Here is a 115,343-nt window from a genome sequence, read left to right as displayed (position 1 = left end):
CAGACTGGACACATGTTATCGAATACTCAATCACCAGTACGGGTCCTGATGGACAATACGAAGACCTTTATGAAGGCTACCTCAGCACCGATATCTTTGAAGACAAAGGCGCTATTTCACTAACTTGGTATAAGAATGACTGGCGTGTACGCTTTAGCACAAAATATAAAGGTGCAGTGGAAGCCAGCCGTTCGAGATATGAAGACTGGCAAGCTGCTATCGAGAAGAATAATGAACGCTGTGCAACAGGTGAAACAACCTGTATAGCCAATCCAGAGCCCCTATGGCAAGGTGCACTGCCATCAGTAACGACTCATAGCTTAACGGTAAACTACAGCATGGAGCTAGGCGATAACCGCACTCTCTCTGTTTATGGTGGTGTGAATAACCTGTTCGACGAAAAAGGTCCGTTCATCGTCGGCGGTACAGGTAATTTTGATAGCGCCTATGGCTCAGGTGTTGGCCGTTTTGCGTTTATTGGAGCAAAATACCAGTTTTAGACTTCTGCATTGATCCGAGGGGCTACCACTGAGTAGCCCCTTATCTTTACAAACCAAAAAGTGTATCGCGTAACTTATCTGAGATTTTGTCAATCTCTGCATTGCATTGGTTGTAGCCTTGGCAATTAATAATTGCACTCATAACCATGTTTTTTGACGGCAGATACCAATTTAACGTCGCATACCCAATCTCAGCACCGTTATGATGATAAACAGGTTCATTTCCGACGTGCTCACTAAAGATACCCATGCTGTATTGCTGTCCGGTGACATCAGTATCCACCCATACGGATTCTCCTAGCAATTGCTCACGCACATTAGCGGGAATATCTGGGCTAGTTATCATGATTTTAAATAAGTCACCAAGATCCTTAGCCGTCGATACAATCGGCGCATCAGCCACACCAATATTGGCATAGTAAGGCTGCGTATTAATTTCATTACCCTCACCATCAACAAAGTACCCTGATGCAATTTCACCAAATGCCTTTTCGATCCCTCCATAACTCATACTACTTAAGCCAAATGGTTCAAAGATATACTCACGCATCGCCTTTGAGTGATGCCCCCCTAAAACTTTATCCATAATTAGGCCCGCCAATAAATACCCAGTATTAGAATATTTCCACGCAGCTCCGGGTTTGAAATTGGCGTCTTGATTGAGGGCAAACTGCAGCGCAAAGCTGTCCGTTTTTATTAAGTCTGGCTGTTGTAATACTGCAGCAAAAAATTCACCGTTAGCATCATTGAGATAATCATATAATCCAGCCGTATGATTGAGTAATTGCCGAACATACATTTCGTCACCGTTTTCTATCTGTTGTAAAAGTTCGTCAGACAAATAATCACTTATCGGTGCATCTAGATCTAATAACTGTTGTTCATGCAACATCGCCATTAAGAGCGCTGTTACTTTTTTCCCCGCACTGCCATTTGGGATCCTAGCGTCCGTGGTCATGGGTATCGTATTTTCTTTATCTGCTAACCCGGCAGCACCATAAAATTGAAGCGTAGGCGAGTCAATATAAAGCACAATACCAGGGATACCCGCTTCAACACTTTGTTCGAGCATCGCTTGAAAATCAACCTCGGCTACGGGAGGAGAGACAGGGCTCGGTTTAGGGTTAGACGTCGACTGACTATCATTACAGCCAAATAATGACAGTCCACCACACAATAATGTGACCAGTTTTAGTGTTCTCATGAGAAATACCTCGTTTCGTTTAAGTGATAAAACAATAACTAAGGTATGTACGCCATGCTGTCTCTGACTTTTTCAAAATGTATCAAACAGTAACGACTTCCTTTATTTTCATGCATAATGTCAGACCATTATGGAAGGCCAGAACAAGCTTGATACAATTCGATACAACTTGCAGAAAGTCGATACAGCTATACTCGCTTACACTCACTACAGTAACTAGCAAATTAATAACTAATAGAAATTGCTATGAAAACACATTTATTGATTGCAGCCTCACTTATGGCCGCAAGTGCAGCGCAGGCCAAAAGCACTGACGCAAAAAAAGAAGGTCACGGCTATTTGGCCATTGGTTACGGGATCAATTACAACAGCGATATTTACAATAATGCCGAGACCTCGCTTTCGCCCACTGTACATGGCGCCTACTATTTTAGTAATGGTCTATTTGTCGAGTTTCCAGGCCGCGCTGAGAAGTATGACCCAGCACTTGCACTCGGTTATCAGTTTTATGAAACAGAAAATTGGGAATTTGATGCCCTACTCTCAACCGCTCATGGGCGAATAAATTACCGTTTTGGCGGGACTCGCTATGAGCTAAACACTTCGTCTTATCTTGGGGTAAGAGCTACAGGGAATGTATTTGGCTTACAAATTAGAGCTATTGTTGCACCAAAAGTGATTAACTCAGATTATTCAGATGGTCGCTACGCTTCATTGTGGATCTCTAAGCCTTGGCAATACAAAAACTGGCACTTTTATAGCGCAGTCGGTGCACAATACCGAAACTCGGCCATGTTAGATTATTACTACGGTGGCGCACCATTTAAAGATTACGATGCCAAAGGTGGGGCTAATCTTGGGGTAAAGCTCGGATTTTCACGCGCTTTAACAGAAAATTGGATAGTCGATGGCCACGTCAGCTACACCAAATATGCATCAGGTATTATGGATAGCCCTATCACTAAAGCAATTGTCAGTTTTAACGATAGAATTGAGCACGGTGAAAGCATTGGCCTGTCACTTAGCTACGTATTTTAAGGAGCTAAATATGAAAAAACGACTATTTGGCTTAGCCCTACTCGCTATGCAAACTCAAGCGAAAGAAGAAATTAAGGTCCCCGTATGGACCGTAAAACCAGGGCAATGTGTTGCGCTCGAACAAGGTCAGCAATGTTTTATCGACCTCTCAGTGACCTGGCAAACCTCTGTGACCGGTAACTTTTGTCTCCATGCCGATGAAAAAGAGCTGGTTTGTTGGCAGCAGCAAAAAACCGCGAGTTGGCAAGGCGAGATTTTAGTTGAGAAAGATTTGCTCATTACCTTAGAAGATAACAAGGATATTCTCGCAAGCTATGCTCTGCAATATGCTTGGGTGTTTAAACAACAAAAAAGTAACGCCGTGCGTTGGCGACTTTTCTAGGAGTAGTTGTGGTAGCCGAGTTAGTCCTAATAGAAGACGATAAAGAGTTGGCCCAGTGGCTGAGTGATTACCTCTCTACCAAAGGATTTTCAGTGCGGCTATATCATGATGGTCAAGACGGGCTGGAGCACGTTTTAGCCTCTCCCCCCGACTTGGTGATTTTAGATGGTATGCTGCCAAGTTTAGATGGCTTTGAAGTCTGCAAGCAACTGCGTCTGTCGCTCAGCATCCCAATTTTGATGCTCACCGCACGGGATGAGGAAATTGACGAAATTATCGGCTTAGAAATGGGGGCTGACGACTACCTCAAAAAACCTGTAAGAGGCCGGTTATTAGAAACTCGTATCAAAGCGCTATTAAGGCGTCATCAACCTCAACACCAAGCGCCCAAAGCAACACTTGAGTTTGGCACACTCTACATTAATAAAGAAGATAGGAACGTTACCCTTGCAAAGCAGCCAGTTAACTTATCCAGCAATGAGTTTGATGCGCTTTGGGTACTTGCCAGTAAAGCCGGACAAATTGTTACCCGAGATGAGCTTACTAAAGCACTCAGAGGATTTGATTATGATGGGTTTGACCGCTCTATAGATTTGCGTATTTCGCGCTTGAGAAAGAAGCTAGGTGACGATGGCCAAGACCCATTTAAAATAAAAACGGTATGGGGTAAAGGATATCAGTTGGCGAAGGACGTGTGGTAATGTGGCGCTTTGTGTTTGCTTTACTGACCATCTTAACGCTTACAAGCGTTATCACAGGTCAGGTGTTTGATAAGCTTATCGCCGCATCCTCCGAGAGTAATGAAGCGCATTACGATCCACTTAGCACAACCGCACCAATTATTGCCGCAATGGCTAAAGACAACATACCTGAGTCACAAATTACTGCGCTTCCACTGCACCAAACAATAACCGCTCAACTTATACCAAGGGCCGACTATCCACTCCCTGCGAGCTTAAGCAGCACACTCTCACAACAGCGACTTATTTACCTCGAAAGCGAATCATCAGTAAGCGCTTGCATACTTACAAGCCAAGATAATATCTATATCTTGACAATGCCGAAGCAATTCCAGACTAAATATGGCCTGCTCATGACCTTGTTGTTTTACACTATCGTTCTGATTGTTGTCGTCGCCTTTTTAACCCCATTTATTGCTAGGCTGTTAAAGCTCAAAAATGCCGCACATCAGCTGGGTAAAGGCGAACTCAACGCCCGCGTGCAAGTCGGTACGGTATGGTACTTAAAGGATATTGAGCAAGCGTTTAATCAAATGGTACGACAAATAGCCGGGTTAATGACTGACATGAAGCTATTAAGCAGCGGACTTTCTCATGAACTACGTACGCCACTTGCAAGGGTAAGAATGGGGCTAGACACACTGGTTGAAACTCATGATGATGAGCTGCGGGCACAGTACGAAGATAGGATCAACCAAAACCTTGATGAAATGGAGCAAGTGATTGATGCTATTTTAGATTACGCAAGATTGCAGCACCGCCTTGACGACTTGGAACTTCAGCCTGTTGACTTGAATGCGATGGCTCACCAGTTAGCCAATAACGCCCACCATCATGACTTAATACTAAAACTTTCGTCAAAACCTTGCTGGATAATCGGTGAAGGCCAGTACTTACGCATGCTAATCAATAACTTATTATCTAACGCGATAAAATATGCCAACGCTAAAATATCACTAGAAACCCGAGTCGATAATGGCAAGGTTAAGTTTATTATTGAAGACGACGGGATAGGTATAAGTAACGAGGTTCGAGACAAAGTGTTACTACCATTTTATCGCGACGATTCTCAATCACAATCAGGGTATGGAATTGGCTTGGCCTTTGTGCAACGTATAGTCACTCGTTTTGGTGGTACCATCGTAATTCAAAAAAGCCCCGCGCTGGGCGGGGCCAAAATCACTGTTTCGCTGATACAGACTCAGCAAAAGTAACGTTAACTCTGAAGCTGTGGTAAGCAGTGCTACAGTTCACCGCTTGGCAACGAAACAGTGTACAACAACCTAATATTCAAAGGGAGTTAGGATTAATGTGGTCCACTGTTGTCAGCAGGCGTTTGCCAATTACTCTGCCACACGTAGTTGCCATGGATATAAAGCAGTTTATCAGCCTGAATAAGCCCTCTATCTGCTTCGGTATACCCGAGTGCTTTGTCACTCGCTATGGGCGTTGCTACCTCGGCACGGCTACTCCCGCGATAACTGAGTGTTGAGTCCACACCGTGGATAATTTCAAATGCGGCGAGATCGTTTTGGCTATACCAGTTATAACTACTTTCATTCACTTGCTCTGTATTCCAGTAAACAATCGGCAAAGTGAACCGAGTTACTGAGGCATTGTCTTTTAGCATGGCCAAAGCGCGATAATCATATTCCAGCGGTGTAAACCCCCCTGCAAATGTATGATCTTTTAATAGCTTGGGTTCAGCAGGATTTGCAACATCAAACAAACTCACTTTGGTGCCGGGCTTCACGTTTCCATCAGGGTCTCCAAGGTGCTGACCTACCCCAAGAAGCAAACCGTCACCAACAGGGTGCAAATAAGAAGAGAAACCGGGGATCTCTAAACTTCCCGCGATTTTAGGCTGTGATGCGTCAGATAAGTCCAGAACGTAGAGAGGATCTATTTGTCTAAAGGTCACGATATAAGCTGTATCGTTAAAATATCTAACCGCATAAATATCTTCATCCACAAGCCCCGTATCCGGATTAACCTTGCCAATAGGGGTTGGATTTTGGCTATTTGGTAGCGTCGCCACAGTGTTGAGTTCATTCCCTTCTGGTTTGAGCATATACAACTTATGGCTATTACCGATATCTGTATCATACTGACTCGTTACTACGCGCAGAACGCCATCTTTTTCATCAAATCGAGTCGCAGCCATCGTCTCGCTGACACGAGCAAGTTGACCTTCCACCTCACCTGTTGCTTGGTACGTCACCCCTTCGTCCGTTAACAATAACTTATGTAATACTATGCCTGATGGATCCCAGATTGATGTGTTGACATCACCATCACTGCCATTAAACGAGTAATTGTAAAGATACACTGCTGTTGCAGACATATAAAAACCAAAGGTGCGCGTGCTGACGCAAGTTGTTTTCACCTCATCAGGATTGCGAATGTCAATCTCAGTCACTGTTGTTAAGCCATTATATCCATCTTGCGCGGTAGCATCTGCTGGCAAATAACAGCCATCTGCGGCAACCAGTGGCGCTACACTTCCTTGCTTTAAATTTCTAAATTGGGGTAATAAATCGTTAATGTTAGTATCCATTAAGCGATTGTAGCTTGCTACTTTGTCAGCGCTATTAAAACCACTGTAGCGTATAGTGTGGTCGGCGATAACATAGAGTTTGTCACCGATTAATCTGCTGCCAACTAATGAACCATCAATTTGAAAGCGTTTTTCGACCTCAGCCTGTGCGGGTAGGGATACGTTACTAAAAGCAAGCTCAATCACGCCTTGATAATTTACTTCAGGTTGAACATCCAGTTCAGACATACCATCAGCAAAGTCATACTCATAGTCCATTAATACGCTGATGAGTTGATTGTTTTTAAGGTAAAGATTTTGGCTTGCAAACTCTGAATCTGATACCGCTAATTCATTAACTTGTGTAGGGACATCCGTAGCCTCAGTATCCAAGATCCTAACGAAGGTTTTGCTGTCTGTATCCGTGTATGCAACGCTGGTCGAGCCGCCGATAAATAAGTAACGACCATCGAATTTAATCCGGTCGCTTTCTGATACCCCTTCAACCAGTTGATTGGTGCCTGAGTAAGGTGCACTATCTGTGATTACAGATGGATTTTCTAAATCATCGCCATTATTCAACCCACCGCTGGCAACGAAAATGCCGTTTTTGATAAACTGACTAAACTGAGCTGATGAAGCTGACTTCAACGGCGCAGAGCTATTATTAAGCGCGTTGAGTTCTGGTAATTTATCTTCATCATTGTCGCTACTACCACCACATGCGCAAAGGCTAGCGGCAAGCGGAAGACTGAGCCAAATTTTGCATCTCATGATATGTTTCCTTGTAAGTTAAGTGCCAACGTAAGCCTAAACTTTCACACTAAAATTTCTGTTATCTTCGCTACTTGTTTTGTTATTTAATGTTACCCTTTCTGGTAATTTGTACAGCGACTGGTAAATTACACTGGTAGTAATAATGCGCTTTGATTGACACCTCTAAAAAGCCAGTGCAAAGCCCAAATTCAGAACTGGAGTTCCAAGTTGAATAAGTTATTAATGGCCTTAACCTTGCTGGTTACCACTCAGGTAAATGCCACGGTGGTGCCATGTGACGCCAATGACAGCGAGTGTACGCCAGTCGATGAATGGCGATTTGGCATTGCGCTTGGCGGCGGCGTGATCTCCAACCCACTCCATGACGGTGAAAATATTCCCTTGATTGTTGTGCCCTATATTAGTTATTACGGTGAACACCTCTTTCTTGATAATGGGACTTTGGGCTATACCTTTCACTACACTGATAAATTTGATCTTAGCTTGATCGGCACGTTTAATACCGAGCAGGCCTATTTCGAAAAATTTCACCCGAGTAATATATTCGTGCAAAAAATGGGGTTTGATGCCAGCAATGAGCTACCTGGCGGTGAATTTGCCGCAGAGCAAACCGCTATCTCCTTAGACGATATCGAATCGAGAAAATGGGCCATAGATGGCGGCGTTTTAGCCCACTGGATAATAAGTGATAGCGTAAAAATCAGCGCATCATGGCTCACCGATATCACCAACACTTATCAAGGTTACAATGCCGATGTTGGGGTTAGCTATCGTTTTAGGTTCAATAATTCACCTAACACTTATGTGTTTATTAAAGCGGGGCTAAAATGGAAAAGTCGACAACTGGTGGACTATTACTACGGCATAGACAAAGCGGATACACCGAATAGTGAGCTATGGTATAAAGGCAGTTCAAGCTTCCAGCCTTATGTTAGCTTTGCCTACTCTTATCCCGTAAGTGAGTCTTGGACCTTCAAATTTAACGCTAAATATCAGCAACTTGATAGCACAATGACAGATAGCCCGATAGTCGAGGATAGCTATACCGCGACGGTTTTTGTCGGGGGAAAATATGAATTTTAGGCTGTACTTAATCACAATTATAATTTTCAGCGCACCAAGTAAAGCTTTAACCAAACCCAACAATGGCATTAAATTAGAAATAAAACCTATTACATGTATGGTGAAACAAGCAGGGCAACGCTGCGAAATGACGGCAAAAATTGCTTGGCAATCGCCCGCTAAAATGGACCTCTGTTTATTTCAGGAAAAACAAAAATTACAATGCTGGGAGCAGGCCAAGGAGGCAAAATCAACACAAATTATCCACCTCTCAAAGTCCATGCTCTTTACCCTAAAAGATGCTAAAAATAACGTTGTTGCAAAACAAAATATTGAAGTACACACAAGCGTCAACCAACAATATAGACGCAAACTCAGAAGCGATTGGAGTGTGTTTTAATGGCCAAGGTATTACTTGTCGAAGATGATGTAAAACTAGCGGAGTTAACCGCAAAGTTCTTAATCCATAATGGCTTTGAAGTCGTTCAATTACACAATGGTATTAACGCCATTAAAGCGATAGAAGCCGAAAAACCTGACATTCTCATTTTAGATATTATGCTTCCAGGCCTTGATGGTTTTTCTATTTGCAAAGCTGCACGCGGTGATTTTAAAGGGCCGGTTTTATTTCTTACCGCCAAAGATAGCGACTTCGACCATGTAAAAGGACTTGAAATCGGTGCTGATGATTACATTATCAAGCCCGTTGAGCCATATGTGCTACTTGCCCGCTTGAATGCGCTATTAAGACGCACACAAAATGATGAAGTTCAGTCTGACTCCATTACCTTAGGGGAATTACAAATAGATAAATCGGACCGTAAGGTCTACTTGGCAGGTGACGAAGTTGAACTAACCAGTTATGAATTTGATTTACTAAAGACATTGGCAGGTCATGCGGGCGAAACGCTGAGTCGAGACTATATCTATAAACATGTTGTTGGCCGCGAATATGACGGATTAGATAGAAGCGTTGATGTACGTATTAGCCGTTTACGTAAAAAACTTGGCGACAATCTAGAGCAACCTGCAAGGCTTATTACCGTGTGGGGCAAGGGCTACCTCTGCTCTAAGTCTGCTTGGGGCTAGTGTATTTGTGCTAAAACTATTGCTCAGCCTCTATTTGGCTGTGTTTACCAGCATTGTCGTTATTAACCAAGTGAGCGAAGCTATTTGGTCTCATTGGGTGCACTCCGCGCCCGATGAGTTACGACACGCAAAAGCAGTTGCTAATACGCTCAAAGCGAGTATTTCCTCACACAACTTACCCCAAGAGTCGGAAACCGTGAAAATACTCAACATGGACGATGTCGCTTGGCTTCCAGAGCAAGCCGGCACTTTAGTTCAAGGTGGTATTTTAACGAGCTTTGACGATGAAGGTAGCGCATGGCTGACTTTCAAAGTACCTGATTCAACATTACTGATGCAGCTAGGGCCATTAGCACCAGCCGCTTCAGCTGCCAATAAACAATGGGTCATCAAATTGCTTTCTTATGCCGTGCTCGCATTTTTACTTATGCTGTGGATACGGCCCTTGTGGCTTGATTTATTGCAACTGAGGTATATCACCGAAAATCTCACTCAAGGTCAACTGCCCAAAGCGACCCGACATTCCCGGTTTTCTGCTATTTCAAATTTAACCGAGCAGATCCGCGATTTGGCATCTCAAGTCGCAAGGCTAATTGAAAATCAAAAACTACTCGTTAATGCGGTTTCTCACGACCTGCGAACCCCACTTGCCAGACTCAAATTTGCTTTAGCCATGTTACCAGAGCAAAGCCGTGAGCAAGCAAACGATATGGCGGATGATGTGGTCGAAATGGAAGCCATGATTGATGAAATGCTAGCCTACGCACGGCTTGAATTTGAAGTAGATAAACTTGAGGTAACACCACTGGATCTTTGCGCGCTTGTCGACGACCAGATAAACAAACTCCGTAAGCTCACCGATAAACAAATAACTCTTAATAAAAAGAGCATGCAGGTTATCGTCTCAGGTAACGCTCACTACCTCTCTCGAGCCATTCAAAATATTGTGCAAAACGCCGATAAATACGGTCGCTCAAACATCGAAATTAGTCTTGAATGTGACAAAAGCAACGCTTATCTTCATATTGAGGATGATGGCGATGGGATCCCTAAATCTCAGTGGGAATCGGTTTTTATTCCCTTCTCTCGCTTAGATGAAAGTCGCAGTAAAGACAACGGTGGTTATGGCCTCGGGTTGGCTATCGTGCGTAAAATCGCCACTTGGCATCGCGGCAGTTGCCATGTTGGGTTTTCCGAACTTGGCGGCGCGAAGTTCACGCTGACTTTGCCCCGCGCTTCATCTTGAAACTCTGATCACACGCACACCTGCTGACCTATGTGCGTGTATTCAAGGCATATAGAAGTTGACGGACGCTACCCTAAGAGATAACAACGGCTAAAGAGCAAGTAACTATCCCGAATTTTGGGTGATTAAGCGCGAGTGCGAGCTGGGATCAGAGCGACTAATAATAGCATTCCTGCTATTAGCCCATACGGCAACCCAATCTCTATTTCATAAATAACAGTTCCAACAATCGGGCCAATTACAATACCCAGTCCTTGCGCCGCCGAAATCGTTCCGGCCGCCGCACCTTGCTCATCAGACTCCACCGAGTTGGCAGCCAAAGCAGAGACAGACGGATATATCCATCCCATACCAAAGCCAGCGACACCATAGCAAACCCAGAGCAAGATAGGCGCTGATGCAAAAATCGCAGACACAAATCCAGCGGCAGCGATGACTCCGCCGAATTGGATTAGCCGCGCAGGCTGCCATTCAAGCTTCTGGAGTGCTACTTGCGCGATAATCAGTGCCACACCAACAGTCGCAAGTGCAATCCCTGCAGCACGTGCAGTGTCAGCAGGGTCAAGCTGAAGCCTATCAAGGATAAAAAAGCCAACTGTGATCTGCGCAACAGCCACACTAAAAGCTGCTATAAAAGCCACGGTAACAGGTCGACGTAGCCTTACATCCGTTAAACGAACGCGATTGTTGCTGGGTTTTGCATGTCGTTCGTACCTTGGCAGTACCCGCCAAAGAACAATCAGGGCAATAAGGGGCAACATTGCGGAAATATACAAAGGCATACTTAAGCTAAAAGGCCCAAGTAGTCCAACAAACCCAGGACCAATCACCATACCAGCCGCACTTGACGCACCAATCCCCGCCATCGCTGCCGCGCGTTGTTTAGGCACAACATGATCCGCGACTAAAGCGGCGCAGGTCGCTGGTACCGCAGCATAAAACATCCCAGCGAATCCACGTCCAACCACTATGCCTGAAAATGCAAGCACGGGCACTAATGCGGTCTGCATCGCAAAGTCGATAAAGACTGCTAAAAATGCATAGCTAATGACAAAACCTGTAAGCCCAAAGAGTATCACCGGGCGCCGACCTTTTCGGTCACTAAGGCTTCCCCAGAACCGTGCCATAATAACCCAAGCAACTCCAGCAACTGTCATCGCCGCGCCAATTTGCCATGCTTTGAGCCCAATCACATGGGCAATAGGACCTGCTAACGCAGTAAACCCCATCACAGCCATAGTGCAAACAAATGTCTCAAACATCAGCGGCTTCAGGCTAAATGCATCACCCGCCTCTGGCATCCCCTCATTGCTGGCTAAATTAGTCATTTTGTTTCCTTTTGATGATGGCAATACAAACTCCTTTTACACAAATTGCATAGCCTGCGTATTCCAAAGATATGTATAGTGCCCCCTCTGCGCTAACAGGCGATGGTGACAACCCGACTCCACTACTTTACCTTGCTCAAGTACAATAATGTGATCAGCACCCTCTATACTAGAAAGCCGATGTGCAATGGTCACCACGGTACGATTTTGCAACAGGTTATTCATGGCGATGATTACCTCTGATTGAGTAATAGGATCAAGTGAGGCTGTGGCTTCATCAAGTAGTACAATAGGTGCATCTTTTAATAGTGCTCGGGCAATTGCAATACGCTGTCTTTGACCGCCAGATAGCAATAAACCACCATCGCCTACTCGGGTGTTTATGCCATTTGGTAACGTATCAACAAACTCTAAGCAGTTAGCCGTTTTGCACGCATCTTTTACTTCTTCATCACTGGCATCTAGCCGACCAATACGAATGTTTTCAACAATACTGGCATCGATTAACTGAATATCTTGAAACACCATACTAACTAACTGATGCACGCCCTTGGAGCCAATATCTTTAAGATCTAGGCCACCGATTTTCACACAACCTGAATTAGGGTCAAAAAAGCGGGCACACAAATTTAATAATGTAGACTTGCCACTACCAGATGCACCGACAATGGCCATTGTCGTGCCTTGTGGCACACAAAAACTCACATCATCTATGACCTTTTTAGCCCCGTGTTGAAACGATACTCGCTCAAACTCTATATCAAAATTGCTTGGTAATTGGGGGCTATCTGGCTCTACCAACACAGGCTCATTTAGAATAACCTCAAGCTTGCGCTCAGACTGCATAGCCAGACGTAAAACCGTTAGATATTCGCCAACTTCTTGAAGGGGTTCAAGTAGTTTGATTAGCAGCAGGGCAAATAGAATAGTGGTAAAATCTACGCCTGAAAAACGCTGCTCGGGTAAGGCTATGGCTAGCATTATCACAAACATACTGAGCACCATATTTAGCACTATGCGATAGGTTAATACGGGGCCGGCTCCCCACATTTCCACTTGTAGGCTATGCTGCTTTGTTTTCTCTAGCTGCTTGGCAAGATGGGACAACCATGTTTGTGCTTGGTCATATAACTTGAGGGTTTTTAACGCTTCAATATAATCGGTAATAGTGCTGGCACTTTGCCGATATGATTGCTGCTTAGCGCTAGCGACTTGCACAAACTTTCGTTTCGACACCTCCATTACCCAAAATGCTAAAGGCAATAGTATCAATGCACTAAGGGCATAAATAGGATTGATAAATAACATCACCACTAGACCAATCACAGGTGTCACCAAAGCAGAAATCAGATCGGGAGCGATATGGGAAAAAATACCTTCAATTTTCTTTATATCCTCAGTGAGCATTTCTAAAAACTCACTGCTATGGGTGCGTCGCACACGACCAAGAGGCAGATGTCGTACATGATTAATCAATTTAATACGATACGCATGAACAACCTGATAACTGCCGACAAAGCTCTGATACTGGCCTATATATGCACATATCAGTTGCATCACAAAGCAACAACCTAGCGCCATCAAATAATCCACAGGTGTTGAAAGCCAAGGCATCATTTTTGGCGTGGTTAAAAACTGCTGTTGTAGCCAGTGGAAACATAACAGCAGCGGTGCAATTGCCACACTACGTTCCAACACTCGAAAAACAACGCCAGTATAAAAGCGCCACTTGCCAGAGCTTGCATGCTCTATCACACGACCAATACTCAATAATGCTTGTCTGTCCATTTAAATCTCATAATGTATAGGTTGGAAATTTGACGAGTCTTTCATCGGACTTTGTTGCTCTCCTTCGCTTTGTTGTAGCAACCAGCTGTGACGATAATAATCACAATTCGACAACAATTCGCCATGAGTTCCCTGTGAGACAATTTTCCCCTCTTTCAAGACAAGGATCTGACCGATATTTTCAAGACCTAAATACTTGTGGGTGATCACCAAGAAAGTGGTGTTTGGATAGTACGTTTGAATAGCCTGATAGAATTTAGATTGTGTCACATTATCCATTGCGGCCGCAGCTTCATCTAAAATCACCAAAGGGGGCTCGGCCACCAAAGCACGTGCAATAGCAATACGTTGTTTTTCTCCCCCAGACAAATTTTGTCCGCGTACTTGTACCTGGGTTTCGAGGCCATCAGGCAATTGACTTATCCAAAGCTTTAGTTGAGCGACCATAATGGCGCGCTCTATCGCATCGGAGCTAATATGGTTACGGCCAAACAAAATATTGTCTCGTAGGGTACCCTCAAATAAATAACACTCTTGCGTCACCACACTCATAAAGTGTGATCGGACACTGTCACTCATTAAACACACATCCTGCCCGAATAGTTGCACTTTACCTGATGAAGGAGACAATAAACCACATGCCAACATCGCAAGCGTGGATTTACCATTACCAGATGCACCGACTATAACATTCAATGAACTGGGTACTAGCTTAAAGTGCACGCCCGCCAAAACCTGATGAGATTGGTAAGCAAAATCCACGTGATGAAACTGCATCAGCGGCAACCTTTTATCAACTTTAACAGGTGTGCTAGCTGAATTAGAAAAGCGCGCCATGTAGATAGGCGTGATCCGTTTAACGCCAGCTAGTAACTCGTTTGCTTCCATAAAAAAACGACTCACTTTGATGATTGGGTTAAGCATGCCAACAGCCAGTAATATACTTAAAATAACCTGCTCAGTAGTGACACTTTGCGCACTATGTAAACTAATCGCTGCGGGTAGCAAGCAAACAAAAGATCCACTCAGCAATGCGGTGTATAACGTCCAGCCAGGTACCGTTTGGCCGGTGAGTTCGAGTACCAACTTTTGGTATTGATCCAACTTTCGATTTAAAACGGCAAATCGTTTACTGTCTAAATTATATAGCTTCATCAACGGCATATTTTTAACGTAGTCACTTAGTGTCGTGGTCAAATCCTCTGACACAAGGCTAAACCGCTCGTACTGACCTGCTGTTTTATGCATAAATAAACCACTAACAAAAAATGCTAGCGGCACAACAACAACCGCACTGAGTGCAAGCCGCCAATCTATAAATGCGATCACCGTAAAGACGACACAAGGTGTAAGGATTGCGTTAAACAACTCAACACTTTGATGGGCTATAAAGTTTTCAATATGCTCAACATCTTGCAATATATTTTGTTTTAAAACGGCGGGGTTTTGAGCACTGAGCCATAGCAACGACATATTTGCCAATTGGGTTGCGAGTGTCATTCTAACTTTAGTGAGCGCCTTAAAAGAGACTTGGTGGCTGAAGTAATAGGCGCCCATAGCACACCCTGATTTCAATAAAATCGCGCCACAAATCCCTGCAGCAATCCATAACAATTGTTCAATCGAAGCCGATAAAGGATTAAGTAAGGCTTGAATAGAAAGAAATAACAAATACACAGGCACGATTTCAAGCAAAGTGACAAGCACCATTAGGCTAAAAGCTATCAACATTTTGCCTTTATAAGGTGCACAGATAGCAAAAATAATTGACCAGGGACTGCAATGTCCCTCGGTTTCATGCGATTCAACACGCATATACCTACTCCTTTAAATGCGGTTAAAAATCTGTCGTATAAACTAACCCTAAGCGGTATTAAAATCGTGCAACAACGCAAATATGCTCTTGCCGATCCCATAGCTTTTAGAGATATCAGGTTTATATCAACCAAACGTGCAACTTGAACAGCAGAGTCAATCATTAAAGACTAGAACAAATACCTAGTTTGTATCTCTGGTTTATGCTGCCACTTTTACCACACCGTGATTTATCTAAGCACAATAAAAAATAGCGCTAAGCCTATTGCAGCAACCCTGACAACGCTCCCCTTATCCGTTCAATATCCCCCAGATCGGAAATAAGTATAAGTTCTCTGATATCCACGCAAATTTTCCCGAAAAAATTACCGATAGGGGCATACAACAACTTTTTGGGGTGGGAACAAATTGTCCAAAAACATATTTTTTGGGCAAGAAAAAAAACTTCATGACAAATAACACTCGCAGTTGCCTCGACTCAAAAAATAAACCGCGACCGTGCTTCATAACCGGAGAACAATAGTGAAAACAACAACTGATACGCCAGTCCGACTGAAAGCTGAGCAAGACCTCTATATTGAAAAAAATATTTGGCAGCAACAAAGTCTTGGTTCCCTTGTCGCCGATTGGCGGTCTCAATTTTCAGATAACGTCGCCCTGATTGAAGGTGAAACTGAGCTCACTTACGCTCAATTTGAGCAACGCGTGATAGCGCGCCGTGCTGGATTTTGCAATATCGGCTTAAAAGCCGGCGACCACGTGATGATGCAATTGCCTAATTCTCTCGATTTTGTAATTAGTTGCTTCGCAATGTTCCAATTAGGTGTCATCCCAATTTTGGCCATGCCCGCGCAGCGTGAGTCCGATATTGTAGCGTTGTGTGAACTCAGTAACCCTGTAGCATACGTAGTGCCAAGCAGTTATTTGGGTCACGATTATATTGCCATGGCCCAACGTATTGTGTCCAAATGTTCAAGTATTGAGCATGTCTTGGTCACGAGTGATACACCAAGCGATACCCCGTATACATCCCTTTCTCAGTTAGACAGCACCGAGCCCATGCAGGTTTCTAATATTGATCCAACATCCACGGCACTCATGTTGCTTTCTGGTGGTACTACAGGTACCCCTAAACTTATTCCACGCAGTCACAATGACTATTACTTCAATGCCAAAGCTTCTGCCAAGCTATGTCAATTTGATGAGCAAACCACTTATTTAGCGGTTTTACCAATCGCCCATAATTTCCCTTTGGCATGTCCCGGGATCATTGGCACGCTTTGTCAGGGTGGAACAGTGGTGCTGTGTCCAACACCTGGGCCAGACGAAGCGTTTCCACTTATAGAACAACACAAAGTTACTCACACCGCTTTGGTACCCGCTTTAACGAAACTATGGCTTGAGGCTAAACAATGGGATGACACCGATATAAGTAGCCTGCAACTGCTGCAAGTGGGTGGTGCTAAATTCACTGCCGAGCAAGCGACACAAGTGCCTGATGTACTTGGTTGTCAACTGCAACAAGTGTTTGGTATGGCCGAGGGATTACTGTGCTTCACCCGCCTGGATGATCCGTTAAATGAAGTGATGCATACCCAAGGCCGCCCACTTTGCGACCTCGATCAAATACGCATTGTTGACGAACAAGGCAACCCCGTCGCTCGAGGTAGCGTTGGTGAGCTGCAAACCAAAGGTCCTTATACCATCGCGGGTTACTACAAAGCACAAGCACATAACCAAACAACCTTTACCGCCGATGGCTTTTACCGTACGGGTGATTTAGTACGTATGAACCAAGCTGGTAACCTAATTGTTGAAGGGCGGATCAAAGAACAGATTAACCGAGCAGGAGAAAAAATCGCTGTCGCAGAAATAGAACAACGCCTGCTCTCCCACCCCTATATTGATGAAGCCATACTAGTGCCCGTACCAGACGCATATCTTGGCGAACGTAGCTGTGCTTGCATTATTTCTAGTCAACCTGTTTCCCTCAGTGAGGTTTATCAACTACTGCAAGAACAGCAGGTAGCACGCTTTAAATATCCAGATCAAATCATTTCGCTCAGCTTTTGGCCACTCACTGCTATAGGAAAGATCAATAAAAAAGCACTAATAAAACGTGCTGAAGATGAGTATGTAGAGACCACCATGAATCAGTTAAAACCAATACCCTATGTTGAAAAAACCATCTCTGTCCAGTCAACTTTAGCGCAGTTAGCCCCGAGTATTTCTGAGCTCAGTAATCATCCATTTAAAGCCGTATACGAGTGTAAATCTGCTTGGTCTGTTGGCCTTGGCAAAGTAGCTGAACTGCACTCTAACGGCAACGAAATAACCTTACAACAAGGTGAAAAGACAAAACACTTTAATGGCAAGCCTTTTCCCGAGCTGATGGCGCAGGCCCTGCAAAGTATTCAATTCGAAAACTGGCGCTTATATGGCGTAGCTAAGTTTGAACTAGCCAGCGTATTTCACGGTATTCAAACATGTACTGAGCATGAAAAGTCTTTGCAATTATTTGTGCCAAAACTAGAGGTACGCCTTGAAGCAAATAAAGCGACATTGCGCGCGTTGACTGAGGCTGACCTCAAAGCGCTTGAAACATTAGTGTTAAAAGCAGATACATCATGCGTACAAACGGAAAGTACGGCTGCCTTTAAGCCTCTAAAAACACCACAGATCAACACGCAATATAAAGATGAATATAAAACATCGGTTGCTAAAGCCATTGAAGAAATTTGCAACAGGCAATATCAAAAAGTGATCTTGTCTCGCCGTATTCATGTACCGGACAGCATTTGCTTGAATAAGAGCTTCCGCTACGGCCGTTTACATAATTCCCCTGCACGCTCATTCCTCTACCAGCTAAACGACTTTTCAATTGCAGGTTTCAGCCCAGAAACCCTACTTGAAGCCAGCAACAAGGGATATATCAGCACACAGCCTCTAGCTGGTACTCGCTCACTTGGTAACTCGCCACAAGAAGAGCAGCAGCTGCGAGAAGAACTTCTTAACGACACCAAAGAAATAGCCGAGCACGCTGTATCAGTAAAATTAGCCCAAGAAGAATTGGAGCAAATATGTGAACCCAGTTCAATTTCGGTAAGTGAATTTATGGCTGTGCGCCGTCGCGGCAGTGTACAACACCTAGCCTCTCGCGTCTGCGGCCAACTAAGTAATGGTAAAAACCCATGGCATGCATTTCAAGCGCTCTTCCCTGCGGTTACGGCGTCAGGGATCCCAAAACGTGAGGCCATAGAAGCCATATTGCGCCTTGAACCAAATAGCAGAGATTGGTACAGCGGCTGTGTAATGATTGTAGATAATGACGGGTTTATGGACTCAGCTTTAGTGCTGCGTTCAATTTATCGCGCCAATAACAGTACATGGCTACAAGCTGGCGCTGGTGTCATTGATCAATCTAAGCCTGAGCGTGAATTGACAGAAACCATCGAAAAACTCAGTTGCATCGCCAACTACCTAATTGATGAAAAAACGTTAGAAGAGGCGCAGGGCTAACACATGGCACAGGTAAAGACCCCCCTAAATAAGAAACAGCTGTTAAAACATGTACAAGCGTTTGTGCAAACACCGCTTGAAGACAAGCTAGATGCCAACCTTATTGAACTTGGCTTAGACTCAATGCATATGATGCGTTTGGTCAATCAGTGGCGAAAACAAGGCGCAAAAGTGACCTTTTCAAAACTGATTGAACAACCAGTTCTTAGCGACTGGATAACACTTTTATGCACGCAAATTGATACTGATGTCGAAGTTACTGAAGCCCCTAAACTACCCGATATAGATCCCTACGCAGAGTTTGAGCTCACTGACGTGCAATATGCCTATTGGATTGGTCGCCAAGATGAGCAAGAGCTAGGTGGCGTCGGTTGTCACGCCTATCTGGAAATAGACAATCAAGACATCGATCCAATTAGGCTCGAACAAGCTTGGCATGCACTTTATTACTATCATCCCATGCTACGTGCGCAGTTTACTGATTCTGGTACCCAGCAAGTGCATTCACAGCTTCCCACTCCGGGGCTTGCAATTAACGACTTTAGGTCACTAACTCTTGATGAGGCAACTAAAGCGGTAGAACAAATTCGCAGCCGTCTATCACACCGAAAATTAGGTATTGAGTATGGTCAAACCCTAGGGCTGGAATTGAGTTTACTTCCCGACGGAAAATGTCGGATCCACTTTGATGTAGACCTACTGATCGCTGACGTACAGAGCTTAAATATCTTATTGAAAGATCTTGCAGTGCTTTATCATGGCGGTACACTCAACACGGATCCACACTGGAGCTTCGCAAAGTACCTAGCGTTTGAAAATGCACAAAATAAAGATAAGTTTGAAGCAGACAAAGCTTATTGGCAAACGCGTTTAGCAACCCTACCTTCGGGCCCACAGCTTCCCCTTCGTTGCGACCCTCGAGCGATCACTCGACCAACATTTTCTCGCCGTTTGCACACCTTGAGCCAGTACCAGTGGAAGACGCTTAAAAATACCGCACAACAGCATCAAGTGACGCCCGCTATGTTGCTCGTCACTAGTTATGCGTACGTACTTGCCAAATTTAGTGCCGAGCAGAAATTCACGCTGAACTTACCTCTTTTTGATCGCAAAACTCAGCATCCAGGCATTGAAAACATGGTTGCCGACTTCACCAATCTATTGCTTTTAGATTGTGATTTTAGTGAAGCAAAAGGTTTTATTGATCATACGAAAGCAATACAAAGCCAGTTTCACCAAAACGTTGCACACAGTGATTATTCCGCAGTTCAAATCCAACGCGATTTAGTAAAACACGGTTATGCACAGGGTGTGAGCGCACCTATCGTATTTGCCTGTAACTTAGGCACCCCACTTCTGTCGCAACAAGACACGGTATTAGGTCAATTTAACTATATGATCTCGCAAACGCCGCAAGTGTGGTTAGACCATCAAGTGTATGAAGTTGATGAAGGTTTGATGCTGGCATGGGATGCTGTGGATGAGATTTTCCCAGAGTCGCTAATTGATTCCATGTTTGCAAGCTATGTTGCATTACTTGAAAACCTAGCGGCAAATAGCAGTGCATGGCACGCATTACATCTTATTGACCTGCCAGAGTATCAGCAAATCCAACGCAAAGCAGCCAATAACACCGTCGCACCTTATACCCCACATACATTGCATGAAGCATTTTTTAGAGGTGCTCAGGTACACCCAGATAAGACTGCATTAATATTCAACAGCGAACGGTTAAGCTATCGCACCGTCGCTGAAAAAGCGCTACGCATAGCCGCTTATTTGAAGCGCCAAGGGCTGAATGGTGCAGAACCTGTAGCCGTAACATTACCCAGAAGCGCTGAGCAGATCATAGCGATACTTGGAATACTGGCAGCCGGTGGCTGTTATGTGCCTATAGGACCTCACCAGCCTCAATCACGGCGAGAAAAGATCCATCGAACCGCAGAGGTCAAGCTAGCAATTGCTATTGGTGACGATCCAGAACATGACCCAGCAGTAAAATGTATTGATATTCAACAAGCGCTTTTAGCTGAGCCACTAGAATCAGCTGTTATCACAGACCCTGCAAATCCCGCCTATATCATATTCACCTCGGGCTCTACAGGTGAACCCAAAGGGGTTGAAATGAGTCATCAGGCCACTGCCAATACCATTTATCAGCTCAATAAAGACTATCAAATTGGCCAAGATAGCTGTGCGCTCGGGGTTTCAGCGCTTGATTTTGACCTTTCTGTATATGATATTTTTGGTTTGTTAAGTGTTGGCGGACAGCTAGTCGTTATTGATGAGCAGCAGCGCCGTGATGCACAAGCATGGCTTGAGCTGGTACATCAACACAAGGTAACTATTTGGAACTCTGTTCCGATATTGCTAGATATGCTTTTGACCACGGCGGAACAAGATAGCCGCCAACTGCACTTTGAGCAGGTGATGTTGTCTGGTGATTGGATAGGCTTAGACCTTCCTCCTCGGCTACAACATATCAGCGCCACCAATCCACCTATTATTGCAATGGGTGGCGCAACAGAAGCAGCGATTTGGTCAAACCGGTGTGAAGTTCGCTCACCACTGCCACTGCATTGGCACTCAATCCCATACGGTAAACCTCTGCCAAACCAAAAATATCGCGTTGTTGATAAGCACGGTCAAGATTGCCCAGACTGGGTTCCTGGTGAGCTATGGATCGGCGGTATTAGTCTAGCAACTTGTTATCGTGGTGATAGCACGCAAACGGCGGCACGCTTCGTTGAGCAACATGGCGAGCGTTGGTATCGCACTGGCGACCAAGGTCGTTACTGGCCTGATGGCAACCTCGAGTTTTTAGGACGCATCGATCATCAAGTTAAAATACGCGGGCATCGTATTGAGTTGGGTGAAATTGATACAGCCCTTGCCAATATTAATGGTGTTCAGCGCGCTGTTACCTTGACCATTGGCGAGCCTAAGAGCCTAGCGAGTGTTGTGGTTTTAGCTGCTCAAAGCACGTTAGACAGCGCCGCCATACAACGCCAATTACACAAGCTACTGCCAGATTATATGGTGCCAAGCCATATCGAATTTGCACCGCAGCTGCCACTCAGTAGCAATGGTAAAATAGACCGAAAAGCACTTGTCAACCAGCTGGCTGCCACGCAGCAGCAGTGTGCGTTGAGTTTAACCGCGCCGCAAACAGACAACGAAAAATGCCTTGCCAATATATGGCGGTCTTTACTGGGGGTTGAGCAAATCGGTCAGCAAAGCCATTTCTTCGAGTTAGGTGGAGATAGCTTAATTGCGACTCAGCTTATTGCAAAGCTCAAACAACAAGGTTTGGCATCTCCAAAACCACTGCCCGACTTATTCTCATCTCCTCAATTAAGCGCCTACGCAGCGCGTTTAGAAAGCATCGCGCCGATAACAAAACTCGAAATAGTGGCAGATCTAGATAATCGTTATGCACCATTCCCTCTCACCGAGGTACAACGTGCTTATTGGATGGGCCAAACACCGGGATTGCCGCTTAACTGCAGCACTTTGTATTTGCTAGAGTTGGAGGGAGAAAATGTCGATATTCAACGTATGGCAAAAGCTTGGGACCAACTGGTTGAGCACCATGAGATGCTGCGAGCAGTGATCACACCAGACGGTCAGCAACAACTGCTGTCTCATTTACCTGCGGTGTCTATTGCACAAGTGAGCTTGAAATCAGAAACCAATAATCACGCCAATGCTGCTCGGGATCATCTCCACCAGTTTTGGTGTAGAGTTTGTGAACAGGCGCTACAAAGCCACCACCAAAATGAGTCAGTGACGTTACCTAATCACCGTATTTGCGCCGTAAATTATGGTACTAATAAGACCCGTTTAGGGATCATTTTTGATTACTTAACGCTCGATGGGTTTAGCATTAAATTGCTGCTAGATCAGCTTGCAAGCCTTTATAACGATCCCGCTTATCACTTGCCTGAGATTAATGTTTCGTTTAGAGACTACGTGATCCAAGTGCAACACAATGATGCAGAGCGTATAGCTGCACAAGCATACTGGCGAGAACAGATTAATACCTTACCACCTGCGCCACAATTACCACTGGCACAAGACCCACAAAATATTACTCAGCCTGAATTTGTGCGCCGCGAAGCACAACTAGATGCGACTACTTGGCAAGCACTTAAAAATAAAGCGAGATCCTATGGCATTACCCCTTCAGTACTACTATTAACGGCCTACAGCAATGTGCTGAGACGCTGGAGCGAAGGTGATCACACGCTCAATTTAACCCTGTTTGACCGCCAAGACGTGCACGAGGATATCAATAAAGTGTTTGGTGACTTCACCACATTAGCCCCCATCGCATTTCGTAAAAATATTGGTAACTCATTATTGGTACAAGCGCAGGAAGCGCAGCTGCAAATTGCACAGGCTATTGAACACAAAGCAATTTCATCAATTTGGATCCAGCGCGAGCAAGCTCGCCATAGCACACTCACATCAGCAGCGCTGCCTGTGGTATTTACCAGCACCTTGGGTCTTGGTGGCGGCTTGTTTGAAAACTCAAACGGCGATTTCCCCAAGATTGTACCTGGAGGTTTATCACAAACACCGCAAGTTTGGCTCGACCATCAATTATACGAATTTGATGGTTCGCTTATTCTATCTTGGGATGCGGTGGATGCACTTTTCCCAGCCGGTATGATTGATGACATGTTCAACAGCTATGTTGGTGCGCTTGAAAAGCTGTGTCATAGCAGTTGGGAAGAGGAGCTGTCCTTACCATTACCTGATGCACAAGCGCATACACGTCTCGCGGTAAATCACACCGAACGCCCACAAACACCACGCACTTTGCACCATGCTATTTTTGCGCACGCACAGCAAAACCCCGGCGACACGGCACTGGTATTTGAAAACTCGCATGTCAGTTATGCACAGCTATGTGAGCAAGCGCTCTGTATTGCAGCGCTATTGCAGCAACATCAGCTCGAACCAGCAGAACCTGTTGCAGTCACTTTGCCACGTGGCATAAATCAAATTGCGGCTATTTTGGGAGTTATGGCTGCGGGCGGCTGTTACGTGCCAATCGGGATCCATCAGCCTGCGAGTCGTCAGGCAAAAATACATCGTATAGCAGGGATCCGATTAGTTCTTACTGACAGTGATCACTTAGAAGTCGAATCCATCGAGTCAGTGATAAGGTTGGACGTGGCTACAGCAAGTACACCACAAGCAATGCCTATAGAAGTATCACCAGAGCAGCCTGCATACATTATTTTTACCTCGGGCTCGACCGGTGAACCAAAAGGGGTGGAAATGTGCCATCAGGCAACTGCAAACACCATAGATCAGCTCAATCAACTCTATAAAATTGATAAACATAGCTGTGTATTAGCAGTGTCTGCAGTGGATTTCGACTTGTCGGTATACGATATCTTTGGCTTACTCGGTGTGGGGGGCCAAGTTGTGTTGCTCAGTGATGAAAACCGCCGCGATGCCAGCGAATGGTTACAGCTCGTGCACCAACATAATATCACTGTCTGGAACTCTGTACCCGTCCTGCTGGATATGTTGCTCATCGTTGCAGAGCAAGATGACAGGCAACTGCCTTTCAAACAAGTGATGTTGTCAGGTGATTGGATTGGCCTAGATATTCCACCGCGTTTACAAGCCAAAAATAAAGCCGAAGTTCCACTTATCGCTATGGGTGGCGCAACAGAAGCAGCTATTTGGTCGAATTTCTGTGAGGTAAAGGGCGACATTCCAGCTCACTGGAACTCCATTCCTTACGGTAAACCACTACCGAACCAAACCTACCGTGTCGTCGATGCCTACGGACGCGACTGCCCAGATTGGGTTGCAGGTGAGCTATGGATAGGTGGTGCAGGCCTTGCTAGTGCGTATCGGGGAGATCAAAAGCTCACAGCTGAGCGCTTTGTCAACCACGAAGGTACTCGTTGGTATCGTACCGGCGATAGAGGTAGATACTGGCCAGATGGCAACCTTGAGTTCTTAGGGCGTATAGATCACCAAGTGAAAGTACGCGGTCATCGTATTGAACTGGGTGAAATTGATACGGCTCTCGCACGTATTAAAGGCATTTCTCGTGGAGTGGCATTAACCATTAGCGAGCCTAAAATGTTGGTTGCTGCACTGGTAATGGATGAAAGCACGAAACTGGATCTCGATGCAGTAAAAACAGAACTTGCTCTTTCTTTGCCAGATTATATGGTACCGAGTCACTTCTTAGCCGTAGATGCACTGCCACTAAGCGCTAATGGGAAAGTAGATAGAAAACAACTTGCTACCCAGTTTGACGACCAACTTAGCGTTGAAGTGGCTGTAACAGCGCCACAAACAGATAACGAACTTCAAGTTGCACAGCTTTGGAAAGACTTACTTGGGGTTGCCAATGTTGGCCTAGAAAGCAGCTTTTTTGCACTCGGTGGCGATTCGCTGGTCGCGACCCAATTCCTAACTCAGCTCGCCCAACAAGGGTTGTCGACCAAGCAACCTTTACGCACTTTGTTTGCCAGCCCAACGCTTGGTGCATTTGCAGCAACACTTGAGATGCATGAAGCCACACAGTGCAAGCAAATTGTAGCTAGACCCGAACATCAGTTTGAACCATTTGCACTGACTGAAGTACAAAGTGCTTATTGGTTAGGCCAAACCCCGGGCTTCCCGCTTAATTGCGGCACTCACTACTTACTCGAACTCGATAGTTTAACGCTTGATACCGAGCGAATGATGCTCGCATGGAAAAAGCTGTATGCACGCCATGATATGTTGCGCGCCCAAGTGAGCGATAATAACCAACAGGTTGTGTTGCAGCACAGCGGCATACCAAAATTGGATATCGATCCAATGACTTACACCTGTTTAGACCAAGCACGAACGCAAATTCACGCATGGTGGCAAACTAAAAATAGCCAACATTTACATGATGCGATAACGATTAAAGTTGCAAGATATCAAGCGGGTGAAACTGAGCGTACGCGTCTTGCTTTGATGTTTAACTACATGACATTAGACGGCTATAGCATCATGCTGTTATTGCGCGAATTCGCTGCTTTATACCAAGCGCCAGATACTGAGCTAACGCCACTTTCCTCAACCTTTAGAGACTATGTCACCCAAGTTCAACATAGCCAGCAAGCCATAGATGAAGCCCAAGCATACTGGCAAGAACGTTTATCTACCTTGCCGGATGCTGCGGCACTACCACTGGCACAAGATCCACTGCAAATTGAACACAGCGAATTCTCTCGCCGCAGTGCAAGATTGCCAAAAGCCAAGTGGCAAGCCATTAAACAAGCGGCTCGCTCGCAAAATGTAACACCAAGTATTTTAGTGCTGAGTGCCTATGCGGAAGTACTCAGTCAGTACAGTGGTGGCCATCCACATACCTTAAATGTAACTCTATTTGATCGTCAAAATGTACACCCAGAAGTTGGCAGTATTGTTGGTGATTTTACGTCTCTGGCCCCCCTTGCTTACCACCCTGATGAGCACATCACAATTGCTCAACATGCAAAGCAACTACAAGAGCAACTTGCTGATGTACTTGATCACCGAGCAGTCTCATCTGTGTGGGTGCAAAGAGAGCGCAGCCGAACTATGGGGCGCACCGCAGCTGCATTGCCCATTGTCTTTACCAGTACATTAGGAATGGCTGACGACTTACTGGCAGACTCTTTCAATGAAGATTTACCACAATTTACCGATGGCGGATTGTCAGCAACTCCACAGGTTTGGCTAGATCATCAAATGTATGAGTTCAAAGGTGAGCTAATTCTATCTTGGGATGCCGTAGAAGCACTGTTTCCAGCAGAGTTGCTAGACAATATGTTTAGCCGTTTCTTAACATTACTGGACGAAGTATCCATTTCAACGGATACAGCATTTAGCCACGCATTACCCAAATCTCAACAGTTGGTGCGAGACCGAGTAAACAGCACCTACGCTGAACAAACGCCTCGTACTTTACACCAGGCTATGTTTGACTATGCCCGTCAGCACCCCGATACCGTTGCGCTGATAGCTGATGAGCAAATAGTAACCTATGGCCAATTGGCAGATAAAGCACTGCGTATCGCCCACTTACTTACTCAACGAGGATTATCGCTAAGTGAAGCGGTGGCAGTGAGCTTGCCAAGAGGGGTAGATCAGGTTGCTGCCGTATTTGGCATTATGGCCGCTGGAGGCTGCTATGTGCCAATTGGTATTCATCAACCCACCAGCCGTCAAGCGAAAATTCATCGCACTGCGGGGATCCGTTGGATACTTACGAACGAAGCACACATCAACCAAGACGTTGAGCAGGGTGTCACTCGCTTCAATGTAACGGATGCAGAGGACTTTACGCCACTGGCAACCCCCTTGACAGTAGCAACAGATGCACCCGCATATGTGATCTTTACCTCAGGTTCTACCGGTGAACCCAAAGGGGTCGAAATGTGTCATCAAGCGACTGCAAATACCATTGACCAGCTAAATCGACACTATGCTATCAACAGCAATAGCCGAGTACTTGCTGTTTCTGCATTGGATTTTGATCTCTCGGTATACGATCTATTTGGCTTGTTAAGCGTTGGCGGCAGTGTTGTATTACTCAATGAGGAAAGCCGTAGAGACGCAGCTACGTGGCTTGAACTAGTGCATCAACATCATGTCACTACTTGGAATTCAGTGCCGATATTGCTCGATATGCTACTGGTCGTTGCTGAAAACGATGCACGCCCACTGCCATTTTCGCAAGTGATGCTATCGGGTGACTGGATTGGCCTAGATTTACCGCCAAGATTACAAGCCAAGACTCACTCACAGATCCCATTAATTGCCATGGGTGGTGCCACTGAAGCAGCCATTTGGTCAAACAGCTGTGAGGTAAAAGGTGAGTTGCCTGAACATTGGTCATCTATTCCATACGGTAAACCGCTCCCGAACCAAACATATCGTGTGGTAAACCCATGTGGCCGTGATTGTCCAGATTGGGTTGCAGGTGAACTGTGGATCGGCGGTATGGGCCTTGCCACTGCCTATCGAGGAGACAAAAAACTTACAGCTCAGCGCTTTGTGATGGCTGATGGTAAGCGTTGGTACCGCACGGGTGACCGCGGTCGTTACTGGCCGGATGGCAACCTCGAGTTCTTAGGCCGAATTGATCACCAAGTTAAGGTTCGCGGACATCGCATTGAGCTTGGTGAAATCGACGCCGCCTTGGCTCAGGTTAAAGGCTTAAGTCACGGTGTTGCACTAACGATTGGTGAGCCGAAAAAGCTCGTTGCCGCCTTTGTTAAGGAAGCCCAAGCCACGCTAGATACACAGGTAATTACTGCACAACTGGAACAGCAACTTCCAGAATACATGGTGCCCAGCCATTTATTAGAACTTGAGACATTACCGCTAAGCGCCAACGGTAAAATTGACCGAAAGCAATTGCTCAATGAATTTATGGCATTGGAGCTAAAGCAAGCTGAGTTCGAGGCGCCTGAAGGTGAGCTTGAAGAACAGCTTGCAAAAATCTGGCAATCACTTTTAAAACGCCCTCAGCTCTCTCGCCACGACGACTTTTTTGCCATAGGTGGTGATAGCTTGAGCGCAACACAGCTTATCCAAACACTGCAACAACAACACATTATTCCAACATCTGTGTCACTTACAGCACTATTTAGCGCCCCAAGTATTGCCAGCTTCGCTAATGCCATAACACAAGCTTGGCGTGACCTAAGCGGCACAACCTCTGACACAGATGAACTATTTGAAGAGGGTACATTATGACAATCGCCAGTATTATCGCTGACTTCGAAAGCCGCGGCGTTTACCTGTGGGCCGATCAAGGCAACTTAAAATTTAAGGCCCCTGCTGGAGTAATGACACCAGCACTAAAAACACAATTACAAGACAACAAAGCAGCGCTTATCGACTATTTAAGCGACCCTGTAATGGCAGCTATAGAGCCTAATTATGCAGACCGCTATCAGCCGTTTCCACTAACCGATTTACAGGTCGCTTACTTAGTTGGCCGTAACAATGCCGTTGAGTATGGTGGTGTTGGCTGTCATAGTTACATTGAGTTGGACCTACCGAATATTGATGCAAAACGCCTGCAAACGGCTTGGCACAAGTTAGTTGAGCGCCACGATATGCTACGCGCTATTATCAACCTTGATGGTACTCAACAAATTATCGCACAGGTTACGCCAAAAGCGATCCGCGTGCATGAATTTACAGCGCTTGACCAGCAAACTCGTCAGCAAAAATTATTAGGCCTGCGTGAACAGTTGGCTCACCGCCACTATCAACCGGATAAATGGCCACAATATGACTTACACCTTAGCCAAACCGGTGAAGGGTCAATTCTGCATTTTTCTATCGACTTGCTTATCGCCGATTTTGCTAGCATTCAAATTATGCTCGCCGAACTCGGTGAATTATATAACCATCCAGCGCGTGCTCTTGCGCCTCTGGGGGTTTCGTACCGAGATATTGTTATCGCACGCAAAGCCTTGTTAGAACATCCTAAAACAGCACAGCGCTATGAACAGCACAAAGCCTATTGGCTAGAACGCATTAAAACGCTGCCAGCCCCTCCCGAGCTACCAAGAGCAAAAAGTACAGGCAACGAGGAAAGCGTCGCGTTTTCTCGCTTACATTTTAAGTTAGACCCCACCCTTTGGCAGCGCCTTGGCGAGCGAGCAGCAAGGCACAAACTAACACCTTCTAGCCTTGTATTAGCCGCATTTACAGAGGTAATTGGACGCTGGTCTCGCCATCCTAATTTTTGTTTAAACCTCACCATGCTGAATCGCGCCAATGTGCACCCAGATGTCCGTGGCGTAGTTGGCGACTTTATCGCAGTAAACGTGTTAGGGGTATCGCCAGATCCGCAAGCGGGTTTCGCGAAGCGGGCAAGTCAGTTACAGCAACAACTTTGGCGTGATTTGGAACACAGTGACTTTACTGGCGTTGAAGTATTACGAGCTATGAACCAAATACAGCAAAGCAATACCATAGTACCAATTGTCTACACTAGCACCCTTGGTTTGTCAGGTGATGAGTTAGACAGCAACCAATTTATGCATGATGCACAGTTGCGTTACGGAATTACTCAAACGCCACAAGTCTGGCTTGATTGTCAAGCAACGGAGCGCAGTGGAGAGCTGATCGTAGATTGGGATATCCGCCAAGGGATTTTCCAAGCTGGAGTGATTGAGCAAGCACATCAAGCATTTTGTGAACTATTACACGGGCTGGCTAATAATGAAGCACTATGGCAGTCCACCAGCCCGGTGAGTTTGCCAAAGCAAACGCAACTACACATCACCGCGCTAAACGACACCAAAACAGAACAAGCTAAAGGATATTTGCACTCTGGATTTGCACGACATGTTCTAGATACCCCAGATCAAATTGCGGTGATCGACCAAAACGGCGAAATGACTTACCAACAACTTGCACAGTTGGCACTTCAAATCAGGCTCACCTTTGTCGACTCGGTAAAACCGAACGACCATATTGCAATCGTATCAGACAAAAGCACACAACAAATTGCAGCAGTGTTTGCTGTATTGTTTGCCGATTGTGTGTATGTACCTATTGAGGCAAAACACCCGCTTGCTCGTCAGCAATCAATCATCGCTAACTCAGGTGCCAAAATCGTACTCACAGAGTTGCAATATGCTAACCTAGACTTTGGCTCTGATGTCACTGTTATTGCATTTGATCAATTACTACCGGCTATTCCGCAGCAGGACCTTCAAGGTTTATTGGAAATATTCACGCAACGTCGACAGCAGCAAATTTTTGTCGAAGCGCCAGCTTATGTAATATACACCTCCGGTACGACAGGTCAGCCAAAAGGGGTGCAGCTATCGCACGGCGCAGCACTGAATACCGTGTTGGAAATTAATCGCCTGTATGATGTCAACTCGAAAGATAAAACCTTAGGACTGGTGAGCTACGGCTTTGATCTCTCAGTTTGGGATATCTTTGGTACACTCTCAGCAGGGGCGACTTTGGTATTACCAGCTCAAGAGCTGCGAGGAGATCCAAACCACTGGCATCAAGTGATCGCCAAGCATCAGGTCAGTCTGTGGAATTCGGTGCCTGCGCAAATGCAAATGCTGATGACCAGTTTGCCATGGGCGGAAGATCAGACGCTCAGTACACTTAGGCTGGCCATGCTTTCTGGCGATTGGATCCCTGTCCAACTTGCAAAGCAAGTAATCCAACAACTGCCTCATATTGACCTGAACAGCCAAGGTGGCCCTACAGAAACTGCGATTTGGTGTGTCCAGCACACTGTCAAAGACATCGCGGATGATGCTGCTTCAGTACCATATGGTAAGCCACTAGCAAACCACCAAATTCACATTTTAAATGACCGACTAGAGCCTTGCCCAACTTGGGTCACCGGCGAAATGTATATTGCAGGTGATGGTTTGGCATTAGGGTATTTAAACGATAAACAAAAAACTGCTGAGCTATTTATTAAACATCCACAAACAGGTGAAAGGCTTTATCGCTCTGGCGATTTGGGCTGCATTATGGATGACGGCATCATTGCCATTCAAGGGCGCGAAGATGGCCAAGTCAAAATCAATGGTCATCGTATTGAGTTGGGTGAAATAGAGTCAACTATTGCCGCACATCCAGCTGTAAAAGACGTCGCGGTGGTCAATCTATCTACTGATGGTAACTTAGCTGCGGCACTGGTTGTCAAAGAAGTAACCGATAGCGAAATCATGTTCAGTGAGTTGGGCACCTTACTTAATGACAAGTTGCCTAAATACATGTTACCGACGCATTTCTTTACCTTAGACACACTTCCTCTTAGTCAAAACAGTAAAGTTGATAGAAAACAGCTTAAAGTACAACTGACGCAATTACAGCAGCAACTGGCAACACAATATGAAGCACCATTTGACAATCATGTTGAGCAAACCGTGGCGCAAATCTGGCGTGATTTACTCAACGTGACGGAGGTATCGCGCCACGATGACTTTTTCCAACTTGGTGGTACCAGCTTAAATGCCATCAACCTGCTAAGCGCATTTCTAGCAGCCGGCTTTGATGCAGATATTGACCTGATTTTCAATCATGCCGTATTCAGCGAAATGTCCGAAGCACTGGCAAAAGCAAATGAAGCAAAACAAGCATGGCTTGAGAGTATTGATTTAAACAGCATGGCTACTGAAGCACTCGAAGACCTTGCTGATGCCCTACCGTATGATTCGAATTCCGAACCAAAAACCCTATTATTGACTGGCAGCACGGGGTATTTGGGTAGCTATGTTTTGCGCGAAATATTGGATACTACGGATTATCGTATTCTATGCTTGATGCGCTGTGATGATATTCAGCATGGATTCTCACGCTTGGAGCAGGCCGCTGCAGAAAAAGGCCTGCCTACAGCTATACCTCACGAGCGTATTCAGATAATCAGCGGTACGATGTCCGAGCCTTACTTTGGTTTAAGCAATACAGACTATCAAGCTCTAAGTGCACAAGTGGATGTGATAGTTCACAATGCATCGATCATTAACCTCATGGATCCGCTTTCTGCTCTTTACCCAACCAACGTCGAAGGCGCCCGTGAAATTATCCGCTTAGCAAGCTCGCATCAAGTGAAGCCAGTGCATTATATTTCTACTATCGGAGTACACCACGCGTTACCAAGTGATGTACCTCAGCCTGTGGTAGAACATACCCAAGTGGTGCCATGGCGTGAAGTGGAGTTAACGTATGAGCAGTCAAAAATTATGGCTGAAACCTTATTTACTGAAGCGAGAAGACACGGCGTACCAGTCAATATTTTACGTCCCGGAACCATCACTTGGGCAACCACAGAAACACCCTTTATTAATGATGATGCATTCTTAAAATTTTATCGTGCTTGCTTGAATATTCACGCCTATCCTGCGTCCGAGCTGGCGGTAAACATTGTTCCCGTAGACTATGTGGCAACCTGCATCACGGCCATAGTGAAAGGTGCGACGGGCCAAAACAGTAACTTCCACTTAGTGTCAGACCAAAGTACCGATGTTGCACAGATCTATAATTGGTTTAACGAACTCGGTTGCGATATTCAACCACTTGATTTTATAACATGGAAAGACAAACTCAATGACAACTTTGTGCGCAGCTTTGTTGAGCTTTACTTCAAGCAAGGTATGGACTCAGGTGGTCACCACCAATACGCCACAGATAACCTAAAATCCATATTGGCCCAATTCAGTCTCCCAAACTTTGCGGTCAGCCGCGATTACCTCAAGCCACTTACACAGAAGTACAACAATGCTTAATACCACATACACCAACAACAGTGCCTGTTACCGCATTTTTAAAGCACGCCCCAATGCCTCTAAACGGTTAATCATTTTGCCTCATGCAGGGGGCAGTGCAAGCTACTTTCGTCACTGGGCTAATATCGCCGACTCAGATTTAGAAGTCGTGGTTGTACAATATCCAGGTCGTGAAAACCGCATGGCTGAGCCTTTGATTTCGGACATGGATCGTTTGGTCGGCAACTTGGCCACTGGTCTTAAAGCAATACTCAACAAGCCTTATATCTTGTTTGGACATAGTATGGGCGGCGGTATCGCTTACGAACTTGCCATGCGCATTCAGGCCTATCGCTATCCGCCTCCAACTCAACTGGTGGTGTCTGCTGTTGAAGGACCTAGTTGCCACCATGCGACCGAAGTACACAAGGCCCCTGATGAAGTCATGCTTAATGAGCTTAAACGTCTCAATGGTACGGAGGTTGATCTCAATGCCCTTCCAGAGCTACTAGAGATGATGTTGCCGTTGCTGCGCAATGATTACCAGTTAATTGAGACTTATCAACCAAACCTCAATGCACCAAAATTGCAGCTTCCAATCACCGTGATGCTCGGGTCAACTGATACCGAGCTCACCTACGAAGAAGCCCAAGCCTGGCAACAAGTGAGTAGTCAGCCCATCAACATTGAGGTCTATGAAGGTGGCCATTTCTACTTAGCCAATCATGTTGAGGCTATTTTGACCCATTTGGGGACGCTGTTCCCAGTGCAAAAAACATGGTTGTGTGCACCTTAGTAACCAATCCCCCTTGAGAGTAAAGTTTGTTCAAACTAGGAGCTGCCCCACAGCTCCTTCTTCCAGCGCTGTTAAAATTATCTCTTTTGGGGATTACAAATCCGATGTGGGTAGTGCTGGGTTTTTAAGCATTGCAAAATGTACCTATTAAACCAACTCAATTATTCGCAAGGAAACGCTAATGCGTCGCTTCATATTGCTATTTTGTGCATGTTTATCAACATTATCGTCTCTCAGCGTTAATGCTCAGTTTCCTGTCGTAGTGAAAGATGACCGCGACAAACTTGTTACTATTAACACTTCACCCAAAAAGGTCGCCGCTGTCTCCGTATTTGGTGCTGATTTACTCAGTGCTCTAGGTATGCAAGCTGTAGCGATCTCAACACTCAATCATCAGATGTCACCCTACCTCGGTGAGCAAACTAAACATATGCTAGATCTTGGTGAAATTCATGAGACGAACTTGGAAGTGTTGACTGCGCTACAACCCGATCTCACCATCGGACTGCGTACCTACACCGAGCCATTTGAAGCCAAATTTGAGGAAATCAGTCCCTTTTTAGCTTATGACTTGGTCACCAAATCCGACTCAGATCGGGCTATAATCTCTGCGGCTAAAGCGCTGGGCAAGGAAGCAGAAGGTGCTGAATTAAATCGAGTATTTGCAGAGCAGCTCAAGCATTTTGCAACTGCACCTCTAAAAGCACAATCTGTGGTGTTTTTGTGGCATTGGTCAGATGTACCTTATGCATTTTACGACCATCATTTTACCGTTGAAATGATGGCGACCCTCAAAGGTAAAAATAGCGTCGGCACCTCTCCACAGCCGGACTTAAAAAAGCTTGATTCCGCCCCGATTTCGATGGAGTCGTTGTTAAAGCTTAACCCTGATGTAATTATTTCCTTCAAAGGCGAACCTGGGCCCTTTAAATCACATCCAGTTTGGAAGCAGCTCAAAGCCGTTACCAATGGCCGCGCCTACCGAGTCGCAGACCATTACGTGATGCCTCACGGCCCAATTGCTAGAAGGCTCGTCTTACAAGAATTAGCGCATCTATTGCACCCTGACCAATTTGCCCCACCAAGCGACCTAGCTAATAAAGCACGGGCCACACCAATGCAATTTGGTCATTTATAGCAGGTAATGTAAGCACGCTATGATTAACTCAGAGAGACCTCGCTTCGCTACAACGCCCACTGGCTTATATCTAATCGGCGTATGTATGTTACTACTCAGCCTACTGCTGTCTTTAACAATCGGCGACTATCAGCTCACATTAAAAGAAGTTTGGTCAGTACTTATTAACCCGTCAAAGTCACAAGCTAGTTTTGTCGTTTGGGAGCTGAGACTACCTCGTCTAACATTGGCTATCATTGCAGGTACAACACTTGGCATAGCAGGAGCCATTATTCAGGCAGTAACACAAAATGAGCTCGCATCCCCAAGCCTCGTCGGCGTCTCTTCTGGAGCCGCATTGGCTATTGTACTGGTCCTCACTTTTACCGGTTTAAGTACCTACTTCCAATTTATAGCGGGTATATTTGGCGATGTCAGTCACACTATGGCTTTCTTGGAAGCAAAAACTAGAGCCTGTGAATCTTATTCTATCTGGTTTATGCGTTTCTCTGTTTTGCGCCGCCGCAACAACTTTGCTACTAATCTCGGTAAGCACTGACACTAGAGGGTTGTTTTATTGGTTGCTTGGCAGCGTTGCAAATCGCACTTGGCAACATGTGTCGTTATTAGCTCCTATCGCATTACTCGGTCTTATTTTATGTGCACTGTTAGCCCGTCCGCTCACCGTTTTACAACTCGATAGCGATGTCGTAAACAGTATTGGGGGAAGTGTAAAACGCTGGCGTATTCAAACGCTCACCGTTGCCGTTGTGCTAACATCTGCCACCGTGGCTGTTACGGGCCCCATCGCTTTTGTGGGGCTGGTTGCTCCTCACTTGTGCCGCACTTTACTGCCCAAGCACTTGGCTTATGAGTACCGCTATGTCTTATTTGGCAGCGCGCTAAGCGGTGCTGTGCTTGTCAGTATGTCCGACTTACTGGCAAATTATCAGGAGATCCCTGTGGGTATACTATGCGTGCTGTTTGGCGGACCAAGCTTAGTTTGGCTCATCCAATCTCGCTATCAGCAGGCGTCTATATGAATCGAACCATGACTATATCCGCTTGCCGAGAAATTAAGCCTTGGCCTTTCTATGGTTTATTAATCTCACTCATCGCGCTACTTATTTGCTTATTTTTTACGGCGCTAAGTATGGGGTCTGTACCACTGTCGATGCAATCTGTTTGGCAGATACTGATTTCCTCAATACCACAAAATAGTGATTCGAATATTCTTTGGCAGCTGCGTTTACCTCGCTCATTGTTAGCCATGTTGGTTGGGATCCATTTTGCGCTGGCAGGACTAATTTTACAGGCCGTGATCCGCAATCCTCTTGCCGACCCTAGTATATTGGGAGTCAATGGTGGCGCGAGTTTAGCTATCGTACTTTGTTTACTTGTAGTGGATTATATTCAACTTCATGTATTCGGCTTCAGTGATTTCAATTTTAACTTTGCTTGGCTTCCCGCTGTAGCATTGCTCGGTGGGGTACTAGCCACGGCTTTGGTGTTGAAACTTAGTTGGCGACAGCAGCTACAGCCTAATCAATTGGCACTTAACGGAGTGGCGATAGGCGCAATATTGAATGCTTTAGTTATGTGGGCCATTTTGGCATGGGGAGGGAATCGTACAGAAACCAGTTTGATTTGGTTAGCAGGTAGCCTGTATGGCAGGGACTTTAGTCAATTGTTTTTGCTTCTTCCTTGGACATTTGTTGGCGTGCTTAGTTGCTTCGCATTATTAAAGTATTTGTCGATACTGCAATTAGATAGCGATGCCGCACGAACTTTAGGGCTAAACGTCACTAGGTGGCGTTTAATTAGCTTATTGATTGCGGTAGCACTGGCGGCCAGTGCCACCGCAATCACGGGTCCACTCGGATTCGTTGGTTTAATTGTGCCACACTTTGCCAAAGTGCTACTTAACCGACTCGGCTTAGGTACCAGCCTCCCCCACCTGATGGTGGTCTGTATGTTAGCTGGGGCTTCATTAACGCTGGCGGCAGACATTGCAAGCCGAACGCTCATCTCTCCTTTGGAGATCCCCACAGGCACGCTAACCACCTTGATGGGCATTCCCATCTTGCTGTTATTGATCCGCCGCCAAAATTAGGATTTATCATGTTAAATGCAGATCAAATAACCTTACATTATCAACATAGGCCGGTGCTAAAAGACTTGTCGGTCTCTATTGCACGTCATCAGATCACCGCAATTGTTGGTCCAAATGGCAGTGGTAAGTCCACCTTACTTAAACTACTTGGCGGACTCATTCAACCGCAGCAAGGGACTATCTCTTTGGAGCAACAGCCGCTTCACCAATGGTCCCCTAAAACGCTAGCAAAGAAACTCGCATTACTTGGCCAAAGTCCACAAGCTCCAAGTGGTATGCTCGTTAAACAGCTTGTTGGTCATGGTCGGTTTCCCTATTTAGGAATGTTCAAGACATTATCGCAACATGATCAGGATGCCATTACTTGGGCGCTCAAAAAGACCAAACTTGAAGCGTTGCAACATAAGCCGTTACAGCATTTATCTGGTGGTGAGCGCCAAAGAGCATGGTTAGCAATGGCCTTGGCACAGCAATCTGAAATTTTACTCCTAGACGAACCCACGACTTATCTAGACTTAGGTCATCAATTTCAGCTTTTAGAATTACTTAAGCAGTTACAAATTCATGAACACAAAACCATTGTGATGGTGCTACACGATATCAATCAAGCCAGTCAATTCAGTGACCGAATTATCGCTCTTAACAATGGCTCGATAATAGCTGATGGCACACCGCAACAAGTCGTCACAGAGCAAATCATTAAACGGCTGTTCAACATTGATGTTGCAATTGTGTCTCAGTGCTATGGCCAGATAACTAAGCCGCTGTGCTTACCACTTGGAACAGAGGATCAATTTACCTCTAATTCAGCGGCACCACTGCGCAGTGGCGCAATCTAAAATCAACAACAGAAGCTAATGAAATGGAATTAGAAATTCGTGACGTATCAAAAACGTATGCAAACGGTGTTCATGCACTAAAAGAGATTAATTTAACCATAAGCAAGGGCATGTTCGGCCTGCTTGGTCCCAACGGAGCTGGTAAAAGCAGTATTATGCGCACCATTGCCACCCTACAAACGCCCGACAGTGGCAAAATATATTTTGATGGACAAGATATCTTCGCAAACCCTACTGAGTTCCGTCGCCAACTGGGCTACTTGCCTCAGGATTTTGGTGTTTATGCTAATGCATCCGCCACCGATATGCTGGACTATTTCGCTCGTTTAAAGGGTATTCACAATGCCAAAGAACGAAAAAGTCGAATTAATGAATTGTTGGAGCTGGTTAACCTCACAGAGCATTGTCATAAGGCGGTAGATACATACTCAGGTGGCATGCGCCAGCGGTTTGGTATAGCGCAAGTTTTATTGACCAACCCTAAGGTCATCATTGTTGATGAACCAACCGCGGGACTAGACCCAGCAGAGCGCAACCGCTTTTATAGTATTTTGCACCAACTCACTGACGGTGCCATCGTGATCCTCTCCACACATATTGTAGGAGACGTCACTAACCTTTGTGATGATATGGGGATCCTCAACCGAGGAACTCTACTGGCACGCGGCAAGCCCGATGAGCTCGTCGCCTCAATAGAGCACCAGATTTGGCACAAATCAGTATCAAGAAATGAGTTGAAAACACTACGAGACAATTACAAAGTGATTTCGACACGTATTGTTAAAGGCAACATCCAAGCCACTATCCAAAGCGACACCGCACCCACCGCAAACTTTATTCAAAACACTGCGGACCTAGAAGACTTTTACTTCAGCTACGTCCCTGAACTTGCGGTTTAAGGAGCATGTATGTTCACCAGTTTTTTGTTTGAGTTAAAATATCGACTACGCTCCGTAGCCACTTGGGGTTGTTTAATAGCCATGATAGCCATGGGCTACCGAGAAATGTTAGGCGGTGAATGGGATACACTCATGCAAAGTGGCAGGGTTGCACGCAACTCGCCATATGCAATCTATTACTTGTTTATGTACTACACATTTTGGGCTGCCACGGTGGGTAGCGCACTGGTAGTCCCAACATTACTCAGGGATCTTAATTCTAAAACTGCAGACTATTTATATAGTTTTGATATCAATAGCAAACACTATTTTATCGGTAAATATTTAGCGAGTTTAGCTATTGTGCTGTTAGTCATGAGCTCAGTTGTCATCGCCATGGTGACTTTACCTCTGATCTCAAGCCTCTTTGGACTCTACCCAGATAGTGATTTTATAGTAACTTCCTGGCCCCATATTTTACACGCTATACTGCTTTGGGTACTCCCAGCTTGCATTGTTTATACCGCTATTCCGTTTGCGCTCACGGCACTCACTGGACGCGCTACACCAGCTTATGCAGCGATGATGATAGCCGTTGGCTCGTTTGTCATTATCACCGCTTTGTTTGGTGACGGCGCACCACAAGCCCCTTGGCTGCAAGTTGTTGATCCATTGGGTAAGGTCACAGTTGAAGGACAAATCTTTTACTGGACGGCACAGCAAAGAATGACCCAGTTTTTGAACTTAGAGAGCGCATTACTTTACAATCGTTTGCTTTATTTAGCACTAGCATTAGCTTTGCTGGTATTTGCATGGTGGCGCTTCGATTTAACGAAATTTAGAACCAGTAACAACAAAAAAGCCTCAGCAAAACCCGTTGCAAAAGCGCAACAACACACGCACAGTTCAAGCAAACTAAATATGAACCCATTAACCTTGATAACCAATAAAGCCACAGTCTACTGGCTTAAATTCAGCGCCTACTCCGGTTATCTTCAAGCTCGCCAAATCATTACTAATAAGGCGTTTTACCTATCAATGTTGACGCTTTCGTTGATGCTGATCATCGCCGGGTTAAGCTACCGTTTGCCGGGCATGGAGGGCAGCGCAGCTATTTTGCCAAGAACGCACACGCTGCTTCCCGTGTTAATTTATCCCAGTTTGATTTTTACCATGCTTGCCGCCGCTTTTTTTATAGTTGATCAGTGCCACAAAGACCACCAGCTAAATACCGCACAGCTGGTCGCTGTGTGCCCAACGCCCGATTGGCAAGCTCCTTTAAGCCATATAATCTGCGCTGTTCTTATTGCGTTCGTATTAATGCTAGTGCCTATTTCAGGCTTATTGGGTACACAATTTATACAAGGTTATCTTGACCCCGATTGGCAAAGTTTATTGCATTTGAGTATGCTTGTTTTGCTGCCATTAATGCTCGCTTACGTGTTTATAGCCATCATTAGTTACGGGCTATTGCAGTCTAAAGTTGCCGCACAGGTATGTGCCGTGGTGCTCTGCATTTCTCCTGCGATATTCAATGAAACTCACGCGATAGAGAACTTTATGTATTTATGGGCATGGCCATCTATTGCTCAACTTTCCGAAATTGCATCTACAGAGCAATTTATCATCAGAGATCTCAATCTTATGCTCTACTGGCTCAGTTTTTATTGTGTATTGCTAGTATTAAGTAGCTGGCTGTGGACACGAGGTGTGCTTGCACCTTTTAAAGAAAGATTAATAGCTTTACCACAAAAGGTTACACCGCGATCACTGGCTATTATGCTGTTGTCAGGCACTGTTTTTGGCTATCAAGCCTATTCAATTCATCAAGAGATGATCATTAACGGTCAATTTGAAACACAAGCCGATGGTTATGCTGTGCAAGCCGACTACGAAAACCAATACCGGCAATTCGATACACAACCGCAGCCTAAAATTCGCCACGCTGAAATTGCCATATCGCTACACCCAAATCAGCGCGCTATACAATACACGGCCAACTTAACGCTGGTTAATTCACACCAGAATGCAATCGAGCAGTTGCTACTCAACACCAACAACTATACCGCTTTTGATGAAATCTTACTTTCTGGTCAAGCGCTTTCACTGCTCGCTTTAGACAAAGCGCATCATGCCTCGGTTTGGGGCTTGAGTACGCCTCTCATTCATGAGCAACAAAGTCAGCTCAGTTTTACGGCTTCAGTCAAATATCAAGGCTATAGTAATCACGCAACTGATTACATTGGCAAAGTGACAAAAAATGCCAGCTATATTGATGCAAGTTTTTGGCCCTCCATTGGGTTCGAGAAAAACAACATCATCAAAGACAACGTGTTACGAGAGAAGTTTAACCTCGACCCGCTGGCACCAGACTTTTTCAGCCAATCACAAACACTAGACTTGTACCAACACGACGACGCCGATCTGCTCACCTATAAACTAAAAATTGACGTCCCCAACAATCAAGTAGTTGTGGCGCCGGGGGATCTGCAGAAACACCAAACACAAGGACAGCGCCACAGCTATGAATTTCAAACAATGACCGCGAGTCATTGGGATCCTGTCATTGTGAGCGCCGGATACAAAATTCACCAGTCTACATGGACAAGCGCAAAAACCGGCAAAGATATTCCCATAGAACTGTTTTACCTTAACGCCGATGAAGCCATTCTACATTCCATGACACAACGAGCAAAACATGCACTTGGACAAGGCGAAGCAATATTTGGAACCTACCCATACAACAGCTTAAAAATAGCAGCGTTACCTCAGGGTATGGGAGAACAAACGGTTAGCGCAAATTTAGTGCTTATCCCCGAAATGTCCGCTTGGCAACACAATTATCATGATCCATCCAGTTCCGACTGGTTAGAATACACCGTACACGATGCAGTTGCTCAGGTTTGGTGGCAGAATATCGCAATCGCAAACACCGCAGGTTACCCCATACTGTCTGAGGGAGTGCCAACTTGGTTTGCGCTGACCAAATCAAGATTGAGTAGCAAAGCAACACAACAACTATTGGCTAGCATTAAAAATGACTACTTATTAGCACGTACTAAAGAGTCCGGTGTGGAGAAAAACGCCTTAGCATTGACGCACCAACCATACGCCAAAAGTAAATCGCAGCTTGTTGTTTATGAAGTGTCACAGCTCATTGATAATGAGCAATTTAGCAATGTGATCAATGATACCCTAGCACATTATCGAGTGCAGAGTGCTTCACAGCCCATATCGGCACAACAGTTGTACCTGAAGCTGTTGCAAGCCGTAAATCAGCCTAAACATGAAAAACAACTAGATATATTATTTCACCAAATGACGCTACATGACGCAAAAGTGCAAAATCTATCTCTGTAAACCCCCATTACAAACGATTAGGGCTGCCACATAAGCGCCCTAATTACTATCAGCCTTGTTAACTACCTTTAAAAAAAACCGCACAGAGGGGTAATGGCCGTTTTCGGGTAGTGGCTTTCCTTGCTTATTCAGACAATAACGGGCAATAAAAACAGGGCCGACCAAATGGTCAACGCTGACGAGAAGTAAGCCTAAAAACCCATTTCTAGCGCAGCATAACTCAATGCCCAACTACTCTACTATTCGTTGTTACTAGGAGCTAATTTACTATGTTTCGTTATAAGCTGACGTCTGTGGCCAAACCTCTCTTCTCCACTTCTAAACTCAACTATCACATTTCGCGTACCTTGTTAGCAATGAGTTTAGGCGTTTTCTCTTCAGCAGTATTTGCTGATGATCAAGCCAAACATATCGACTTGGAACGAATTGAGGTTACTTCTGAAAAGCGTACCGTGAATATTATGGAAGTTGCTTCTAGCGTAACGGCTATTTTTGGACAAGAACTAGTCGACTCTGAAGCCTATTCAATCACAGATCTTGGACAAGCGATCCCGAGTGTTCACGTTTATAGCTGGGGTGGCCGAAGAGACAGTAATGTATTTATTCGTGGCATAGGCCCGGGTTTATTCACCGAACCCACCATAGGTTTTTACGTCGATGGCGTGAATTATAGTAGCAATAGTATTTTTGATTTGGACCTTGTGGATATAGAGCGTATTGAGGTCCTAAGGGGCCCTCAAGGCACACTATATGGGGGCAATTCTCTGGCTGGTGTTATTAATATCATCACCAAACAACCAGACGAAATGCCGGAGTTCAAAGGCGCCTTTTCTGCAGATAACTTTGGCTCAAAGCGGGTTAGATTAGGTGTGAATACCCCCTTGACTGCGGATAATCTATTTCTCGGCTTATCAGCTTCGGCATACAACACCGATGGACATCTTGAAAATACCTACTTAGATAAAGACTTTGGTGCACGCGACGATCTGAGTGCGAGAGCTAAACTTAGATGGATCGCGTCAGACAATCTTGAAGCCAATTTTGTGGTGGATTATGAACGTTTTCGTGGCGATTCGTATGCGATGGGACAACTTGAGCGTATCAAAGCCAACCCAGATCACATAGAACATGATTTTGAAGGAGTTGACGATCGCGATGCACTTGGGGCTTCGGTTACACTGGATTATAGCGGTGACAATGTAAACTTCATCTCGATCACAAGCTGGCGTGACTGGGATAACCTGAACACCGCGGATCAAGATACAGGCAATGACGCAGGATATCAGTTCCATAGTCACTCTGAGGACGACTTTGATCAGCTCTCCCATGAAATGCGTTGGAGCTCTAAAAATACTGAAGACTACCATTGGCTAGTCGGGTTCTATGCCTATCAATCAGATACCCAGAGTACGACAAGAAATGATCTAAACTTCTCCTCTATGTACCCAGGTAGTGGACCCATGGTTGATCGTTCGATTATCGGGAAAGATGACCAAGCTTGGGCGGTATTTGGCCAGGTTGACTACGCAATCACTCAGGATATTACCGTCATTGCAGGGTTACGCTACCATAAAGAACAGCGAGAAGCCGATATTAACATCGACTCTCAGTCCACTGGAGTAACCTCGCAACACGGTGGCAAGGAAGAATTCAGCGAAGTTCTACCCAAATTAGCCCTCTCTTATCAAACTGCCAATAATGACCTTGTTTACGCGTCTTGGAGTAAAGGTTACCGAGCAGGAGGATTTGACACTTTATATCCCAACTTAAGCAAGCCTAGCTTTGAGCCTGAATACAGTAATAACTATGAAATCGCCTATAAAGCACTAGCGCTAGAAAACCAACTGAGCTTTTCAATCACTGCATTTTACGTTTCTTTAGACGACCAACAAGTGCAACAGATGTTAGAAAACACAACCATTATCACTGATAACGCTGGCGAAAGTACCAGCCGGGGTGTTGAATTTGAGTCGCGCTACCAGCCTCACCCGGATTGGACCATTGGCTTCTCAAGTAGTTATGTTGAAGCCAGTTATAGCGAGTATGAAAGTGTGAACTTTGCAACTGGTGCAATAGAAGATTATTCCGATAATCGTTTACCAAACACGCCTAAGATCAGTGCCAACCTGTCCATTAGCAATCGTACAGAACTCAACAGCGACTTCACCTTATTCACACAGTTAGAAAACATTTATATGGGCGATCACTACTTTGATGCAGGTAACCAAATGAAGCAATCTGCATATCACCTTTTAAATGCCAAAGTAGGACTTGAAAGCGAAAGCTGGTACGCGCACTTATGGGTGAAGAATGCGCTTGATGAATATTACTCAAAAGTTGAATTTAACTTTGGTTTCGGTGTTACGGCAGAAGCAGGAAACCCGAGAACCATAGGCCTCACTGTAGGTACTAATTTCTAAACCAATGACGAGTGGAAAGTGGCGCACGCACTAAGTGCCACCGTGACGTTGTATAAATAATATCAATGCGTTGATACGCTTATTAAGGGAGTTACCATGCAAGCTCAATCCGTGTTATTGCTCGGTGGTACAGGTCAAGTAGGCTTAAAAGCAGCTGAGTATTTACTTGAGCATACACAAGCCGCACTTACGTTTGCTTCACGTAGAAAAGCCTCATTACCCAGTGCAATTTCGCAACATCAAGACCGAATAAATACAGTACAACTTGATGTCCAAAACACCGACGATTTAAAAACTCAGTTAAAGAATACAGATCTGGTCGTCGCCTGTGTTGGCCCCTCAGGCATTATTGGCGATCAAATAGTATTGGCCTGTAAAGAGTTAGGCGTACCAATTATTGATGCTGGTGGCTACGATCCAGTGTACGCGTCTCTCCACGAGCATGAAAAGAAGCACAGTAGTGAAGTACCGCTCATCATCAACGTCGGTTTGCTACCGGGCTTATCAGGCGTATTCCCCGCCTATCTTATTCAACAATGTAGCCGTGGAGCGGACATCAAATCCTTAGAAGTGCAATACGTTGGCCGAGACGCTTGGAGCTACAATTCGGCATGGGACATTATAAATGGGTTAGGAGACTTTGGTCACGAACGTGGCTTTTGCTACTTGGAAAACCAGCAAGTTAAACGTGAAAAGTTCTCAAAAGCTGGTACTAAAGCACACTTTCCTGCTCCCATAGGCACCGCATCTACTATGTTGATTTATGCAGAAGAAATTGTGCAACTCGCCAACGAACATGACATACAAACAGCTAAAGTCTACGGTGCTAATCTAGGACCACGCGCTATGTTTGTTTGCATGATTGCGAAGATATTCAAGATGTACAAAAACCATAAAACTATCGCTCGTGCAGCACGATGGTTATGTAAGGCCTCAGCTAAAGATATGCGTAAGCTCGACCCAATTTACGCCGTCGATGTCCAAATTAAATGTGCTAACAAACGCGTACACCATGGCCAAATCATTCTAGAAGATACCTATCAGGCTACAGGCTTTATCATCGGCATAACGGCTAAGCAATTATTAAACAATCAAATCACCAAAACAGGTCCAATGATGCTACATGAAGCTGTTGATGCCAATCATTTTATAAAAGATCTCGAACAAGCAGGTGTCGTTGCAGGGCTTATTCTTTCTAAATCAGACAACAACACCAAGCAGGAGGCTGCATGAGTAAAAATATCATCGTCTTGGGAGGTACAGGTGAGTCGGGCAGGCGCATTATCAACTTACTCAGTGAACGCCTCTCAGATTTAAAAATAAGCTGTGCGGCACGGCGAACACCAAAAGCGGGCATATTGCCAGAGCATATTAACTTTGTTCCTTTTGATATAAATGACAAAGCCAAAAGCATTGAAACACTCAAAAAGTTCGACTTAGCTGTGATTGCTTTAGGTCCAATGGATAAATTTGCCCTACAGGCGCATCAACTGTGCTTGAACGCGAATATAGATGCCCTCGACATTAATGACAGCCTACAGGCTGCAGATCAAATACACGCACTGAATACTGAGGCCCAATCAAAACAACGCTTGCTACTCACAGGTATGGGCTTCTCCCCTGGTATTTCAACATTACTGTTAACTGAGCTTGCGCATAAAAAAGCATCTGCAACGGGCTATTATCAATGTCGTTTGTATATGGGCGCAGCCTATGGTGGCGGCGAGACCAGTCCACAAGCGATTTTAGCAAGCTTTACCAATCACTTAACCTGCTGGCGAGAAGGGACTCGCAAGCAGGTTGAGACGCCTTGGCAGGACGCACAACATCAATTTACTTTTCCAGCATTGAAAAAACCAGCCGACCTTATTCCATTTGCAACGCCTGAAGTCGCCGGCCTTGGTTGTGAGTATGTTGCTGAAGACCTAGACATAAAGCACCTAGATAGTCGTTATCATATCCAACACCTTACGCTTGGATTTGCAAAGTTTATGAGTAAATATCGCTTAGGCGAACGTAAAAATACATTTTTCTCCAAGATGTTTTTTAACAATGGGCAAAAGCTCAAAACCAAAAAAGAGTCAGATCCCGATACCTGTTTATGGGTTTACCCAGACAATAATCCGCAATCAGGACTAATGTTACATGGGGTTATTTCTTCTTATGAACTAACCGCCAAGATGGCATGTGTTGTGGTTGAGTGTTGGCTAAACAATGTGTTCTTTGACAGCTATGGCGTCAAAGCCGTAGAGCATTTGTCTTATAAAACGCGCCAAAAGCTACTGCAAACATTGGCTTTATATGGTGTCACGGCAAAACCTGCAAACACCCAGAACACACATCGAGCAGATCAAGAGTTTGGCTGGGTAGACAGCGTATCATCAGACATCAATAGTCTCAGAAATTTGGGGTTAAATTGGTATACAGTAACAAAGCAACATCCAAAAATGGCAAAAAGGCAACAAGAATATCTCTATAAATCAGAGATATGGCGAGCACTTAAAGAGGCCACCAGTAGGTATAGCTTTGCAAAGTTTGTAATTTCTACGCTGTTAGCATGGCGTCGAGATAATAAAGGCTTACAGCACTGGCGCGATAGACACCAAGGAGAATATACCGAAATCTGGAAGTCCATCACTAAAGATATGAGTATGTTTAGCTCAGGTTATGGCAACGCGAGGAAACTACTAGGACAGGATAAAGCCTACCGATTATATCGTGACATGTTTCTAGAGACAGGCAAAATGGAAATGCGCTGGCTATGGCCTAATCCTGAATCCTTTAATATATTCGAAAACAAAGAGAATGTGATTTTAGAGTACTGGCTCACTTGGCTTAGAAACTACGCCAAACTTGGCCTATTTACACTAAGCAAATCAAAGGCTGACTCCACAACGATTTGCATTTCTATCACCGACTGTGCGTATGCTGCTATGTTTAAAGAGCTCGGTTGCCCTGAGCTTGCAGACATGGTGAGAGAAATGGAGCAAGAAGCACTAGTCTTTTTAGCCAGTCAGAGTAATTTGAACATAACTTGGAACTTTAAAGGTGAAGGTGTTGTTGACATCACTTTGAGTAAAACGCTAACGCTTCAGGCCGTTGGTTAACAGAAAAAGACGACGGAGAATGGATTTATGTGTTGCGGGCAAAGCCCGCAGGGCACACACTCAAAAATGATTAACCACAAACAATACTGGGAGCGAGGTTCAGTCTCGCTTCTTTAGGCAACACCCCAAATTGTTTTCTAAAAGCCACGCTAAAATGACTTACATTGCTATAACCCAGCGAGACGGCTGTTTCGGTTACATTATTGTCTTTTAATAGGTTCATTGCTTTGTGCATTCTTTCTTCTTGGAAACAACCATAAACCGTATTGTTAAATAGCACCTTGAAGCCTTTTTTTAGCTTACACTGGTTTAATCCAACCACCTTAGCCACATCTGAAATGGTAGGTGGGCAACTAAGATCGGATAATAGAAAATCTCTTGCTGCAATAAGCTGCTTTTTCTCTCGAAGCGGGAGTTGGTTGCTCGTGTCAACTGATTTCAGTGCAGTGAGATGCCAATATAGATAGTCTAACGTAGCGGAATGCAGCAGCAGAGGGTTGGCTTCTTGATCTTTTATCAACTTATGAATACGGTTCGCACATGTGCTGACTTTTCTACTGGGGCCACTTTGCTTCACAAAGAATGACATACTTTTCCCTAGATCTACCCCACTGAGCTCTTCACCAGCAAGCTCATTAAGCACTTCGGGTTTTATCATGATCTCTAAGTTACTAAAATCATTACTATGGTAAGCACAGAAATTCTCCCCACCCGAAAAACCAATATTGAAGTCTCCGCACTCACATTGTAACAGCGTATTACCGACCGTCGCTTCAAACTTCCCCGCAAGAACATTGTTAATGTGAATATATTGGTCATCGCCAGGAAATATATGTTTAGTATCTGCCGCCCCCAAATCCTGCGCTGAAGATAGGCTCACAGAAAGCCCTGGCATCAACTGCACAAAATTCTGCCCAACCACATTATCAATATGCTGCTGTTTATTCGCTGTACTTATTTCAATGTCACTACACATAGTCATTTTTAACCCCCCTTCCAATCCCCGTATCACTCAGGCATCTGTAGCTAATACTTCCTTTAGAGAAACATGTAAGTTACCGAGAACAGCCGGATGTTTCACCATATCAACAAGTCAGATAAGAATGAATTTCACTTTTAGTTATTCAGTCGTATATAGCTATCTATTACATCACCCATTATTAACCGCATCAGAACAACAAAATATTAACAAATGAAAAACGATAAAAACAAATTCTGAGTTATGTTCCCTAAGAAGTTAACACTAATAAAAATCATTCTCAATAAGAAATTCCAAAAAATACAATTTTCAACCAGAGATTTGCATAAGGAAAGAGTTAGAGCATTCCTTATTTTACTAGAGAGTTTTAGGGATAGTTTCGCTCTCGTGTCCTGCCAAAGTCTAGGTACCAAATCGGAGGTGTTATACCAATTTCAGCTGTTGGCGCCGAAACAGGCTGCTATAAATGAGTTAGTTATCTATAGTCACGACTATCCAAACTAAAAGACTGTATGCACCTGTATAATAAGCGGTAATTTGACTGCCAGCCTTGATAAATAACCTGAACTCGGGATAACAATATGTTTTCTAGCAGCTGTTATCCCTTTCTACTGCGTTAAATTTGTTGCAATAGGCCAGAGGTTAAATAAGTCGTGTATCTAAGCCAAGGTGGGATGCTGTGCATTGTTTTAGTAATAGCCTACTGGCATTTGAGCGACACTATCGCCTTGAGTGTTGACTACAACCATTAGTTTGTTTCAAAAGTAGTATTAGTAACATCGCGGTATTTGTCAGTTATCATTTTTAATCTTATCCAATTTATATAAATAAACTAAAAGCCCGACGCATCTAAAGTTATGCGGGTTTTTAATATTTCCTTATGAAATTTTGGCCCTTTACCATGACGCTTCTATAAGGTGTAGATTGACCATAGAGTGTTTTTAACAACAATAGGCAAGGAAAATAACGACCTTAGAACCATATGCCAATGTGAGATGATGACTTTTTCAGATACTTTTGTGATCATAGATTTCGCTGCCTGTGTCGAAGTGCCAAATCAAACCTCACTTGACCATTGACAATAATAAAAAGGGATTAAGCATCCAGAAAAATTTGCGTCATTCATCTTGATACCGTCCCATTTCCTATCGCGAACAAGCCATTAAAAGCAACGGGGAATCCCGAGGTTTTATTGACGAGACGATAGTAAACAACACTCAGGTATTCGGATACTCAATTTATGTTCGACATGGGTTTGAGTTAAATAGGCCAAAGCTTGCGTACGAACTGGTTTATGCCCTGCAAGTCGAGTGTCGTGACCAAAACACACTCAGAAGAATAAAAATCAAGCAGCAAAGGTCAAAACGCCCTAGTGAAAGACGTCACGTAAAAAGTTGAACTCGCCTTTTATTATATTCACCACTCTTATCACTTACTTTATAAAGTATTACAAGGTACAATTTTTTCTCAATCTCCATTGCGACTTACAAGGAAAAGTTATGCCATTATTAGAACAGAGGTCTCTGCATCATATTGATCCACGCCTAGCTGGCGTTGAGATGCAGTTAAAAGAGGCCTATTACAATTTAGATAAAACCACATCCAGCTTTGATAGCGATCTTGACAATAAATTGAAGTCGTTTAAGCGCTATAAATGGTGGGCGGTTGGTATTGCAATCCCCCTACTATTTTTTGCGCCTTTTCTCTTAATCTCAATAATTCCTATTTACTTTTTGTTAAAACATTCTCTTAAGTCTTTCACTAAGGGTGTGTTAACTAGAGCTTATATGATGGCGCCAATTGCTTCAGCACTTAACTTAGAATATTCAGTCGGCGGTAATTTACTTATCTGCGAGGAAGCTATCAGTGCAGGTATATTAGCCAAAGGAGGCCGAGCTGTGGCTGAAGATGGATTTAACGGCGAAGTAAATGGCATTCCCTTTTACTTTACTGAAGTGCATATACGCACGCATCACCAGAACAATGACAGCAAACGTTTGTTTAATGGTGCAGTTATAAAACTGAGTATGCCTGAACCTGTAGATACTCCAATCGTAGTGTTACAAGATGCGGGGCTTTGGAACATGCTGATAAATCGACGTCAATCTTTAAAAGGATTACAGCGAGTTAAATTTGAACAAAAAGACTTTGAAAAAGAGTATCAAGTCTATGCTAAAGATGAAGAAACCTGCCGCGAAGTACTCACGCCAGAATATATGGCGCAATTGTCGCAAGTCAAAACGTTCTTCTCATCCAGTCACCTACCAAAAGGGTTAAAAATCCCCGAAGTAAAAGCCCAAATGTTTATAGAAGGTAGCGATATACTGATCTCTCTTGACTATGGAGCCAACCTATTTAGCCCTAAAAAGCTACAAAAAGAATACGATCCCAGCTGGGCCGAAGACATAGCCAAACAATTCTTACTGATTGAAAACCTAGCAAAAAGTCTGGTGCACTAGCGCTGGACTTAGGTAGCTTGTGGTTGAAAGTGCAATAATCTAACGACAAACACAATGGCTGTTATAACCATTACAAAAAAGGCCCTGAGGTCCTTAAACCAACTTAGCTTTTTTTAGACACGGAGTTAGTTCAAAGATGATACAGTGTTCGCTGTTCAAAATAATAATGTAAAGCGCTAACCCCCTGCGACTGTGAGCAGGTTTATCAAGTGCCTAAGGAGAACAGGATGAATTTTATAAAGCCCGCCACCTCTTTGCTTTTTGCAGTCATCATGCTCACCAATGATGTCCATGCTAATGAAGCCTTTCCTAGGCTAAAAGGACCTTGGCTCGGTCAGACACCACCAGGGTCAACCGCACAGCTCTTTGCTCCTAATATCATCTCCATTAATGGTCGTTATGAATTCGGCGTGTCGTTCTCTCCAGACCTTACAGAAGTGTATTTTACTGCCTTTAAAGAGCAAGAAACTGTAGACTCAAGCCCACAAATCATGTATTCAAAGGTAGAAAATGGACAGTGGACTCAACCTCAAACCGCAGATTTCACCCGTGGAAGAATGAGTTATGAACTGGTTCCCCACGTTAGCTTAAACGACAACCGGATTTACTTTACTGCGCGTTCAGATGACCCCAAGGAGTCTGGAATTTGGTACGTTACCCGTAGCAAAAATGGCTGGAGTGAAGCCAAAAGATTCGATTCGGCAATAAATACGGGTAAGTTTTCAGACTTCAACCAAAGCGCAAATGGCGAACCTGTTTTCTCCAATATGTCAGAACGCAAAATGTATACCGCTGAAAATAAAAACGGCGCGTTTACGACTCCCAAAGCCATTGACATTGACTTTGGATTTCATGGCTTTATTTCGCCCGCTAACGATTACCTATTGGTTAATAGTCGTCACAGAGGCGATGATAGTAGAAAAGACAACGACCTATATGTCTATATTAAGGAGCATGATGGCACTTGGTCTAGTCCTATTAATTTAGGTGAAGGGGTTAATACCCGTTACTCAGAAACCGTTCCAAGAATTACACCCGATGGTAAATACCTGTTTTTTGGCAGATATAATGAACCCGGTGATGTATCAAACATTTATTGGGTAAGCACCGAAGTCATTACCAAGCTAAAAGATACTTATTTTTCAGGAAAGTCGACTAAATAACCTGAACTCGGGATAACTTATGGCTAGAGTGATATTACGCTTTTAAACTTTGGTATTTTGGTAGCTTAACTAATTTCTTTCCCGAATTCAGGTTAAGTAGCTTTAAAGCAGCGCAATTGTATGATTCCTTTTGACTTTAAGATAAAACTCGGCATGACACAATGCGGAAAATATAAGATAAAATTGCGACACAGCAAAAATATCATCATGTACCCTCCACAAGATTTTGGAGGGCACCTGGACTATACCTTCTTAAAACACTACAGATATCACTCAAGGGGAAACACATTACTAATGATCACGTTTCCCTTAGTATCTCTTATTTCGAATATAAGCTCGGACTCTTTAACTTCAACATAAGCGACACCATTGCTCGCATAAAAGTCGTATTCTGTTGTCGATAATGGTTCTGATATCGAGTATCTACTGGCTCCATATATGGCTTTGCTAAACCTAACATCATCTTTAAACCAACGAATAGAGTTAATTATAAAGCTAGTTGGCCAGAATAATGAGCCAGAAACTAATTGATGGATTGAAGTGGGCTTTCCTTCATAGTTAAGCCGACAAGCGAAGTGAGAGTGAACATCTCCAGATAAAAAGAACACATTTGTAATATTTTTCTTCGTCATGTGATCTAAAATTCTTTTCCGTTGCTCTGCAGCTTTTTTCCAATTATCCGCCGCGTCTGCATTGGAATAATTATCAGCCAAAAAAGTGACAGAAGTCCCTATTAGCTTAACTTTATAATGAGAGTTAAGAAAATCCAATAGGGCATTTTCTTGAGCTCTTGATATAAGCCCTTGAGAGCTTCGCTCTTTGCGAGAGTCCATTAAAAATAGACCAATGCTGCCAAAATCTACCGCTGCATAATGGCGAACAGGTACTTGATTGTGCTCCTGCCCTTTAACGTAAGAGACCCCCGGCACATCACTTGGTATAACATCAAAAATTGGCCCATGTGACGCCTGATAAGAATAGAAAGCATTAATGCTGTTAATGAGCCTATCTTTATCTTTAGTCAACCAGTTGACTTTAGTATCTTGGTAGTCAATAGCTCCGTGTTTAAAACTATCTTCTACTTCGTGATCATCCATAACCATGTAATTAGGCATGGCACATAAGATATCTTTAACATATTGATTATCAAAAAACTTACGATAAAGTCGCTTAAAGTCCTTGGTACTTGAGTTATTTATTGTTAAACCTAGATACATGTCGTTATATACTTGATCCCCTAACCAAAGCATCATATCCAACGGCTTTTCTTCATTAAAGGCTTTCACTACTCTAAGCGCTTTTCCAAAACGTTCATCACCGTTATTTCTAAGACACGAACCAAAGCAAAACCGGAATCCCTCTCTACCTAGAGTTGAGAAAGAATATTCAGGTAAATCAGCCCAATTAGACTCACTTTCAATGCGCTGTTCAGAAAAGGTTGGATTATAACCGACTTGATAACAATAAGTAGTATTTGGCCTTAAACCGGTAAGCTCTATCACTCCCGTATAAAAAAAGTTTTGATTAAACCTGAACTGCTTTGGCTGCTCCCAATCTCCATCTGCCGGTTTTATCCTAATCCACCCGCAATTAGGTTTAGCGTCCTTTCCCGCAGACTGAATACCACACATAACTCGAACCGTTTGCTCTGTAGTAACACCAATAACAGGACCTACTTTAGGGTTTAGCAATGACACAATGTAACTCCTTGTAACTTTAATGATGTAATTAAAGTATCAAAAAGCTCATATTTCAAATTTATGATTTGATATTTATACTTCTCGAAGTATAAATATCAATTAAACACCATTAGGTAATTCTACCATCTCGATAGCGCCGCGTTTTTGCATGGTAATAAATAAGCGTTTACCTTCCTCGCCGCCAAAAGCCACATTGGTCGGGTACTTGCCTTTCAGTTTAATTTCTTTAATTAGCTTGCCCTGAGGTGAAACCACAGCGATCACACCAGCGCCATAACGGGCGATATAAAGATTGCCTTGGTTGTCCGTGCGCATACCATCTAAGCCAAAATCGGTAAACGAGATAAATAATTGTTTGTTACTAATATTGCCTTGTTCGTCTAACTCATAGCGCCATACTTTACGCTGCACGCTTTCATTCACATAAAGTGTTTTATTGTCAGGGCTAACTTCAATGCCATTGGTGGTGCCCATATCCGCTTCTAATAGGGTTACTGCTCCGTTTGTATTTATACGCCAAAGTTTACCGCTACTGGCTTGCCAATTAGGATCGCTGGCGAAAAGAATTCCGTTGTCCATGATCGCAAGGTCATTAGGTTGATCCATGCGATTATCGTGAGCAAATACCGACACGGATTGTGACAAATCACCACCTTGTGCAAGAGCTGCTTTGGTGACTTTGAGCACGTTATGATTGACGTAATCGGCTATATACATATTTCCTTGCTTATCAAAGCGAATACCGTTACCAATAGAGCCATTTTTTAACGTCAGCAGGGTTTCCGCTCTGCCTTGCGCAGTCACTTTACCAATAGTGCCTTGCTGTTGATGGTTAACCGCATATAACACGCCAGCAGCATCCACCGCAGGTCCCTCAATACCTTGCGTGAAAACCCCATCCGTTATCCAATCTTGTGTATCTACAACCGTGTTGGCAGCTACATAACCACTGCTCTGTAGCAAAAATAAACTGAATATGACTTTTCTCATGACTTTCCTATTTACAATGAAGGTAAAGCGCTCGAACTGGATATATTCCAGTTATGACCACTTCATCCGTTAAATTTTGCAGCGCTAGCAGATGGCTATCTAGGTGCGGAGCCTGTAAAGCCCCTTTACAAACCTTAAGCACTTGCTGACTCAATTCAATAAACTGCGTCACCTTTAACGCCGTTGAGTGTGCTTCTGTAAGTTTGGGACTTTGCTGTAACAGTGTTAACGCCTCAAGCCCCGCTTGCCAACGTTGCAATATCGCGCCAATGTGCGCTAACGCAGTGTTATCACCAGCGATATAGCTTGCGACTCGCTCCTCAAGTAGCCTCACCTGACGGCTTTCAACCGCAACATAGTCGACAAATTTATCAAGCGCTGCAAACTGGTGATACTCGTCGTTTAAGAACTTAATATGGTGACGCGTGTAATAGTGACTTGGCTCTACAAGCTCTGCAATATGAGTGAGTAATTCAAGCGTAGCCTTGCGCTTTGGCTCATCCAAGGTTGTGCTGATAAGCCTACTAAAACCCGCTTGTTGCTGCGTTTTATGACCTAAGCCAATGACGTTATGTGCAACATTGCTTATATGATCCAATCGCGCGTACATCTGCTTGCTATCCGTAAGCGTTTTAGCAGACCATAAACGCTCAGCAATCACAAAAAGTCGCGGCCATATTCTGATATCAAGATTATGTTCGGTGACCATTTCGCTCCAAATGGTCGCCTCGCCACCTAAAATACGTACACCATTTTCTTGGCTTAACGGTGTAGAAACCTCGACAGGCTGTGGTTTTTCAAGCGCCTCAAGTGTGAGCGGATAACGGCTATTACCGATCATTACCGCGCCTTGTTGCTGCGCTGTATTAAACTCAAACTGTAACGGTCCCATCCAACTATCCATGGCTGCGGTAAATTGCTGAGTCTTGCTAGTAATTGGCTTGTCTGTTTGTGCTAGCTGATGGCGGTTGTTATTAAGCTTTATAAGCACTTGTTCGCCCAACACCACAAGCTCGCCTTTGACTGCGCTGCCTTTTAGGCGTGGGACCGTAAAGGCTAAGCTTAATACTTGAGGTTGAGTGAGATCCACTGTCGGTAAAACCGGATGTGGGTCGTTACGGTAATGAAATGATGAATACTGAGGCTGATCAATATAAAACCCGGTTGATAAAATGCCTTGATAACCTGCTTCTGCAATTGCATTTAACGAATCATGACCACGCCAAGACTGCACGACAGTATCTTTAGGCAACGCCGGATGAAAAATCTCATCCCACCCCATCATCACACGTTGGTGCTTAGCAATAAGCTTTTGTACGCGAATATTAAAGTAGTTTTGCAGGTCGTGACCGTCTTCCAATGCATGTTTTGCCATTAATTCCTGTATTTCAGGGCTTTCCAACCAATGCTCAGGCTCTACCTCGTCACCCCCGATATGTAGGTAGCCGTCTGGAAATAAACTCGTCATCTCAGCCAGTAAATCGTCGATAAAGGCATACACATCAGGACTTGCGATATTGAGCAGTGGCTTAAATACTCCCCAATGGCGCTCCATCTCATAAGGTTGCGCTTTAGTCATCAGCTCTGGGTAAGCGACGGCAATTGCGCTTGCATGCCCCGGCATACCAAATTCAGGCACCACGCGGATCCCTAAAAGGCTTGCATACTCAATCACTTCTTTCACTTCTGATTGACGATAATACAATCCGTCTGAGGCCAGTTGAGTCAGCTTAGGAAACACCTTACTTTCCATTCGCCAGCCTTGGTCATCAGTTAAGTGCCAATGCAAAACGTTTAGCTTTGCCGCAGCCATACCATCGAGTTGGCGCTTTATTGTCGCAATTGGCATAAAGTGGCGAACACTATCAATAAGTAGCCCACGCCAAGGGAAGCGGGGATTATCGCTGATCGTTGTATAGGGGAGTATGAATTGACTCGATGTATTACTCTGGGCCAATTGTAATAGGCTAGCAAGACCGTGCTGCGCGCCGAAAACGGAGGTTGCGCTAAGCACTATTCCACCCTTTTCAATATGAAGCTGGTAGTCTTCTGGCATATTCAGCTGAGGAAACTGTAACTCGGTTTCGATATTTTCTACGCGAATGGTTAAGTCCGCTTTGCCACGCTTTACTACCCGTATCGGAATAGGTTTTCCAGTAATGCGCTCAATGTATTGCTGCATTCTGGCGAGCAGAAATGCCTGCCTCTGCGCACTAAAGCCGTGTATCGCAACCTTGATTTCGTTATCAAATACTAGCGAGCCTTCGGTCATACTCACTTGTTGCGGCATGGGCATAAGCGACAGTGGCGTTGCTTTTGCAGTTAAAATCGGCAACAACACGGTGAATAAAAAAACACTAAAGTACGTTCTCATAATGACACTATTCCTGAGTAACAAGCTTTGGCAGAAAGTCGGCGGATATCAGCGCGCCGTGATGCTGAATAGCCTCGGCGGCAATTTGGTGTGCAAAGCACGCAGCCGTTTGCAAATCGCAACCTTTCAGCCAGTGTGCTAAAAACCCCGCTGCAAACGCATCGCCCGCACCACAGGTATCTAAGATAAGCTGCGGCGCTATGTTTTGCGCCGCGATATAAATGGGTGAAGAATCATCAGCTGGCGCGATCACGCATGGCTGAGCACCTTGGCGAATAACTAAGAGTTGTGAGCTTTGTTTTTTATGCTCTGCGATTATTTCGTCCACATTTGCGGTGCCATACACTGCGTATTCGTCCTCGTCGGTTAAAAATGCGATGTCCGCCAGCGCCATTACAGCTTGATAACTTAATTTTGGGTTATCGCTACGCCAAAGGGTTTGGCGATAGTTGTTATCAAAAAAGATGAGCCCACCTCTGTTTTTAAACGCGGCTAACGCCTCAAACAAGTGCTTTCTCTGCGACTCACATATAATGGCAAGGCTTATTCCAGAGAGATAAATCGCATCAATAAGCTTGTTGTGAAGTGCCTGAGTTAACGTCTCATCACGCTTAAAATAATGCCTTGCAGGGCTGTGCTCACGGGCAAAGGTAAAGCGTCGCTCTCCTTTCTCATCGAGCGTAATCCAGTACTCGCCAAGCGCGCTATGTGGTTCAAGCGAAATATAGTCTTGTCTGATGTTGGTGTTTGATAACATATCAAGCAAGTTTGTGCTGGCCTTATCCGTACCGATGGCGCTGGCAAAACTGACTGCGATGTGGTTATCGTTGCTTTGCTTGAGTAACTGAGTCAAGTACCAAGCCGTGTTAAAAGTATCACCGCCAAACGAGCTAGTCCCGTCTGCTCTATGCTCCACCATGCATTCACCAAAACACAGCAACTGTTTTATTGCGCCTTTCATGATGCCACTTCCGTTTTTTCGGGCGATGCGGTAACACTGGGTTTTGTCACCACACTCGTCAATACACCAAACACCAAAGCACTGATCAGCGCAGGAATAATCGGGTTACCAAAATAAGCCAGCCAATCGTCGTTCATACCAACGAGCAGAGCAGCCACTGAACCTGCCATCAAGGTGACTAAACTGCCTTGCCAAGTATAACCTTGCCAAAAGCGCCCCAATAACCCCATCACACAAAGCCCCGCTAATACAACGGAAATCATTTTGGTGATATAGCTAATAATGTCGCTCGACAACACCGCCATAAATAATGCCAGCGATACGGTAGTCAGCATGGCAATACGAGAGACCAAAAGCGGATTGTGTGGCGCAATATTTCCCTTACACCAAGTCAGATAAATATCAGCAACCAACACACTGACTCCAGCAATGGCATCGGAGCTGGCACTAGAAAGCGTTGCGGAAATACCCGCCAATAAAATAAAGCCGCCAATCAACACCGGCATCGCCGTTAACGCCAAATAGGGAAAAGCAAATGAAGGGTTGTCTAAACTCGAGTTAACTGCATAAGCACCAATACCAATCACAGCAGGAATACATGAAAACCCTAAATAAAGTAATCCCGAGATAATAAACGACATACGAATACTGCTTATGCTTTTGGCGGAGTAGATCCGCTGCCTAAACGATGGTGTTGCCAATACGCCCACCAGCACTGCCAGCGCCATTGAAATAGCAGGCAACAAACCAATATTTTGATATGAAAAGAGCCCAGCTCCCGCTGCAACCGAAGCACTGGTTAGTGTTTGCCAACCACCGACCACCTCGACTACAAAGTAGGTCAACAACAAAAAGCCCGAAAACAAAATAACTGCCTGAATAGCATCCGTCCAGACTACCGCCGAATATCCGCCTAAGGTCACATATACCGCAAGTCCCAGTCCAATAATCAGTTTAGCGCTGGTCTCATCTAGTCCAGTGAGCCAAGCTAAATACATGCCCCCGCCAATCAAATGTGCGCCAAGCCAGCCGACACTTGCCGCGTAAATCAATATCGCTAAGAGTTTTTTAACGACTTGATGATTGCCTACATAGCTTGCTAACTCTTCGCTCATTGTCGCAAAGCGCTCAGCCCTAACCGGTGCAAACAACCAAGCTAGCAATAAAATACCTAGCGCGCCGCCAATGCCATAAAGCGTGCCCGCCCAACCGTGTTGATAGGCAAAGCCTACCGCTCCCATCGACGAGCCAGTGCCAACCATAGTGGCAACGGTGGTGCCTAGTGTCAGCATCAACGGTACTTTTCGCCCAGCTAATAAATAGTCACAATTTGACCGTTGCCACCGAGATGCCAGCCAACTCACCGTTATCACGGCAGACAAATACAACAGAAAAATAAGCAAATACACTTGCTGACTATCCATCATGCTTCTCCTCCTGTGAACATTGTTGTTCGTATAACGTCTATTCGCCTTTGTAACAGGTGACATCAACCTCAATTTTACAGTCCACGACTAAGTCGGCCACCATGCAAATTCGCGCAGGAGGATGCGCTGAAAAATACTCTGCAAAAACCTTATTAAAGGACTGAAAATATCTTGCGTCAGTTAATACCACAGAAACATGCGTAACATGCTCAAGGCCATAACCTGCCTCGGTCATAATCGCGATACAGTTTTCGATGGCCAGACGCGACTGCTCAACAATGCCACCCTCAACCACTTCACCATCTCGCATTGGCGTTTGCCCCGAGACCTTTAACCAACCGCCAGCTTCAACCGCTCGTGCAAAGGGTAAGTGTTGTCCACCAGTGCCCGTGCCGCCCTCAGCACCTATTCTTCTTATTGTCATGTTAACCTCTTGATGATTTTTGATTTTTATTAGTTTTGACGCGTTAAAAATCGTCCTGCTCGGCCGAAATCGACAATGGTGTCTGCATTCGCGCCTTCAACATAGCTGAGCTTGCCATTCACCCAAACCTTCACAATGCCTGAGGCAAGTTGTTTTGGATTGCTGTAACTTGCTTGGTCTAACACCCGGTTGGGGTCGAATAACACCAGATCGGCGAAATAACCAATTTGAATATTGCCACGTTGCCGCAGCTTAAAGCGCGCCGCTGGCAGCGCTGTCATTTTGTGGATAGCCAATGCCAACGGCAGCGATTGTTGTTCTCTACAGTAATGTCCAAGCACCCGCGGAAATGTCCCCCACAGTCTCGGATGCGGATGCGGATCGCACGGCAAACCATCAGACCCCACCATGCTGTGTTCATAACTTACAAACCGCTGCACATCATCTTCCAGCATACAGTGATACACAGCGCCCGCTGGCTGCAAGCGCTTTGCAGCATCACGCTGAGACACTTGCCATTGCGTGGCAATGTTTGCCAAGCTTTGCTGTGCAAGTTCTGGATGAGACTCCGACCAAGTGATAAAAATATCCGTCTCCTCCGTCACTTGATTAAGATCTAAGGTGCTTGAGCTCGCGGCGTAAGGGTAGCAATCGCAGCTCACTGGATGCGTTTTTCTATGCAGTTCAAAATGCGCTAATACCTCAGGCGCTCTGCCCCAATTCTCTCTACCAGCGCATTTTATATGTGAAATAACCAGCGGCAGTTTGGCATGCTCTGCCGTAGCAAAGGCTTCATCCATAGCTCGGATGACTCCTTGAAATTCTGTGCGTAAATGCGTGGTATAGATACCATCAAATGGTGTAACAACCTCGGCCAACGCATTCACTTCAGCTTGACTTGCCCCCTTCGCATTGTAATAAGCAAGGCCAGTACTAAAGCCTATCGCCCCCTGCGCCATCGCTTGATGCAGCAAGGTTTTCATCTGTTCAAGTTCTTGCGCATTGGCGGCTTGAGATAAATCCGTCATGACCTGCGCTCTGAGCGTTGTATGACCAACTAACATGGCTAAATTGACACTCGGAGCAGCCTTACTAAAGGCGTGTTGATAATCCTGTAGTTCACGATAGGCGAATTCTGACTGTTCCCCGAGTAAGTTAATGGGGTCAAGCGGCGCTTGATCTGCACAATAAGGCACTGCGCTAATGCCACAATTACCGGCAATGACGGTGGTGACACCTTGGCTCACTTTGCTCAGCATATGTGGGCCTCGCAGAACTTCAAGATCATCATGGGTATGTACGTCAATAAAACCAGGCGCGAGCACTAAGCCCGTGGCATCGATGCATTGCAGTGCTTGCAAATGGCTGCAGTTGCCAAGCGCAACAATTTTGTCTTTGCTAATCGCGACATCCACCACTTGTGCTTTAGAGCCTGGTTCAAAATACACCTTTGCGCCTTGAATGAGGGTATCAACATAAGGAGATGAGCTCAGCATTAATCCCCCAGCGGAAAGCGTTTATCGGCAGGTGGCATATTGCTGTTTTTATCTCGATGCTGATCTAACTGGGTTTTAAGCCGTCGAAGCTTTTCTCTTGAGCGCTTTTGATTGCGGATAGCAACTTCGCTCGACAAGATATCCACTGCCGCCATCATGGCATAGCGTGCAGCGCTGGGCTTAAAGATGTAATCACTTTCTTGAGTTTTGATGGCTAAGTGGTGATCGGCAATGTCCGCCAAGTCGCTCACTGGGCAAATAGCAATAACCTCAGCACCATACTCTTTGGCGATAAGCGCCGCCGCTTTCACATCAGGAGAAACACCACTAAGCGAGAGACAAATCACCACATCCCCTTTATTCACGGTTGCGGCAACCATGCGCATCATCATAGGATCGGAGTGAGCATTACTAAGTACGTCCAAGCGAAATAAGCGATTTTGACATTCTTGTGCCATCAGGCTGCTACCACCACCAACCCCAAAAATTAAGCAATGACGTGTGGCGCAAATCACTTCACTCGCCTGCTCCACAACCGCTTCATCGATGAGTCCCGCATTGAGCGTAAGGATCTCCTGAATAGAGGTATAAACATGAGAAATCTTTTCTTTTTCAATTGGCTCAGGATTTGTAAAACGCTCACCAATTGCGGCTGATTGTGTCAGCTGAAACTTAAGGTCACGTACATTGATGCAGCCTAAGCTACGCGCTAACCGTGTGATGCTGGCATGACTGACCTGTGCTTTTTCAGCTAACTCACTAATGGATGCGCTTGCGGCAAAGTTAAGCTCAGCCAAAATAAGCCGAGCGACTTTTTCTTCCGCTGGGCTAAAATGCCCCAAACCTTCCTTAATTTTGCTAATAATGTCCACAGCTTCGCCTCAATTAAAAATAGGTAGAAATGGTTTGGGTGATCACCCAATCCCGCTCGACAACACCAATTTGTCGCCACTTATCAAAGGTCAAGCAAGGATGAGAAGTCGAAAAGCAGATCATATCGCCAACCTGCACCTCGCATCCAAATGCAATACTTACCATAGCGTGTTGATCCATGATTTTTTCGACCTTTACCGCGCCGCCTAATGAGCACAGCTGCTTTGACGGCGGAGAGTAAATCAGCTCTGGTGTGGGCATGCCAGCATCAAATGCGACATCCCTTTTACCCATGCCAATTATCGCGACACCCGGCTCTGGAGTCGAAAGCACGTAAGCCCATATACTTAAGCTCGACACCAAACTTTCTCCCAAATCGCAAGCGAGATTGCTCCGTGATAACACCGCTTGCTGCGCATCCTGATAGATCCCAGTATCGTGAATAAGGTAGCAGCCGGGACGGATCACAAAACGAAATTGCTGAGCCTGTTCACTTTTGTTTAGTGTCTTTGTCACAACATCGTACCAAGCAGACCCCGCCCCCGTGATAATAGGTAACGCCTTTGAAAACACGTTTTTTTGTCGTAAATCTGCCGCCGTTTTTATTACTGAACTAACGAATGTGGCAATCCTTTGCTCGGCATTATCACCGTGGATCACGCCTTCATAAAATCCAATACCTGCTACCTCTAAGCTAGCATACTGTTGGCATACATTGACCAGCTGCACTATCGTTGCAAGATTGCGCCAACCAGCGCGACCACCTTCAACTCCCACCTCGAGTAAAATGGAAATGCGCAGCGAATGCTGAGTAAAAAATGTGCCTAAGGCATGGGCATTTGCAATAGAGTCAACAAAACAATAGAGCTCAACGTCAGTATCAGTAAGCATGTTTGCAACTTGCTTCATATGATATTCGCCAACAAGTTGATTCGCTAAGATCACTCGTTTTGCGCCCGCGACTATGGCTACGGAAACTTGTGGCACGGTCGCTACCGTGATAGCCCATGCGCCATGTTCAAGCTGTAGTGTAAATAGCGCTGGAGACATCGTCGTCTTGCCGTGGGGTGCCAATAATACTTGGCTTTCCTTTGCAAAATTCGCCATCCAATTCGCGTTGTGGTTGATGGCGTCTTGCTTTATCACTGCAACTGGCAAACTGACCTGCTCTGCGAGAATATCCCAGCCGCTATCTTCTAGTTGCAGTGGGTCGCCAGTGCCTTTCGCTAATATTGTCATCGTTTATTCAAATCCTTGAGTTTAAACATTAATTCTCCACGTCAAAATAGCGTATTGACTTACTGCGATTGGTATCAGGCCAAGCTGCACTTGGCCTTTGCTGACGTTAGAAAGTCGCACGGACGCTCAATGCAAAACGTCTATCCGTAGTAAAGTTGAGTGCCTGCGTTTTTGTCCCAGCTTGGTCCATCTGATACTTGGTTTTGGTTTCCGTATCCAATAAATTGCTGGCTTCAAAACCCACTTTCCAATGGTCGTTGATGGTGTAATACAAGCTTGCATCCATCATACCTGACGCCTCTGCATAGGCAGGGACGTACTCTTCAGATTCCCTAAGTGTGAGCAAATACTCAGAGCGCCAAGTGTATGCAAGGCGAAAAGAAATATCCTCGTACTCATACATACCAATGATATTAAAGTTTTGGTCAGAGTAACCTTGTAGCGGCAAACCTCCAAACACTCGGAAGGTATTCCGATTATCGGTTAGCGGGTTTCCATTTTCATCGAAACCAAGCGTGCCTTTAGAGACTTCATTTGGATCTTCAAGTCCATCTTGATCGATATAGGTAAAGTTAAGTTGCAAACCTAAACCGCTCCATGCACCCGGTAACATGTCGTAGAATTGTGAGTAGGAAAACTCCATCCCACGAATGGTGCCAGAGCCCGTGTTAGCGGGGCCATAAGCAGAGACATCATAATCTTCGCCACCATAAGACACATCAAGATCAAAGGCGCGGCTACGGATTATATTATCTAGCTTTTTGTGAAATAGTCCTACCGTCACATAACCTGCGGACGCGAAATACCATTCGGTAGTTAAATCAGTATTTATTGCTTCTTCAGGCTCTAAATATGGATTCCCAGAAAGCGCCGTTAGACTGATATCGTCTAGCCCAACAACGGGGTTAGTTGCCTCGTCGTAATCAGCGCCGGGAGTTTGTAGCACGCGAGTGTAATCCAAGTTAAGAATACTGATATTTCTGGCATCAACTAAACTTGGGTAATACAACGCTTTTGATGCACCAAATCGCACCACTACGTCTTCTGATACACCAAAACTCAAATTTAAGCTCGGAAGCAAAGTGCTATAATCTGTGCCATCAACGGTACTGAGTTCGGACTCTCCCCCTGCAATGTCGTAATATCGCTTATATTCTGCCTGCTGCATCACATTATTAAGTGATGTCCCCTCTTCACCACGTTTGATGAGGGCGGGTTGCACCAAAGCGCCCGTAGACTCTAATTGATAGTTTACATAGCGCAGGCCAACGTTACCCACCACTGGAATGTCTTGAAACTCGAAGTCAAAATCACCGCGAATGTAAAATTCAGTACGCTTCTCGTTGGTCGAACTTATATTGTGTGCGGCGAATGGGCCTTCAACGCGATTGGGTTTGTCTGCATAAGGTACATAAGTGCCAGAGCATGTACCGTTGTTTGCCGCACTGTTGGTGGCATTGTGCCAACCATCACGACAACCTTGGCGCAAAGAGTCGGCGTAGTTTTTCACCAGATCCATACTTGGGAACAAGAAGTTATTGACTGGCCCCTGTAATACCTGACCATTGTAATAATCTGAAAAATCAACGCGCTCAAATAATTCTGGACGATTTACCGCCGCGGCGGCATTTCGGTCATCTTGGATCCAAGGGGTGCCAATTGCAGACCAGCCCTCGTAAGCGGTATCTCGCACCGTTAGGTCTTTATCTGACATATAAAAACCGGAACTGACACTCGTGAAATGACCGTCTAGCTCATACTTAAAATCCAGTTTAACGCTGTCTGATTCTGCCGTATTGCGCTCAACCTGCTCCATACCGCTGCCCAAAAACAGGTTAGGCACAGGTCCATTCCAATCTTCATTGGGTGACCAACCTGCCGTTAGAATATTGTCACTGAGAAACTCTACTGTCGGCCTTGAGCCACGCATATCGAGGAAATAAGGCGAGACAACGTGGACATGGTTCCCCCGTGTTTGACCCGACATACTGTAGTTTTGCACTTCTTTGTCGGAGTCGATCCGCTGGTAATCAAAATCGACCGTCAATCTATCTATTGGTTTTAACGTTAGTTTAAATGAAGTGTCCTTCACGGTATTTTCGTTGTAATTCCAACGACTACGATAGAAGAATGGCGTTTCGGGGCTCACGCCAAGTGCAATACCGGAAGTCACAAAACCATCATCTGTAGTTAGTGGGTGGCCACTTTCCGTATTTTCAGTCCAATTTTGTGAAGACCCCATAAAACCTTTAAACCCTTGAGCTGCTTGTCCTATTTGCCGCTCGTTCCACTCAAGAGACGCTTCTGAGCGAATGTGCTCTAATGTCGCAACTATGGTCTCATCAGCATTTGCCCACTGCAGTGAAGAGGTTAAGCCGGTACGTTCACGGTCATTAGTTGCCGTGCTCATATGGATAGCGACAGGCACATGCCATACACTGCCAGCTGGTTGCCCTGGTAAAGCGGGGCCATCCACAGGCGATGATGGATCAACACCGGTTATGCCACCCCATTGATCCAAGGTAGGAATAAAGGAATCGCCTCGAGAGTGGAAATTGCCAAGGCCAACACCATCTCCTCGAGTCTGATATTCTGATGAGGAAGCCGCAATTAAGAATCCGAACTTACCTGCACTGGTTTCCCAACTGTCGGAAAACAACGCTGAAAACGAAGGCGTCACTTCTTCTCTAAAGTCGCCATAGTTGGCCTTTGCATTGAACGAGATAAGCCGGTCGTCAGAGTCAAATGGTTTGCGGGTGATAAGGTTCACCGTGCCAGATATACCGCCTGAAATAAGATCCGAAGTTTGGTTTTTAACCACTTCTACCGCACCTAGCAATTCAGCAGGAAAGTCTTCATAGCTCAGACCGCCTGACGGATTTGCACTAAAAGCGTCTCTGCCATTCACCTCAGAGCGAACCCTGTCTAGGCCACGAACCAACACGCCTGTACCTTCATCAGCATAATGTTTAGGGTCATCGGACGATGCAAATCGCTCAATCGTAACACCCGGTACACGTTGCAGCGCTTCAGTCACCGATTTGTCTGGTAATGCCCCGATATCTGACGCCGTGATCACGTCTTTGACCGTATCAGCGAAGCGCTTGATGTTTTGGGCACTATTGATACTGCCTCGGATCCCACGAACTTCAATGACTTCAACCGCTTCGTTCTCAGTCGCAGATTTGACATCGCTGTCATTTTGACCCACAGTTTCGGCGGCAACCCAAAGTGGAGAAAACCCAAGAAGTACAGATGAAACCACAAGGCTCAGTTTGCTTCGTTTAGGGTTATGTTTACCAATACCGGTGACTAGTTTTGACATTTTTTTGTTCCTTTCTTCTTTTTAAAAACCAGTGAAAAAGCCAGCAATGCCATCTCTAGCACCACAGCCCAAAAACCTACCACACAGTGACGTGCTCTAAACGCCCCTAACACATCACATGTTACTTACTAACAAAAACCAAAGATTACACTGTTACTTTTTAACATTACAGACTAAAAAGCAAACACTTTTTATGAAAACATTGACGAAATATGCTATTGCATTGAAATAAAAAGCAATAAAATAGATTTTTCTTTGGAGGAAAGTAACGAGCTTGGGGACCACTCAGAGCGACTTCAAAGTAAATCAGCACCCCCTTCGAGACAAATAACTATGAATCTATTTAACCTGAGGTTTGGATAAGGAATGTTCCAACTCATTGTTGCTAAAGCACAACTTAGTTTTTTCCTTGTCTAGCCAGAGAGTTTTAGGGAAAACAAGGCGAATTTACGCGCCAATAGCTGGCTATTGGAAGTGAATTCAACGCAGTTAGCACTAAAACAGGCTGCTAGAAAGGCATTAATTATCCACAGCTCAGGTTATTTAACCTGAGGTTTGGAAAAGGAATGAGTTAACTCATTGCTGTTAACGCACAACTTAATTTACCTCTTTGTCTAGCCAGAGAGTTTTAGAGATAACACCGCTTCTGCGTCCTGCTCTCACTAAGGTACCTACTTCGTGTAGGCAAGGCGAATTTACGCAGTTAGCGCTAAAACTGGCTACTAGGAAGGCATTAATTATCCGAAGCTCATGTTATTTATTGAGATGATCTGTCGGCAAAACATGTTTTGCCAAATTAGCACCAATAATTGTAGTATTATTCTTAGATTTAGGATCCCAGTAAAAACGCCAAACGGTGTTACTTTTGGGGAAGAGCAATCTGCTTAGCGATATACACTCAAGAGGACATTATGAGTAAATTTTTAAATTCTGTAGCTTTGTTACCGATGCTTGGTTTCATCGTAACAATGATTTACACCATTGTTGTGAAAGAGGAAGCCTTTTCAAATTATCATTGGTTTATAGTAGCGCTAATATCACTGTCAGCCTCTTCTGAGCGATTAAAACATGCTAATACAGTAGCTGTAACCATCTTTGTGTCGAGTATTCTTTCCAATATACTTCTACTAATAGCATCCAGTGTTGATTTAAAAATCACCTCATTTACTTTCATATTGTTTTTGGGTTATTTAAGTATTGGGTTTTTAATTTTGATGGCAAACCTTGCTTTTATTAGATACAAGAAAAACGAAACCATCCTCAACAACTAGGCTAAGTTCAATTAAACCCTTACCAATTGACCGACCCCCTCAATGATTTGGTTTGGCCCCGTTTGGTCTTTTGATTCAGGCGTTTCTTTTGCGAGCTTTTTGTTGGCTTGGTGGCTCTGCGTGTTTTTTCAACTTTGGTGGCCGCGAGGATCAGTGTTTTTAGCCGCTCCAAGGCATCTTCTTTGTTTTGCTCTTGGGTGCGAAAGCTCTGTGCTTTAAGCACAATGACACCTTCTTTGGTAATTCTTGAGTCTTTAAGTGCAAGTAGCCGCGATTTGTAAAAATCAGGCAATGTTGAGCGGTTGATGTCAAACCTAAGATGAATGGCACTGGAGACTTTATTGACGTTTTGTCCACCCGCACCTTGTGCGCGAATAGCGGAAATATCGATTTCCCACTCTGCAAGCGTGACGTTATTTGAGATTTTAAGCATAGTCTTTTCAAGCCTCCGTTTACCATTTTAGCAAAGTAACTGAAGGCTTGAAATAGCAGCAACGAGCACTGAAAACTGATTATGCTGTACGAGTTGCAATAGCAGGTGGTACTTTTGCAGCAACCATTGCGGGGTAAGTAACAGCTAACTGACCAGCAACGAGCATAATAATCGCACCAACAATCAAATAATCACCGGGTACACTGGTGAGCCCAAAGTAATTAACCAAGTAAATATTCGCAGTGATTGCGATGATTATACCCAGAGTAATGCCAAATAAAGACACCACCGCATTTTCAATCATAAAGTAGCGTAGAATATCGGCCTGAGTCGCCCCGAGCGCGCGTCGAGTACCGATTTGCTTGCGACGTTTATGAACGGTGTATCTTGCCTGACCAAATATTCCTAACATAGTAACGCATGCCAACGCGGCAATTACCGCCTTTAATGTTTGGCTCACTGCATAATCGGCCTGCAAGTTCTCTGTCTTTATTTGTTCAAAGGACTTAAACGCATCAACCTGGCGACCAGGCTTTTTAAGTAATAATGCTTGAACTTCAGCCATTGCTGTTTCTCGCTGGTCTGGTTTCGCTCTAACAACAATAATTGTTTCTTCATAATGCTCTCTAATAGATCCAATCACAGTCATATCGTACGCATACCAGAACCGCCAAGGAGACTTCATAGTTTCAACGATACCCACAACCTTTTGCGGTACCGATTCAACATAAATAGTTTCTCCAACCACGCTACGCCAATCGTTCGGGCGAATTTTATGCGCTAAAGCTTGCGAGACTAAAACACTTGCGGACTCAGAGTGACCATCAAAGTATTTGTGTATCACGTCATTATATTTAAAATTTCTTCCTGCTACGACACGCAATCCGAGTGTATCAACGATGGTGTCATCCGAACCATAGTAGCCTGCGTGAGTTATCCTTTCATCTTCCTCAGGGGTGAAACCAACATCTAGTGAGCGACCCCAATTAGTAAGCGGCATACTAGTAATCGTACTTGCACTCTCAACACTGGCTAACGCACGAATGTCTGCAAGATCAGTATCAAGCGCCGCATTTTTTTCTTCATCAGTACCTTCAAGATTAGTGCTAAAACTAAACAACTGCTGCTCCGTAAGCCCTGTAGGCTTTGTCAGTTCTTGCTCTTTAATTACCATCATATATATGGTGTTTACTAGAATGGTAAATGTCAGCGCAATCTGCAGGACGAGCAACAATGGCGATGCTTTATTTTTGCTTAAAGTTTTTAAAATTGGCAATAAATCTCTCATTGGAAGACTCCTACAGGCATTTCAGCTGACTTGATGGCTGAACTTTTGCCGCACGTAGCGTCGGTAGCAAGCCAAAAGTAACCGCACTTATTACCGCAAGTACAATCGTCATAACAACAATACTTAGTGTCATTTCCAACATTTCAGCATATAAGTGACTATACAACTGCGCAGTTATACTCAACCCAATCTGAGCCAATATCAAGCCTAACACCCCTCCCACTAAGCCAATAATGAAGGTTTCAACAGTAAATTGAGCGATAATATGTTGCTTGGAAGCACCAACTGCCCTGCGAAGCCCAACTTCGCCAGACCTAGCATGGAACTTGGCAACCATCATAGCCATACAGTTCAGTAAACAAACAATCAGAAATGCAAATGCCAACCAAACCGCCACATTGCCATCATCCTTAATGATTTTTCTTTCAATAAGCTGCTCTTTAACATTGAATAGTTGATGCAGAGGTTCTCGTAAAAACCGGCCATATTCTCTTTGTTCCATCGAATAGTTAACCAAAAAGTCCATATATTGATTTCTCGCTGCGGCTGAGCTTAACTCTACCCAATATGAGACCCAAACACATTCAGATGCCAAAATAGCCAAAAAAGAGTCATCAGCGGGTTCTTTCCAACACTGGTAAGAAACATCAGAGCTAGTCCAATGTTGATTATTTATCTGTGCCTGAAATGGAATAATAATGTCCCTTGGTTTATTAAAGGCACGGGTCCTGTTGTCAAAAAATTTGGGAACTGGATACCAATCGTCAGTCACTCCAACGACGCGGTATTGCAAATCACCTATCAGCAACGACTTACCTATTGAGTTTTCTCCATTAAATAACTTGTTATTTAATTCATTGCTTATTACAGCAACTTGCAGACCGTCTTTGTCAGCAGTCTCATCCCATGCACCTCCAAATTTAAATGGCACCTCAAACATACCGAACATGTCACGATAAGCACTTCTTATTAACGTCATCTTTGCATCAGTAATAGGCTGCTCGGTCGCTCGAGACATCATCTTGAAACTAGCAAGAGGTGTTTGCCTCACACCACGTTTAGCATTTTGCAAATTTATCGCATCTTGGTAGCTAAGAATAAAAGGTGGGACTTCCTTTCCTTGAGAAATATTGAAAGGTTTATCAGGTCCATAACTATTTAGGCGAACATTAAACAGTTTGTCGCTTTTAGAAGGAATAGGGTCTTTTGCCAATAAATAACTAACCGTATAAGTCGTCATTGCAGCACCTATTCCAACGGCAATTGTGACCACCATTAAAAATGATAAAAACGGCGTTTTTCGCAATGAAATAAGTGCCAATTTAAGATAGTAGCCAAACATAACTTATCCCTAAGCAATCGCTTTGTTACAGTGTTTACGCTCAATTATCACGCCATCACGGATCTCAATAATGCGCTGTGCTTTGGCTGCTTGATGCGTATCGTGCGTTACCATCACTACACTCGTTCCTTGTGTATTAATATCCATGAGCAATTCCATAATACTATCTGCCATTTTGCTATCTAAATTACCCGTTGGTTCGTCAGCAAGTAAAAATGAAGGTTTACCAGCTATTGCACGAGCAATCGCGACCCTTTGCTGTTGACCTCCTGATAGTTGCGATGGGTAATGCTCCTTACGTGAGGCAAGGCCCACCTTATTCAACGCATCCATGATCCTTTCATGACGTTCTTTTGAAGATAATTTACGATAGCGAAGAGGCATATCAACATTGTCGTAAAGGTTGAGGTCCGGAAGTAAGTTAAAGCTCTGGAAAATAAAACCGATCTTTTCATTACGTAGTTTAGATTTAGCTTTGTCACTTAACTTTTCAACATTGATGCCATCTAGCTCATAACTCCCGTCACAAAAATCCTCTAACAGACCTGTAATGTTTAAAAAAGTCGTTTTTCCTGAACCCGATGGGCCGACTACTGAAACAAACTCCCCCTGCTCTATACGTAAGTCAAATGGCTGCAAGGCTTGAGTTTTTATTGTATCGGTATAGTAAGCTTTGGATAAGTGACGCATGGATAGCATATTACAGCTCCTTATTGAATTATTTTCACACTGGGAGCGTCTTTAAAGATTCGCGCGTCAGAGGTAATCACCTGATCGCCAACATTAAGCCCCGAAAGTACTTCTACTTGCCCAATACTTCTTAATCCGATTTGTATTGGTGTTTTTATTGCAGAACCCTCTTTTACTACGTAAGCAAACTGTCCGTTATAGGCTTCTATGTATTGCCCGTGTGGTAGATAGGCAATATTTTGCTTTTGTTCAATCACAATTCGACTCGTTAACCTTTGGTTTTGCCTTAACCCCTGAATGGTGTCGTCTTTAAATCGAATTTTCCCTTCAACTCGACCATTTTCAATTTCTGGAGAGATAGCAACTATTTCTCCGCTATACACTTCTCCATTAAGACTTATCTCAGCCAACATTCCCAGCGCAAGGTCGTCTGAATAGCTTTCTGGGATTTGCACCTCTATCTCATACTTTGAGAGATCCACCACACTAAGTAATGGCTGATTTTTGGCGACTGTATTTTTTTGCTCTACCGTCAAGTTACCAACTAATCCACCTACCGGCGACAGTACTTTTAAAGCAGCAACTTGCCTCTGAAGCTCCACCACTTTTACTTTTTGCGCCTCAAACTCTAACTCTTTGGTACGGATCTCAAATTTTTGGCTTTCTTTTTGTAACTCCACTTCTTTAATTGCTAGGCGATATTCACGCTCTGCGTTTTCGAGATCATCTTTGGCTTTTTGATAGTCAATGTCACTTACAACTTGCGTTTTCAAACCGTTCTCAGAACGGCGCATCTCCCGCTTTGCTGCATTTAACACAACAGTCGCTTTACCTAAATAATTCTCTTGTGCTAAGTCTTGCTTTTTGGCTTGAATAATTTGCCTTTGAAGTTCCGTTTCTAACTTGTTTAACTGTGCTTGATGTTGTGCAAATTCGCTTTTCAACTCAGGACTATCTAGAACGGCGAGGACTTGTCCTTCCACCACACTGTCACCAGACTCTACCAAGTAGGTAACCGTTCCCTGAGCAGGGCTATATATAGTGGGGCGCCGCGCTGCCACGACTTTACCTTGAACAGAAATATCGCGGATGAAGTCACCTCGCTTCACTGATGCTATGTGAACTTTATCGCTAGAAACAGCTGTTTGACCGCTTGCCCACTGTGTAAAAATGGGGGTCATAAAAAAAACAGCAATTAATATAAAAATACCAATTACTATTATGAATAATCTATTTTTCTTTGGTCTTTCAACCACCGAGTCTTGAGCGCTCGTATCTGGAATATAGGCCATGAAATAATCCTTTTACCACTGCCTTAGCTATTGAGTACTATGTATTTTTGGAGCATTATTACTAACTATTCCACCACAATCACATCTCTTCGTTTAATTATTAGAAGCCAACAATTTAATACCAAAGCATGAATTATCTAGCGAAGTAGACCTCAAAAGCTTAAAACAAATCTGGTAACCTGAGTGCCTAAACCTTACACAAAGCCAAGACTAATGTCACGAGAAATAAAACATTTTGTTAACTATTTGGTTTGATTTTTGACAACCTCTAAGTACCGACTCTCGATAAACTTTTTTTCTTTAGACAAGTGCTCTAATGCTTCTCGCGTTTGTTCCAACTCTTTTTGGATAGCCTGAAGCTTTGGCCCATCTTCTACTTCTTGCTCTTGCACCATTAGCTGTTGCAAAGCCTGATTTTGTTCGGCTATTTGTCGTTTGTATTCATTAATCGTTAGAGACATATCTTGACGCTCCTTCTCAAAGGTAGCGACCAATTGCTCCAATTCTTGCTCGGACGTACCTCCCATCGCTTTAGAAGCTTCCAACTGCTGCTTTAATGTGTCATTTTCTTTTTGTAATTCCTCTGTAGATTCATATTGGTCATAAAGTTTTCTTCTTGTTTGCTTCAGTCGCTCTAAACTCTTCGACAGATCCCCCCTAAGTTTCTTTATTAATCGATGCGACTTAAGTAGCTTACTGTTTAAATCGTCCATGCGAGTTTGTTCTTCGGTCGAGATATGATCCTGTGTAGAGCGTTTAACCTCTGCTAATTGCTGCTCTAAATGGACTTGTAAATTAGCCAACTCTTGAATGGTATGTTGATTATCTTCAACAAACTTCATCGACTTATTTATCGCTTCGCGACAATGTTGGAGTAGATACTGTTGCTCTGGGTTGGATGTCCCAGCTCCACCAGCAGCCTTTGCAAAGAGCCTAAACTCTCGGAGGATTAACAGCAAAATATAGAACCAAAAAGCCAATATCAGCAGCCCGATATTCACCGCCATATAGATAAATACATCAATTGGTAGTTTACCTAGAAACATATTGCACACTCATTATTTTCTTACTTTCATTTTAGTATTGGTTAAAAATCGTGCCTATAATAAATCTATATTTTTCAATAAAGTGGTAATTTGTGAAGATATTGCTCGTGGATGACAGTGCGGCAACACTTGAGATTATTCGTCGCGGTTTAGTACGTTTTAGATATCGCAAGTTGTTGATAAAGAAAGCACAAAGTGCAAAAGAAGCCCTGAAAATTATCGGCTCTTGGCATCCTGATATTGTATTAACTGACTGGCATATGCCTGATATTTCGGGACTCGCATTAGTTAAAGCTATCAAACAGAAACAACTGGGTGTGACCATGGCAATGGTAACCACTGTCGACGACCGCGAGCAAATAAAGCTAGCCCTTGATTACGGAGCGGCATTTGTGCTGTCTAAACCATTTGCAGATGATGACCTCCACAATAAAATCATGCCCTTGGTCAAAGCCGCAGAGGAAAGCTCAAAAACAAGGGAAATTCATACTCTGCACAAAGGCGTTCCTTTGCCTCAAGTTGGACAACTTGAAAAACTTATGAATAAACATATCGACACTGAACTGAGGCTCTATCAGATTAATCAAATGGAGTATGATCCTGATAACCTGCCTTGCGTCATGGTTGCATACGAGGATCCTAGTAGTCAGAAGGTACGCGCAATAGGGATATTTGATGTGTATTCAGTTTGTGTGCTCGCCGCTTCCACTGGAAATTTAACAGATCAGGCAGGATTTGAAGCCATTCATCAACACCAGATCACAGAGCACATGTTAACCGCTTGCCACTCAGCATTAAACTCAACTTCTTATGCGTTTTTGGATGGAATAACAAGAAGAAGTCTAAGAGTAAAAGCCCTACAGCTAGTCACTAAACCTTTTCCTAAATTGAAGCGTCTGTATAAAACTGCTTCAAATATGAGGATAGATATATGCTGCCAACGCCCAAACATGGCGCAAGGGAAAATCCTATTGGTCGGACTTTTAAGCTAGTGCTTTTAACAAGACCCCCGGATCGCTGATCCCGGCTTCTTTTAGCGCTTCTTGAATATTTTTCGTCAACTCAACAACTTGGCTCTGCATGCGCAGTATAAATTCAAGTTTTTGTGTCACCAACTCAGCTTTCATTTCATCAGAATAAGAGTCACTTGCCTTTAATTCATCAAGTAATTTTTGTTCCTCTTTAATTTTTTCTCTTAACTCTTCGAGCTTTTCAACCATTTTTTGAATATGCGGAGGCAGTGCGGCTTCTTCTTGCTCTTCCTTTACCTCTTCTCCAGACAATTTAGACATATCTTCTTCAGATAACCTAAGAGGCTTGTGCGAGTTCGTCTCTTCAACTTTGGCTTCCTGCTCATTCTGACTCGTAGCTGATTGAATTGGGGAGTGAATTAAAAAGTTAACGTTCATTGTTGTTTGGCCAACATGATTCCTTTGACCTACATATCGGTAATTTATCGAATATCTTTAGTAAAAAATTGCGCGGCATCCTTGCCGCTGCAAGTGCTTGGGAATGGAATCACTCAGCCTCAAAAACTAACTGAGCTTAAAATAATTCTGTTTTAAGATTTGCTTACAATTGCTTAATGCACGGTTTAACGCCTGCAGCAGGGTTTTACCTTTGGTCTTAACCTTTAACGTCGGTAATCCAGGTAACAAAAGCTCAACTTGGCATAAGGTAAGCCTGCCAACCTGCTTATCCACCTGCTTTTCAATTCGTACATTTATCTTTCGAATATTGTTTGTATAACCACTTAACGCTGCATTTATCGCTTTAGTGAAAACCACTTTACTTGACACCGCTATAGGTTCATTTACACCAACAAGATTCAGTTTCATCATTACCTCAGACAATCGCATCAAATATTACTGTATTGAAAACTTAGAATGACTCGAATATCAAAGCGTTTTCGCTACATTCTCTCAACTTATACTTGCGCCGTGAGATCAAATCTACTAATGTTCACCAAAAGATAAAAGCTGATTATATCTAACCTAAAGTAAGATTTTTACGAACAATATGAATATAAACTTCAATCACCTTTACTATTTTTGGCAAGTAAGCAATGAAGGCAGTATTGCTGGTGCAAGCAAAGTCCTTCATTTGACACCTCAAACAATTAGTGCGCAACTATCTAGTTTGGAAGCACGCCTTGGGAAACCTCTATTCATAAGAGAAGGAAGAGGTCTCAGATTGACTGACTTCGGCATTTTAACCAAACAGTATGCGGATGATATGTTTTCGATTGCAAAAGAGTGGTTGGAGACAACACAAGATGGCGCAACAGCTATACATCGTACATTAAAAGTTGGTATTTCTGATGCGATTCCAAAATCATTGGTTTCAAAGTGGCTTGCTCCACTGATAGAAAATGAGCAAGTTGCCAATTTACATTGTATTGACGGTCAACAATCAGAATTGCTAGCTCAGATGGCCATGCATAAGCTCGATATCGTGCTTGCAGATAAGCCACTTGATAGTCACCTTCCTTTTAATGTTTTTTGCCACGAGATTGGAAAAAGTCAAATTGGCTTATATGGTTCAGCTTCAAACAGTGAGCAACTCAGTGCAAATTATCCAAAATCGTTACAAGATCAGTCGCTCATTCTTCCAGCAAAGCACAGCCCTGTAACTAACTCGATTCAATTTTGGCTCCAAGAGCAAAATATAGAAATTAAAGTGGCTGGTCATGTAGACGATAGTGCTTTAATGAAAGCATTAGGCCAACAAGGATTCGGTATCTTCCCAGCTCCGCTGTCAATACAATCAGAATTGAAGCGCCATTATGATGTAAACCTTATAGGCACAATTGAAAGTGCATACCAAAATTACTACGCCTTCACACCAGACAGATTGATTAAGGACTCCATTTTTAACGAATTTGTAAACTTTGCGAAGGGCATCAGCTGACTTAAAGTGTCAGCTTATGTTGGACTGTAATAGAGAAGATAAATTCTGCTTATATCGCCTTGATAGATGAAGTGAGTCGCCATTTTCCAAAATAACATCGTAATCACCATTATCTCTTGTTTTAAGTTCACTAATTGCATTCAAATTAACGAGTGAAGACTTGTGGATCCTAGAGAAGCCAAACATCTTTAAATTTTTTTCCATCGCAGACATGGTATCCCGATGAAGTATTGAGCGCTGCCTATTTATCAAATGGAGCTCAACATAATTACCGGCACCTCCAACCCAAGCCAGTTCTTCAACTTTAATAACATGAATATGCCCGGAGTCTTTCACTATTAGTCGTTGATTTGGCATGTACTCAGAGGTTAGCTCCTGAGGACTTGAGAATACGGTATGAAGTATGTTCTCAATAAGCGTATCTGTCTTATCTCGCCCTTCAAGAGACATCACTGTACAAGAACTGAGTTTGGTATCTGTAGTGATCTTTATAGTCGAAACAGATGAGAACTTTTTCGCGATCAATTCTTGCTTTTTGGGATCACTTTCAAACGAAGAATCTATTAACAAACAGTCTATTTCACCCGACTCAATAGTTTCCAAAATATCAACAAACGTTTGATAGTAAACAAACTGGGAACAAACAGCGACTTCCTTTAACTTTGTACTCATTTCAACGCCAAGCGCAGACAAATAGCAGGGAATCAAGATTGTCACTTTTTTCATTCATCACCTTAAAGACATCAACAGGTTAACAAAGATACTAATACTTTGTATCTCATTTCACAATAGTTAACAAATAATTGTTATAGATTGTCACAGTGTAATTCGCAAATTAAATTTGATCTTTTTTTTAACTCCTGTCGTCACTACTTTCCGTCACCTTACGTATCTCAACTGGCATATTCCCGACTTCCGACATAGCCTCCTCGTGATACTAATAAGCCTTTGTGATGAGTTAGCAAGCTCGCCAAAGGTATCCAAAACAAACCTATCAGGGGATATCATGAAACAATTCAAGCGTTCTAAGTTAAGTATGCTTATAACTTCTGCGTGCCTAATCGGTGGAAGTTTGAGCATTCAAGCATCAGCTGAAGAAGCTGCTGATGGTGCTAATGACGAAGTCGAAAGAATTTCTATTACGGGCTCTCGTATTCAGCGTGTCGCGTTAACGGCAAAAACACCTGTTATCGAACTAGACGGTACTGAATTTGCTATATCTGGTAACTTAAACGTCGAGCAGAAGCTTGCCGAGTTACCACTAACAGTTCCTTCTTTCGGACCAAGCTCAAATAACCCTGGTGATGGTACCGCTCGAGTAGACTTACGTGGTCTTGGTAACGAGCGCACCCTTGTTCTTGTTAACGGTCGCCGCTGGGTACCAGCAACACAAACAGGTGTTGTCGACTTAAACACAATTCCAGCTTCTCTTATCGAAGGTGTAGACATCATTACCGGTGGTGCAGGTGCGGTATATGGCTCTGATGCACTAGCAGGTGTTGTAAACTTTCGATTGAAAGACGACTTCGAAGGCGCTGAAATTTCTGCGTTATACGACATCACCGAAGAAGGCGACGGGGAAAAGTTCAACACAGACCTCACCTTGGGTGGAAACTTTGCCGATGGTAAAGGCAACGCTACTGTGTATATCGGTTACGCCAAACGTGAATCAATCTTCCAAGGCGACAGAGACTTTACTAATGTAACGCTCACTGAAGGCGATACAGGTTTAGTGCCTGGTGGGTCATCTGGTATTCCTGGGACAAGAATATTTGCAGGCCCTACACTTCCTAACGGTACAACTCTAGGTCGTTTTGGTCCAAATGGTGAAGGCCTACCATATACATCAGCCGATGCATTTAACTATGCCCCTGATAACTACCTGCAACTGCCACAAGAGCGTCTAACACTTAACTCTTTTGCACACTATTACATCAATGATGACACACGCTTATATAGTGAACTATCTTTCATTCGCAACGAAGTTCCGCAGCAGCTAGCTCCGACTCCAGCGTTCGTAAATGGCTTGGTGGTTAACCCTGACAGTCCATACTTCGGTGCAGACGTTCAAGCCGCAATGAAAGCATTGGTGCCAGAACTCGATGATGACGGTGAACCAACTGGCAATATGGTTAGTCAACTTGACGCCGATGGTAACTTTACATTCGCTACAATCGGTCGTCGTATGGTTGAAAATGGTCCACGCCAAGCGATTGATACACGTAATGCGATGCGTTTATTAGTTGGTGTAGATGGCTTTATCGGTGACTGGGCATACAATGCTTACTACAGCCGCTCTGAGCTGGACCGCTCTAACCTACTTAATAACGACGTTTCTGAAACGCGCTTCAGACAAGCTATTTTAGTAACTGACGATGGTAGTGCATGTCAAGACACGTCAGGTGGCTGTGCACCATTGAACATCTTCGGTGAAGGCAATATTTCACAAGCAGCGATTGATTTTATCAACGTCGGGGCATCTAACGTAACAAACATTAAGCAAGAAATTTTCCACATCGATTTTGCTGGTGAGCTACCATTTACTGTACCGTCTGCTGATATGCCAATTGGTTTTGTAATTGGCTACGAAAGCCGTTTTGATGATTCAAGCTTCCGTCCTGATGAATTCTTAGCATCTGGTGATGTACTTGGCTTTAACGCTGGTGAACCAACTGTAGGTAGCTACAGCGTTGATGAGATTTTCACAGAAATTGATATCCCACTAGTAACAGACGCAGCATTTGCTGAAGACATTACACTTTGGTTTGCGGGACGTCTTTCTGACTATTCAAACATCGGCAATGCATCTTCATTTGCAACAACTATAAACTGGAAAGTAAACGAATACGTTTCGTTCCGAGCTGGTTACCAAGAATCTGTTCGTGCACCTAACATCGCAGAGCTATTCCAAGGCGCAGCAAATGGCTTCCCAAGCGCAACCGATCCATGTAGCGTAGACGGTTTTGTAGAAGGAAAAACAGATAGAGCTCTTTGTGAGGCTCACGGCGTTTCAGCTTCTCAAGTTGGCGTATTTGAGCAAGCAAACGCGCAAATCGAAGGTAGCTTCGGTGGTAATCCTGACCTGAAAGAAGAAACATCAGAAACCGTTACTCTCGGTCTTGTTATTACACCGACCGAAAACTTTGACATTACAATCGATTACTTTGATATCACGATTGATGATGCAATCGATGTACTAGGTGGTGGCGTGAACAATATTCTAGATATTTGTTACAACCAACTTAGAGATCCTAACTCAGAGTTCTGTCAAGCAATTACTCGTCGTCCTGACGGTAACGTAGACCTTGTTACAGCGCTAAATGCGAACATCGCGTCACTAGGAACCAAAGGCTATGACGTTAACTTCAACTGGACCACAGAGCTTGGCTTTGGTATCGGTGAAAATGGTTCAACACTGAACATTAACTCTAAGAACACAATCTTGGATGAGTTCTTTAGAACGCCAAGCGTTGGCTTCACAGAAACTAATTACTGTGAAGGTAAATTCGGTAACACCTGTGGTACGCCACGCCCTGAATTCCAAAGTAATAACCGCTTTACATGGACTTCAGGTGATTTGAGCGTAGCGGCGCTAGTTCGATATATGAGCGAAGTTGATGACGACTCAGGCACTAACGAAATCGCCCCGATTTCTAAAGCAGAATGGTACCTTGACCTTAGTGCGAGCTACCACTTCACAGATCACCTACAAGCAACATTTGGTATCAAGAATGTGTTAGACACAGAGCCAACACCACTAGGTGACGCTCAACAGCAAGCAAATACATTCCCAGAGTTGTATGACGTAATAGGTCCTCGCTACTTCTTAAGCGCTGTGTACACGTTCTAATCCACTAATACAGAAAACAAGGGAGCTTCGGCTCCCTTTTCAGTTATTTATGTAATAGTTTTTTTATTCACAGCAGGTTACTAAGTTTTAAATCAAGCTCGCTGAAAGATTGATTAATCCTAACAAAACTTCAAGCAGCGTCACTTTGCTCGCAACTAGATAAAGTTTGACTAAGATAAAGAGTATGCAGCTCAGCCTAATTGACCGTTTAAGAAAAAATAACATGAAGCAAACATCCGAAATCAATATCGCAGTTCAAGATGCTTTCAAATTGCTCCAACAAAAACAGTATCAGCAAGCGTTAACGAAGCTTCAGCCGTTTACTGATTCGCCTCACCCCGACCTACATTATCTTTTGGGAATTTGCTATAAGTCACTAGCCGAATGGCAGAGTGCAATAACCTCATTAAGTGATGCCGCTAAGCTCGCGCCACTTAAAACCGAGATCTTAACTCATTTAGCCAAATGTTATTGGCTATCGGGTGATTTGCACCAAGCAGAGTCTCATTACCTTACGCTGTATAATACTGAGCCAAAGAATCTAGATTTACTTAAAAACTTGTCGCTTCTTTATCTCGAACAAAACCGCCTCGACATGGCCTATCAGTGGGCTTTGAAAGGACAATCACTCGATACTTCTGGGCAACTCACCAAAATTCTCGGAGACATTGAAAAAACAAAGGGAAACCTCAAACAAGCGATCAGCTATTATCAATCAGTACCGCAACACTCTCAGGTTGCTTTTCGAGCAATACACAATTTAGGCCTTTGCTATAAGTTACAAGCTAAATTTGAACAAGCAATTCAATGCTTTAGGTTTGTTCACCAAAGCGCACCTGAACACTACGAGCCGCTTTATAATCTTGGGGACTGCTTTTTTGCAAATGGTCAGTTTGAACCAGCACAACAAGCCTACACTCAGGCACTGAAGCGAGCGCCACACAACCCAACCGTCCATAAAGCACTGAACGAACTTTATTGGCAAAGCGGGCAACATCAGCTTTTTGCTAGCAGTTTAATAACAGCACTAGAGTCAGCCAATAATCAACAGCAACTTACAGAGTGTCTAGCCGAACTTTACTGGAACACCAATCAGTACACATTATGCGAGCAATGCATACAGAAGTCGGGTTATGCAGACAAATCAGCCACGCTTCTAGCGTTAAGAGGCCGTTTGGCAGCCACGAACAATGAGCTAAACACTGCCTATAAACATTTAGATGATGCCAATAAGCTAACCGTTAATTATGACAGGATCTGTGAGCAAGCAAAATTTGCAATCCAACTTGGGGAGTTTAGTACCGCACAATCCCTACTTGAGTACGTGTTGCAAGCACAGCCTAACTCACAACTTGCATTAGCTTGGCTAAGCGTAGTGTATCAAGCCACGGACAAAGAAAAGCATCGTGCTTTATGCAACCCAAACTTTGTCCTTACTACAACCTTAGACACTCCGAACGGCTATCAAAATAGTGAAGACTTTCTTAAAGAATTAGAGTCTTGTTTACTAACGCTTCATCAAGGTAAGCAAGCACCAAGTGAGCAAACTTTAGTAAATGGTTCACAAATTTCTGGTGGCTTGCTTAATAGAGATATCGAAGTCATCACCAAAGCTCGAGCTCAATTACTGCAAGATATTGAAAAATGTCTCAATAACTTAGAGTTAGTGCCTGAGCACCCATTTTTGGCTCATTTAAATAAGGATAAATTAATTACTGGTTCGTGGTCTGTCAAATTAACAGAGCAAGGCTTCCACGTGAGTCATATCCACCCCGCTGGCTGGATAAGTGTGGTTTTATATATCAACACGCCAAACGACGATAGCAACAATGGGGTAATTGAATTTGGTAGACCTCCCCTAGCACCTCCTTACGATTTTCCACCATTTAAAACTGTAAAACCTAAACGAGGACAAATCGTGATCTTCCCCTCTTATTTTTGGCATGGAACACAGCCATTTAACGCATCAGACAATAGCTATCGAATGACGTTGCCACTCGATATTGGCGTAATCAATAATTAACAAGAGATATTATTTTGATGGCAAACGAAGAGATACAACCTCTCAACATTGACACACTTTTACAGCCAATCCTAGAATGCGAATCGCAAAATAGTTGGCCATTATTACTACCAAAGTTACTCGATGCCTACCCACAGAGTGCAGAGCTAAGCTATCGTGTAGCTGTAATTTTAGAACAAATTGGGGCGTTAGCCGAAAGTGAAAAAGCCTACTTTCACTGCATTGATCTTGCGCCCAAAAATTATCTAGTTTACTTGTACCTTGGATATTTACTAGAGACTAAGAGCGAGGAGAATACGGCACTAGCATGTTATGCCCTGTGTGAAACACTGACAGGCAGCTTTAAACGGCTTCAGCTTGCCAATAGCACAGCTCCTCAAACGCTTAAACGTTTTCAAAAAGCTTGGCAATGTATGGAAAGAAACCTTGGTACTGCATCAAGCATTGAGTCTGGACGCTGGGTTCAATACAGTAGTAAGCCCTTTGAAACACCTCAAGCACCACATCTTTTTTACGTACCTAATCTAACTGCAAAACCAATCTGGCTGGCACAGCAATTTTCATGGTATGAAAGCTTTAGCACCATGATCCCCGACATCATTAAAGAGTTTCACGCTACTTTTAATACCGCATCTTCGCACCTTACCCCCTATTTATCGGGTAAAGAGTATGAAAGCGTATTCCCAAAGCTTGCAAACAGCAACAACTGGCAAGCACTATCCATTTTTAAAGAGGGGATCGAAGACGTTTCGGTGTCAAAGCACTTTCCTATTCTAAAAAAGGCTTTAGAGAAAGTGCCTTACTACGGCTTGACGGCATCCCCATACGAAGTGTTTTACTCTAAGCTAGCAAAAGGCCAAACTATTACTCCACATTATGGCCTTTCCAATCACAGTCTAACAGTACACTTGGCTATAGATATTCCCCACGACTGTTACTTAGAGGTCGATGGTAACCGCATTTTATGGCAAGAACATCAACTCACCATATTCGACGACTCTTATTTGCATTTAGCGCACAACGGTAGTGACCGAGATCGGATTGTACTTATTTTCTCCATTTGGCACCCTGATCTATCATTAACTCAGCGCCGAGCAATCCAGTTAGAGTTTTTAAATAGGCAAAACCTCATTGACAATTTAAATGCAACTCTGAGTGAATACAGAAGCGATCACTAGTATCCCAATTTTCGTCACGGCAACCCTTCAACTTGCCACAAAAGGGGTTGTTACTATGCAAATAGTCCGTAACGTTAAGACTGACCTTATAATTTAAGGTCTCCCTGGATAATTTCGGGGGGCGACCCCCGTTTTTTTCAAGCTAGCCATATGCTAAATCACAGTGCTAGAATCCCATCACAGCCTTCAAAAAAACGTAAATTCATGCAAAAACCGACCATCACTATCCATTACTGCGTACTTTGCCAATGGATGTTGCGAGCAACTTGGCTTGCACAAGAGTTACTTTCAACTTTCTCTGACGATTTACAACAAGTCGCGTTAGTGCCAGCAAGTAAAGGCGTATTCAAAATTTACTATAACAATACGTTAATTTGGTGCCGAAAGGCGGATGAAGGTTTTCCTGAAGCCAAAGTGCTCAAAAGAAGGGTGAGAGATTTGTTAGATCCTGAGCGTGATTTAGGTCATGTGGATAAATAACTAGCTAACAATGATGGCTATAACTTAATCCCGAGATTACAGGCGAGCCTAGAATCGCCGCTGTTTCACCGCTCAATGAGGTGAGCATCTGGTGCTGCTTCACGGACGAATTCCAGCACATGGTCCAGACCTGAGTCGCTCAGATTTAGCCCCGAGCGTACAGGGAACACCTAGTCTGGTCGCGTGCATCAACATTAACACGCGGTTTAGCCCCGTGCATATGGGGAACACGATTGAATGTTGCGGAATTGAAATCACGAGGCCGGTTTAGCCCCGTGCATACGGGGAACACCTGCTCACCAATTTGAGCGGCGGCATTCATGGCGGTTTAGCCCCGTGCGTACGGGGAACACTTGGCTGCTCGTTGTTTCGCTGTTTTCCTCGCCGGTTTAGCCCCGTGCGTACGGGGAACACATCCACGTTTGGAATAGACATAAAACAGCCTCCGGTTTAGCCCCATGCGTACGGGGAACACTGATTTTAGATACTAATTTCATAGTGATTTTCCGGTTTAGCCCCGTGCGTACGGGGAACACAGGATTGTACGTCTCAACAATATCGTTAATGTCGGTTTAGCCCCGTGCGTACGGGGAACACATACGCATTAAGCGCAAAATATCGTCCCCCATCGGTTTAGCCCCGTGCGTACGGGGAACACAGTCTACCGATTGGCCTAACTTACGAAACTATCGGTTTAGCCCCGTGCGTACGGGGAACACCGGTATTAGAGCAGGCGCTCGCATCTTACGTACGGTTTAGCCCCGTGCGTACGGGGAACACAGAAAACGGGTGAGTTCATTATGGTTTGCCAGCGGTTTAGCCCCGTGCGTACGGGGAACACAAGCAATGAGAGATGCTGAATACAGAAGAGAGCGGTTTAGCCCCGTGCGTACGGGGAACACTCTTCTTGCTGTTTTAGGAGTGCGGCTTTTTGCGGTTTAGCCCCGTGCGTACGGGGAACACCTCCACGGATAGGCCATTATGATTACGATGTGCGGTTTAGCCCCGTGCGTACGGGGAACACTCTGTGACGCCCGTTCCTGCAATCTCAAGTATCGGTTTAGCCCCGTGCGTACGGGGAACACTCTCATCTTGTATTTGAGTAAACTCTTTTTCATCGGTTTAGCCCCGTGCGTACGGGGAACACGAGCACCCAAGATGAACGAAGCCCAACAGCTACGGTTTAGCCCCGTGCGTACGGGGAACACTTCGTCAGTAATATCAGCCGAACTATAATCCCCGGTTTAGCCCCGTGCGTACGGGGAACACATTTTATCGTTTACCTCATCCAGTCTGGAGGACGGTTTAGCCCCGTGCGTACGGGGAACACGAATGGGGTGGCTATGGCGACCTACAAGAAGTACGGTTTAGCCCCGTGCGTACGGGGAACACTCATAGCCATAGTAGGGTTAGTACTAACATCGCGGTTTAGCCCCGTGCGTACGGGGAACACCGCGGTGTACGTTGCCGCGAAGCGCTAAAAGGCGGTTTAGCCCCGTGCGTACGGGGAACACAATATTCCGTTTGATTGCCAAGAGCAAATTACCGGTTTAGCCCCGTGCGTACGGGGAACACGGAGGCAAGTAAATGGCTATTCAAAAGAGTGACGGTTTAGCCCCGTGCGTACGGGGAACACGCACACAGCATAGCAGCAAAATTGAGAAATAATCGGTTTAGCCCCGTGCGTACGGGGAACACAATTCAGGTGATGCGGGAAAGACAGAAGAAAACGGTTTAGCCCCGTGCGTACGGGGAACACGCAGGCTGCGGGAATATCCTAAAAGCCCAGCAGCGGTTTAGCCCCGTGCGTACGGGGAACACGCTACTGCGGAAAGCATATCTCAATCATACGCCGGTTTAGCCCCGTGCGTACGGGGAACACTAAACGCTGCACGACTAAATAATCCACTCCAGCGGTTTAGCCCCGTGCGTACGGGGAACACACATCTGCCATGCTAATTCCCTCGTTTTCCAACGGTTTAGCCCCGTGCGTACGGGGAACACACCCAAAGTTTTTCTATTCGCTCTTTTTCCACCGGTTTAGCCCCGTGCGTACGGGGAACACCACATTGGATTGCAGACACTTCATCTAAGTGCCGGTTTAGCCCCGTGCGTACGGGGAACACTCTGCTGTGCAGCTGCATCGACCCACGGTGTTCGGTTTAGCCCCGTGCGTACGGGGAACACGATGACTGTGAGCCCAAACCACCTTGTGAGGGCGGTTTAGCCCCGTGCGTACGGGGAACACTCTAAAATTATATACTTGTTTTTAATAAAGAAAAATCACCTAGTAAAAGTTACCGAAAATTTTAGGTACAAAAGCACCTCTCACTATGAGGTATAAATCTTAATCACCAACTTGTTAAAGAGCATTAAATCGAATTAAAAAGTGGGGCGTTCGCTAATCAGCTCCCGGATTATCATTTGCTCTGGGCGTATACTTCACCAATCTCAGGCCCTGAAAATCGACAGGCATTCTGGCGTTTTCGCCGTAAGTGATAAAATCAAAACCCGACTCGGTATTAGTTGCCCAAGCCATAACCGCATTGCCGTCTTCCGCCAGCTCACTGACCTGAAACCAGATCATTTCACGAATGCGCTTGCTCACATCACCTACATACACACCGGCGCGGATCTCCAGCAGCCACACCGCCAGACGACCTCTTAACCTCGGTGGCACCGCCTCAGTAACAACCATGCACATACTCATAGTGACCCTCCGCTGCGATGGCCCTCGTCGCCTATGGATTCAGGCTCAGGAATAGCAGGCGGTTGTGCGTCAGCATAGGGCTCGGGCGGTGTTACCTCTCCGGCGGCTAATACTTCTTCAATCAGCGGGATAAGGCGTGGTAATACCTTGTCTTTACGGAACGCTTCGCGACAGGCGATGCGTACTTCACGATCGGGGGATTGTGGCCGCCGTTTGGCAATTTTAAACGCCACAGGCACCACGGTATCGAATTTTATAATGTCAGCAATATCATACACAAACGACAATGGCTTGCCTGTATGCAAAAAGCCAATGGCAGGCGCATAGCCAGCGGCCAGCACTGCTGCTTCGGTGACGCCATACAAGCAAGACGTAGCGGCGCTGATACATTGATTGATCACATCGCCCTTTGCCCAATCCTTAGGGTCGTAGCGTCGTCCCTGCCAGCTCACCTGATACTGTTTGGCAAGCAGCTCATAGGTTTTGCGCACGCGCGTGCCTTCAATGCCCCGAAGCTGGTCAACCGAGCGTCGCTCCGGTGCCGGTTCGCCAAAGCGTAGCTCAAACATTTTGCGTACGACTTTAAGTCGCAGGTTTTCATCCAACGCCAGCTTGGCCTGATAGAGCAATTTATCGGAGCGCGCACCGCCGGGCTGACCCGCAGAGTAGAGCCTGACTCCCGCTTCTCCCACCCAAATAAGCAACGTGCCCGTGGTCGCTGCCAACTTCACCGCCGCATGACTCACCCGAGTACCCGGTTCCAGCATAATGCACACCACAGAACCCACCGGAATAAGCATCCGCTCGCCGTTTACTTCATCAATCACAACAAATGCACCGTCGCGCACATCAATACGCCCCATACCAATAAAAATCATGGAGTTACGATCTTTAATTGGAATAGGTTTTAAAGGAAGAAATGCCATTCCCTGCACTCCCAAATTAAGTAAAAAATTAGCTAAGAAAAAGGCGAGTCTCCCCGCCTTACTGATTAGATTACAAAGGTTTAATCAACATCAGCCCGCAGCCAAAAGCTTTGGAGCGGCCGATGCCGTTGAATAATGCCTCAGTAAACTTTTCGGGGTCTGTCACCTCAAGCTGACCGACTATATCGACAGTAGAAAAGCGGATCTGGTTTTTCCCTTTTGCAACCTGGTGTTGCTGATAAGCAAAAATATCGCAATCAGCTAACTCAGCTCTGGCACTCAGGCTCAACAACCGCTCACTCCACCACTGGCGCAACACTAAATCAGTTTTAAACCTTAACCACATTTCAAGTAGATCGCTGCGTGCTATTTGCTCAGAAAGTTGCAATTCCGCTTTCCAATTAGCGACAACACCATCATCAGCAAAATCCAACAATTGGCTTTTAAGCCGAGATTTTTTGCTCACTTGAGGATCTACCCCCAACTTTGTAAGCTCGCTTAGCAATAAACTTTGCTGTGTGTTCATCACCACATCGTGGCGACGGTTGTTTTTACACACCGTCGGATTAAGTGTAATTTGATAGCCGAGCTTTTGTCCCTGATATAATACAGGGTTGAATCGCTTGGTTTGGATAGCAAATATCTCATTATAGTTTTTCGGCTCCTGTGCCGAGAGCACCATAAACTGATCGAGCGCGTCATTGACGGTACAATATAAAAAACCGCGTTTTTGCTCACCGGCAAACAGCTTCCAGAGTAACTGGTGGCTGGCGTAGCAACCATTCACAGCGAGTTTTTGACGCTCCTCTCTGGCCATGGCATTACCCAACAACTTTATCTGACTTAAAAACACTAGCTCCTCCTTACCTTTGATATTCAACCACCAGCTGATGCTCGGTGCGCAAGTCAAACAGCCATTCTTTCCTGTCTATCGGATTATCCCGTACACTCTGAGTATGAACTCGCTCAGTCTGCTCAGCGATGAGATCTGCCCTGTCACCCTGCCAGTAGTAACTCACGGTTTTATCCGGTTTAAGCCAAATTGAATCGGCCTGCTCAGTACCTAGTATCGTCGGGAACTCATGATCTAATGCCGCTTTTAGCGATACGTTTTCAACCAAGGTCGGGCACAGCGGTGCTGCTAATGGGCAAGATTTACGTCCCAAGTACAACATATATTTAGGCCGTAACAATGCAGCGCGGATCACCTCTAACGAGTACGTTGAAGAGCTCGATTCTAGCGCAACAACCCACAGCCCGCTTTCCCGGTAATCACGGTTTGACAGTACGGTGTTTACCTTTTTCGACTTAACCAGTTCGTCACGCCGAGTGTATAGCCGCACTTTTTTATCTTCACTCGGTACTTGCGCTGTATGAAAGTCTCTGAGCAAGCTACCCGCATTGTACTGTTTAACATGGCAGCTTAACGCTTCGTTTAACGTATTTAAGTCGGCTTTATCTTCACGCTTAATGCCAAGCGCAGCAGCAACCAAACCAAGCAATGCGCCTCGTGTCGGGCGAATATTGGTGGGTCGGTCGCCGCCCACAGCCGCGTCTCCCCAACTGGCTAAAGGCCCGTATAGTCTGATCACCAAATAATCACTGGTTTTCATAGAGACCCCATTAATCAGCAGCAAAAGCCTGCAAAGACTTAAAGTTGCCTTCACCTGTTAATACATTGATAGATTGACGACTATCTGCACAAGGCTCATAAACAGAATCAAAGTTCTCGATTTGGCTTTCTAAACGCTGAACAGCGATTTGCGTCACGTTCTCACTCTCGTCAAGGGCCTTTACAGGGCTTACAAAAGCACTTGCAAGTGAACGAGGCTGCTGTTCCCCTTTTTCTACCAGAATGTAAGAGGCATAAGCATGAGATGCAAAACTATTTTGTTTGCCTTTTGGTGAGATTTTCGCGATGCATTCAAGCAAAGAAGCAATGGTTTTGTTGGCAAGCACTAAATCACCAGAAAGGTTATCTACCAACTGCTCTTTATCAATACAGATATAGTTGTACAGCACCGCAGAAGCAAAACCGCTGTCACCAATATGCGCAGCACCTTGATCTCCCTTTCCTGCATTGAGATCGTCTACCGCGGTAAAGTAGTCACTTTCTACCGTGACATTTTCAACACTGATTGCATGTGCAACCTGACACGCAGCTTCAACGTTAAACTCCGGACTCGACGCCAGCATGCGTCCAAACAAAGCAATATCTGCGGCTTGGTTTTCTGCTTTAAGTAGTTGCAACTCGTCTTTTTGCGGTCCGCGATTTTCTGCTGCTAGTTGATCTGCCAATGCAAATACCGCTGTTTTTTCGCTGGGGCTAATGTGTGCCAGCTGCTCAATCTCCAGCGAATCTTTTTTACCTTTGCCAAAAACTCCCGCGATCTCAATTGCCCAAGCTTTGGCGTCTTTCTCTTTTACTTCTTTTTCTATCAAGTAGTTGAATACTTCAACGCCAAGTTTTTTGGTTCTAGTACCAATGTGATCAGCTAAGCTCGTTTGAAATACGTCACTCACCCGCCAATTGCGCTTTGAACTTTGCGAACTGACTCTCAGCCTTTCAAAGCCACCAAACTTGGCTGTTTTCGGTCTACCGGTTTCTTCCCTGTTCAGATTTGCAGGTGCGTATGATGTAAGAGTGTGGATCTGAATAAATTTGCTCATGGTATTTTCCTTATTTATGCCTTGTTCGCTACATCTTTGTAATAGTCCATCGCCCAGCGTACGGCGATCCGCTTGTCAGCCCGTCTGGGCGCCTGATAATTGTGTTCTTCAAACCAGCAGGCGATGTCGTCTGCTAGGCTTAAAATGTTTGTTTTATTGTTCAACTGGGCCAGAAGACGGCTCAATTGTGTAACAAATTCCTGCTCGTTTTTTGCAGCCTGAAGGTTCTGAAATCGCAACTCACTGACTACAGGCTTATCTGCGCCCTCTTCCACATGCCCTAAGTCTCTGGCAAAGGTGCCACGCTCATGATGACTCCGCACCATACTGAGGCTTTTGGCTATCACGGCAAAGCAGGGCATCACCCAGCCCTTTTTATGATTGTGTATCTCGACGGGTAGCGCCTGCCATAGTGCCGAAAAGCCCTGAGTGAGATAAACGTCGTCCAACCTGGAAGCACGCTTAAGCTGGGCACGAAATACTGTTGGCGCTGGCCTGATACTTAACTCAGCCTGAGTTGCCTCATCATCCGACATAGAAACCCACCAGCGAAACACGGTATGAAATGCATCCCAGCTAATTGTATTGAACAGCTGACTTTTTGGTTTGTAATTAAGCGTCATTGGCTTGTGCCTCCTTGTCTTGTGTCTTTAGGTTGTAACGCCGTTTAAAGTCTTTACTTATTTTCTTCCCATGTAACCAGGCGGTCAGCTTCTGTCTTGCTGCCACTTTTCTGGCAATGGCTTTGTTATCCATGGAAGTGCTCAATACCACCTCGTCAAAAATATCTAACGCTGTATTGAGGGCACGATAGAACCAGCGCTTTGCGTCTTCACTTCGTAGCTCTCCTTCAACACAAATAGCCTGAGCTGCAATAAAAAAGTCGCGCTCGCTGCGCTGCCAGTAACTCAGCGTATGCTGGGCCAGATCTGCCTTTACATCTTTTGGCCTATCGAACAGCGCTTCTTTAATTAAGGTACGCATCATGCTGCTAAATTCCATGGCAATCTGAATTGTCTGATTGAGGTCGTGGATCACGCTTGCACGCTTAGCCTCGTCTAGAAAAAACACCGGAAACTGGCTGTCATACCAACCTCTGGCTTTCATATTGTCCATATCAAAGCCAAATGCCCAGAGTCTGGGTTGCTGGTCAACATAGTCCATTTTAATATCGTAAAACTCGTCTATCACTTTGGCTGGATGGTTGCCTTCGCTCTCATTGGCGAAACACAAGGCGTGCCATTGCTTATACTGAATGCCACCGGGCTGCCCTTTACTGGATAGGTTATCTTCATGTGGCTTTTTAGGATTACTGCGATAATGCGTGAGCGGATGCCACCAACTCCCTGCATAGTTGTTGCCATAATTCGTGGTGGCAAAAGACTTCACCAGTACATCACATTCATGGCCTGTCAGTGAGCAAGTGCCTAGTGATTCCTCTGGCTGTAACCGTATGCGTCTCGGCATTGCCCAAAAATGTGTAAGAAAGTGTGCATCTTTAAAAAGCACTTCTGTGCCTTTCTCTTTACTGACTTTGGTATCTGTAAGCCAAGGGAAGATTTGCCCACTGTGCAGTTGCGCATCATTTGCCTTTGGCGCAATACAAACATTCAACCACAGTTTATGCCACAAGCTCGTCGACTCTTCATTGGGTAGTATCAAGGTCGTCAATGGTCCACCACCGCGTAAACCCGTTCTGTAGCCAACGCCCCCCGCTGGCGCATTAATCTGCAAGGTGAATAATGCAAGCGCCGCCATTTCTGGGCTCATCGCTTCAACCTGACCACGTTTTATAAAATGATCTACATTATTTTTAAGCGTGTTGTCACCCGGCGTTTCAATCAACAAGGTGTTGACGTTCTGCGTGCCCGCACTTCGTAACGGATCTAAATCCTGCATAAACAGCGGGCCATCACCAAACAAATTAAATGCATGTGCCGCTTTACTGAACGTCTCTGACAGCGCCTGCTCTGAAGGAGGTGATTCATACCAGTTGTACCAGTCTTCTCCTTCCTCGGGAGAACAACAGGTTTGCAATAAGCTAATGGTAAACTGATACGCTGCTCCGTAAAAATCGGCGCGTGGCAAAGCAAAGTCAACCACATCGGGGTTTGCTATCGCCGATAAAGGCAACTGCGTGATAGAGTTATCTCTTAGCCGATAATATAGCCAAGGGTCCTGTACTAAATTATTCATACCATTTTCCCTAATTGAAATGGGGTCAAGCCCCTTAAATAGGCTATTCACCAACCTCTGTTAGCCCTTTAAATGCATCATATAAAAATCGTTCATCACTTCCTTGCAACCAGCATTGCTTATATTTGAGTGAAGGATAACGCTCCAGCAACCTCTCCAGTTGCTCACTGTATTCATTCGGAATTGGGCTCAGCTTTTCGGCTATGCGCTTTTGATCGACGCGTATTTCACTATGCTGTAGCAGGTGTTTTTCGGTGCAGCCTTCAGCATAGAAGGCCATATTTCCAGATTGATCAAGCTTTAGCACCACAACCTGAATACTGACTCTGTCACTGTATCGGGTGCTTATCTCTAGCTCTTCCCCCATCCACACGTTACCCGCCTGTCGGCAGTAGCCTTCTTTCCAATCCAGTTTCTGAAGCGTTGCCTGATTTTCCATCGCTTGAGTTTGCGCCTGATACTCGCTGTGATAACAATCCAGATCTACTGGTCTGGTGTTTAGCGCAGCCTGGCTGTAAACGCTTTCGATCAAATGGCGTGCATCCTCCGGTAAATACAACCCGCCTTTCTCTCTTAGCACTTTTTGCGTAAGCCATATAATGGCTGGGCTCCGGTAAACGGCGGCCGTACCTGGGTGGCTTTTGTGTAACCAGTCTTTTTCTGGCTCGCCTTGCCACTCAGGGCAAAATACTTTCAATACAGCTGGCGGACGTTTATCTTCTGACAGTGCGGGTTGGTAATTGCCGTGTTCATCTCGGATATGGCGTTTAAGTCGCCCAGCACGCTGTATAAAATCGTCAATGGGGCAAATATCACTGAGCATAAAATCACAGTCCGCATCAATTGATTCTTGAAACACCTGAGTTGAAATCAATATTTGTCCCAGTCTTTGCTGTGTTGTGCTTTGCTTACCCAGTCTACCAAGCACCTCTTTTTCCTTTTGTTTTCTGTCGTATAAGGTAAAGCGACTATGGAACAAAGTGATATGTGTTTGCGGGTAACGCTCTGAGAGTAAAGTATATGCTTGCTGCGCATCCGCGACCGTATTACGCACCCAAACCACAGCCTCGCCGCGTGATGCTCTTGCCACTATCTCTTCAATACAGGCCTGCTCACAGTGGATAAACTCAACCTGCACGGATTTGTGATTTCTGGGTAAGCTTTCCACTGGTTGCTCATTTAATTTCCCTTGTTCATTTACCCAGGTTGCGAGCGGAAAGCTTGTTTTTTGAGTGCACTCGGGAGATTCAAGACCCAGCTCTTCTTGCCAGATCTGGCAAAGCCTGTTGCGTCTTTCTAGCGGCAAGGTCGCAGTAAGCAGGATCACAATGCCGCCAAACCGTAAATGAATACGTAAAAGATCTTCTAGCAAAGTGAACATATATTGATCTGCGGCATGTACCTCATCAAGCACTAGAATCTTACGAAACAAACCATTAAAACGTAGCGTGCTGTGTTTGGAGGCTAAAACCGATAGCAAAGGCTGGTCAACCGTGCCAACGCCAGCATGAGCAAGCAGCGCCTTCTTTTTAGAGTCTGCGTACCAGATATGGCATGCCTGACTTGCTGTTTCATCAGCTTTACCATATTCAAGATCGGGGAGTTGCTCTGTAACTAGTGACTCCTGATAAGCGTCCTCCATCATACTCGCGCCGTGTGCTAATACCAGACTGGCTTTTTTTCCATCAACGGACATCATTCGTCCGTAATGCTGTGCGATACGATGGTACATGGCACTGGAGGTAGCCATAGTCGGTAAACCAAAGTAAAAGCCATCCGCAGCCTTCGCCTGCATTAAACGATGCAATAAGATTAGCGCCGCCTCGGTTTTGCCTGCACCCGTTACATCTTCCAGAATAAACAATTGTGGTGAAGGACCGACAGGCACTTGCTCAGCAAACGACTGCAATGGTGTAGGTGTACTAAAGCCAAAATGCTTAGCGGTTGACTCATAAGGGAAGACCTCTACCTGACTGGTCAACTGCCTATTTGTAAGCACTTTATGTGCCTGTTTTACAGCTTCGAGCCAGTAAGCTTGTATATCCATCGGCTCAGAGTGATATGTGAAATACTGAGTATCTGAGCCCAACCAGTCAGCAAGAGTGCACAAACCAGCAAGGTGCCAACTAGCATACCTTAGGTGATCGCGCCACACTCTATCCGAAAACTTTTCCGTTGGCAGATCATTAGCAAATAGCTCAAGGCAATACGCTATGAACTCTCTACAAGCCTGGTAATTTTCATCGACACAATAGTCTTCTATTCTGCTACCAAATTTGTGCGCTACAACTGGCTCACCGTGATGACCAAAAACACAATTCAGCATGACTCGCACCGAATCTATCTTTTTAAATGCCTGCGTTACTTCGTCCGGTGCACCTTCAATTTGCTTGGCGCAGCTTTTCCAAAAATGATGACCTAACCCATCATGTCGGGCATCTGTTGCAGAATAAGGTTCTCTCGACTTTTTCTGGCTTAAATTACTGTCACTAAATTCTGCTAGGTTTTGAAATGCTGAAGAAAATTTACCCAAGTCGTGAATGGCAACAAAGAATCCGACCAAAGACTTAAGCTGTGGAATAGTTAACCCCAGAAACTCGGCCAAATCTTGTGTAAATTGCTTATTCAAATCCAGATAAGTCAGTGCAACCGCCGCCACATCTAGGCTATGAAATACAAGTAGGTGATAACGGTGAAAAGTTTCGCCCTGTCTGGCGATTTGCCACCCTTTTTTGCTCGCAAGTGCTTTGAGGTGATCGACAGAATTAACGCCTGGATGGCGTTCAACAATATCTTGTAATGACTCGCCATTAATCTCACTCATGCAGTAATCTACCTCGAGTGGCTTTTTAGCTTTGCCCCAATATTTGAACATTAAACTGTTTAGATCTGTCATATTGCTCTGGTCCTTGCTTTCAATACACTCAGCTTACGACGCGAATAAAACGCCAACAATCCTGCTATTACAACCAGTAAAAAATTTAGTAGGTGGATGACGAAGAGTTGCCGACTACATACTGGCAACTATGATCTAGATAAATGCATAAAGAGAGTTTGCTAGGTAGCCCAGTGCGGCAACCAAAAAGCCTACAGAAAATACTCCAAAAATGGCTTTTGTTTTATGATCCGCAGCTGTTAATGCATTTACAAACTTAGCTAGGTTGTGAAAGATCACCAGATTTCCTTCTAATAATTGAACACGTAAAATAGGCTATCATTTGTCCACCCTCAAGGCAACAAAAAACATTGGGTTTCATAACAACTTTATAGCTTACAAAAACCCAAACTTTCTTTATCAAAGATATCACAGTAATATTGATTAGTTCCCTTTTTTAAGGGGCTCAACCGCTATACAGTTGCAGTGATACCTGTATATCAATATGTTCCCCGTTATACGGGGCCGCTGGCCGAGTAGCTCGGCCAGCACCTTCAATCATTCCATAACAACCTTCTGGCCCTCAGCTCTCTATAGCAGGACGATTCCATCACAATTTGCTGTGCTTCCGGGTGTGGGTGCTGAACATCTAACCTCAAAATGCTGATCAGGTAGTTGATCAGTGCAGCGTTGGTTTTAATTTGCTTTTGGTGGTTGTGCATATCAAAGTCGTGAGCGATAACTTGCTGGGCGTACTCGCTGAGTCTTGGGTCGGGGATTATGGTTAAAGTGACTTCCTGCTGCCAGGCTTCGTCGTCTTTTTTGTACTTTTGCGCTTTGCTGATAAATTCTGGGGAGGCAGAGACGATACGCGATAATGAGAAACCCCTAAAGCCTTTGGCTTTTTCACAGTAGGCTCTCAGATGATAGCGCAGTCCAGAGTTAATCAGCGTGTGAGGGCGGATCACGCGCTCGGTTTCACCACCTTCTTTTATAGACTGATAGCGAATATCCAGCACGCTTTGTCGCCGACAGGCATTCAATATGGGCCGCAAAATGGTGGGGTTAAGCTTTCTGTGTGGTAATGCCAGCGAAGTAATCGTTGAGGAACTCAGATTGTGTATGTACTGTTCCCCAGTGAGACTAGTATACTCAGTAAAATCCTGAGAGATATAATTAGGTGTAAAGGGGCTTGCCAGCACATAGGCTTTCTCAGACTCATTATAGCTTGCGGCAATCTGATAACGCTCAATAAAGTCGGTGACATAACGCCGTGCGCTGGGCCTTGAAAGCTTAAATTTGCTCTGGAAAGTACCGGTCTGGATTTCTCCCTGCCAAAACAATACCGCTTCAATATATCTAAAATACAGCTCTTCCTTAGCCTGCATAAAACACTCTGGTAAAATTTTCGTAAAATAAATGTATCAGAACAAACAAAGTAAGTCTTTGATCTGAGATAAACTGACAGTGAAATCACGCTAGCATTTTTTTGATGGTAGATTAATAATCAACTATGGCGGCAGTGTTTCCAATGGGTAACGGTTATATGCAGTTTATATATGATGTGAGTTCGAGTCTCACCCTGCCACCACTTCCAGCCAAGCTGTCCACCGCCTCTTTCCTACTAAAATGTTCTACTGGTTAGCCCCGTGCGTACGGGGGCGAAGTAGGACCAAAACACAGTTTCGCAGCCTGCTAAGGTGAGCGCATGGATGCGTGAGGGATGCTGCTTCACGGACGAATACAGCACATGATTCAGACCTGAATAACTCAGGTTTAGCCCCGTATGTACGGGGAACACTGGTCGAGATACTGGGTTTTGAACACGCTACGCGGTTTAGCCCCGTGTGTACGGGGAACACTTCAATTAAAACCTTATGTAGTAGTTCCGAGTCGGTTTAGCCCCGTGTGTACAGGGAACACTCGTGAATTAGTAATGTTTTCAGGTTTACTAGCGGTTTAGCCCCGTGCGTACGGGGAACACAGATGCAGAAAGATTGGCGGCTCTTGAAGCGGCGGTTTAGCCCCGTGCGTACGGGGAACACACAACCGAATCCCACGCAACGCCTAAAATACGCGGTTTAGCCCCGTGTGTACGGGGAACACACCCAGCAGTCTCGGCTGTGTGGTAACAGGTGCGGTTTAGCCCCGTGTGTACGGGGAACACAAACGTTTCGTGGTGGCGGTTCCTGAATTCAGCGGTTTAGCCCCGCGCATACGGGGAACACCCGCATTCACGGACTCATAAATGACGCCACCACGGTTTAGCCCCGTGCATACGGGGAACACGATGCAGCACCTGATTTTTTTGAAAACATAACCGGTTTAGCCCCGTGCGTACGGGGAACACGCATTCAGATTGTTGTCAGGGATATAACCAACCGGTTTAGCCCCGTGCGTACGGGGAACACCAAAAACACCAAAGCACCCACTAAGTTTAAAACGGTTTAGCCCCGTGCGTACGGGGAACACTTAAAATACATAAGCTATCATGTTGCTGATAACGGTTTAGCCCCGTGCGTACGGGGAACACCGCTGCTGGCTGGCCTAAACCACCCGTCGTTTCGGTTTAGCCCCGTGCGTACGGGGAACACTTTAATTGGGTTTCTTGTACTCTCGCTAATTACGGTTTAGCCCCGTGCGTACGGGGAACACGTGATTTTGCAGACTATAGCGCTCTACAATTACGGTTTAGCCCCGTGCGTACGGGGAACACTAGTTTGGCTCATAGCGTCTATGGCAACTTGGCGGTTTAGCCCCGTGCGTACGGGGAACACTCTCGTGTTACCTTTTGTGTTGGTTCTGGCGGCGGTTTAGCCCCGTGTGTACGGGGAACACGCTTACTCGGATGTCTATAAAGGTTTGCCGACCGGTTTAGCCCCGTGTGTACGGGGAACACGTTCTGGATAGATTCGGACACCCCGAGCATTATCGGTTTAGCCCCGTGTGTACGGGGAACACTCTTTGCTCTCGAGGGCAAAAAGCCAATCGAACGGTTTAGCCCCGTGTGTACGGGGAACACTTCATACGTTGATAAATAGAACTCATTGTTTGCGGTTTAGCCCCGTGTGTACGGGGAACACGTTTAAATTGCGTGGTTTCCGTAGGGTAAATGTCGGTTTAGCCCCGTGTGTACGGGGAACACCTCAATCTGCTCTTCAATTTGATTTTTGAGCTCGGTTTAGCCCCGTGTGTACGGGGAACACAGTTAAATCGTCATCGCTGGGCGGAGGACAATCGGTTTAGCCCCGTGTGTACGGGGAACACGGCCAAGCAACCGCCAGAATGATAATGAAAAACGGTTTAGCCCCGTGTGTACGGGGAACACATAACTAGACACTTCATCATAAGCCTTGATTGCGGTTTAGCCCCGTGTGTACGGGGAACACATCGTGATAAGCAATATGTAAATCACCCTCGACGGTTTAGCCCCGTGTGTACGGGGAACACTGAAACTCGGAATTAGAATAATTGTTTAACTACGGTTTAGCCCCGTGTGTACGGGGAACACCTTTGGTGCAAAAAACTAAGCAAGTTAAAAGACGGTTTAGCCCCGTGTGTACGGGGAACACTCACTGTATGTCACACTTTTGACACTCAGATCCGGTTTAGCCCCGTGTGTACGGGGAACACTCTAAAGATATATCACTGTTTCTATTAACAAAAATCACCATTGCAATTTTCACCAAAAATATTGGGTACAAATTCTACGTATGTTTACTCGGCTAAATTGTTAAAGATCGGGGGTTTCTCTTGAAATAATGTATAGCCAACAGACTAATAAACTTCACTATACTTGCTCAGCAAAATCGATGAGTTCCTGTCCTGTTAGGCGATAAATAATCCACTCGTTTTGTGCTTTAGCACCGATGCTTTCATAAAAGTCGATTGATGGTTTGTTCCAGTCAAGTACCACCCACTCAAAGCGACCGCAATCCTTTTGTAGTGCAAGTCTTGCGAGATATTTCATGATCCCTTTACCTGCACCAACACCGCGCTTATCTTGTGATACATATAAGTCTTCAAGATAAAGACCGTGCTTGCCAAGCCAAGTAGAATAATTAAAGAAATACACTGCAAACCCGATTGCTTCGCCATCTAGTTCACAAATAACGCTGTGTGCTCTGGCTTCTTTACCAAACAGTTTCTGTTCTATTTCTTCCACGGTATTGAGCACGGCATCTGGCTCTTTCTCATAAATTGCAAGTTCGTTGATAAAGTGCAGTATCGTCGCGGCATCAGCTACTTCTGCTGGGCGAATTGAAAGGCTCATAATGGCTCCTGTATGTAGGTTTTAGTCAGCTTAACAAATTGTAAAGGGGGATGACAGCACCTTTCAGGCAGCAGCAAAGTGAACAAACTCTCCAGCTCGTTCGTATAACAAGCCAACTGATTTTTATTATAGGACGAGGTTAGTATGCAAAGGGTCATCTTTGCCTTTTTGATGTTGCTATTCAGCACTCAGGGTTTCGCAAGCACCAGTACTCTTGTAAATCAATTTATAGAAAACCCTCAACAAGTCGGCAAAACAAGTCGAATGACCTATTTGTTTTGGGATGTTTATGATGCCAGCCTTTATGCCCCCCAAGGAGTCTACTCTCAAGATCAGCCTTTTGTGTTGGCATTAAGATATTTACGCGAGCTAGACGGCAAAGAGATAGCAAAACGATCACTGAAAGAAATAGAGAAACAAGGGTTTACTAACTCAAGTCAAGGTGAGCGATGGCTGGCAGAAATGGAAAAAATTTTTCCCAATGTCTCTAAAGGCACAATGCTATTTGGCGTAAGAACACCTGGGGGAACTACGCAGTTTTACCAAGATAAAAAGCTTATTGGCGAAGTGAAAGATTCGGAATTTACGACCCGCTTTTTCAATATTTGGCTCGGTGAAAAAACCTCCGAACCTGCCATGCGAGCTGAACTTTTGGGCCTGAAATGAGAATAATTAATGCTCCTTTTCCCTCAATTTCAACATCAATACTTTGTTCAACAAGACATAATAGAAGCAATAGCACTCAAAGAGGCCTCAAGCCTAAGGAGAAAACAATGCGCATCACTCTTGCAGTACTCACCTTACTTTTATTGTCGGCTTGCAGCTCCGGGATTGACGGTAAAAAGTACGCTACACTTAAACCGCAATTTGACCCCTACGAGTTTTTTGTTGGTGATGTAAAAGCGTGGGGAATAGTCCAAGACAGAGATGGCAACTTAGTTCAACAGTTTACTGTCGATATCAAGGGCTCTATTAACAACAAGTCTGAACTTATTTTAGATGAGTCCTTCAACTATTTGCTCGGCGACGGGGTTCAAACGCGAGTTTGGACTATTACAAAAGCTGCAGGCAATACATATACCGGCCGCGCCGACGATATCCTCAACTCAGCATCAGGCGAAACCTTCGGCAATGCAATGAATTGGCAGTATAGAATGGACCTACCCGTTGATGATACCAGTTATGAAGTACACTTTGATGATTGGATGTGGTCTTTTGACCAAACCACCCTTATGAACCGCTCTTATATCGAAAAGTTTGGTATTGTGATGGCCGAAGTAACAATATTTATGCAAAGGCAATAATAATTACGCCAAATCAACTTCAATTTAACCTTCTTACTCGTGTATTTGTCTACAATTTGTAGACAAATACACCGACTCCACTAAAATCCACACTATTCTCGTAGCACGACTAGTGCCCAACACTGAGAAGTGCTCAATAAAAAATGCCGCACCAAAAAGTTTTATTGCTGAGTAAAGCGCAAGAAACTGCGGCAAGATCGTAGCTAATAAGAACCAATAGGAACCCCCACCATGATAAAGAAGATACTAGCTGGAGCCGTAGCGCTTGCGCTTGTCGGATGTGTTAATACCGAAAATGAACAATCCAATAATGCGGCATTGACACAATCTGTGAAATATCCAATCACTAAAACAGGCACCGTTGTAGACAACTACTTTGGCACGCAAGTAGCGGATCCATATCGCTGGTTAGAAGACGATAAAAGTGCAGAAACCGCAGCGTGGGTAAAAGCACAAAACGAGGCAACACAGGCATATTTATCGCAAATTCCATATCGTAAAGACATCGAAAAGCGCCTCACCGAACTACTTGATTACGAGCGTGTTTCTCAACCTTTTAAACACGGCAACTATACCTATTTCTACAAAAATGATGGGCTGCAAAACCAAAGTGTTTTGTACCGCCAAAAAGAAGGTGGTGAGGCTGAGGTATTTTTAGACCCAAATACCATGAGCGACGATGGCACAACATCGCTTGCAGGATTAAGTTTTAGTAAAGACGCTTCATTAGTGGCTTATCAAATTTCCGAAGGTGGAAGTGACTGGCGTAAAGTGATTGTGCTAAACGCCGAGACTAAAGAGCAGGTTGGTGAAACGCTGGTAGACGTTAAGTTTAGTGGTATTTCGTGGTTTGGTAATGAAGGCTTTTACTACTCAAGCTATGACAAACCTAAAGGCAGTGAACTTTCTGCAAAAACTGACCAACATAAGGTGTATTACCACAAGATTGGAACACCTCAAGTTCAAGACAAGGTAATTTTTGGTGCCACTGATGCGCAAAAACACCGCTATGTTTATGGTGGTGTAACAGACGATAAAAAATATTTGGTGATCTCTGCTGCGGTATCTACCTCAGGTAACAAGCTATTTATTCGTGACTTAAGCAAACCAGATAGTGACTGGGTAACAATTTTAGATCATACCAACTCTGATACCAGCGTGATCCACAGTGAAGGCGACACATTGTTCCTAAGCACGAACTTAGATGCGCCGAACCGTCGTATCGTTAAAGTTAATGCGAAACAGCCACAACCAAAAAACTGGCAAGATGTGGTCCCAGAAACCAACAATGTACTATCGGTTTCAACAGGTTCAGGTTACCTATTTGCGACTTACATCAAAGATGCAATTTCATTGGTAAAACAATATGACTTCACAGGTAAGCTGATCCGCGATATTGCGCTTCCAGGTGTAGGCACGGCGAGTGGATTTAGTGGCGAAGAAGACGATGAAGTGCTCTATTACTCATTTACTAATTACAAAACCCCGAGATCTATCTTTACTTTTAATGCAAAATCTGGCGTCAGCGAATTATATAGCTCAGATAAAGTAGATTTTGATTCAAATGCTTACGTGTCTAAACAGGTTTTTTACACCTCAAAAGACGGTACTCGCGTACCGATGATCATCACCCATAAAAAAGGGCTGAAACTGGATGGTAACAACCCAACTCTGTTGTACGGTTATGGTGGGTTTAATGTCAGTCTTAAGCCTTACTTTAGCCCTACACGTGCAGCTTGGTTGGAGCTAGGTGGTGTTTATGCTGTAGCAAACTTACGTGGCGGTGGCGAATATGGCAAAAAATGGCACAAAGCAGGTACTCAAATGCAGAAACAAAACGTCTTTGATGACTTTATTGCTGCAGGCGAATACTTAGTATCTGAAAATTATACTTCAAGTGAAAAGCTTGCAATTAACGGTGGTTCGAACGGTGGTTTGTTAGTAGGTGCAACGATGTTGCAACGTCCAGATTTATTCAAAGTGGCTGTACCTGCGGTTGGGGTACTTGATATGCTGCGTTACCACACGTTTACTGCAGGAGCTGGCTGGGCTTACGATTATGGTACAGCGGAAGACAACAAAGAGATGTTTGAGTACCTGAAAGGTTATTCACCTGTACATAACGTAAAGGCTGGCGTAGATTATCCAGCAACCATGATCACAACAGGTGACCATGACGACCGCGTAGTACCTGCACACTCTTACAAGTTTGCAGCTGAGCTACAAAGCAAACACACAGGTCCGAATCCGACGCTTATTCGTATCGAAACCAATGCCGGACACGGCGCAGGCACACCAATAAGCAAGACGATTGAACAGTATGCCGATATTTATGGCTTTACGCTTTACAATATGGGAATTAAGTCTCTTTAAGCATAAGCCAAGCTTGAAAAGCCATCTGTACAAGCAGGTGGCTTTATTCAAATAAGAACTTATCTATGATCAGTTGCCAACAGTATGATTATATCGAGCTGGCGTGCCTAAAACGCCTAGTGGTTACTATTGAGATGAAAGGTGGTGAAGTTGTGCGTGGCAGCTGCAAAAACACGGCTATAGTCGACGCTCAGGAGTGTTTAGTTTTAGAACAAGAAAGCCAACCAGTCACCGTGGTGCTGACAGAAATTGCCAGTATCTCGGCCGATACTGACAATCCCTATTTTACTACATTAAGATTTTAGTGATAACGCCATAAAAACACTTAACGGGTTGTCGCGGTACATACCAAAGCGTTCACATCGCTCAAATCCCAAGCTCTCATAAAGACTTATCGCACTGGCTTGCTTAGAGCCGGTTTCCAGCCGAATAAGTGGGATCTGCGCTTCACCCGCATAGTGAAGCAAAATTTGCATAATACGTTTAGAAAGCCCTTTACCTCGATAGCTAGGTTTTACGTATAAGCGTTTAATTTCACCGTATAAGGTTTTATCAAACTGCTTTACAATCGCACCACACGCTACAATGCCCTCTTCATTTTGTAAGCCAACGGCATACACGTTAGGTTGGTTAATTTCTTCTATTGATAAAGACTGTGCACTTGCGATTGGATATAAGCTGTTCATAAGCTTATCGATTTCAGAAAACACCGCGACTACTTGTGGGTCATCTGACTTTAACTGAATTAATTGCATACCTGCCTCTGAGAAGTAAGGCCAATTTGTCCTGCGCCCATAAACTGAGCAATATTATTACTATTCTGACCGACGTCAAACTATACCGAGTTAGAAATAATAAGCAAATTATCGAGGTGAGATGATAAGCTGAATGCCTGCGGAAATTTGATAATATCGCTATAAAAATAAAGTAACAATCTGTTTTAAATAAATAAAATATAAGAACTCTGAACTGTTACAAAGTGTAAGGTGATGGTATGAATTAGATACTTTTAGGTAAATAAGAATTTTTCATTCTTATTCTGTCTGGCGAGCATCATGCTTTATCGCGCCGCTCTTAAGTATTGTTACTTTGGTTTCTACAGACTGTTTGCTCTTGCTTGGAAAGCTCAGTAAAGTCAGTAATAACAACACGCTTGTTAGCGCTACAATCAGCGGAATAGAGGTATGCGAACTTGTGTGTGATGCTCTATGGGGCATAAACAAACCTACGAAAATTAATTTGTCTTCCCTAAAAACCAATCCTTTTTAACCAAAAACAAAAATAGCACTTAGTTAAATATGATTACTTTTTATCACACCTAAACTTTTAGTGCTATATCACTTAAAAAAAACATCAAAAAGTATTAGGGCCTGTTTATCTTTCAAGTTTGTTTTTGCAGCAGTTTGATTGGTATTTATACAAGGCAGAGCCTGCGTAGCATAGTTGTTCTATGTGAGTCAGGCGATAACACAGTAGAAATGCCAATCAAGCGCTGCCCTTTGGGTTCACCTGAGTGCGCTTTGTTCATTGTTGCTCAACTTTTGCCTAGATTACTAGGCGGCAAGTCGAGCGTCGCGACCAAAACACACTCAGGAGAACAAAAATCAAACAGCAAAGGTCAACAGGCCCTAATTCAATCTTTTACCAATGACATTACTGTTCATTCACTTTCCACCTATCCAACTAACGGGCCTCAACCAAAGTTATTAGCTTGCAGCTTGAAGGTTGAACTGTTTATTCACTAAGCTTTGGTAAAGCGAAGAGTGTTGCATCAAATACTGATGATCTCCCTGTGACTCAATCTCACCTTTGTTAATGACGATAATATTATCAGCATCCATAACCGTACTGAGTCGATGCGCGGCGATAATTGTAGTACGACCTTTTTTTGCATTTTTCAGGGCAATTTGAATAGCTGCTTCACTTTGTGAATCAAGGCTTGCCGTTGCTTCATCCAACAGCAGCAATGCAGGGTCTTTTAATAGTGCTCGCGCTAATGCAATTCGTTGCCTTTGTCCGCCAGACAAAGTAATGCCACGCTCACCAATTTGAGTATTCAACCCATCAGGTAGTGTCGCTATAAACTCTGCTAAATCGGCCGTGGTAATGGCATGCTGTAATTGTTCATCATCTATTGCCTCAAAAGCACCGTAGACCAAGTTTTCATATAAGGTGCCGCACAACAGCGGGCTCTCTTGCGCAACGTAGCCAATTTGCGCTCTTAAATTGGCTCGGTCTAACTCTTCAACATTAAGCCCAGCAATTTCAATGTAACCACGTTGCGCCTGATAAAAGCCCTGCAACAAAGCAAAGAGTGTAGACTTACCAACTCCTGATGGCCCAACTATAGCGGTCGTTTTTCCACTTAAGAATTCACAGCTCAAGCTTTTAAATACCGGTTTATCATTAGCATAACTAAAAGATAAATTGCGAAAATAAATTGACTTATCAGTCAGGCTAATCGTATGACCACTTTCATTTGGTGGTGTCGTTGCTAAGATCTCATTAATACGAACGGCCGCTCCTTTTGCTTTATTAAAAGCGGCTACCACCATGCTTAACTGCCCCATCGGCAACACAATGTTCAGTAAAAACATAATAAACGCAACAAAAGCGCCTAGGGTCATCGCACCGTTGGCAACCCTTGATGCGCCAAACCCTAGTACTAACACTATCGAAGCCATGATCACTAAATTCACCAATGCGCCCATGGTAGCTAAGAGCGTATGTTCTGACATTGCGGTTTTATAGAGTGACTTCAATTCATTGTTATTATTTTTAGCTTCTGTTTTCTCTGCACCTTGTGCTCTTATTAAGCGGATATTAGCAAACAGCTCGGTTAACCTTCCTAGCATAGAGGCTTCAGTATCTTGTAATGACTTAGACAGATCCGTCAGTCTTACGGAAAACGGTAAGATAATCAGAAAACTAACCGTAACTGCACTGAGCATCACGAGTGTCATTTGCCAGTCTAAAAACCATAGAATAATAAAAGAACCAAATAATGAAACTACACCAGATATAAAAGATACAGACTGCTCACTCACTAGGTTTTCAATAATTTCAGTGTCTTTTACGATGCGATTCGCCGGCTCCCCAGCCCTTGTGTTATCAAAGAAAGAAACAGGCAAACGAATGAGGTGCTGAAAAAGGTCTCCGCGTAATTTAAGCTTTTGCTCATTGCCAATTTTACCCATGATATAAGTCATCAACCCTGTTAGCACAGCGGAAAATACTAATACCATAATTAATATGACTACCTGTTCATTTGAAAAATGACCATTTTCTCCAAGTTCTTCCAGCAGATTTTTCGTTTGCAAAGGCACTAATAAACCTAAAATACTAGAGATCAGTGTAAACAAAACCAGAGTTGATAGTAATAGGCGACTTGGCCGCGTACGCCTGACTAGTTGAATTAAAGATGATGTATTGTTCATAATTATTATGTCCCCGTTGAATAGACAACATAATAATTGACCAAACTTTAAATTTAGTCAATTTAAAATTGACCTATTGGTCATTTTTAAATTGACTGTATACTGCAATGTGAACAGGAGGAGCTATGTCTGATAAGCGGAAATTAATACTAGCATGCGCGGAGCAGTTACTTTTAGCTGAGGGCGATAGTGCCTTTAGCATGCAAACTATCGCCAATAAGGTGGGCATTTCGAAAGGTGCTATCTACTTACACTTTAAGTCAAAAGACGAACTACTATTAGCCGTTTTTGAGAGTCAAACAGCGGATCTGCTGGATAAAATAAGAGCGATATTAGAAAGTGATAAATTGACTCCAATTGCCAAGTTAAAACAACAAATCCGCTTCCAGCACGAAGATTTACAGCAGTACCAAGCGATGTTTCAACTCTTATTGCAGGAGGAGTCACTAAGCTTTTCAAATAACTTGATCATGTTCTATCAAGAGTTTCGCTTAACGTGGCTTACGCTACAAGAAGGCTTTTTACTTGAAAACTATGGCGAGCAAGTTCGTCCATGGAAAACCGATCTCGCGATGACGCTTGATGGCATTATAGCTAACTACCTTTCGCTTCCCGTGATCGAAGGTATTGATTTCGACACTGAAAAGCTGGTTAATTGGGTAGTCTCATGTATGGACTCAATTTGTACAGCGCTACCAAATCAAGCACTGTTGCCGGTATTAACCGAGCAGGACTTCCCGTCCCAAAAAGAGATCGAAGCCAAAAAACGACAACTCCACGAACAAAAAATCCAACAAGCTTTTATACAGCTCCAAGAAAAGTCTCAGAAGCTAAAACTCACACCACAAAAGCGTGAGATCGTAGACCACACAATCGCTCTATTGGAAGCTCAACTACAAAGTAAAAACCCCGATACCGTATTAATCAGGGCACTTATCGCAGGACTTAGAGACTACAGGGGGTTAAATACTCAGCGCCAGCTACTCGCAGAAAGACTCAATGTAGAGGCGGTGTAATCCACTGAGTAATGTGGTACTCGTACGGTTAGAGGAAAGCAAAATCTTGCTTTACACTGCTGACTATTTTTCTTTTAAGAATAAGACTCTCTTAATCAATCCATCGACGACTTCATAGGTCGCGATGGCTTTATAATTTGATTTATATTCCTCACCATCACGCATTAGACAAAACTCTATAACCTCAGTATCTACAACAAAGCGCCCTTGGATCTCTCTGTTACTTATTTTGGCGCTCAGGCAAGTGACCCTATTAAAAAGCTGTGTATAGGTTTTCTTCAGTTTTTCTTTCCCGGAATACGCTATTCCACCAGGAAAGTAGTGAATTTCTACATCATCGTGATACGTTGCGACGAATGCATCTATATCTCGCTTGTTATAGGCCGCTACCTGTTGCTCAACAATCGCGGTGATATTCTCCTCATTAGTCAGGTCTTGCTGTGCATAAGCTTGGCCACTATACGTAAGTGCGTTGAGTGAGCCTGCGATGACCACTGATAAATAACGTTTCAACTTGGAATCCTTTTATTATTTTTAACCATATCACCCTTTTTGGGGTACAAAGACATATTACAGTTTATAGACTTGATATAGCAAATCGCTTAGTCTCAACGTGAAATCCGTCATCGTTTATAGCCGATTCTTTCTAAGCCATTCGCTCAGTTCAGTATTACCGTGCGCATCGGTATGCCTGTGGGTCTCATGAATACGGTACTTAGACTCGAACTTCTACGATCTACAAGCTTTACACATTCTTCTAAATCTCACTAGATTGACCACAAATCCAGCAAGTTAATCATGAACTGCTATATTGTTTTATGAGGATATTATGGGGGGATACGATGCTAACAGCACTAAAAGACAGTATGCCAATTTTGATTGTTACATCTGAGTGGTATGTCAGTCACACAACCGCCGTTGCGGAAAAGCTGTTCGCTCCCGTCGATAACGTCATCAATAAACACCTTGAAGACTTATTCATCTTTCCTTTATGCGTAGAAGAACAGCAAAAGACGATTGCTGATGGTTCTTTGATACAAGTGTCGTTGCGCACATCACCAAACGTACAATTTTTGCTGTCGTTTTATGATGTTCGCAGTAACGAAATATTTGTACATATTGCCGAGCTCTCTACTTATTATTGCCAAAATCCATTAGAAGACGAACAAACTCGAATTTTGCGCCACGCCGTTAACAGCGCAAACCTAGGTGTTTGGTGCTACGACCTCCTAAACAAGACTGCGTATTTTTCTCCTAAGTTCAAATCACTGATAGGTCTCCCGGCCTCAGCAGAGCTTGACTGGGACACCTTAAAAAGCATGATTTACCAAGAAGATCAGCCGCTATTTGCCGAGCTACTCGCTCACCATATTGAGCAAGGACTTATGCTGCATTTTGAGTTCCGACTTGAGGTTAGAGGAACAATTCATTGGTTTGAATTTAAGGGAGAGCAAGTTAAGTATTGTATTCGCACACACAGTGTTTATGGGATTTTAGCTGACTGTACTCACGAAAAAGATATGTTAGTCGCATTACATGATGCAGAAGAAAGTAAAGAACTTGCGATGCAAGCGGGGAAAATAGGTACTTGGCGAGCAATACGAGTAGCGAATCAATGGATCTGGAATTGGGATCATCAGGCCAATGATATTTTTAAACTTTCGGAAGACGATATTGGCAATTTACACCTCTGGGAAGCAAGCCTTCACCCCGACGATAAAGTACGTGTTACGCAAGCGCTAGAAGCCTCATTGAATTCAGGCAAAATCTTTGAACAGCGCTATCGCGGCCTGCTTAACGACCAGGACATTGTTGTAGTGTATGCCAAAGGTGTTGTAGGACTTGATGAACAGGGTCAGCCAGCACGTATTGATGGTGTTGTTATCGATCAAACCGATGTATATATTGCCCAGAAAAAGCTCCAACACATTAATCAAGAGTTAGAACAACGCGTCGCAGAGCGCACCGCCGATCTTGAAGCCGCGATTATTAAAGCCGAGCAGGCCAATCGCACTAAATCAGACTTTTTGTCCATGATGAGCCATGAACTCAGAACCCCAATGAATGGTATTATTGGCTCCTTAGATCTCATGGCGCTCTCAGATCTAGATGAAGATAACCAAGAACTCTTAGAAACTGCGTCTATTTCAGCCAATAATTTAGTCTCAATATTGAACGACATTTTAGACTTAGCCAAAGTTGAACAAGGGAAAATGGAGCTTGAAAGCTACCCATTCTCCCCTTCCAAAATGCTCAATAACATTATCAAAACCTTCGAAGCCCACGCGCGCGACAAATCAGTAAAATTAACGGTGCATGAGGACATAAAGCTACCGCTAGAAGTGATTGGCGATGAAAATAGAGTGCGGCAAATTATCTTTAACGTTGTCAGCAATGCCATCAAATTTAGCGTTGCAGATAGAGAAGGCGGTGCGAAAGTCACCATCAATGTGCACTGGGCGTGCGAGGGCGTAGCCTTATCTCACTTGATATTTAAGATAGAAGACAATGGTATTGGCATTGCACCGGAAGTCCAAAAGAAACTGTTTACCCCCTTTACACAAGCCGAACGCTCTATCACGAGAAAGTACGGCGGCACCGGATTAGGGCTTGCAATATGTGGCAAGCTTATTGACTTAATGGGCGGCAAGGTCGCCTTAAAAAGCAAATCCGCTGAAGGCTCAACTTTCACCATTACCATTCCTATTTGGCGTCCAAGAACACAGCAGCAACCCAATATTATATTTAATACGCTTTATTGGTTAAGTGATGCGCCTTGGCAGAGTTCGTTGGCGCTGACTCAGTTGTACAATGCCTGCACGCATTTTTGCAATGAGATCAAAGTCATCGAGTCACCCAGTGAAATCAAAGAGACTGACGATACTGCACTTGTTCGTGCTGTCACAACGCAAGCCGCCCCCTCTGCAGAGCAAATACGCTCACCTATTCCAGAGTTAGTATTTGTTGATGAAAAGGCGTTTGCTAACTTGAACAGTACAGCGTTAACCACACCAAAACCAATTGCACCGCAGACTCAATACGCTATCGGCCAATTATTGAGCAAGCTGAAAGTAAGTCAGCAAAGTGACGAGACTGATTTAGGTGAATTAAACGATCTCAGTGAACTAGATGCGCTCCTTTCACTAGACGATAAAGTATCTAGCCCTACCGATGATGAATCGGATACTAGTGGTAAGCAGCATATACTCCTTGCCGAGGACAACCCCTTTAACCAAAAACTCATCGTCAAACAGCTTTCTAGACTTGGAGTTTCCTGTGATATCGCCAATAACGGCAAAGAGGCCTTGGCGATGTATAAAAGCCAGCAATATCAGCTTTTGTTGACGGATTGCCATATGCCGGAGATAGATGGCTATGAATTAACTAAGTTAATTCGCGCATTTGAGTCCAAAGAAGAGCGCAGCGCCATTCCTATTGTTGCCGTCACAGGCGCTGCTATGAAAGGGGATAAAGAGCTTTGTTTAGATAGTGGCATGAATGACTATGTTAGCAAACCGGTGCGATTACAAGAGCTTAAAAACACCTTAGGTAAATGGTTAGATATGGACTTTACACAATGAGCAAAACCCTCAACCCTCAGGTGCTTATCGATTTAATCGGTGATGATTTTGCTACGGCGAAAAAGTTTTACACCGACTTTCTAGTACAATCGAAATCTAGTTGCGCAAAAATTAAAACTGCTTACCAAACTCGTGCCTTTCAAGCGTTAAAAGACGAAGCCCATTACCTCAAAACCTCCGCAAAAGCAGTGGGTGCAGAGGTACTAGCTGAACATCTACAGGCGTTAGAGTATTCGGCACTTGATAACAACACCACTGAGTGCGCCGAAAAAATAAAAGCGATACACCATGAGATCGGCAGCGAGTTTGTTCGAGAATTAAAAGCCTATTTAACCTCTCAGTCGCAAAATTAAAGCGCAATCGGCTGCTCAGCAAGCACCGCTTTGAGTCCTGCGCGTTCGAACTTCACAACATCTTCTTGATGCTGGTAGTGATAGACCCAAATATTTTTAATGATGTCTTCACGATAGCTCATCAACAACTCATTAAGGGAGCAGTGACTGGGATTGTTTGCAAGACCGCAATCATGAAAAATAACTTCGCCGTTACTGACGTGATGATGGAGCAGCTCAGGAATAGCTTTGGTATCACCACTGTAAAACAAGCTACCTGGGAGATGTAACGAAAAAGCGCTATTGGGCTCATGATGACGAACGGCATAACTATGTATACGTTGCCCACGATGAAGAAAGCTTTCTGAAATTGGATATAAACGGAAAACCTGCCATACGCCGCAAGTCCCTTCGCTCAGTCCGGTGTACGCGAGCATATTACACAACCCAACGATTAACTCTGCTGGGGCATATAACGTGATTTGGTGCTGACTCAATGCAGCCTGAAAGTAAAGCTGCTCCAATCCACTAACATGGTCATAATGAAGGTGGGTGATAAACACAGCATCGGGTAATGACGAAAAATGCTTTTTATAACGCGACACCGTATCAAAGCCACAATCTATCAATAACCAAGGTAGGCCTTTATGGGTCAATACACAGGCAGAGCACCCGAGAGTTGCAGCGCTGGCGGCACTTCCAACTCCTAAAAAGACTGCTGCGTCTGGTTTACAGTGACTATCAACGAATGATTTCGGATTGACAGCGTGTAGCTTGGTCGTGTCTTTCATTGCACTGTTAGGAAAATAAACAAACAATAGTGCCAGACTACATTGTCGAATTTACAACCACATGACAGTCATATCTGCAAACTTTTGGTTCAGCTCACTATTTGATTTCGCTATTTTGACCACTCAAAAGTTCGCTACCTTCTTAATCTATTGATTTTTTTATATCTTCATTCTGGTATAACTATTGCTGGATGATAACATCATGTCATCACCACTATGGAAAATAACAACAATGAAAAAGCTCTTCACCAGTTTAGCTGCACTTAGCCTTTTATCTGGCTGTGTTGTGCATATCTCTCCAAGCGCAGCAGCAACCAAAACACTCCATAAATCTTTGCAACTCAACGCTGCAGACATCAGCAAACTTGATGCAAATACCACCTCGGGTAATATCCAGATCATTGGATACGACAATCAACAAGAGATCCAAGTGGAAGCCTCCGTGTTAACCACAGAAGCAGAAAACTACCAACTTACACTGGAAAAATCAGGTGATACCGCCATATTGGTGGCCGACTCAGATACAAGTTCTGGTGTACAATGGTATCGCAATAATAGCCCTAGAATTGACTTAACCATCACCATGCCAAGCCAACTTGCGCTAACACTTGATGACAGTTCGGGGGATATAGCCATCAAAAATATCAAAGGTTTTATCAAACTAGATGATGGCTCTGGCAATATAACGTTGGAAGGTATTCAAGGTGCTGAAATTGATGACGGCAGTGGCAATATCCATATCACTAACGTCCAGCAACTTGTTATCGACGATGGTTCTGGCGACATAACTATAAAGGGATTAGTCGATACACTAGAGTTGGAGGATGGCTCGGGTAATATTGATGTGACTGGCGGCACAGATATCAAAATAGAAGATGAGTCTGGCGATCTAACCCTTCGCGATTTTAGCGGTAACGCAGATATCATCGATGGCTCTGGCTCACTGGTTGTTGAAGGCGGACGCAATATTAAAATCGATGATGAATCCGGTAATATTCGAGTTCGTCACGCCCAAGGCGATGTCACTATCGTTGATGGTTCGGGCAATACGGATATCGAAGCAGTTAAGGGCCATGTTCAAATAGAAGACGGTGCTGGAAATATTCGTGTGGTAAATGCCGGTTCCTTGACCATTACCGAATCAGGTTCAGGCTCGGTGAAAATAGATAGGATAGCTGGGGCCGTAAAGCTAGATGACTAGCTGAATCATTTTAGTGTGGAGCAATATACGATTGCTCCACAGTCAGTAAAGTTCAACATTAACTCGAAACTATGTGTAACTCTTGACAGGTTTCTACGCCCATCCATGGGCTTCTTTGATGCCTAATGACAAGGCACTCTCTCATCCCCCAACAAACTTAACTTCTCGGCGGGTAAACCGTCTCCTACAACACTATTTGCACTGTGAATTAGGAAGCATTCTGCGATGATAGCTTTTGCAATGCTTTAAAGCAGCTTAATCGCTAAAATCGTAGACGATCTCACAAGCAACTTATTCCCCCTCCATCACAACCGAAAAGCATAAGTCGATATGCAATGTGCCGACAGGATGTCGGCCAAGCCTTGTCTGGCATCATGGACGTGCCTTACAAGACGGTTGCGATACCAATTGTATTAGGTAAATGAGCAATTTGAAGCGGAGAAATAGCTTTAGTAGCTAGGCAAAAATTTTGCTATTTAGTTGTTCTAAATGAGAAATTTTTAACGACGCTAATATGGTATTTCACCCTT

The 115,343-nt window shown here is 44.4% G+C and carries 80 protein-coding genes and 2 CRISPR repeat arrays (1 of these 82 running past the window's edge); of the genes, 40 read left to right on the top strand and 40 right to left on the bottom strand.

The window, feature by feature from the left end; all coding sequences use genetic code 11:
* A protein-coding gene (locus L3V43_RS18910) for a TonB-dependent receptor (RefSeq protein ID WP_237117154.1) crosses the window boundary here: on the top strand, positions 1-500 show its end. The gene continues 2,536 nt to the left of window position 1, outside the view; only the last 500 of its 3,036 coding nucleotides appear in the window; its start codon lies off the left edge, out of view; the stop codon is at positions 498-500.
* Positions 501-546: 46 nt separating this feature from the next.
* Here L3V43_RS18910 and L3V43_RS18905 read toward each other — a convergent pair whose 3' ends face one another.
* Positions 547-1,704 carry a serine hydrolase domain-containing protein gene (locus tag L3V43_RS18905; protein WP_237117155.1) on the bottom strand — a complete coding sequence of 386 codons (1,158 nt, stop codon included), beginning with the start codon at positions 1,702-1,704 and terminating at the stop codon, positions 547-549.
* A gap of 246 nt (positions 1,705-1,950) precedes the next feature.
* Here L3V43_RS18905 and L3V43_RS18900 point away from each other — a divergent pair, with 246 nt between their 5' ends.
* From L3V43_RS18900 to L3V43_RS18885, 4 genes are read left to right on the top strand one after another with little or no spacing between them, the layout of a single operon-like run.
* Complete coding sequence (locus L3V43_RS18900; RefSeq protein ID WP_010603906.1) at positions 1,951-2,742, top strand: MipA/OmpV family protein; 792 nt, start codon at positions 1,951-1,953, stop codon at positions 2,740-2,742.
* 10 nt (positions 2,743-2,752) lie between these two features.
* On the top strand, positions 2,753-3,124 hold the full coding sequence (locus tag L3V43_RS18895) for a DUF3019 domain-containing protein (RefSeq protein ID WP_102058272.1): 372 nt from the start codon (positions 2,753-2,755) through the stop codon (positions 3,122-3,124).
* Positions 3,125-3,132: 8 nt separating this feature from the next.
* Positions 3,133-3,825 (top strand): response regulator transcription factor, encoded by a 693-nt coding sequence (locus L3V43_RS18890; protein ID WP_237117156.1) that lies wholly within the window; start codon positions 3,133-3,135, stop codon positions 3,823-3,825.
* A complete protein-coding gene (locus L3V43_RS18885; RefSeq protein WP_237117157.1) occupies positions 3,825-5,078 on the top strand; it encodes an ATP-binding protein in 1,254 nt (417 codons plus the stop codon). The genes L3V43_RS18890 and L3V43_RS18885 overlap by 1 nt, the downstream gene beginning before the upstream one ends.
* A gap of 92 nt (positions 5,079-5,170) precedes the next feature.
* On the opposite strand, the gene L3V43_RS18880 is transcribed toward L3V43_RS18885, so the two are convergent.
* A complete protein-coding gene (locus L3V43_RS18880) occupies positions 5,171-7,174 on the bottom strand; it encodes a beta-propeller domain-containing protein (RefSeq protein ID WP_237117158.1) in 2,004 nt (667 codons plus the stop codon).
* Between the two features lie 210 nt (positions 7,175-7,384).
* Between L3V43_RS18880 and L3V43_RS18875 the strand changes: the two genes are divergently transcribed.
* Genes L3V43_RS18875 through L3V43_RS18860 form a run of 4 tightly spaced genes read left to right on the top strand, consistent with a single transcriptional unit; the run spans position 7,385 to position 10,574 of the window.
* Positions 7,385-8,260: a MipA/OmpV family protein gene (locus L3V43_RS18875; RefSeq protein WP_237117159.1), complete on the top strand. Its 876-nt coding sequence runs from the start codon at positions 7,385-7,387 to the stop codon at positions 8,258-8,260.
* Positions 8,235-8,639: a DUF3019 domain-containing protein gene (locus L3V43_RS18870; RefSeq protein ID WP_227388036.1), complete on the top strand. Its 405-nt coding sequence runs from the start codon at positions 8,235-8,237 to the stop codon at positions 8,637-8,639. The genes L3V43_RS18875 and L3V43_RS18870 overlap by 26 nt, the downstream gene beginning before the upstream one ends.
* Positions 8,639-9,328 (top strand): response regulator, encoded by a 690-nt coding sequence (locus L3V43_RS18865; protein ID WP_010603913.1) that lies wholly within the window; start codon positions 8,639-8,641, stop codon positions 9,326-9,328. Before L3V43_RS18870 ends, L3V43_RS18865 begins: the two co-directional genes overlap by 1 nt.
* A 7-nt stretch (positions 9,329-9,335) precedes the next feature.
* Complete coding sequence (locus L3V43_RS18860) at positions 9,336-10,574, top strand: ATP-binding protein (RefSeq protein WP_235368450.1); 1,239 nt, start codon at positions 9,336-9,338, stop codon at positions 10,572-10,574.
* Positions 10,575-10,699: 125 nt separating this feature from the next.
* On the opposite strand, the gene L3V43_RS18855 is transcribed toward L3V43_RS18860, so the two are convergent.
* The 3 genes from L3V43_RS18855 to L3V43_RS18845 are packed head-to-tail and all read right to left on the bottom strand — an operon-like array spanning position 10,700 to position 15,505.
* Positions 10,700-11,902 carry an MFS transporter gene (locus tag L3V43_RS18855; protein WP_235368449.1) on the bottom strand — a complete coding sequence of 401 codons (1,203 nt, stop codon included), beginning with the start codon at positions 11,900-11,902 and terminating at the stop codon, positions 10,700-10,702.
* A gap of 36 nt (positions 11,903-11,938) precedes the next feature.
* Complete coding sequence (locus tag L3V43_RS18850; protein ID WP_237117160.1) at positions 11,939-13,690, bottom strand: ABC transporter ATP-binding protein; 1,752 nt, start codon at positions 13,688-13,690, stop codon at positions 11,939-11,941.
* Positions 13,691-15,505, bottom strand: coding sequence for an ABC transporter ATP-binding protein (locus L3V43_RS18845; RefSeq protein ID WP_237117161.1), 1,815 nt, complete (start codon positions 15,503-15,505; stop codon positions 13,691-13,693).
* A gap of 522 nt (positions 15,506-16,027) precedes the next feature.
* Between L3V43_RS18845 and L3V43_RS18840 the strand changes: the two genes are divergently transcribed.
* The 14 genes from L3V43_RS18840 (at position 16,028) to L3V43_RS18775 (ending at position 47,915) form a co-directional block, all read left to right on the top strand.
* Entirely contained in the window at positions 16,028-19,024 is a 2,997-nt protein-coding gene (locus L3V43_RS18840) for a salicylate synthase (protein WP_237117162.1), read from the top strand.
* Between the two features lie 3 nt (positions 19,025-19,027).
* On the top strand, positions 19,028-28,780 hold the full coding sequence (locus tag L3V43_RS18835; RefSeq protein WP_237117163.1) for a non-ribosomal peptide synthetase: 9,753 nt from the start codon (positions 19,028-19,030) through the stop codon (positions 28,778-28,780).
* Positions 28,777-33,306, top strand: a complete 4,530-nt coding sequence (locus tag L3V43_RS18830; protein WP_237117164.1) for a non-ribosomal peptide synthetase — start codon at positions 28,777-28,779, stop codon at positions 33,304-33,306. Before L3V43_RS18835 ends, L3V43_RS18830 begins: the two co-directional genes overlap by 4 nt.
* Positions 33,299-34,081, top strand: a complete 783-nt coding sequence (locus L3V43_RS18825) for an alpha/beta fold hydrolase (RefSeq protein ID WP_235368444.1) — start codon at positions 33,299-33,301, stop codon at positions 34,079-34,081. The genes L3V43_RS18830 and L3V43_RS18825 overlap by 8 nt, the downstream gene beginning before the upstream one ends.
* A 181-nt stretch (positions 34,082-34,262) precedes the next feature.
* Positions 34,263-35,219, top strand: coding sequence for an ABC transporter substrate-binding protein (locus L3V43_RS18820; protein WP_237117165.1), 957 nt, complete (start codon positions 34,263-34,265; stop codon positions 35,217-35,219).
* Between the two features lie 19 nt (positions 35,220-35,238).
* Positions 35,239-35,757, top strand: coding sequence for an iron chelate uptake ABC transporter family permease subunit (locus L3V43_RS23840; RefSeq protein ID WP_237123939.1), 519 nt, complete (start codon positions 35,239-35,241; stop codon positions 35,755-35,757).
* The gene (locus L3V43_RS18810) at positions 35,675-36,241 is read left to right on the top strand and encodes an iron ABC transporter permease (RefSeq protein ID WP_237123938.1); all 567 of its coding nucleotides are present in this window, start codon (positions 35,675-35,677) and stop codon (positions 36,239-36,241) included. The genes L3V43_RS23840 and L3V43_RS18810 overlap by 83 nt, the downstream gene beginning before the upstream one ends.
* The gene (locus tag L3V43_RS18805; RefSeq protein ID WP_237117166.1) at positions 36,238-37,311 is read left to right on the top strand and encodes an iron ABC transporter permease; all 1,074 of its coding nucleotides are present in this window, start codon (positions 36,238-36,240) and stop codon (positions 37,309-37,311) included. Before L3V43_RS18810 ends, L3V43_RS18805 begins: the two co-directional genes overlap by 4 nt.
* Before the next feature lie 8 nt (positions 37,312-37,319).
* Positions 37,320-38,150, top strand: coding sequence for an ABC transporter ATP-binding protein (locus L3V43_RS18800; protein WP_237117167.1), 831 nt, complete (start codon positions 37,320-37,322; stop codon positions 38,148-38,150).
* A gap of 23 nt (positions 38,151-38,173) precedes the next feature.
* Entirely contained in the window at positions 38,174-39,049 is an 876-nt protein-coding gene (locus L3V43_RS18795) for an ABC transporter ATP-binding protein (RefSeq protein ID WP_237117168.1), read from the top strand.
* A 9-nt stretch (positions 39,050-39,058) separates the two neighbouring features.
* Positions 39,059-42,388, top strand: a complete 3,330-nt coding sequence (locus L3V43_RS18790) for a hypothetical protein (RefSeq protein ID WP_237117169.1) — start codon at positions 39,059-39,061, stop codon at positions 42,386-42,388.
* A 269-nt stretch (positions 42,389-42,657) separates the two neighbouring features.
* Positions 42,658-44,808: a TonB-dependent receptor gene (locus tag L3V43_RS18785; RefSeq protein WP_237117170.1), complete on the top strand. Its 2,151-nt coding sequence runs from the start codon at positions 42,658-42,660 to the stop codon at positions 44,806-44,808.
* Positions 44,809-44,904: 96 nt separating this feature from the next.
* Entirely contained in the window at positions 44,905-46,041 is a 1,137-nt protein-coding gene (locus tag L3V43_RS18780) for an NAD(P)H-binding protein (RefSeq protein WP_237117171.1), read from the top strand.
* Entirely contained in the window at positions 46,038-47,915 is a 1,878-nt protein-coding gene (locus tag L3V43_RS18775; protein ID WP_237117172.1) for a hypothetical protein, read from the top strand. The genes L3V43_RS18780 and L3V43_RS18775 overlap by 4 nt, the downstream gene beginning before the upstream one ends.
* Before the next feature lie 70 nt (positions 47,916-47,985).
* On the opposite strand, the gene L3V43_RS18770 is transcribed toward L3V43_RS18775, so the two are convergent.
* On the bottom strand, positions 47,986-48,897 hold the full coding sequence (locus L3V43_RS18770) for an AraC family transcriptional regulator (RefSeq protein WP_102058252.1): 912 nt from the start codon (positions 48,895-48,897) through the stop codon (positions 47,986-47,988).
* Positions 48,898-50,393: 1,496 nt separating this feature from the next.
* Here L3V43_RS18770 and L3V43_RS18765 point away from each other — a divergent pair.
* Both L3V43_RS18765 and L3V43_RS18760 read left to right on the top strand, forming a co-directional pair.
* The gene (locus tag L3V43_RS18765; protein ID WP_237117173.1) at positions 50,394-51,353 is read left to right on the top strand and encodes a DUF3137 domain-containing protein; all 960 of its coding nucleotides are present in this window, start codon (positions 50,394-50,396) and stop codon (positions 51,351-51,353) included.
* A gap of 227 nt (positions 51,354-51,580) precedes the next feature.
* The gene (locus L3V43_RS18760) at positions 51,581-52,516 is read left to right on the top strand and encodes a hypothetical protein (protein ID WP_237117174.1); all 936 of its coding nucleotides are present in this window, start codon (positions 51,581-51,583) and stop codon (positions 52,514-52,516) included.
* A 269-nt stretch (positions 52,517-52,785) separates the two neighbouring features.
* On the opposite strand, the gene L3V43_RS18755 is transcribed toward L3V43_RS18760, so the two are convergent.
* From L3V43_RS18755 to L3V43_RS18710, 10 genes are all read right to left on the bottom strand, one after another.
* Positions 52,786-54,213, bottom strand: coding sequence for an alkaline phosphatase D family protein (locus L3V43_RS18755; RefSeq protein WP_102058248.1), 1,428 nt, complete (start codon positions 54,211-54,213; stop codon positions 52,786-52,788).
* Positions 54,214-54,315: 102 nt separating this feature from the next.
* Complete coding sequence (locus L3V43_RS18750; protein WP_237117175.1) at positions 54,316-55,206, bottom strand: SMP-30/gluconolactonase/LRE family protein; 891 nt, start codon at positions 55,204-55,206, stop codon at positions 54,316-54,318.
* Positions 55,207-55,213: 7 nt separating this feature from the next.
* Positions 55,214-57,580, bottom strand: a complete 2,367-nt coding sequence (locus L3V43_RS18745; RefSeq protein ID WP_237117176.1) for a family 20 glycosylhydrolase — start codon at positions 57,578-57,580, stop codon at positions 55,214-55,216.
* Positions 57,581-57,587: 7 nt separating this feature from the next.
* Positions 57,588-58,541, bottom strand: coding sequence for a sugar kinase (locus tag L3V43_RS18740; protein ID WP_237117177.1), 954 nt, complete (start codon positions 58,539-58,541; stop codon positions 57,588-57,590).
* Positions 58,538-59,968, bottom strand: a complete 1,431-nt coding sequence (locus L3V43_RS18735) for a sodium:solute symporter family protein (RefSeq protein WP_237117178.1) — start codon at positions 59,966-59,968, stop codon at positions 58,538-58,540. The genes L3V43_RS18740 and L3V43_RS18735 overlap by 4 nt, the downstream gene beginning before the upstream one ends.
* 37 nt (positions 59,969-60,005) lie before the next feature.
* Positions 60,006-60,392 (bottom strand): RidA family protein, encoded by a 387-nt coding sequence (locus tag L3V43_RS18730; RefSeq protein ID WP_237117179.1) that lies wholly within the window; start codon positions 60,390-60,392, stop codon positions 60,006-60,008.
* A gap of 29 nt (positions 60,393-60,421) precedes the next feature.
* A complete protein-coding gene (locus tag L3V43_RS18725) occupies positions 60,422-61,888 on the bottom strand; it encodes a D-aminoacylase (RefSeq protein WP_237117180.1) in 1,467 nt (488 codons plus the stop codon).
* Positions 61,888-62,760 (bottom strand): MurR/RpiR family transcriptional regulator, encoded by an 873-nt coding sequence (locus L3V43_RS18720; protein ID WP_102058242.1) that lies wholly within the window; start codon positions 62,758-62,760, stop codon positions 61,888-61,890. Before L3V43_RS18720 ends, L3V43_RS18725 begins: the two co-directional genes overlap by 1 nt.
* Before the next feature lie 13 nt (positions 62,761-62,773).
* A complete protein-coding gene (locus L3V43_RS18715; protein ID WP_237117181.1) occupies positions 62,774-64,000 on the bottom strand; it encodes an amino acid deaminase in 1,227 nt (408 codons plus the stop codon).
* Positions 64,001-64,106: 106 nt separating this feature from the next.
* The gene (locus L3V43_RS18710) at positions 64,107-67,325 is read right to left on the bottom strand and encodes a TonB-dependent receptor (protein WP_237117182.1); all 3,219 of its coding nucleotides are present in this window, start codon (positions 67,323-67,325) and stop codon (positions 64,107-64,109) included.
* A 911-nt stretch (positions 67,326-68,236) separates the two neighbouring features.
* Here L3V43_RS18710 and L3V43_RS18705 point away from each other — a divergent pair.
* A complete protein-coding gene (locus L3V43_RS18705) occupies positions 68,237-68,596 on the top strand; it encodes a hypothetical protein (protein WP_174169676.1) in 360 nt (119 codons plus the stop codon).
* Positions 68,597-68,615: 19 nt separating this feature from the next.
* On the opposite strand, the gene arfB is transcribed toward L3V43_RS18705, so the two are convergent.
* The 6 genes from arfB to L3V43_RS18675 all read right to left on the bottom strand — a co-directional run bounded on the left by arfB (position 68,616) and on the right by L3V43_RS18675 (position 74,687).
* A complete protein-coding gene (arfB, locus tag L3V43_RS18700) occupies positions 68,616-69,029 on the bottom strand; it encodes an alternative ribosome rescue aminoacyl-tRNA hydrolase ArfB (RefSeq protein WP_102058239.1) in 414 nt (137 codons plus the stop codon).
* A 79-nt stretch (positions 69,030-69,108) separates the two neighbouring features.
* The gene (locus tag L3V43_RS18695) at positions 69,109-70,317 is read right to left on the bottom strand and encodes an FtsX-like permease family protein (protein ID WP_010603938.1); all 1,209 of its coding nucleotides are present in this window, start codon (positions 70,315-70,317) and stop codon (positions 69,109-69,111) included.
* A gap of 10 nt (positions 70,318-70,327) precedes the next feature.
* The gene (locus L3V43_RS18690; RefSeq protein WP_237117183.1) at positions 70,328-71,659 is read right to left on the bottom strand and encodes an ABC transporter permease; all 1,332 of its coding nucleotides are present in this window, start codon (positions 71,657-71,659) and stop codon (positions 70,328-70,330) included.
* 9 nt (positions 71,660-71,668) lie between these two features.
* Positions 71,669-72,358 (bottom strand): ABC transporter ATP-binding protein, encoded by a 690-nt coding sequence (locus L3V43_RS18685; RefSeq protein WP_010603940.1) that lies wholly within the window; start codon positions 72,356-72,358, stop codon positions 71,669-71,671.
* A gap of 11 nt (positions 72,359-72,369) precedes the next feature.
* The gene (locus L3V43_RS18680) at positions 72,370-73,641 is read right to left on the bottom strand and encodes an efflux RND transporter periplasmic adaptor subunit (protein WP_010603941.1); all 1,272 of its coding nucleotides are present in this window, start codon (positions 73,639-73,641) and stop codon (positions 72,370-72,372) included.
* 242 nt (positions 73,642-73,883) lie between these two features.
* Complete coding sequence (locus tag L3V43_RS18675; RefSeq protein WP_237117184.1) at positions 73,884-74,687, bottom strand: chromosome partitioning protein ParA; 804 nt, start codon at positions 74,685-74,687, stop codon at positions 73,884-73,886.
* Positions 74,688-74,779: 92 nt separating this feature from the next.
* On the opposite strand from L3V43_RS18675, the gene L3V43_RS18670 reads away from it, so the two are divergent.
* On the top strand, positions 74,780-75,679 hold the full coding sequence (locus L3V43_RS18670; RefSeq protein WP_010603943.1) for a response regulator: 900 nt from the start codon (positions 74,780-74,782) through the stop codon (positions 75,677-75,679).
* Here L3V43_RS18670 and L3V43_RS18665 read toward each other — a convergent pair.
* Both L3V43_RS18665 and L3V43_RS18660 read right to left on the bottom strand, forming a co-directional pair.
* Positions 75,671-76,096 (bottom strand): hypothetical protein, encoded by a 426-nt coding sequence (locus L3V43_RS18665; protein WP_237117185.1) that lies wholly within the window; start codon positions 76,094-76,096, stop codon positions 75,671-75,673. The genes L3V43_RS18670 and L3V43_RS18665 overlap by 9 nt on opposite strands.
* A 126-nt stretch (positions 76,097-76,222) precedes the next feature.
* On the bottom strand, positions 76,223-76,528 hold the full coding sequence (locus tag L3V43_RS18660; RefSeq protein ID WP_227388010.1) for a hypothetical protein: 306 nt from the start codon (positions 76,526-76,528) through the stop codon (positions 76,223-76,225).
* 178 nt (positions 76,529-76,706) lie between these two features.
* On the opposite strand from L3V43_RS18660, the gene nhaR reads away from it, so the two are divergent.
* Entirely contained in the window at positions 76,707-77,597 is an 891-nt protein-coding gene (gene nhaR / locus L3V43_RS18655) for a transcriptional activator NhaR (protein ID WP_010603946.1), read from the top strand.
* A 9-nt stretch (positions 77,598-77,606) separates the two neighbouring features.
* Here the strand turns inward: nhaR and L3V43_RS18650 are convergent, their stop codons facing one another.
* Positions 77,607-78,323, bottom strand: coding sequence for a LytTR family DNA-binding domain-containing protein (locus tag L3V43_RS18650; RefSeq protein ID WP_010603947.1), 717 nt, complete (start codon positions 78,321-78,323; stop codon positions 77,607-77,609).
* A 280-nt stretch (positions 78,324-78,603) separates the two neighbouring features.
* On the opposite strand from L3V43_RS18650, the gene L3V43_RS18645 reads away from it, so the two are divergent.
* The 4 genes from L3V43_RS18645 to L3V43_RS18630 all read left to right on the top strand — a co-directional run bounded on the left by L3V43_RS18645 (position 78,604) and on the right by L3V43_RS18630 (position 85,128).
* A complete protein-coding gene (locus L3V43_RS18645) occupies positions 78,604-81,447 on the top strand; it encodes a TonB-dependent receptor (protein ID WP_237117187.1) in 2,844 nt (947 codons plus the stop codon).
* A 223-nt stretch (positions 81,448-81,670) separates the two neighbouring features.
* Positions 81,671-83,470, top strand: a complete 1,800-nt coding sequence (locus L3V43_RS18640) for a tetratricopeptide repeat protein (RefSeq protein WP_237117188.1) — start codon at positions 81,671-81,673, stop codon at positions 83,468-83,470.
* A 17-nt stretch (positions 83,471-83,487) separates the two neighbouring features.
* On the top strand, positions 83,488-84,648 hold the full coding sequence (locus L3V43_RS18635) for an aspartyl/asparaginyl beta-hydroxylase domain-containing protein (RefSeq protein ID WP_010603950.1): 1,161 nt from the start codon (positions 83,488-83,490) through the stop codon (positions 84,646-84,648).
* A 204-nt stretch (positions 84,649-84,852) separates the two neighbouring features.
* Entirely contained in the window at positions 84,853-85,128 is a 276-nt protein-coding gene (locus L3V43_RS18630) for a SelT/SelW/SelH family protein (RefSeq protein WP_010603951.1), read from the top strand.
* A 141-nt stretch (positions 85,129-85,269) separates the two neighbouring features.
* Positions 85,270-87,376: direct repeats of the CRISPR family, unit length 29 nt; unit sequence CGGTTTAGCCCCGTGCGTACGGGGAACAC.
* Positions 87,377-87,529: 153 nt separating this feature from the next.
* Here L3V43_RS18630 and cas2e read toward each other — a convergent pair.
* The 11 genes from cas2e to L3V43_RS18575 form a co-directional block, all read right to left on the bottom strand.
* Positions 87,530-87,838 (bottom strand): type I-E CRISPR-associated endoribonuclease Cas2e, encoded by a 309-nt coding sequence (gene cas2e, locus L3V43_RS18625; RefSeq protein ID WP_095727294.1) that lies wholly within the window; start codon positions 87,836-87,838, stop codon positions 87,530-87,532.
* The gene (gene cas1e / locus L3V43_RS18620) at positions 87,835-88,764 is read right to left on the bottom strand and encodes a type I-E CRISPR-associated endonuclease Cas1e (RefSeq protein WP_102058229.1); all 930 of its coding nucleotides are present in this window, start codon (positions 88,762-88,764) and stop codon (positions 87,835-87,837) included. The genes cas2e and cas1e overlap by 4 nt, the downstream gene beginning before the upstream one ends.
* A 70-nt stretch (positions 88,765-88,834) precedes the next feature.
* Entirely contained in the window at positions 88,835-89,617 is a 783-nt protein-coding gene (gene cas6e, locus L3V43_RS18615; protein WP_102058228.1) for a type I-E CRISPR-associated protein Cas6/Cse3/CasE, read from the bottom strand.
* A 10-nt stretch (positions 89,618-89,627) separates the two neighbouring features.
* The gene (gene cas5e, locus L3V43_RS18610) at positions 89,628-90,377 is read right to left on the bottom strand and encodes a type I-E CRISPR-associated protein Cas5/CasD (RefSeq protein WP_237117189.1); all 750 of its coding nucleotides are present in this window, start codon (positions 90,375-90,377) and stop codon (positions 89,628-89,630) included.
* A gap of 10 nt (positions 90,378-90,387) precedes the next feature.
* Positions 90,388-91,434 (bottom strand): type I-E CRISPR-associated protein Cas7/Cse4/CasC, encoded by a 1,047-nt coding sequence (cas7e, locus tag L3V43_RS18605; protein ID WP_237117190.1) that lies wholly within the window; start codon positions 91,432-91,434, stop codon positions 90,388-90,390.
* A gap of 14 nt (positions 91,435-91,448) precedes the next feature.
* Entirely contained in the window at positions 91,449-92,057 is a 609-nt protein-coding gene (gene casB / locus L3V43_RS18600) for a type I-E CRISPR-associated protein Cse2/CasB (RefSeq protein WP_211865358.1), read from the bottom strand.
* The gene (casA, locus tag L3V43_RS18595) at positions 92,047-93,630 is read right to left on the bottom strand and encodes a type I-E CRISPR-associated protein Cse1/CasA (RefSeq protein ID WP_237117191.1); all 1,584 of its coding nucleotides are present in this window, start codon (positions 93,628-93,630) and stop codon (positions 92,047-92,049) included. Before casA ends, casB begins: the two co-directional genes overlap by 11 nt.
* A 43-nt stretch (positions 93,631-93,673) precedes the next feature.
* Entirely contained in the window at positions 93,674-96,526 is a 2,853-nt protein-coding gene (gene cas3, locus L3V43_RS18590; RefSeq protein WP_237117192.1) for a CRISPR-associated helicase Cas3', read from the bottom strand.
* A gap of 135 nt (positions 96,527-96,661) precedes the next feature.
* Positions 96,662-96,805, bottom strand: coding sequence for a hypothetical protein (locus L3V43_RS18585; protein ID WP_237117193.1), 144 nt, complete (start codon positions 96,803-96,805; stop codon positions 96,662-96,664).
* A 254-nt stretch (positions 96,806-97,059) separates the two neighbouring features.
* Positions 97,060-97,893 carry a WYL domain-containing protein gene (locus tag L3V43_RS18580; RefSeq protein WP_237117194.1) on the bottom strand — a complete coding sequence of 278 codons (834 nt, stop codon included), beginning with the start codon at positions 97,891-97,893 and terminating at the stop codon, positions 97,060-97,062.
* 384 nt (positions 97,894-98,277) lie between these two features.
* Positions 98,278-100,138: direct repeats of the CRISPR family, unit length 29 nt; unit sequence CGGTTTAGCCCCGTGTGTACGGGGAACAC.
* Between the two features lie 157 nt (positions 100,139-100,295).
* Positions 100,296-100,778: a GNAT family N-acetyltransferase gene (locus L3V43_RS18575; RefSeq protein WP_010603960.1), complete on the bottom strand. Its 483-nt coding sequence runs from the start codon at positions 100,776-100,778 to the stop codon at positions 100,296-100,298.
* A 144-nt stretch (positions 100,779-100,922) separates the two neighbouring features.
* Between L3V43_RS18575 and L3V43_RS18570 the strand changes: the two genes are divergently transcribed.
* From L3V43_RS18570 to L3V43_RS18555, 4 genes are all read left to right on the top strand, one after another.
* The gene (locus L3V43_RS18570) at positions 100,923-101,444 is read left to right on the top strand and encodes a chalcone isomerase family protein (protein WP_102058221.1); all 522 of its coding nucleotides are present in this window, start codon (positions 100,923-100,925) and stop codon (positions 101,442-101,444) included.
* 107 nt (positions 101,445-101,551) lie between these two features.
* Complete coding sequence (locus L3V43_RS18565) at positions 101,552-102,082, top strand: DUF3833 domain-containing protein (protein ID WP_237117195.1); 531 nt, start codon at positions 101,552-101,554, stop codon at positions 102,080-102,082.
* A 231-nt stretch (positions 102,083-102,313) separates the two neighbouring features.
* Positions 102,314-104,455, top strand: a complete 2,142-nt coding sequence (locus L3V43_RS18560; protein WP_237117196.1) for a prolyl oligopeptidase family serine peptidase — start codon at positions 102,314-102,316, stop codon at positions 104,453-104,455.
* A 65-nt stretch (positions 104,456-104,520) separates the two neighbouring features.
* A complete protein-coding gene (locus tag L3V43_RS18555; protein WP_237117197.1) occupies positions 104,521-104,760 on the top strand; it encodes a Rho-binding antiterminator in 240 nt (79 codons plus the stop codon).
* Here the strand turns inward: L3V43_RS18555 and L3V43_RS18550 are convergent.
* A complete protein-coding gene (locus L3V43_RS18550; RefSeq protein ID WP_010603965.1) occupies positions 104,749-105,210 on the bottom strand; it encodes a GNAT family N-acetyltransferase in 462 nt (153 codons plus the stop codon). The two genes, L3V43_RS18555 and L3V43_RS18550, sit on opposite strands and share 12 nt — an antisense overlap.
* Before the next feature lie 951 nt (positions 105,211-106,161).
* Positions 106,162-107,892, bottom strand: a complete 1,731-nt coding sequence (locus tag L3V43_RS18545) for an ABC transporter ATP-binding protein (RefSeq protein ID WP_267135075.1) — start codon at positions 107,890-107,892, stop codon at positions 106,162-106,164.
* A 125-nt stretch (positions 107,893-108,017) separates the two neighbouring features.
* Here L3V43_RS18545 and L3V43_RS18540 point away from each other — a divergent pair, with 125 nt between their 5' ends.
* On the top strand, positions 108,018-108,908 hold the full coding sequence (locus L3V43_RS18540) for a TetR/AcrR family transcriptional regulator (RefSeq protein ID WP_010603967.1): 891 nt from the start codon (positions 108,018-108,020) through the stop codon (positions 108,906-108,908).
* 63 nt (positions 108,909-108,971) lie between these two features.
* On the opposite strand, the gene L3V43_RS18535 is transcribed toward L3V43_RS18540, so the two are convergent.
* Positions 108,972-109,421, bottom strand: coding sequence for a nuclear transport factor 2 family protein (locus L3V43_RS18535; protein WP_206471703.1), 450 nt, complete (start codon positions 109,419-109,421; stop codon positions 108,972-108,974).
* Between the two features lie 329 nt (positions 109,422-109,750).
* On the opposite strand from L3V43_RS18535, the gene L3V43_RS18530 reads away from it, so the two are divergent.
* Together L3V43_RS18530 and L3V43_RS18525 are read left to right on the top strand one after the other, a co-directional pair.
* Positions 109,751-112,489 (top strand): ATP-binding protein, encoded by a 2,739-nt coding sequence (locus tag L3V43_RS18530; RefSeq protein WP_102058215.1) that lies wholly within the window; start codon positions 109,751-109,753, stop codon positions 112,487-112,489.
* Complete coding sequence (locus L3V43_RS18525) at positions 112,486-112,842, top strand: Hpt domain-containing protein (RefSeq protein WP_010603970.1); 357 nt, start codon at positions 112,486-112,488, stop codon at positions 112,840-112,842. Before L3V43_RS18530 ends, L3V43_RS18525 begins: the two co-directional genes overlap by 4 nt.
* Here L3V43_RS18525 and L3V43_RS18520 read toward each other — a convergent pair.
* Entirely contained in the window at positions 112,839-113,612 is a 774-nt protein-coding gene (locus L3V43_RS18520; RefSeq protein WP_102058214.1) for an MBL fold metallo-hydrolase, read from the bottom strand. The two genes, L3V43_RS18525 and L3V43_RS18520, sit on opposite strands and share 4 nt — an antisense overlap.
* 232 nt (positions 113,613-113,844) lie before the next feature.
* Between L3V43_RS18520 and L3V43_RS18515 the strand changes: the two genes are divergently transcribed.
* A complete protein-coding gene (locus L3V43_RS18515; protein WP_237117199.1) occupies positions 113,845-114,813 on the top strand; it encodes a DUF4097 domain-containing protein in 969 nt (322 codons plus the stop codon).
* The last annotated feature ends 530 nt before the right edge of the window (positions 114,814-115,343 follow it).

It is taken from the genome of Pseudoalteromonas sp. L23 (assembly GCF_021728455.1).
Taxonomy (GTDB): Bacteria; Pseudomonadota; Gammaproteobacteria; order Enterobacterales; family Alteromonadaceae; genus Pseudoalteromonas.
This window is presented reverse-complemented; position numbering and strand designations above follow the sequence as displayed.

Coding starts and splice junctions, on each gene's coding strand:
- L3V43_RS18905 (WP_237117155.1), bottom strand. CDS start 1,704: ATGAGAACACTAAAACTGGTCACATTATTGTGTGGTGGACTGTCATTA.
- L3V43_RS18900 (WP_010603906.1), top strand. CDS start 1,951: ATGAAAACACATTTATTGATTGCAGCCTCACTTATGGCCGCAAGTGCA.
- L3V43_RS18895 (WP_102058272.1), top strand. CDS start 2,753: ATGAAAAAACGACTATTTGGCTTAGCCCTACTCGCTATGCAAACTCAA.
- L3V43_RS18885 (WP_237117157.1), top strand. CDS start 3,825: ATGTGGCGCTTTGTGTTTGCTTTACTGACCATCTTAACGCTTACAAGC.
- L3V43_RS18880 (WP_237117158.1), bottom strand. CDS start 7,174: ATGAGATGCAAAATTTGGCTCAGTCTTCCGCTTGCCGCTAGCCTTTGC.
- L3V43_RS18865 (WP_010603913.1), top strand. CDS start 8,639: ATGGCCAAGGTATTACTTGTCGAAGATGATGTAAAACTAGCGGAGTTA.
- L3V43_RS18855 (WP_235368449.1), bottom strand. CDS start 11,902: ATGACTAATTTAGCCAGCAATGAGGGGATGCCAGAGGCGGGTGATGCA.
- L3V43_RS18850 (WP_237117160.1), bottom strand. CDS start 13,690: ATGGACAGACAAGCATTATTGAGTATTGGTCGTGTGATAGAGCATGCA.
- L3V43_RS18845 (WP_237117161.1), bottom strand. CDS start 15,505: ATGCGTGTTGAATCGCATGAAACCGAGGGACATTGCAGTCCCTGGTCA.
- L3V43_RS18835 (WP_237117163.1), top strand. CDS start 19,028: ATGGCACAGGTAAAGACCCCCCTAAATAAGAAACAGCTGTTAAAACAT.
- L3V43_RS18830 (WP_237117164.1), top strand. CDS start 28,777: ATGACAATCGCCAGTATTATCGCTGACTTCGAAAGCCGCGGCGTTTAC.
- L3V43_RS18825 (WP_235368444.1), top strand. CDS start 33,299: ATGCTTAATACCACATACACCAACAACAGTGCCTGTTACCGCATTTTT.
- L3V43_RS18820 (WP_237117165.1), top strand. CDS start 34,263: ATGCGTCGCTTCATATTGCTATTTTGTGCATGTTTATCAACATTATCG.
- L3V43_RS23840 (WP_237123939.1), top strand. CDS start 35,239: ATGATTAACTCAGAGAGACCTCGCTTCGCTACAACGCCCACTGGCTTA.
- L3V43_RS18805 (WP_237117166.1), top strand. CDS start 36,238: ATGAATCGAACCATGACTATATCCGCTTGCCGAGAAATTAAGCCTTGG.
- L3V43_RS18800 (WP_237117167.1), top strand. CDS start 37,320: ATGTTAAATGCAGATCAAATAACCTTACATTATCAACATAGGCCGGTG.
- L3V43_RS18795 (WP_237117168.1), top strand. CDS start 38,174: ATGGAATTAGAAATTCGTGACGTATCAAAAACGTATGCAAACGGTGTT.
- L3V43_RS18790 (WP_237117169.1), top strand. CDS start 39,059: ATGTTCACCAGTTTTTTGTTTGAGTTAAAATATCGACTACGCTCCGTA.
- L3V43_RS18785 (WP_237117170.1), top strand. CDS start 42,658: ATGTTTCGTTATAAGCTGACGTCTGTGGCCAAACCTCTCTTCTCCACT.
- L3V43_RS18780 (WP_237117171.1), top strand. CDS start 44,905: ATGCAAGCTCAATCCGTGTTATTGCTCGGTGGTACAGGTCAAGTAGGC.
- L3V43_RS18775 (WP_237117172.1), top strand. CDS start 46,038: ATGAGTAAAAATATCATCGTCTTGGGAGGTACAGGTGAGTCGGGCAGG.
- L3V43_RS18770 (WP_102058252.1), bottom strand. CDS start 48,897: ATGACTATGTGTAGTGACATTGAAATAAGTACAGCGAATAAACAGCAG.
- L3V43_RS18765 (WP_237117173.1), top strand. CDS start 50,394: ATGCCATTATTAGAACAGAGGTCTCTGCATCATATTGATCCACGCCTA.
- L3V43_RS18760 (WP_237117174.1), top strand. CDS start 51,581: ATGAATTTTATAAAGCCCGCCACCTCTTTGCTTTTTGCAGTCATCATG.
- L3V43_RS18750 (WP_237117175.1), bottom strand. CDS start 55,206: ATGAGAAAAGTCATATTCAGTTTATTTTTGCTACAGAGCAGTGGTTAT.
- L3V43_RS18745 (WP_237117176.1), bottom strand. CDS start 57,580: ATGAGAACGTACTTTAGTGTTTTTTTATTCACCGTGTTGTTGCCGATT.
- L3V43_RS18740 (WP_237117177.1), bottom strand. CDS start 58,541: ATGAAAGGCGCAATAAAACAGTTGCTGTGTTTTGGTGAATGCATGGTG.
- L3V43_RS18735 (WP_237117178.1), bottom strand. CDS start 59,968: ATGATGGATAGTCAGCAAGTGTATTTGCTTATTTTTCTGTTGTATTTG.
- L3V43_RS18730 (WP_237117179.1), bottom strand. CDS start 60,392: ATGACAATAAGAAGAATAGGTGCTGAGGGCGGCACGGGCACTGGTGGA.
- L3V43_RS18725 (WP_237117180.1), bottom strand. CDS start 61,888: ATGCTGAGCTCATCTCCTTATGTTGATACCCTCATTCAAGGCGCAAAG.
- L3V43_RS18715 (WP_237117181.1), bottom strand. CDS start 64,000: ATGACAATATTAGCGAAAGGCACTGGCGACCCACTGCAACTAGAAGAT.
- L3V43_RS18710 (WP_237117182.1), bottom strand. CDS start 67,325: ATGTCAAAACTAGTCACCGGTATTGGTAAACATAACCCTAAACGAAGC.
- L3V43_RS18705 (WP_174169676.1), top strand. CDS start 68,237: ATGAGTAAATTTTTAAATTCTGTAGCTTTGTTACCGATGCTTGGTTTC.
- arfB (WP_102058239.1), bottom strand. CDS start 69,029: ATGCTTAAAATCTCAAATAACGTCACGCTTGCAGAGTGGGAAATCGAT.
- L3V43_RS18695 (WP_010603938.1), bottom strand. CDS start 70,317: ATGAGAGATTTATTGCCAATTTTAAAAACTTTAAGCAAAAATAAAGCA.
- L3V43_RS18690 (WP_237117183.1), bottom strand. CDS start 71,659: ATGTTTGGCTACTATCTTAAATTGGCACTTATTTCATTGCGAAAAACG.
- L3V43_RS18685 (WP_010603940.1), bottom strand. CDS start 72,358: ATGCTATCCATGCGTCACTTATCCAAAGCTTACTATACCGATACAATA.
- L3V43_RS18680 (WP_010603941.1), bottom strand. CDS start 73,641: ATGGCCTATATTCCAGATACGAGCGCTCAAGACTCGGTGGTTGAAAGA.
- L3V43_RS18675 (WP_237117184.1), bottom strand. CDS start 74,687: ATGTTTCTAGGTAAACTACCAATTGATGTATTTATCTATATGGCGGTG.
- L3V43_RS18665 (WP_237117185.1), bottom strand. CDS start 76,096: ATGAACGTTAACTTTTTAATTCACTCCCCAATTCAATCAGCTACGAGT.
- L3V43_RS18660 (WP_227388010.1), bottom strand. CDS start 76,528: ATGATGAAACTGAATCTTGTTGGTGTAAATGAACCTATAGCGGTGTCA.
- nhaR (WP_010603946.1), top strand. CDS start 76,707: ATGAATATAAACTTCAATCACCTTTACTATTTTTGGCAAGTAAGCAAT.
- L3V43_RS18650 (WP_010603947.1), bottom strand. CDS start 78,323: ATGAAAAAAGTGACAATCTTGATTCCCTGCTATTTGTCTGCGCTTGGC.
- L3V43_RS18645 (WP_237117187.1), top strand. CDS start 78,604: ATGAAACAATTCAAGCGTTCTAAGTTAAGTATGCTTATAACTTCTGCG.
- L3V43_RS18640 (WP_237117188.1), top strand. CDS start 81,671: ATGAAGCAAACATCCGAAATCAATATCGCAGTTCAAGATGCTTTCAAA.
- L3V43_RS18635 (WP_010603950.1), top strand. CDS start 83,488: ATGGCAAACGAAGAGATACAACCTCTCAACATTGACACACTTTTACAG.
- L3V43_RS18630 (WP_010603951.1), top strand. CDS start 84,853: ATGCAAAAACCGACCATCACTATCCATTACTGCGTACTTTGCCAATGG.
- cas2e (WP_095727294.1), bottom strand. CDS start 87,838: ATGAGTATGTGCATGGTTGTTACTGAGGCGGTGCCACCGAGGTTAAGA.
- cas1e (WP_102058229.1), bottom strand. CDS start 88,764: ATGGCATTTCTTCCTTTAAAACCTATTCCAATTAAAGATCGTAACTCC.
- cas5e (WP_237117189.1), bottom strand. CDS start 90,377: ATGAAAACCAGTGATTATTTGGTGATCAGACTATACGGGCCTTTAGCC.
- cas7e (WP_237117190.1), bottom strand. CDS start 91,434: ATGAGCAAATTTATTCAGATCCACACTCTTACATCATACGCACCTGCA.
- casB (WP_211865358.1), bottom strand. CDS start 92,057: ATGACGCTTAATTACAAACCAAAAAGTCAGCTGTTCAATACAATTAGC.
- casA (WP_237117191.1), bottom strand. CDS start 93,630: ATGAATAATTTAGTACAGGACCCTTGGCTATATTATCGGCTAAGAGAT.
- cas3 (WP_237117192.1), bottom strand. CDS start 96,526: ATGACAGATCTAAACAGTTTAATGTTCAAATATTGGGGCAAAGCTAAA.
- L3V43_RS18580 (WP_237117194.1), bottom strand. CDS start 97,893: ATGCAGGCTAAGGAAGAGCTGTATTTTAGATATATTGAAGCGGTATTG.
- L3V43_RS18575 (WP_010603960.1), bottom strand. CDS start 100,778: ATGAGCCTTTCAATTCGCCCAGCAGAAGTAGCTGATGCCGCGACGATA.
- L3V43_RS18570 (WP_102058221.1), top strand. CDS start 100,923: ATGCAAAGGGTCATCTTTGCCTTTTTGATGTTGCTATTCAGCACTCAG.
- L3V43_RS18565 (WP_237117195.1), top strand. CDS start 101,552: ATGCGCATCACTCTTGCAGTACTCACCTTACTTTTATTGTCGGCTTGC.
- L3V43_RS18560 (WP_237117196.1), top strand. CDS start 102,314: ATGATAAAGAAGATACTAGCTGGAGCCGTAGCGCTTGCGCTTGTCGGA.
- L3V43_RS18555 (WP_237117197.1), top strand. CDS start 104,521: ATGATCAGTTGCCAACAGTATGATTATATCGAGCTGGCGTGCCTAAAA.
- L3V43_RS18550 (WP_010603965.1), bottom strand. CDS start 105,210: ATGCAATTAATTCAGTTAAAGTCAGATGACCCACAAGTAGTCGCGGTG.
- L3V43_RS18545 (WP_267135075.1), bottom strand. CDS start 107,892: ATGAACAATACATCATCTTTAATTCAACTAGTCAGGCGTACGCGGCCA.
- L3V43_RS18540 (WP_010603967.1), top strand. CDS start 108,018: ATGTCTGATAAGCGGAAATTAATACTAGCATGCGCGGAGCAGTTACTT.
- L3V43_RS18530 (WP_102058215.1), top strand. CDS start 109,751: ATGCTAACAGCACTAAAAGACAGTATGCCAATTTTGATTGTTACATCT.
- L3V43_RS18525 (WP_010603970.1), top strand. CDS start 112,486: ATGAGCAAAACCCTCAACCCTCAGGTGCTTATCGATTTAATCGGTGAT.
- L3V43_RS18520 (WP_102058214.1), bottom strand. CDS start 113,612: ATGAAAGACACGACCAAGCTACACGCTGTCAATCCGAAATCATTCGTT.
- L3V43_RS18515 (WP_237117199.1), top strand. CDS start 113,845: ATGAAAAAGCTCTTCACCAGTTTAGCTGCACTTAGCCTTTTATCTGGC.